Annotated in this window: 107 protein-coding genes, 1 tRNA gene, 3 pseudogenes and 1 riboswitch (1 of these 112 only partly in view); of the genes and pseudogenes, 58 read left to right on the top strand and 53 right to left on the bottom strand. The window is 63.2% G+C overall.

Annotated elements, in window-relative coordinates; genetic code table 11:
* Together BM190_RS12630 and BM190_RS12635 are read right to left on the bottom strand one after the other, a co-directional pair.
* Positions 1-314 (bottom strand): annotated as a pseudogene (locus tag BM190_RS12630) (transposase); the annotation flags it as partial.
* Positions 315-651: 337 nt separating this feature from the next.
* Positions 652-3,756, bottom strand: coding sequence for an efflux RND transporter permease subunit (locus BM190_RS12635; RefSeq protein ID WP_092255889.1), 3,105 nt, complete (start codon positions 3,754-3,756; stop codon positions 652-654).
* A 945-nt stretch (positions 3,757-4,701) separates the two neighbouring features.
* Here BM190_RS12635 and BM190_RS41110 point away from each other — a divergent pair.
* Positions 4,702-4,995, top strand: a pseudogene (locus tag BM190_RS41110) (hypothetical protein).
* Positions 4,996-5,475: 480 nt separating this feature from the next.
* Positions 5,476-6,051 carry a hypothetical protein gene (locus BM190_RS41885; protein ID WP_502686988.1) on the top strand — a complete coding sequence of 192 codons (576 nt, stop codon included), beginning with the start codon at positions 5,476-5,478 and terminating at the stop codon, positions 6,049-6,051.
* Between the two features lie 440 nt (positions 6,052-6,491).
* On the opposite strand, the gene BM190_RS41890 is transcribed toward BM190_RS41885, so the two are convergent.
* Complete coding sequence (locus BM190_RS41890) at positions 6,492-8,132, bottom strand: caspase family protein (protein ID WP_092254947.1); 1,641 nt, start codon at positions 8,130-8,132, stop codon at positions 6,492-6,494.
* Between the two features lie 2,245 nt (positions 8,133-10,377).
* Here BM190_RS41890 and BM190_RS12665 point away from each other — a divergent pair.
* Both BM190_RS12665 and BM190_RS12670 read left to right on the top strand, forming a co-directional pair.
* Positions 10,378-10,674 carry a hypothetical protein gene (locus BM190_RS12665; protein ID WP_092254950.1) on the top strand — a complete coding sequence of 99 codons (297 nt, stop codon included), beginning with the start codon at positions 10,378-10,380 and terminating at the stop codon, positions 10,672-10,674.
* Between the two features lie 12 nt (positions 10,675-10,686).
* Positions 10,687-11,544, top strand: coding sequence for a hypothetical protein (locus BM190_RS12670; RefSeq protein ID WP_092254953.1), 858 nt, complete (start codon positions 10,687-10,689; stop codon positions 11,542-11,544).
* A gap of 56 nt (positions 11,545-11,600) precedes the next feature.
* Here the strand turns inward: BM190_RS12670 and BM190_RS12675 are convergent.
* From BM190_RS12675 to BM190_RS12690, 3 genes and pseudogenes are all read right to left on the bottom strand, one after another.
* Positions 11,601-11,999 (bottom strand): annotated as a pseudogene (locus BM190_RS12675) (DUF2130 domain-containing protein); the annotation flags it as partial.
* Positions 12,000-12,985: 986 nt separating this feature from the next.
* A complete protein-coding gene (locus tag BM190_RS12685) occupies positions 12,986-15,244 on the bottom strand; it encodes a hypothetical protein (protein ID WP_092254959.1) in 2,259 nt (752 codons plus the stop codon).
* Between the two features lie 196 nt (positions 15,245-15,440).
* The gene (locus BM190_RS12690; RefSeq protein ID WP_092254961.1) at positions 15,441-17,405 is read right to left on the bottom strand and encodes an alpha amylase C-terminal domain-containing protein; all 1,965 of its coding nucleotides are present in this window, start codon (positions 17,403-17,405) and stop codon (positions 15,441-15,443) included.
* Between the two features lie 103 nt (positions 17,406-17,508).
* On the opposite strand from BM190_RS12690, the gene BM190_RS12695 reads away from it, so the two are divergent.
* The 8 genes from BM190_RS12695 (at position 17,509) to BM190_RS41750 (ending at position 25,493) form a co-directional block, all read left to right on the top strand.
* On the top strand, positions 17,509-18,561 hold the full coding sequence (locus BM190_RS12695) for a gluconate 2-dehydrogenase subunit 3 family protein (RefSeq protein ID WP_244550642.1): 1,053 nt from the start codon (positions 17,509-17,511) through the stop codon (positions 18,559-18,561).
* Between the two features lie 3 nt (positions 18,562-18,564).
* The gene (locus BM190_RS12700) at positions 18,565-20,376 is read left to right on the top strand and encodes a GMC oxidoreductase (protein ID WP_092254964.1); all 1,812 of its coding nucleotides are present in this window, start codon (positions 18,565-18,567) and stop codon (positions 20,374-20,376) included.
* Between the two features lie 7 nt (positions 20,377-20,383).
* Entirely contained in the window at positions 20,384-21,535 is a 1,152-nt protein-coding gene (locus tag BM190_RS12705) for a cupin domain-containing protein (protein WP_092254966.1), read from the top strand.
* A 19-nt stretch (positions 21,536-21,554) separates the two neighbouring features.
* Positions 21,555-22,871, top strand: a complete 1,317-nt coding sequence (locus BM190_RS12710) for a cupin domain-containing protein (protein ID WP_092254969.1) — start codon at positions 21,555-21,557, stop codon at positions 22,869-22,871.
* A 200-nt stretch (positions 22,872-23,071) separates the two neighbouring features.
* Complete coding sequence (locus tag BM190_RS12715) at positions 23,072-23,686, top strand: hypothetical protein (protein ID WP_092254972.1); 615 nt, start codon at positions 23,072-23,074, stop codon at positions 23,684-23,686.
* Between the two features lie 485 nt (positions 23,687-24,171).
* Positions 24,172-24,828, top strand: coding sequence for a DUF3320 domain-containing protein (locus BM190_RS12720; RefSeq protein ID WP_177237053.1), 657 nt, complete (start codon positions 24,172-24,174; stop codon positions 24,826-24,828).
* 103 nt (positions 24,829-24,931) lie between these two features.
* Entirely contained in the window at positions 24,932-25,252 is a 321-nt protein-coding gene (locus tag BM190_RS12725; RefSeq protein WP_092254978.1) for a multiubiquitin domain-containing protein, read from the top strand.
* Complete coding sequence (locus BM190_RS41750; protein ID WP_349516682.1) at positions 25,227-25,493, top strand: DUF6791 domain-containing protein; 267 nt, start codon at positions 25,227-25,229, stop codon at positions 25,491-25,493. Before BM190_RS12725 ends, BM190_RS41750 begins: the two co-directional genes overlap by 26 nt.
* Here the strand turns inward: BM190_RS41750 and BM190_RS41895 are convergent.
* Positions 25,414-26,181, bottom strand: a complete 768-nt coding sequence (locus BM190_RS41895; RefSeq protein WP_177237054.1) for a hypothetical protein — start codon at positions 26,179-26,181, stop codon at positions 25,414-25,416. The two genes, BM190_RS41750 and BM190_RS41895, sit on opposite strands and share 80 nt — an antisense overlap.
* A 128-nt stretch (positions 26,182-26,309) precedes the next feature.
* On the opposite strand from BM190_RS41895, the gene BM190_RS12735 reads away from it, so the two are divergent.
* Complete coding sequence (locus tag BM190_RS12735; RefSeq protein WP_092254981.1) at positions 26,310-27,371, top strand: DUF4238 domain-containing protein; 1,062 nt, start codon at positions 26,310-26,312, stop codon at positions 27,369-27,371.
* 727 nt (positions 27,372-28,098) lie between these two features.
* Here BM190_RS12735 and BM190_RS12740 read toward each other — a convergent pair.
* Both BM190_RS12740 and BM190_RS12745 read right to left on the bottom strand, forming a co-directional pair.
* Positions 28,099-28,175, bottom strand: a tRNA-His gene (locus BM190_RS12740).
* A 374-nt stretch (positions 28,176-28,549) separates the two neighbouring features.
* Entirely contained in the window at positions 28,550-28,984 is a 435-nt protein-coding gene (locus BM190_RS12745; protein ID WP_091958388.1) for a phasin, read from the bottom strand.
* A gap of 693 nt (positions 28,985-29,677) precedes the next feature.
* On the opposite strand from BM190_RS12745, the gene BM190_RS12750 reads away from it, so the two are divergent.
* Complete coding sequence (locus tag BM190_RS12750) at positions 29,678-33,139, top strand: PAS domain-containing sensor histidine kinase (RefSeq protein ID WP_092254984.1); 3,462 nt, start codon at positions 29,678-29,680, stop codon at positions 33,137-33,139.
* A gap of 59 nt (positions 33,140-33,198) precedes the next feature.
* On the opposite strand, the gene BM190_RS12755 is transcribed toward BM190_RS12750, so the two are convergent.
* From BM190_RS12755 to BM190_RS40370, 12 genes are all read right to left on the bottom strand, one after another.
* Entirely contained in the window at positions 33,199-35,172 is a 1,974-nt protein-coding gene (locus BM190_RS12755; RefSeq protein WP_092254987.1) for a methyl-accepting chemotaxis protein, read from the bottom strand.
* A gap of 217 nt (positions 35,173-35,389) precedes the next feature.
* Positions 35,390-36,562: a thiolase family protein gene (locus BM190_RS12760; RefSeq protein WP_092254990.1), complete on the bottom strand. Its 1,173-nt coding sequence runs from the start codon at positions 36,560-36,562 to the stop codon at positions 35,390-35,392.
* A 156-nt stretch (positions 36,563-36,718) separates the two neighbouring features.
* Positions 36,719-38,308 (bottom strand): phosphoglycerate dehydrogenase, encoded by a 1,590-nt coding sequence (gene serA / locus BM190_RS12765; protein ID WP_018318279.1) that lies wholly within the window; start codon positions 38,306-38,308, stop codon positions 36,719-36,721.
* Between the two features lie 169 nt (positions 38,309-38,477).
* Positions 38,478-39,650, bottom strand: a complete 1,173-nt coding sequence (locus BM190_RS12770) for a phosphoserine transaminase (protein ID WP_092255895.1) — start codon at positions 39,648-39,650, stop codon at positions 38,478-38,480.
* Between the two features lie 81 nt (positions 39,651-39,731).
* Positions 39,732-39,923, bottom strand: coding sequence for a hypothetical protein (locus tag BM190_RS12775; protein WP_240536301.1), 192 nt, complete (start codon positions 39,921-39,923; stop codon positions 39,732-39,734).
* A gap of 173 nt (positions 39,924-40,096) precedes the next feature.
* The gene (locus BM190_RS12780) at positions 40,097-40,561 is read right to left on the bottom strand and encodes a GNAT family N-acetyltransferase (RefSeq protein ID WP_092254992.1); all 465 of its coding nucleotides are present in this window, start codon (positions 40,559-40,561) and stop codon (positions 40,097-40,099) included.
* A 17-nt stretch (positions 40,562-40,578) separates the two neighbouring features.
* Positions 40,579-41,169: a glutathione S-transferase family protein gene (locus BM190_RS12785; protein ID WP_092254995.1), complete on the bottom strand. Its 591-nt coding sequence runs from the start codon at positions 41,167-41,169 to the stop codon at positions 40,579-40,581.
* Positions 41,170-41,244: 75 nt separating this feature from the next.
* The gene (locus BM190_RS12790; RefSeq protein ID WP_018318284.1) at positions 41,245-42,072 is read right to left on the bottom strand and encodes an outer membrane protein; all 828 of its coding nucleotides are present in this window, start codon (positions 42,070-42,072) and stop codon (positions 41,245-41,247) included.
* Between the two features lie 168 nt (positions 42,073-42,240).
* Positions 42,241-43,068, bottom strand: coding sequence for an outer membrane protein (locus BM190_RS12795; RefSeq protein ID WP_091958410.1), 828 nt, complete (start codon positions 43,066-43,068; stop codon positions 42,241-42,243).
* Between the two features lie 226 nt (positions 43,069-43,294).
* The gene (locus tag BM190_RS12800) at positions 43,295-44,542 is read right to left on the bottom strand and encodes an MFS transporter (RefSeq protein WP_177237055.1); all 1,248 of its coding nucleotides are present in this window, start codon (positions 44,540-44,542) and stop codon (positions 43,295-43,297) included.
* A gap of 288 nt (positions 44,543-44,830) precedes the next feature.
* Positions 44,831-46,174: a phosphoglucosamine mutase gene (glmM, locus tag BM190_RS12805; protein WP_028140521.1), complete on the bottom strand. Its 1,344-nt coding sequence runs from the start codon at positions 46,172-46,174 to the stop codon at positions 44,831-44,833.
* Positions 46,175-46,394: 220 nt separating this feature from the next.
* Positions 46,395-46,562, bottom strand: a complete 168-nt coding sequence (locus tag BM190_RS40370; RefSeq protein ID WP_162832259.1) for a hypothetical protein — start codon at positions 46,560-46,562, stop codon at positions 46,395-46,397.
* A 116-nt stretch (positions 46,563-46,678) separates the two neighbouring features.
* Here BM190_RS40370 and BM190_RS12815 point away from each other — a divergent pair, with 116 nt between their 5' ends.
* Positions 46,679-47,815 (top strand): alpha-hydroxy acid oxidase, encoded by a 1,137-nt coding sequence (locus BM190_RS12815; RefSeq protein ID WP_018318289.1) that lies wholly within the window; start codon positions 46,679-46,681, stop codon positions 47,813-47,815.
* 119 nt (positions 47,816-47,934) lie between these two features.
* Here the strand turns inward: BM190_RS12815 and BM190_RS12820 are convergent, their stop codons facing one another.
* From BM190_RS12820 to BM190_RS12850, 7 genes are all read right to left on the bottom strand, one after another.
* Positions 47,935-48,561 carry a hypothetical protein gene (locus BM190_RS12820; RefSeq protein WP_092254998.1) on the bottom strand — a complete coding sequence of 209 codons (627 nt, stop codon included), beginning with the start codon at positions 48,559-48,561 and terminating at the stop codon, positions 47,935-47,937.
* Between the two features lie 57 nt (positions 48,562-48,618).
* Positions 48,619-49,458, bottom strand: a complete 840-nt coding sequence (locus BM190_RS12825; RefSeq protein ID WP_092255001.1) for a shikimate dehydrogenase — start codon at positions 49,456-49,458, stop codon at positions 48,619-48,621.
* A 70-nt stretch (positions 49,459-49,528) separates the two neighbouring features.
* Complete coding sequence (locus tag BM190_RS12830) at positions 49,529-51,271, bottom strand: SulP family inorganic anion transporter (protein WP_092255004.1); 1,743 nt, start codon at positions 51,269-51,271, stop codon at positions 49,529-49,531.
* Between the two features lie 95 nt (positions 51,272-51,366).
* Positions 51,367-51,639, bottom strand: a complete 273-nt coding sequence (locus BM190_RS12835; RefSeq protein WP_026201995.1) for a helix-turn-helix domain-containing protein — start codon at positions 51,637-51,639, stop codon at positions 51,367-51,369.
* Between the two features lie 306 nt (positions 51,640-51,945).
* Positions 51,946-53,994, bottom strand: a complete 2,049-nt coding sequence (locus BM190_RS12840) for an elongation factor G (RefSeq protein ID WP_018318294.1) — start codon at positions 53,992-53,994, stop codon at positions 51,946-51,948.
* 209 nt (positions 53,995-54,203) lie between these two features.
* The gene (locus BM190_RS12845) at positions 54,204-54,683 is read right to left on the bottom strand and encodes a DUF992 domain-containing protein (RefSeq protein ID WP_018318295.1); all 480 of its coding nucleotides are present in this window, start codon (positions 54,681-54,683) and stop codon (positions 54,204-54,206) included.
* Positions 54,684-54,849: 166 nt separating this feature from the next.
* The gene (locus BM190_RS12850; protein ID WP_092255902.1) at positions 54,850-56,052 is read right to left on the bottom strand and encodes a pyridoxal phosphate-dependent aminotransferase; all 1,203 of its coding nucleotides are present in this window, start codon (positions 56,050-56,052) and stop codon (positions 54,850-54,852) included.
* A gap of 606 nt (positions 56,053-56,658) precedes the next feature.
* Here BM190_RS12850 and BM190_RS12860 point away from each other — a divergent pair.
* The 6 genes from BM190_RS12860 (at position 56,659) to BM190_RS12880 (ending at position 60,527) form a co-directional block, all read left to right on the top strand.
* Complete coding sequence (locus BM190_RS12860; RefSeq protein ID WP_018318298.1) at positions 56,659-57,309, top strand: glutathione S-transferase family protein; 651 nt, start codon at positions 56,659-56,661, stop codon at positions 57,307-57,309.
* A 156-nt stretch (positions 57,310-57,465) separates the two neighbouring features.
* The gene (locus BM190_RS40375) at positions 57,466-57,642 is read left to right on the top strand and encodes a hypothetical protein (RefSeq protein ID WP_018318299.1); all 177 of its coding nucleotides are present in this window, start codon (positions 57,466-57,468) and stop codon (positions 57,640-57,642) included.
* 72 nt (positions 57,643-57,714) lie between these two features.
* A complete protein-coding gene (locus BM190_RS12865) occupies positions 57,715-57,870 on the top strand; it encodes a hypothetical protein (protein WP_092255007.1) in 156 nt (51 codons plus the stop codon).
* 129 nt (positions 57,871-57,999) lie between these two features.
* Entirely contained in the window at positions 58,000-58,806 is an 807-nt protein-coding gene (locus tag BM190_RS12870) for a PAS-domain containing protein (RefSeq protein ID WP_092255011.1), read from the top strand.
* Between the two features lie 71 nt (positions 58,807-58,877).
* A complete protein-coding gene (locus BM190_RS12875) occupies positions 58,878-59,333 on the top strand; it encodes a GNAT family N-acetyltransferase (protein WP_092255014.1) in 456 nt (151 codons plus the stop codon).
* Positions 59,334-59,585: 252 nt separating this feature from the next.
* The gene (locus BM190_RS12880) at positions 59,586-60,527 is read left to right on the top strand and encodes an aldo/keto reductase (RefSeq protein WP_092255017.1); all 942 of its coding nucleotides are present in this window, start codon (positions 59,586-59,588) and stop codon (positions 60,525-60,527) included.
* Between the two features lie 74 nt (positions 60,528-60,601).
* On the opposite strand, the gene hmuQ is transcribed toward BM190_RS12880, so the two are convergent.
* The 3 genes from hmuQ to BM190_RS12895 all read right to left on the bottom strand — a co-directional run bounded on the left by hmuQ (position 60,602) and on the right by BM190_RS12895 (position 63,785).
* On the bottom strand, positions 60,602-60,925 hold the full coding sequence (hmuQ, locus tag BM190_RS12885; protein WP_018318304.1) for a heme-degrading protein HmuQ: 324 nt from the start codon (positions 60,923-60,925) through the stop codon (positions 60,602-60,604).
* 86 nt (positions 60,926-61,011) lie between these two features.
* Entirely contained in the window at positions 61,012-62,226 is a 1,215-nt protein-coding gene (locus tag BM190_RS12890; protein ID WP_092255019.1) for a DUF1501 domain-containing protein, read from the bottom strand.
* A gap of 2 nt (positions 62,227-62,228) precedes the next feature.
* Positions 62,229-63,785 (bottom strand): DUF1800 domain-containing protein, encoded by a 1,557-nt coding sequence (locus BM190_RS12895; RefSeq protein WP_092255022.1) that lies wholly within the window; start codon positions 63,783-63,785, stop codon positions 62,229-62,231.
* Positions 63,786-63,899: 114 nt separating this feature from the next.
* Between BM190_RS12895 and BM190_RS12900 the strand changes: the two genes are divergently transcribed.
* Positions 63,900-64,097 carry a cysteine-rich CWC family protein gene (locus tag BM190_RS12900; RefSeq protein ID WP_092255026.1) on the top strand — a complete coding sequence of 66 codons (198 nt, stop codon included), beginning with the start codon at positions 63,900-63,902 and terminating at the stop codon, positions 64,095-64,097.
* 92 nt (positions 64,098-64,189) lie between these two features.
* Here the strand turns inward: BM190_RS12900 and BM190_RS12905 are convergent, their stop codons facing one another.
* The 3 genes from BM190_RS12905 to BM190_RS12915 form a co-directional block, all read right to left on the bottom strand.
* A complete protein-coding gene (locus BM190_RS12905) occupies positions 64,190-64,888 on the bottom strand; it encodes a glutathione S-transferase family protein (RefSeq protein ID WP_177237056.1) in 699 nt (232 codons plus the stop codon).
* Between the two features lie 118 nt (positions 64,889-65,006).
* Positions 65,007-65,237: a hypothetical protein gene (locus tag BM190_RS12910; protein WP_092255032.1), complete on the bottom strand. Its 231-nt coding sequence runs from the start codon at positions 65,235-65,237 to the stop codon at positions 65,007-65,009.
* A complete protein-coding gene (locus BM190_RS12915; protein ID WP_092255035.1) occupies positions 65,234-66,013 on the bottom strand; it encodes a sulfite exporter TauE/SafE family protein in 780 nt (259 codons plus the stop codon). The genes BM190_RS12910 and BM190_RS12915 overlap by 4 nt, the downstream gene beginning before the upstream one ends.
* A 268-nt stretch (positions 66,014-66,281) precedes the next feature.
* On the opposite strand from BM190_RS12915, the gene BM190_RS12920 reads away from it, so the two are divergent.
* From BM190_RS12920 to uvrB, 4 genes are all read left to right on the top strand, one after another.
* Positions 66,282-67,199 (top strand): LysR substrate-binding domain-containing protein, encoded by a 918-nt coding sequence (locus BM190_RS12920; RefSeq protein WP_177237057.1) that lies wholly within the window; start codon positions 66,282-66,284, stop codon positions 67,197-67,199.
* A gap of 102 nt (positions 67,200-67,301) precedes the next feature.
* Positions 67,302-67,526 (top strand): hypothetical protein, encoded by a 225-nt coding sequence (locus BM190_RS12925; RefSeq protein ID WP_018318312.1) that lies wholly within the window; start codon positions 67,302-67,304, stop codon positions 67,524-67,526.
* Between the two features lie 57 nt (positions 67,527-67,583).
* Positions 67,584-67,805, top strand: coding sequence for a hypothetical protein (locus BM190_RS12930; RefSeq protein WP_018318313.1), 222 nt, complete (start codon positions 67,584-67,586; stop codon positions 67,803-67,805).
* A gap of 93 nt (positions 67,806-67,898) precedes the next feature.
* The gene (uvrB, locus tag BM190_RS12935; protein ID WP_092255043.1) at positions 67,899-70,874 is read left to right on the top strand and encodes an excinuclease ABC subunit UvrB; all 2,976 of its coding nucleotides are present in this window, start codon (positions 67,899-67,901) and stop codon (positions 70,872-70,874) included.
* A gap of 115 nt (positions 70,875-70,989) precedes the next feature.
* Here the strand turns inward: uvrB and BM190_RS12940 are convergent, their stop codons facing one another.
* Both BM190_RS12940 and BM190_RS12945 read right to left on the bottom strand, forming a co-directional pair.
* Positions 70,990-71,376: a hypothetical protein gene (locus tag BM190_RS12940; RefSeq protein ID WP_092255046.1), complete on the bottom strand. Its 387-nt coding sequence runs from the start codon at positions 71,374-71,376 to the stop codon at positions 70,990-70,992.
* Positions 71,377-71,647: 271 nt separating this feature from the next.
* Positions 71,648-71,881 (bottom strand): hypothetical protein, encoded by a 234-nt coding sequence (locus tag BM190_RS12945; RefSeq protein WP_092255049.1) that lies wholly within the window; start codon positions 71,879-71,881, stop codon positions 71,648-71,650.
* A gap of 299 nt (positions 71,882-72,180) precedes the next feature.
* On the opposite strand from BM190_RS12945, the gene BM190_RS12950 reads away from it, so the two are divergent.
* The 5 genes from BM190_RS12950 to BM190_RS40380 all read left to right on the top strand — a co-directional run bounded on the left by BM190_RS12950 (position 72,181) and on the right by BM190_RS40380 (position 75,735).
* A complete protein-coding gene (locus BM190_RS12950; protein ID WP_026202000.1) occupies positions 72,181-72,627 on the top strand; it encodes a nuclear transport factor 2 family protein in 447 nt (148 codons plus the stop codon).
* Positions 72,628-72,859: 232 nt separating this feature from the next.
* On the top strand, positions 72,860-73,300 hold the full coding sequence (locus BM190_RS12955; protein WP_092255055.1) for a nuclear transport factor 2 family protein: 441 nt from the start codon (positions 72,860-72,862) through the stop codon (positions 73,298-73,300).
* Positions 73,301-73,572: 272 nt separating this feature from the next.
* Positions 73,573-74,490, top strand: a complete 918-nt coding sequence (locus BM190_RS12960; RefSeq protein WP_092255057.1) for a hypothetical protein — start codon at positions 73,573-73,575, stop codon at positions 74,488-74,490.
* A 305-nt stretch (positions 74,491-74,795) separates the two neighbouring features.
* Positions 74,796-75,218, top strand: a complete 423-nt coding sequence (locus BM190_RS12965; RefSeq protein WP_092255060.1) for a hypothetical protein — start codon at positions 74,796-74,798, stop codon at positions 75,216-75,218.
* 379 nt (positions 75,219-75,597) lie between these two features.
* Positions 75,598-75,735, top strand: a complete 138-nt coding sequence (locus BM190_RS40380) for a hypothetical protein (RefSeq protein ID WP_177237058.1) — start codon at positions 75,598-75,600, stop codon at positions 75,733-75,735.
* A gap of 37 nt (positions 75,736-75,772) precedes the next feature.
* On the opposite strand, the gene BM190_RS40385 is transcribed toward BM190_RS40380, so the two are convergent.
* From BM190_RS40385 to BM190_RS12975, 3 genes are all read right to left on the bottom strand, one after another.
* On the bottom strand, positions 75,773-75,919 hold the full coding sequence (locus BM190_RS40385) for a hypothetical protein (protein WP_018318322.1): 147 nt from the start codon (positions 75,917-75,919) through the stop codon (positions 75,773-75,775).
* A 197-nt stretch (positions 75,920-76,116) separates the two neighbouring features.
* Entirely contained in the window at positions 76,117-76,596 is a 480-nt protein-coding gene (locus tag BM190_RS12970) for a MaoC family dehydratase (RefSeq protein ID WP_092255062.1), read from the bottom strand.
* Complete coding sequence (locus BM190_RS12975; protein WP_092255065.1) at positions 76,596-77,048, bottom strand: MaoC family dehydratase; 453 nt, start codon at positions 77,046-77,048, stop codon at positions 76,596-76,598. Before BM190_RS12975 ends, BM190_RS12970 begins: the two co-directional genes overlap by 1 nt.
* A 167-nt stretch (positions 77,049-77,215) precedes the next feature.
* Here BM190_RS12975 and BM190_RS12980 point away from each other — a divergent pair, with 167 nt between their 5' ends.
* A complete protein-coding gene (locus BM190_RS12980) occupies positions 77,216-77,512 on the top strand; it encodes a DUF4282 domain-containing protein (RefSeq protein ID WP_018318325.1) in 297 nt (98 codons plus the stop codon).
* 123 nt (positions 77,513-77,635) lie between these two features.
* On the opposite strand, the gene ychF is transcribed toward BM190_RS12980, so the two are convergent.
* From ychF to BM190_RS13000, 4 genes are all read right to left on the bottom strand, one after another.
* A complete protein-coding gene (gene ychF / locus BM190_RS12985; protein WP_018318326.1) occupies positions 77,636-78,733 on the bottom strand; it encodes a redox-regulated ATPase YchF in 1,098 nt (365 codons plus the stop codon).
* A gap of 5 nt (positions 78,734-78,738) precedes the next feature.
* On the bottom strand, positions 78,739-79,344 hold the full coding sequence (gene pth, locus BM190_RS12990; protein ID WP_092255068.1) for an aminoacyl-tRNA hydrolase: 606 nt from the start codon (positions 79,342-79,344) through the stop codon (positions 78,739-78,741).
* Between the two features lie 58 nt (positions 79,345-79,402).
* Positions 79,403-80,113, bottom strand: coding sequence for a 50S ribosomal protein L25/general stress protein Ctc (locus BM190_RS12995; RefSeq protein WP_018318328.1), 711 nt, complete (start codon positions 80,111-80,113; stop codon positions 79,403-79,405).
* Positions 80,114-80,421: 308 nt separating this feature from the next.
* A complete protein-coding gene (locus BM190_RS13000) occupies positions 80,422-80,673 on the bottom strand; it encodes an accessory factor UbiK family protein (RefSeq protein ID WP_011090176.1) in 252 nt (83 codons plus the stop codon).
* Between the two features lie 166 nt (positions 80,674-80,839).
* Here BM190_RS13000 and BM190_RS13005 point away from each other — a divergent pair, with 166 nt between their 5' ends.
* From BM190_RS13005 to BM190_RS13030, 6 genes are all read left to right on the top strand, one after another.
* Positions 80,840-81,577, top strand: coding sequence for a dienelactone hydrolase family protein (locus BM190_RS13005; RefSeq protein ID WP_092255905.1), 738 nt, complete (start codon positions 80,840-80,842; stop codon positions 81,575-81,577).
* 8 nt (positions 81,578-81,585) lie between these two features.
* Positions 81,586-82,431, top strand: coding sequence for a prolipoprotein diacylglyceryl transferase (lgt, locus tag BM190_RS13010; protein WP_092255070.1), 846 nt, complete (start codon positions 81,586-81,588; stop codon positions 82,429-82,431).
* A 20-nt stretch (positions 82,432-82,451) separates the two neighbouring features.
* Complete coding sequence (locus BM190_RS13015; protein ID WP_018318332.1) at positions 82,452-83,570, top strand: class I SAM-dependent methyltransferase; 1,119 nt, start codon at positions 82,452-82,454, stop codon at positions 83,568-83,570.
* Positions 83,567-84,334, top strand: coding sequence for a peptidoglycan editing factor PgeF (gene pgeF, locus BM190_RS13020; protein WP_092255073.1), 768 nt, complete (start codon positions 83,567-83,569; stop codon positions 84,332-84,334). Before BM190_RS13015 ends, pgeF begins: the two co-directional genes overlap by 4 nt.
* 113 nt (positions 84,335-84,447) lie before the next feature.
* On the top strand, positions 84,448-85,062 hold the full coding sequence (locus BM190_RS13025) for a hypothetical protein (RefSeq protein ID WP_092255076.1): 615 nt from the start codon (positions 84,448-84,450) through the stop codon (positions 85,060-85,062).
* Between the two features lie 192 nt (positions 85,063-85,254).
* Positions 85,255-86,208 (top strand): ribose-phosphate pyrophosphokinase, encoded by a 954-nt coding sequence (locus BM190_RS13030; RefSeq protein WP_026202002.1) that lies wholly within the window; start codon positions 85,255-85,257, stop codon positions 86,206-86,208.
* Between the two features lie 120 nt (positions 86,209-86,328).
* Here the strand turns inward: BM190_RS13030 and BM190_RS13035 are convergent, their stop codons facing one another.
* On the bottom strand, positions 86,329-86,889 hold the full coding sequence (locus tag BM190_RS13035) for a 6,7-dimethyl-8-ribityllumazine synthase (RefSeq protein ID WP_018318336.1): 561 nt from the start codon (positions 86,887-86,889) through the stop codon (positions 86,329-86,331).
* Positions 86,890-86,964: 75 nt separating this feature from the next.
* Positions 86,965-87,126: riboswitch (FMN riboswitch) on the bottom strand.
* Positions 87,127-87,560: 434 nt separating this feature from the next.
* Between BM190_RS13035 and BM190_RS13040 the strand changes: the two genes are divergently transcribed.
* Both BM190_RS13040 and proC read left to right on the top strand, forming a co-directional pair.
* A complete protein-coding gene (locus BM190_RS13040; protein ID WP_026202003.1) occupies positions 87,561-88,061 on the top strand; it encodes a type III secretion system chaperone family protein in 501 nt (166 codons plus the stop codon).
* Positions 88,062-88,272: 211 nt separating this feature from the next.
* A complete protein-coding gene (proC, locus tag BM190_RS13045; protein ID WP_244550643.1) occupies positions 88,273-89,100 on the top strand; it encodes a pyrroline-5-carboxylate reductase in 828 nt (275 codons plus the stop codon).
* 95 nt (positions 89,101-89,195) lie between these two features.
* On the opposite strand, the gene BM190_RS13050 is transcribed toward proC, so the two are convergent.
* The 5 genes from BM190_RS13050 to BM190_RS13070 form a co-directional block, all read right to left on the bottom strand.
* Positions 89,196-89,600 (bottom strand): thioesterase family protein, encoded by a 405-nt coding sequence (locus BM190_RS13050; protein WP_092255082.1) that lies wholly within the window; start codon positions 89,598-89,600, stop codon positions 89,196-89,198.
* A gap of 199 nt (positions 89,601-89,799) precedes the next feature.
* A complete protein-coding gene (locus BM190_RS13055) occupies positions 89,800-90,066 on the bottom strand; it encodes a tautomerase family protein (RefSeq protein WP_283806120.1) in 267 nt (88 codons plus the stop codon).
* Between the two features lie 55 nt (positions 90,067-90,121).
* Positions 90,122-91,642, bottom strand: coding sequence for a histidine--tRNA ligase (gene hisS, locus BM190_RS13060; protein ID WP_092255085.1), 1,521 nt, complete (start codon positions 91,640-91,642; stop codon positions 90,122-90,124).
* Positions 91,643-91,808: 166 nt separating this feature from the next.
* A complete protein-coding gene (locus tag BM190_RS13065; RefSeq protein WP_092255088.1) occupies positions 91,809-92,333 on the bottom strand; it encodes a YegJ family protein in 525 nt (174 codons plus the stop codon).
* 135 nt (positions 92,334-92,468) lie between these two features.
* Positions 92,469-93,551 carry a branched-chain amino acid aminotransferase gene (locus tag BM190_RS13070; RefSeq protein ID WP_092255091.1) on the bottom strand — a complete coding sequence of 361 codons (1,083 nt, stop codon included), beginning with the start codon at positions 93,549-93,551 and terminating at the stop codon, positions 92,469-92,471.
* A 336-nt stretch (positions 93,552-93,887) separates the two neighbouring features.
* On the opposite strand from BM190_RS13070, the gene BM190_RS13075 reads away from it, so the two are divergent.
* The 3 genes from BM190_RS13075 to BM190_RS13085 are packed head-to-tail and all read left to right on the top strand — an operon-like array spanning position 93,888 to position 96,565.
* The gene (locus tag BM190_RS13075; protein WP_028140157.1) at positions 93,888-94,430 is read left to right on the top strand and encodes a MarR family winged helix-turn-helix transcriptional regulator; all 543 of its coding nucleotides are present in this window, start codon (positions 93,888-93,890) and stop codon (positions 94,428-94,430) included.
* Positions 94,427-95,158: a response regulator gene (locus BM190_RS13080; protein ID WP_018318345.1), complete on the top strand. Its 732-nt coding sequence runs from the start codon at positions 94,427-94,429 to the stop codon at positions 95,156-95,158. Before BM190_RS13075 ends, BM190_RS13080 begins: the two co-directional genes overlap by 4 nt.
* Positions 95,159-95,176: 18 nt before the next feature.
* Positions 95,177-96,565, top strand: coding sequence for an ATP-binding protein (locus BM190_RS13085; RefSeq protein WP_018318346.1), 1,389 nt, complete (start codon positions 95,177-95,179; stop codon positions 96,563-96,565).
* Positions 96,566-96,576: 11 nt separating this feature from the next.
* Here BM190_RS13085 and BM190_RS13090 read toward each other — a convergent pair whose 3' ends face one another.
* Positions 96,577-97,107: a DUF3617 domain-containing protein gene (locus BM190_RS13090; RefSeq protein WP_092255097.1), complete on the bottom strand. Its 531-nt coding sequence runs from the start codon at positions 97,105-97,107 to the stop codon at positions 96,577-96,579.
* 45 nt (positions 97,108-97,152) lie between these two features.
* Positions 97,153-97,452: a hypothetical protein gene (locus BM190_RS13095; protein WP_038947472.1), complete on the bottom strand. Its 300-nt coding sequence runs from the start codon at positions 97,450-97,452 to the stop codon at positions 97,153-97,155.
* A gap of 184 nt (positions 97,453-97,636) precedes the next feature.
* Between BM190_RS13095 and BM190_RS13100 the strand changes: the two genes are divergently transcribed.
* From BM190_RS13100 to BM190_RS13115, 4 genes are all read left to right on the top strand, one after another.
* A complete protein-coding gene (locus tag BM190_RS13100) occupies positions 97,637-98,098 on the top strand; it encodes a hypothetical protein (RefSeq protein WP_092255100.1) in 462 nt (153 codons plus the stop codon).
* Between the two features lie 118 nt (positions 98,099-98,216).
* On the top strand, positions 98,217-98,909 hold the full coding sequence (locus tag BM190_RS13105) for a ribonuclease T2 family protein (RefSeq protein WP_092255103.1): 693 nt from the start codon (positions 98,217-98,219) through the stop codon (positions 98,907-98,909).
* A 177-nt stretch (positions 98,910-99,086) separates the two neighbouring features.
* Entirely contained in the window at positions 99,087-99,947 is an 861-nt protein-coding gene (locus tag BM190_RS13110; RefSeq protein ID WP_092255106.1) for a 23S rRNA (adenine(2030)-N(6))-methyltransferase RlmJ, read from the top strand.
* Positions 99,948-100,211: 264 nt separating this feature from the next.
* Positions 100,212-100,427 (top strand): cold-shock protein, encoded by a 216-nt coding sequence (locus tag BM190_RS13115; RefSeq protein WP_008544396.1) that lies wholly within the window; start codon positions 100,212-100,214, stop codon positions 100,425-100,427.
* Positions 100,428-100,538: 111 nt separating this feature from the next.
* On the opposite strand, the gene BM190_RS13120 is transcribed toward BM190_RS13115, so the two are convergent.
* Entirely contained in the window at positions 100,539-101,162 is a 624-nt protein-coding gene (locus BM190_RS13120) for an outer membrane protein (protein ID WP_020508683.1), read from the bottom strand.
* A gap of 250 nt (positions 101,163-101,412) precedes the next feature.
* Here BM190_RS13120 and uvrC point away from each other — a divergent pair, with 250 nt between their 5' ends.
* The 9 genes from uvrC (at position 101,413) to BM190_RS13165 (ending at position 110,186) form a co-directional block, all read left to right on the top strand.
* Positions 101,413-103,467, top strand: a complete 2,055-nt coding sequence (gene uvrC, locus BM190_RS13125; RefSeq protein WP_092255109.1) for an excinuclease ABC subunit UvrC — start codon at positions 101,413-101,415, stop codon at positions 103,465-103,467.
* 97 nt (positions 103,468-103,564) lie between these two features.
* Positions 103,565-104,182 carry a CDP-diacylglycerol--glycerol-3-phosphate 3-phosphatidyltransferase gene (gene pgsA / locus BM190_RS13130; RefSeq protein WP_018318354.1) on the top strand — a complete coding sequence of 206 codons (618 nt, stop codon included), beginning with the start codon at positions 103,565-103,567 and terminating at the stop codon, positions 104,180-104,182.
* Positions 104,179-104,430 carry a molybdopterin converting factor subunit 1 gene (gene moaD, locus BM190_RS13135; RefSeq protein ID WP_018318355.1) on the top strand — a complete coding sequence of 84 codons (252 nt, stop codon included), beginning with the start codon at positions 104,179-104,181 and terminating at the stop codon, positions 104,428-104,430. Before pgsA ends, moaD begins: the two co-directional genes overlap by 4 nt.
* A 3-nt stretch (positions 104,431-104,433) precedes the next feature.
* Entirely contained in the window at positions 104,434-104,916 is a 483-nt protein-coding gene (locus BM190_RS13140) for a molybdenum cofactor biosynthesis protein MoaE (RefSeq protein ID WP_092255112.1), read from the top strand.
* Positions 104,916-105,875 (top strand): 50S ribosomal protein L3 N(5)-glutamine methyltransferase, encoded by a 960-nt coding sequence (gene prmB, locus BM190_RS13145; RefSeq protein ID WP_018318357.1) that lies wholly within the window; start codon positions 104,916-104,918, stop codon positions 105,873-105,875. Before BM190_RS13140 ends, prmB begins: the two co-directional genes overlap by 1 nt.
* 92 nt (positions 105,876-105,967) lie before the next feature.
* Positions 105,968-106,555 carry a phage holin family protein gene (locus BM190_RS13150; protein ID WP_092255116.1) on the top strand — a complete coding sequence of 196 codons (588 nt, stop codon included), beginning with the start codon at positions 105,968-105,970 and terminating at the stop codon, positions 106,553-106,555.
* Positions 106,556-107,686 carry a YihY/virulence factor BrkB family protein gene (locus tag BM190_RS13155; protein ID WP_092255120.1) on the top strand — a complete coding sequence of 377 codons (1,131 nt, stop codon included), beginning with the start codon at positions 106,556-106,558 and terminating at the stop codon, positions 107,684-107,686.
* A gap of 148 nt (positions 107,687-107,834) precedes the next feature.
* Positions 107,835-109,316 (top strand): EAL domain-containing protein, encoded by a 1,482-nt coding sequence (locus tag BM190_RS13160; RefSeq protein WP_092255122.1) that lies wholly within the window; start codon positions 107,835-107,837, stop codon positions 109,314-109,316.
* Positions 109,317-109,331: 15 nt separating this feature from the next.
* Complete coding sequence (locus BM190_RS13165) at positions 109,332-110,186, top strand: TIGR01459 family HAD-type hydrolase (protein WP_028140142.1); 855 nt, start codon at positions 109,332-109,334, stop codon at positions 110,184-110,186.
* 212 nt (positions 110,187-110,398) lie between these two features.
* Here the strand turns inward: BM190_RS13165 and BM190_RS13170 are convergent, their stop codons facing one another.
* Complete coding sequence (locus BM190_RS13170; protein ID WP_008567674.1) at positions 110,399-110,794, bottom strand: response regulator; 396 nt, start codon at positions 110,792-110,794, stop codon at positions 110,399-110,401.
* A gap of 232 nt (positions 110,795-111,026) precedes the next feature.
* Between BM190_RS13170 and BM190_RS13175 the strand changes: the two genes are divergently transcribed.
* Both BM190_RS13175 and ileS read left to right on the top strand, forming a co-directional pair.
* Complete coding sequence (locus tag BM190_RS13175) at positions 111,027-111,998, top strand: bifunctional riboflavin kinase/FAD synthetase (protein WP_092255125.1); 972 nt, start codon at positions 111,027-111,029, stop codon at positions 111,996-111,998.
* Positions 111,999-112,200: 202 nt separating this feature from the next.
* A protein-coding gene (gene ileS, locus BM190_RS13180; RefSeq protein ID WP_092255128.1) for an isoleucine--tRNA ligase crosses the window boundary here: on the top strand, positions 112,201-112,791 show its 5' end (the start). It continues 2,418 nt past the right edge of the window; 591 of the gene's 3,009 nt are visible here — the first part of the coding sequence; it begins with the start codon at positions 112,201-112,203; the stop codon falls past the right edge of the window.

The following is a 112,791-nucleotide window of genomic DNA, read 5'->3' on the forward strand; positions in this document are numbered from 1 at the left end:
CATGACGGCCTGCAGATGCGCGACCGCAGCGCGCTTGGCGGCGGGCCCTACCATTTTTTTGAAAGAAGCTCGCGAAGAGCGGCCGCATCGAGCATCTGCTCCGCCAGAAGCTTCTTCAGCTTCGCATTCTCCTCTTCCAGGGCCCTCAGCCGCTTCGCCTCGGAAACGTCCATGCCGCCGAATTTGGCCTTCCAATTGTAGATCGTCGCTTCCGAGATCCCATGCTTGCGTGCCAGGTCAGCCGTCTTCGCCCCAGCATCATGCTCCTTCAATACTGCGATAATCCGCTCTTCCGTGAACCTTGCTCGCTTCATCTGTCCGTCCTTTTTGGGCCGGACTCTAACTCCTTCTGGAGGAAATACTCAGTGGCAGGTCAGATGCCGTTCAACGAGAAGCAAAGCGCTCCAATCGAGGATTGCACCTTCGAAAAGAAAGGTGATAGCCGCGAGCACCGCTATTAGCAACACACTGCGATGGGGTACGGCAAACAGTGGGTCCTGCCGCGGATCACCGGCGTGTTCTTAACCGAGCAACTGATGGTCGCCAAGCCCGGGATGACCACAGCGTGAAGATCTCAATGCGTAAGGGAGCCTGCAGTGGTCGCAGGCTGCTTCTCTCACTACACTAAGCTAACCTGGATTGGTTTTATAATCATTGCTTGGTCATCTGGGCATCAGCAGCGCCGGTGATGTCGAGCTCGGCAGCGATCTTCGCGCGGCCGGAGCTCGCATCGACACGATGATCGGACGCGATCGCGACATAGACCGCCGGCAGCACGAAGAGCGTGAATAGCGTGCCCACAGACATGCCCGCGACGAGCACGAGCCCGATCGAGAAGCGGCTCGCGGCGCCAGCTCCCGTTGCGGTCATCAAGGGTATGAATCCCGCTACCATCGCCGCAGTGGTCATCAAGATTGGACGCAGTCGGACGCGCGCCGCCATCTCTATGGCCGAACGACGGTCAAGTCTCTCCTTCAGCTGCAGCTCATTGGCGAACTCAACCATCAGGATGCCGTGCTTGGAAATCAACCCAACCAGGGTCAACAGTCCCACCTGAGTGTAGATGTTCATCGTCGCCCAGCCAAAGAATGTCGGGATCAACGCGCCGACGATTGCCATCGGCACGCTGATCAGGATGATGAAGGGATCCCGCAGACTTTCGAACTGTGCCGCAAGCACCAAAAATATAATTATTAGTGAGAATCCAAAGGTAACGGCCAGTTGGTTACCCTCGTGCACATATTGGCGGGCCTCGGCGAGGAAGTCGTGGCTGAACCCTGCGGGCAGTTTCTTCGCCTCCGCTTCCAGGAAGTCCACAGCCTGACCGATCGTGACGCCCGGCATCGGCACGGCCTGAAAGGTCGCGCAGTTGAGCTGGTTGTAGTGGGTCAACGCGTTCGGATCGGTCGCAGTCTCGATGGAGACTACGGTGGACAGCGGGAGCATCGAGCCCGCCGCAGTCTTCACATAATAGCTCCCGATTGCTTGCGGCGCCAGGCGTTCTTCGCGTGGCACCTGCGGGATCACCTGGTAGGAGCGGCCCTGCAAATTGAACCGGTTGACGTAGTTTCCGCCAAGTAAGGTGGCCAGCGCGTTTCCGATGGTCTGCATGGTGATGCCAAGCTCGTTGGCCTTGGATCGATCAACCTTGATTCGTACGACCGGCTGGTTGAACTCGAGGTCGGAGTCGCTCACCATGAACAGACCGCTTTTCCGCGCGGCTTCCTTCAGCTTCGACATCTGCTCGTAGACGGATTGGAAGCCAAGCGTCGAATTGATCACCATCTGCACTGGTAGGCCATCCGAACCGCCCGGAAGTGGCGGCAAGCTAAAGGCAAACGCGTTGACGCCTTCGATTTTGGACAGCTCGGCCTGGACAAGGGACTTTAGCACGATCGATGATCGCTTTCGCTCGTCCCATGCCTTGAGCAACATGCCGGCCATGCCGCTCTGCTGGCCGCTGACGCCATTGAGCACAAAGCTCAAGTCAGTCTCTGGAAATTTCTGGAGCGCGTGTTCGAGCTTGGTGCCGTAATAGTCGAGGTAGTCGATATTGGCGTATCTCGGCGCCTTGGTTAGAGCGAATACGATACCTTGATCCTCCTCGGGTGCGAGTTCCTTGGAAGTATTCATATAGAGGAAGCCGACGAGGCCCAGCATGGTCAGCGCAAACAGGCCGGTAATCGCACGATAGTCGAGCGAGCGGTCGAGCTTGCGACCGTACCATCGTGTCATGGTGCTGAACCCGCGGTTCATCAATCTTGCAAACCGCCCCCCCTCTGCGCGTCTCAGGAAGACCGAGCACATCATCGGCGACAGCGTCAAAGCGATCACGCCCGACACGATCACCGCTCCCGCTAGCGTAAACGCGAACTCGCGGAACAGCGCACCAGTGAGGCCGCCGAGAAACCCGATTGGGGCATATACCGCAGCCAAGGTAATCGTCATGGAAACAACAGGGCCGACGATCTCGTGCGCGCCCCTTGTAGCAGCCTGAAGAGGCGGCGCGCCTTCTTCTAAATGGCGGTGAATGTTCTCCACCACAACAATCGCGTCATCGACCACGAGACCGATTGCGAGAACCATCGCAAGGAAAGTCAGGAGATTGAATGAAAACCCCAGCGCCAGCATCATGCTGCAGACACCAACGAGCGAGAGCGGAATAGTGATCACAGGAATGATGACCGACCGCAGCGAGGCCAGGAATAGGAAGATTACCACCACTACGACCACGACGGCCTGGATAAGCGTCTTCTCCACTTCATCGATCGACGATTGAATGGATTTGGTGGAGTCGTAGGCCACTTTCATCTTCAGTGACGGCGGCAAGTTACGCTCCATTTCTGGAAACAGCGCCCGAACGCCTCGCGCTATGTTTAGCGGATTGCCTTGGGGGCTTGCCCGAACGCCGATAAAGACCGCGTGCTCGCCGTTCATTGCGACGCTGGTGTCTGTGGTCTGGGCCGCAAGCTCGACTATCGCAATGTCCTCCATGCGCACAAAGCCACCGTCATTGGATTTGACGATCATGCGCTTGAAGTCATCGACACTCCGCAGATCCGTGTTTGCCGTGACATCGGAGATGGTGAAATAGCCCTTGGTCTGGCCGGCGGCAGCCTGGAAGTTGTTAGCGGCGATTGCAGCCGAAACTTCAGCTGGCGACACGCCGTGCCCTGCCATTTTCGCGGTATCGAGCCATAGGCGCATCGCAAAACTCTGGCCGCCCAGGATGTCTGCCGCTGCGACGCCGTCGACGGTTGACATAACCGGTTGCACAACGCGCGAGAGGTAGTCGGAGATCGCGCTGGCCGCCAGTTCCTCGCTGGAGAAGGCGATATACATGACAGCGGTGGCTTGACCGGTCGACTTAGTGATGACCGGATCGTTTGATTCCTTCGGGATTAAGTATTTGACTGAGTTGACCCTGGAGAGCACCTCGGTGAGCGCTTCGTTGGGATCAAAATTGAGTTTGATGTAGACTTGGATCGTGGAGGTACCGAGAACCGATGAGGAACTAATGTAGTCGACGCCCTCGGCGGAAGCGACTGCCTGCTCCAGGGGAGTGGTGATGAACCCCTGGATCATGTCGGCGGAGGCCCCTGGATAGGAAGTCGTGATATTAACGACCGTATTAGATAGCTTGGGATATTGGCGGATCGGCAGTACGGTGGCCGCGCGAAACCCGATCAGTAAGATCAGGAAACTGACGACGATAGACAATACCGGACGTTTGATGAAAAGCTCGGTAAAGGCCATCTCGACTCGCATTTCAAAAGGGGGAATGCAAATTTGCCGCAAGTCTAAAGCGGCAATGATCGCCAATGCGGCGGCTGTGCTGGGGCCCCCCAGTATGAGGGACGTGCTATTGGCTAATCTGCCCTCTCACGTGCTCGCGAGGGACGCCCTATCCTTCGCTTCCATCTTCGTCGCTCTCGAGTGAATGTTATTCCGTTGCTCTGATGGCATCGCGATCTCGATGGTAGGCACCGTCCAGAAACCCCTGTCTTTTTGCGTGCAATCGGCCAACGTCTGACACCTGATCGGAACTCAACGACTTACGGCAAGGCATCAGTTCAGCTTGCACTGACCCGCAGACCGAATGATCCAGGTTCGACATCGAAAGTACAAACGATCTGACGGGTGCTCAACTCTACAAAGGTAAATGGGTGATATAGCCTGGGCTGCAAAGCACTATACCAACGTTTGTCGAAATTGGTCGCTGATCGCCGTTGCGCAACTCGTGATGTTGCAGGGGTTCTCGGTCCCACAATATTCCGTACGCACGCGTTATCGCTTAGTCGCCTCGGAGTTGGCCCTTTGGCTACCAGCTCGACGCCCCTTTTTCGAGCAGTGCCTTGAGCATTTCTTGCCGCTCAATATGCTGCGCCCGGTTTAGCCACGCATAGCGCTACCGAGTTGGCGACCTCAGTATTACGTTGTCGATCAGCCGCGTCGAACCGACGTGGGCTGCCGCACAAAGGCGTCGCTTGGCGCCGCAGTGGACTGTCGGCTGGTTTGAGCCGGTCACCGTCGACAAGTTCAAGATAAGCAGGCTGTCACTGCCTCTAAAGCCCCTTGGCGACGGCAATCATCTTTTTACGTTGCTCTCTCCCGGCGAAGTTCGTGGTGCGCTGCGGATAGTTGGGAACCCCAGCCGTATGCTAGCAGCCGGAACAAACGACCCGCCCCAGGATTCGTTGTATTCGGACTCATTTCAATGCTGATGAGCATGAGCGACGGCCGACAACACGGACTCTGCGGGCTGGGCAATCCAAATGCTCCAGGAACCGGGCGCCATCCGCGAGTGCGAGGAGCACGGTTGGATGCAGGACCGCGCCGATCCGCATGCACGAGAGAGCGCCTTCGATATCGCCCGTCGAGACCCGCCATCAGACGTATCCCCTCATACGGCGGAGGCCGCGGTTCGCACGTGCTGGACTCGATTGGTGACACACCTGCCCAGAATGCGCCCCTGACGAGGAGGACCGGCGCTAGGCACCCACGCCAACCCGTCTCCGACCCAGCGGCCTAGCCGATTGTCCACGCGCTTGCGGACTTGCTGGTTTCCCAAAGCCCATTATGACTTGCGGAAGAACCTGCGAGGCGTCCGAGGCAATCTCTTCCACGAAGACATTTGCCTGGTTAGCAGTTTCTTTAACCTAAACCGCCACAGGATCAGACCGCAGGTGGCAGCATGGATGCACTTAGCAGTTTGCATTTGCAGCGCATCTGGAACGCTTCCATTTTCCTGCAAGAACGCGAGTGCCAGTCGAAAATCATCGGCGACAGCAGCGAACGGCTTCCTCGACATGACTAGGGCCCAATGCCCTTTATTATTCTCTCCCCCTTTCGAAAGGAAGCTTTTGCGCTCGGAAGCTTTAGCTTGACTGGGCAATTGACTGAACGCTCCCGCATCGAAGCTTCAAGTTTGTCGCGTGTTCCGTTCTGCTCTAAGATTCAATCACGCGTGCCGCGATGTCGCTTCTGGACATCTTGCCAGGATCGTTCAAGGCGCGACCGACAGGCATCTGGATCGACGAGACGGTGGCGCGGATCAAAGAGACCGCCCAGCCCGAGCTTATCGAGTCCCTGTTTCGCAACCGCATCCCGAAGGATGCCAGGTTTCTGGTGCTGAGGCATCTCATCACCGTGGACGGCACCAAGCGGCCGGAAGGCCATTCCTGCCCCTGCCCTATGTGCAACGCCCACCGGTTTCTGACCGCTTCGCTGGTTTGGTTTCCCGGCTCGTCTGAGCGCAGTTGCGCCTTTCGGGTTACCAATCGCCTAACCTCTGGATGGCCTCGCTGTCCGGTCTCCTCGATGCGCTTACGTGCCATCTGCAACGCGTCCTTGGTCCGCCTGGAAGTCGCTTGTGCCTCCGCCTGGGCGACCACTGCCAGAACTCCAATGGTGAGATCATTGGGCTCCGGCATGTCGCAACAAACGAACTTCACACCGCTGTCTCTCAAGGCCAACGTGAATAATGCCGAGCGGGAGATCCTCCCAAAGCGGCGAAGCCTGCCAGACCATCATCAGCCGAGCCTTCCCTAGTAGAGGACCTATAGAGGGGGAGAGCTCGGTCGGCACACGACTTTCACCATCCCTACCCTTGAAGGCAGACCTTCATGCCCGCCACGACACGCCCTAGGGTAACCTTCGGGCGATGATGCCAACCCGGCCATCACCACCACTAGGTCTCCTGACGGAGCACCTTGGAGGGATGAGCAGGACGCCGCTACCTGCCCCGCCCCCCAAAGGAATGACCGTCAGGCTCTCCCCAATGCCGGCTGCTCGGAATGGCGGACGACCAAGAAGGTCATTATCCCCGTAACGCCTGCTCTTACGGCGACTTGCAGGGGCATTTCGAGGAGCGCCCTTAGCAAGGAGGGAGTACACGGGCTATCAACGGCCTTAGAGGCTTTCCCTTGGCTATCGTAAACGCACTCAATGCCCCACCTTAGTGCTCAAAGCGACCGGCCCGGCACCGGACGCTACGTTCTGCCGGCTCGGAGTTGGCACCGAACGAACGCCTCATTGGGTGGATCACTCGTGTGTCGCTTCGACCACCACCTTTTGCCATCCGGCGAGAGTCCGCCTCCGTTTTGGACAGCGCAGAGACAACCTAGCCGATCATGCATCCTGTCGCATCGAGAGTCCCCGCTAGGCTGTTGGGCTTGTTTCGTCGCTCGCGTTTGATCTTCGCGACTGACACTTGAAGACGGGGCGCTGGTCTCCCTTGGCTTTTGGGAGCGCTCTTTATTGTTCGTCGGGTCGCCGACCACAGCTGCTGGCTTATTCAGTTGCCACACTGGGTAGAGGTCGATCGTGGGCCTCTCAGTCGGATGGTCGGGATTAGAGTTCGACAATCTAATCACGTTCTTCCCGTCCAGCTTTACGGCAATCGTCTCGCGGAACTTCAGTGAGAAGCCGTTGCCTTCAATGTACTCGGCAAATTTGGAGTACCCGGCCGGCGATTGCTCCCAAGACGCCTTTGTAGGTGGGCCCCAAAGCCAGTACCCACTGGCCAAGCCGGTTGCCGAAACAGCCGTAATAATTAACATCCCTTGACGGCCTCTGCCTTTTTGCCAGCCTTGCTTGCTGGACCACACGCCAACGAACCTCGCATTCGCTCCAGATGACGCCGACCTATCGGCTGAGATGGTGAACTCCGGCATTTTCAATTGCTGCTTGGCCCCTATTGCTGCTACCCGCTGGCTGTCCTCAGGCGTGAATACACCGCTATCAGCCGCTATTGCGCTCGCGGTTGCTGCTTCCTTCGGGACGTTATTGTCAGCGTTGAGCGTAGACACGGTGGGCGCGGGAACAACGGACGACGCGGGAACGCTAGAAGCGGGAGCATTCGGAGGTCTTGCAGTTGGTCCTTTAAGGTAGATCTCCTCCTTTGACAGCGACCCATACACAAAGGGTTGCTGTTCGCGCTTTGTCGCCCTCATGACATCATCACGCACTCGACGAAATAGGAATGAGATCTCCAACCCGGGTGTCTCGATGTGTCGAAGGAGCGCGGCCGTGAATGGACTGTTTCTTCCATCGCCATCGCTGGCAGTGGTCCCGTCACGTGCCGCATATGCAATGAGGACGTTATCCGTTGGTTCCGTAGGAGCTAATCCACGGGCTACCGCGCGGGTAGCCAAGGAACGCTTCATTTTCACTTCAAAGGGATTGTTACGGCAGGCGTCCAGAATGACCAATCCTAGCTGTCGCGCCTTGCCAACTTGAAGATTGACCGACCTCAGACTGACTGCTTCGCTCTCAACATCTGTATCGCTCCTCAACTCGGCGTCCGTCGGAATCAGCCAGTTTTCTCCTCCGGCTTCCATTCCATGACCGGCATAGAAAACTACAGCCATCGTTGAGCCTTCTGCGGAACGGCCAAACTCGACTAGCGCCTTGCGCATATCGGCAGCGGTCCCATTGCTCAACTGAGTGACCTTAAAGTCTAGACGTTCCAATGCACGAGCCACGTCGGTCGCATCTCGTGTAGGGTTCGGGAGGGTAGGCACGCGTAGGTATGCACCATTACCAATGACAAGCGCGACTCGCTCGGCAGCAAGTGCCGGCGCCGCGGCCAGAAGTAAGACGAACATCATGAAAATGAAGCGCGGTCGCATCGTTTGCACCTCAGGTAATCGACTTCTGAAACGCTGCAGACTAAACGATGATTCGAAACGGCGCCACCAAAGGGGGAACCGGACGACCGGCCGTGCACCAGAAGACCTCCCGCGACGATCGCCGTAATGCTGGTGGCCAGGGGGTCTCCTTCAAGGCACGCGCCAATACGGCCAGGACAGTGATGGTGCGTTACGGGTGCACTGCTCGACTTGGCTCACGTAGGTGCGATCCGGCCCGCCTTCAGAGCCAAATCCTGTTGGATCAGCCCAAGTCCCTTGCGGGCCCGCCGCCTCGGCCGCCACTTCAACGATGACGACCTAGCCAGCCTACTGGGCCACCATCTGGAGCTTCATTGCGCTCCGCCTTTGGCTCGAACATCAGGTTCTCAAGCGGTTGGACATCGCGTCGGGCAGCCTCCAAGTTGCCATCCTTCTTGTGAGCACACCGGCCATATTCTTGGCGACGGTCCCTCGCATTCAGAAGACCCCCAAAGCGCGGCTGATTTTGGAGCGGGCCCGCTACGTCGTCGTCTTGGTCGCCGCGGCCTTGCTAGGGGCCTATCTTTACGCGAACCACAAAGGCGATTCGTATGAGAGCGCCGTGCGGGACGGGGCTGTGGTAGCTTGTTTGAAGCTGGCGGCCTGCAAAGCGGCAGCAACCGACTATGCCAACAATCGCTAGGAGTTAATTAATATCGGCTTTCGGGCACAGACTGGACCATGCCTGCTCACTGTGAGAGGTCCGCTCGTGACCCATTTGCGGACCTCGGCTGTGGCTAACCTGATGCCGCTCTAGGCAGCCGGAGAAACCGTGAGCAATGAGATCGGGCGGCAATTAGCGCCTGTCTACCGTTGACCGTTGGCCTTCTTCTCGAGTTCATCGATTCTGTCGAGTGCCTTGCTGAGGAGCTCACCTAACACCAGCAGTGTTGAGTAGAGCTGCTGCGACATACCGGGTGTCGCAGCATGTATCACTCGCTTTATTTCTTCTCGCATTGCCATGGCCGTTCTCGTTGTGCATTTCGTGATCGGAACAAAGATAGACGCGACTTCATCGGCTCTGTGCAAGTCGAAGTCACTTGCGGCGATCCTGCTCAATCCGGTTGGCAGTCGCGAGTTTTCTCGTGATGTACTGCTTTAGATCACCGACCTCTTTCTCGAGGGCCTCTCGCGGGATGTTTTGAGTCTTGGCCCCTTCAATGAGGCGGCCAACCAATTCGTCCACGCTTTGTGAAGCCCCCGGCGTACCATATTGCTCCGCAGGGTGAACGCCTGTTCTCGACCCAAAAATCAATGTACTCGCGTGTCGTCGTTGGCATGTCAAGTTTCTGCCAGTATCGGATTGAGCTCCGCGTGGAGAGTAACCAGTGGAGAGTAGTTATATGCAGAGCTGGGGGCAAGGCGGCGGGCGCATAGCGGTGCCAGGCTTAGCTATCGGACGTTCCAGTTGTGGGCCTGTATCTCCCTCGGCTTCACCGGCTATTCACCCGTACGAAATCCTTGATGTGCAGCATCTTTGGACCGCAATGACCGTCGGCATCGCAGCGACACTGCGAACGAATACCGCTAGATTGAGCCTCTCTTCCCCGCAGCAGCGCCGCCGCAGATTTATGACTTTCCGAAGGAAGAGTTCTCATCATGCTTCACTTGGCCTGGCGGCCATTTCGGAAACATTTCCTCGGTGATCATCTCGGCGGTCACTTCTTTAGCCTGAGCTCGTCAGGAGATTGACGTCCACGCTGCCAGCCAGCAGCTCATAAGCGTCTTGCCTTCCACGGGGAGACAACTTCACTTGAAACGGCTCAGAATGTCTTCGAGTGTCGACAAGATGGTTCAGAACCGCCGGATGAGCCCGATCGAGCGAGATCGATGGATGCCCCAAATGAAGGGCGAAATCTCCAGATTAGCATTGGCCGCAACTGTTGATGAAAGCTTGAGTTCCAGTAAGCTGATGGCTTGATGCACCAGACAAAACATGCCGGCTAAGGAGCGCGGCCGAAAAGCTCGTGCCGCTCACTAATTGAAATAGAACATCCTGCGTATGCTAAGCGGCTATACTGAACAGAACGGTTTCGTCAAAACCAGTGAGAGAGACTGTGGAGGGAAATCGCGCCCTCCCCCCCGTGTTGCCATAATGATACAACTTAAGATTTTGTCTCGACATTGACGCCACACGCTTGCGAAAGTCCCATTGTCCATGGCCTGATCGCATCCATTGCAAAGGAAAAATATTCAGGAGACGAACATGCCCCCGCATCCGCCGCCCTGTTTGCCCGACGAACGCCTCTGGGGAAGCCTCTGCTACCCCAAGATCGACGCCCTTCGCATTATGAAATCAGGCGACAATTTCGATTTCATACTCGGGGATGTGCCGGGCGAATTGCTTCCCGAACTCGCCAAGTCTGCAGGTGATCAAGGCCGTCTAATCGTCAAGAAGACCGATCCGGGGTTCGAAGTCACCATCAAGGCTTTGCCGCATGGGGAAGCGACTGAACTGCTGAAGCAGCTCCAACCCGACTCCGGCGTCAAGCTGCCGGAATAAGGGATCGAACAAATGTCCAGTCTCTCTTTGAGGGCGACCGCGATAGCGCTCGCCCTGGCGATCCCGCTTGCCGGCTGCGGCTTCACCCCGCCCAAGCTTACCGAGGGGTGGGAAGCCCAAGACATTGGCACCGATATGGTGTTCAATATCAAACGGAACATTTTCTGTGAGACGATCAGAGCAATACGCGAGGTCAACAAGATCCCGACCAGCTTTGGCCCGGCGATACCGGATGACTACGGCGTGCAGTTGCAAATGACGCTGACGATCGCGGAAAGCTCGGCGGTCACCCCCAACCTCACCTATAACCGCACGCTGACGGACGGAATGGAATCCGGTAATTCGATCGGGCGGAGCTGGGGTGTCGGTCTATCGGGCGAGTTGTCATCAACGGCGACGCGCACGGATACGACCTATTCCTATTGGGGCGTGTCCAAGATTGCCGGTCCTGGCAAGAACAAGAAGATGTGTGATGTCGAGGATTGGCCGATTAATCAAAATGTCAGCTCTCTCTTCGTAAGATCCGACCTGGGTATCGAGCGTTTTCTGCGCGATCACGTGATGGCGGCGGATCTACTCTTTTCGTCGAAGCCGACGGGCGATAAGAAACCGGAAAAGGTCGACGTCTATAGCTACGATCTGAAGTTCGCGGTTGTATCCAGCGGTGGTGTTAGCCCACAATTCAAGCTCATCCCGCTATCCGGCGGCGGAACGCCGATACTCAACGTGAACCGGACGCGTACGCACGAGCTCCTTCTGACCTTTGGCCCGACGGGGCCCAACGGTTTCACACCGTCGGACATCTCGTTCAGTCAGCACCTGACGAACCAGCTCAACTCTTCGCTCGGCCGTAGGCGGCTCGTGCCGTAGAGAGCGCGGAGCATCGTAAATCGGGGTACTAGACGTCCGCCTCGAGCAGGCCTTGCTCATTCGGCAGCCTCAGCAGGAGAGCTTTTAAGCTCCGCAAATTTCGCCACCATCGTCGGATCACCCCGGGTCAACTTCTTGATTGTCACATCCTGCGCTTTGTCATTTGCAAGGCGCAGATTGCAATCGGCCCCGATTAATGCGTCCTTGGTCTTCTGCAGGTGATCGATGGATTTGTCGATCTCGGCAATCGCCGTCTGGTAGTGCCTGGATGGCAGGTCATAGTTCTTCGAGAATGCGGCCTTGAAGGTTTCAAGCAGGTTCTCTAACTGGGTGATGTCGATATTCTGCGCTTTCACGAGCGCCAGCTCGGTCTTTTACTTAAGGGAATTGATGGCCGCATTCCGCAAGAGCGTAATGATCGGGAGGAAGAACTGCGGCCGGATAACATACATTTTCGCGCAACTAACAAATAGAACACATGTGAGTAACATTTGAATGACTGCATCGAAGCTAGTCTCGACACTCGGTCAGTTCGCAATTGGACTTCCGAACTGGCCGCGGACGGCATGCACACTGCGATTCGAAGAGCAGTTGACTAATCGGCTACGACCGCGTGGCGCGTTGGGCTCGACATCGCGCGAGAATCGGCTTGGCCGCGAAGGTGGCCCACGAAAGCATTGTTGCTCGTACGTCTCTTTGTTTATTGATTGAGCATCAAACGAATGAACTAATTAACGCGCTCGGCGTCTCGCATGTTCTCGAAGGCGACCTCTGAACTTTTGCAGCGTTCTCCGGCCTTTAAAGCAGGCGTGCTACAGCCAAATGCTCCGCAACCCGCGAACGGCAAGCGCCAGGATGGCCAATTCCAATCCGGCGATAAGCCAGGGCTCAATAAAGGGGAAGTAGCTTACCGTGTTCGTATGTGAATCCTCCGCCGAACGCAGTGGCCCTGTTGTACCAGAAGTGATCCAACCCCTTTATGGAGGCGTCGCCCTTCCGCGCTGTCCCATCAATGAATTTCAGAAAGAAGTGCACTTGCGCCGCAAGCGGAATCCCGAGCAGGGCGAGCGCCGTCGCAACCTGAGTCCGCCGTCCCGCTTGTGTTGCCGGGTCTATTCCAAATCCGCCGATCCTCGGTATCCGAAACGCTGGCCGCTCGTACCCATGGTGGCGCGCAAATGCGGCCGTTAGGGATAGAAGTAACAGCAATGGCGGACCCAGCAGCAGCATGCCGTAGATGGCCGCGGCATGCGTTATCCGACGGTCGCTGCCGATCTCGGTGGTGAAATCAACAATACTCGGAAGCTCGATCCGCCATTGCTGCGAATAGGACTAGAAGTTGATCGACAGATAGGCAACGCCGGCCCGAGTATGAGCCAAAGTTTTGCGAGTCCCTGATCAGTCATGCGCGTATTCCAGGATGTTGCTTCGAATGCTGCACTTACCGCCACAAGCCTGCCTTTTTGCCTGCGTCGCCTACCCCCCGGACAACCGTATCGACGGCCTTCTTTCCTTCTCGGACTGTATTGCCAACGGCTTTGGCACCTTCCGTGATCGCGTTGCGCGGCGCGTCCATCGCGGCGCGGGCGGGATCGTCCAGCACTTTGTTCACCTCCTTGTCGACACTTGCGAAGGTTTTCGTGACGGGGCTGTTTTCTCCAAAGATCTTGGCGCTGGCATTGGCGATTTCGCGAGTCAATGCGCGAGCTGCGTCATCGTGCGGAGAAAAGGCATTCAGGGCATCAGCAATTTTCTGCCCCGCCTTGACTGCTTCATTGTTATCACCGGGACCTTTTACTAGATCGTTCCACGCGTTTCGCAGGAACTTTACTACTTCATTGTTTGGTCCGATAGCGATATCGCCGAGCAAGACTTCGAGGTTTCCCTTCGCATTGCATCCTGTGTCTTCGTCCTGCACGGCCTCAGAAACCTTCCGCCATTCATCGAGGAGCGTTCGCGTTTCTTTCGCCACGTCTTCTTTTGCCGCTTTCACCGCGGCGCTTTCGCCCTGCGGTGCGGCGCGATCTACGCGCACTTTCGCGCCGGCGTGAAGTCGAGCATCCTCCATCTCGCCATCGACCTCGGTCAGATGGAATATCCCCCCGCCCCAGGCGGGCCGCACCCGCCATGGTCCCTTCTCCCCGTCGGGGTCGCGTGGCGCTATCTCCACAAATTGAGGGCGTGTGTCGACCAGTAGCGGAGGCGGAAGCGGCTCTCGTCCGAGCGGTATAGCCATCCTCGCGCCGATCTTCGGCACGGAGGTCCAGCCGAAGTCCGCTTTCAGTCTGCCGTCGCTCGTAACCTCGGCCGTGATCGTGCCGCATTCCGGGGTCGCTTCGACAATAACGAAACGGGCGTTCTGGCTATCGAGAGCGCGAACCTTCACGTTAATGATGACAGTGTTGTTGCTGCTGCCTTCGATCCCTATATCTGTTCCCGCTCCGCCACCAATAAGCGGATCGACGTGGACATGAACCGGAGCCGATGCCTTAAGCTGTCCAGACAACGCCAGCACCAACGCGTTCTTGCTCCAGCGCACATCTTGAACACTCATCTCAAGTGTCGCCTTCCCGCGAGGAGGCTTCGCAAGTTCGGCGTAAGCCCCTCCTTCACCTAGTATTTTGTCCCGCCATTTGATGTCGGCGAGGCGGCCAGCGGCCCCTATGACCTCAATGGTGATGGTGCGCTTCTCGCTCGGGAGAGAGCCAATCCGACGAGCCATGTCACTGAATGCCGCGCCGCTCAAGAACAGCTCCAAGTCCTTCGCAGGAGGCTGAGGGAGCATCGCCGAAACTTTGGCTTCCAACGCAGCAACGGCCGCCGACAGGGCGCCAGGGTCGGGCGCGGGCGGTGGATTGGTCTCGATCTGCCCCTTCTCTGTTCGCCGCGCGAGTATCCAAATTCCGGCGGGCGTCACCAAAGGGGGCCAGGCGCTGAATTTCTGCTCGATCGTACTCGGTGGGAGCGTCGTGCGATACGTCAGAGTCGCCCCGCTATCGTTCACCTTTTCAGTTTTAGTTTCGTCAATTCCAAGAGATAACGCGGTGTGATCTGTGAAAGGTATGCGGAATTCAAACAATGACGTATCGGCGAGCAGCCTCAGGGCATCCGCGCCCAATGATGCCCAGAATCGCTTCGCGGCAAAGGAAAAGAATCCGATTTCGGCGGACGGACGGATGCTGAGCGGCTCCAACCGCATGCGAAGGTACGCAGGATCGTCATCATCGCCTGGCTTGATTCCTACGGCAAGGACAAGTGCCTCGCCATCGAGACTCAGAGAAATCGCACCGTCTTTGGTTGCAGCGCGTAACGATAATCGCGCGCTCATTTGCCCTATTCCGGGAACAAGCTCCACCCGCTGCAGCGTAACCGATGACCCTGCGAGGGAACTTCCCTCCCTATTGTAAATGAGTTGACTTCCCTCAAGAAGCTTCAGCGAGTCGGAAATCACATGCGCGCTCAAAAAAGCAGCGGCATCGTGCGCGCGCGGAATCTCTCCCGCTTGAAGCGTAAGATCGGCGAGCGATAGCGCTGACCACCGCGAAGATAGCCTTTCCTTGAGCACGATTTCGCCCGGTGGCGTGAGCCATTTTTGCTTGAACTCCTGCCACGAAAACGCGGCCGCGGACTGGAAAGAAAGGAGGATCATCGAGGACCCGACCGTCGCCAGTCCTACCTTATGCAAAAATTTTCTCTTCATTGGCGTGATCCCAAGTTTTTGAAGGGCGACACGACGACAGGCGAGCGCCGTCCCTACCTCAATGAAGCTGGCTCAAGTAAAACGGACAAATGATCCTCACCGAAAGCTGTACTCTCTTCGCCATGTTACAACCAGCGCCATCGAATGAACTTTGCGACATGCCGCTACTAAAGCAATTGCGGTGCAAGCAATCAGGTCATCGCACCCCTGCGCCGCCATCTGGCGACATGTAGCTAAACACCGACACGCTATTCGCGGGCACGATTATATCTGCATGCGCGGGCAATCCGTGCATACCGCCCTGCCGTGCGACAAGGCTGCCACCATTACCCGCGGTAGCCGGATTGACCCAGTTGTCGTACACATCTGAGTTGAAGCACTCGATCCAACGGCCTGGCCGGGGAAAACCGAGCGCATATCCGTAGTGGGTGACCTCGCTTAGAGAGACGACGACGACGACGTCCCTGCCCGAGCCCTCGATCCAACGATGGAAAGCGAGGACGCGGGTGGGATCCCAAGAGTGGTAGACGTTAACTCGGCCGCGACGTAGCGCATCGAGATTGCGGCGAAGCGCGATCAGTTCGCGCATAAAGCGCAGGTAATCAGACATTGCCCGGTCGACGCTTAGCCCCTTCCACCAGATTAGGAGGTCGGTGCCGCCCGCTGAGTCATCCCAGTATTTGTCCTCCAGAAACTCCTGCCCCATGAAAAGCATAGGGACGCCCGGACCGGTGATCAGCAGCCCTGCGGCAACCCGAGCTCGGCTACGCGCATACCACGATCGCGGATTGCTAGGGTCGGCTGCGGCCGCAACGCGCGGTCTTTTGTCTGACTCCGCGTGCGAGGCGAGCAGAAGATCATGGTTCTCGAGCATGGCGACAGCCCGCCATGGATAGTCGAAGCCTGGAGCAGAACCCAGCACGGATGCGACTTCCGACCAAGAGAACGGCGCGTCCCGGCCTCCGGTAGCCTGAGCGAGCACACCCCGAACCGCATCGCGCATCCGGTCGTCCCAGACCAGATCGAAACCCCCTCCACCAGCGCTTGGCGGCTTGACCGCAAACCCTTTGCTCGCATTCCAGAATTCCGCGATCTGTACGGCGGAGGGTGCGGCAAACCGCAGCGTTTGCGTCAACGCCTGGCAGAAGTACCAGCCCCCGAACCTATCAATGACACTCACCTCGTCGTAGCGAAACCCATCCACATGGAATTCGTCGAGGAAGAACTTGGCATTGTCGATCAGGAACTGCCTGACCCCGGCGTTCCAATAGGCAAACACCAGTCCACCAGCCCAGCCTTGATCGGTAAAATAGAGACTGTCATTGTTGTTGCCGTAGGGCAGCCGGTCGATGAAAAACAGGCTCTCATCACCAAAGTCACCGCCAGCATGGTTGTAAACGACGTCGAAGAGCACGGCGATGCCGTAGACGTGGAGGATATCAACTACCGCGCGGAGCTGGTTGGCTACGCCTTGGAGGTTCTCTCGCTTGAGATGCGACTTGCCGCGCAGTGACAAAAGGCGATTGGCCGTCGCCCAGTAGCGATCCAGCTCGTTGTCGTCGATCCCGTAGGAGAACTCTGGCGAGAAATAGTCAACGCCGTTGTAGCCTTGGCTGAAGCGGGTCAAGAACTCCACGATGGGCAGTGGCTGCACGGCGGTGACGCCAAGCTCGACCAAGTATTCAACCCTGTCGAGCACATCGAGAAAACGGCCCCTTCGTCCGAGGCGCGCATCGTTGCCCTGGCCGTCAACCGCGTAGTAAGAGCCGATATGGAACTGGTAGATGATCAGATCTTCGAAGGCTGGCGGCTTGAATTCGGAATCGTGCCACGGATAGCTCTTCGGATCGCGAATTACACAATTCCATACGGTCCCTTCGAGCTCGCGGGCATACGGGTCACGCTTGAAGCCCGTGGAGCCTGGTCCGCTTACCCAATATTTGTAGTATTGGCCCTCGCGCGCGCCAGAGAAAAAACCCGTCCAATGACCGTTCGCACGTTTCACCAATAGCGAAGCTTCGGACTGTTGCCATTGGTTGAAATCTCCTAGCACATGGACTGCATTCGCCCTCGGTGCCCAAACACGGAAAACGCAGCCGCCACCGATCAGAGTAGAACCCATAGCGGTGTCCCGGGTGACATGGGTTTGGCTGGCAGGCATCTACGAATGTTCCTGCTGGGCTGTGCTCGGCAAGTTTCGCACAATTTTGCTACCTAGACGAGAGCGAAATGATGTGGAATTATCCTCACCAAAGTGAGGGTGCATGTTCGCAGCCGTGGTCCAGAAGGAGCCCGACTACGTCCTCAGCCACTGCGCTAAGTACTTAGCGCGTGACAATGCTGACGAGCGGCATAGCTTCTTTGGCTCGGATGCCGGCCAAGCGCGTGCCCGAATTAGCGAGCCATGGCGATTTCCAATTGTTGATGCCGACGACAGCGGCGCTACGGACGCCTCTGAGTGGAATCACGTTACCTTCATCTATCGCGCTCCTGATGATCGGCCGGATATATCTGTCCAATTGCTGACGCCGTGCCTGGGACTGCACGCGCCAGCCGCGCTGAATCCCGTCGATGACAGCCTGTACCTTGCGCTGACCTTGCGCATTCCCAAGGGACGGCGGCATCGTTATCGGTTCATCGTCAACGGTCATGCGCAACTTGATCCGATTAATCCCCAAACCATGACGACGCCTCAGTACGAGATTTGGTCGAGCTTCTGGACGTGGACATACAACGAGCCCATCAATCTTGAGCGTTGGGAAATGGCACTCGTCCGGCGCATGACGAATGCCTTGTTACCTTTCCAAGGTCGCGAAACTCGCAACCTTATCGAGCGAGGCCTGAATGACGGCAACGTAACGCACTTCTTCCGGATGGATATTCCGGCGGGTGTCGCGAACTATATCGACAACATCCTGGCACGCGAAGAGCGCCACCATCTGCATTCTTACCGGCTCTGCTTACCGATGATCGACCGGGTACTGCGCAAACGGCACCCAAGCGTCGAGCCCGTCAACGTCAGCGATCCTGACTATAAGGCCCTATTCGACGATATGAAAAATAGGTCGCCGAAGTTGATCGAGGACGGATGGGACCCCGCGACCTACGACAGCCCAGGCTATTTCCTTTATGTCCTCCGGCGGCACACTTGGACCGGTGCGTTCTCTCATCCGAAATACGGCGGCAACCCGGGCGGGCTTGGCTGGGCCTTTCTCGGCGAAACCTTCCGCACTACCGCTGATCCTACAAAGACCGCATTCGATTGGACGCGCGCCGTCGAGGCGCCGCTTGGAAAGAGCACCGAATATCGAGGTTAGGTGATGGGCACCCTGCGGGATCACTTCGACGTTGTTGTCATTGGCAGCGGCGCAGGCGGTGCACCTATCGCCTACGAGCTTGCCAGGGAGTCCAAATCGGTGCTGGTACTCGAAAAGGGCCCCCTCCTGCGCACTCAGGAGGAGCGAGGCGCTGGTAGGCTAAGCGACTTCAAGCGGGACGAGATGTTTAACGCCGGCCCTGAGCGGATCATCACCACCCCTGGGATGGTCAATACGGGCGCCAGTTTCTTCACCAGCCATGTCGAACCTGATCTCAACGATGAGCCGCACGTCTTCACAAATGTGGATAGGCCACAGGATGGCTCCAAGATCACCATTGAGGGCTATACGGCGCAGGTCGTGGGCGGCGGTACGCAGCTTTACGGCGCGGTCTCGTTACGCTTTGCGGAACGGGACTTCAAACTGAAGTCGGCCAATGAAGGACGCAAGCTCCAGGGCGACCCGAATAGAGATGCCCTCAAGCATGTCATAGACTGGCCTTTCGACTATGACGATCTTGAACCCTACTACGCCAAAGCCGAATATCTGATCGGTCTTAACGGGACAGTAGCAGGTCAAGCAAAGAGGTTTTCGAAGGATAGCTATCAGACGCCGCGGCCGCCCAACCCCATCAGCGAGTTTGCCCGAGTCGGCATGGGAAAGCTCGGTCTTCGAACCTATCGTACACCGCTGGCTGTGATAACAGAAGATCACGCGCCGAGTGACCGCAAAGCGGGCGATCCCAAGGTCGGATACGTAAACCGTTACGGTGATCCCCTCGGCTACAAATCCAACACTTGGGTGTCCCTGCTTCGTCCGACCATTCGCGAGGGGCACGATCTCGAGCTGCGGCCAAACTGCGTAGTCACCCACCTTGAGGCGAGCGGTCGCACCATCTCAAAGATTCATTATCGGGATGCGAGCGGCCGCCCCTGCATGGTTACCGGAAAGGTGGTCGTCGTAGCCTGCTCGGCAATCGAATCGGTCCGGCTGCTTATGCTCTCGGCGGAGGAGGATCGGTCATCGTTCGGATCACTAGTCCGCTATCAGGAAGATGGCAGCCTCCTCGGGCGGTTCTTCCTGACCCACGCATTCGGTGGCGCCGAGGTACAGATCAAGGGCCAGCGATTCGACAAATCGATTTCCCTCGACAGCGACTATGCTACCGACTCCTGCGCATCTCAGGATTTCCTCGATGCTCACGGACTGTGGGCTGGCGGAGCCATCTACAACAACACGTCCGATCAGTGCTTGCCCATTACAATGGCGCGAACCGAAGGCGATACCGACCTCGATTTCTTCTGGGGCGGCTTCATGAGTGCCCAGGACCACACTTCGGAGGCGGCGCTGCAATGGCTGAGCGCCGCATTCGGCGCCCGTCTCTCCGCAGCTTTTATGGCAAATCAGGTGCCTCGTTTCGAAAATCGAATTGAGTTGCACCCGGATGTTCGCGACAAATGGAATCGTAAGTGCGGACACATCATCAAGAATTTCCACCCACACGACGAACAGGTGATGAGTGCCTTCGCTGAAGTGTGTCGTCAGATCATGGCGGCCGGTGTTCCGGAATACACCGAGCTCGGATGGGGGTCGGTCTATGGCAACGCGGTGCGCATCGCGAACCACATCCTGGGCGGCGCTCGTTTCGCACAGACGCGTGAGCTAGGCGTTCTGAACACGAACTGCAGGATTTGGGATATCGACAATCTTTACGTAACGGACGGCGCGTTTATGCCGACCTCAGGAGGCGCGAATCCCACCTTGACGATACAGGCGAACGCATTCCGCGTCGCCGATCATCTGAAGCAGATCTGAGGTTCCGATGGACCCGAGATTCAATGACATCGCGGCAGATCCACGCAATTCGATCTTCCAGGTTATGTTCTTCCCGGATCGGGTTTATCATGCGCAATACCTCAACGCGACGCGTAGCAGCCGCTACCGCTATGTTGTGCAAGAGGTTCGAGGAAAGTCAGAGATTACCACTCTTAAAGGCTACGTGTTCATCGACGGGCTTCAAATCTGCAACTTCCTCCGTATCGAAGCGCGCGGTGGCCGATTGGCCGAAGTCGTCCGGGAGAGAGGCCGACTGATGGGACCGGACATCATCGCTAATGTCGGCCTCACGGCGGTTGGCGGCCCGCGAGTGGACGCCCAGGTGCGGATGCATTTTTGTCCCTGGATCCATGGCTACCAAGTCGAGTTATGGGAGACTTTGGATGCGCCATCGGGCAAGCATCACGATTATCAGGTAGTGGATATGATGGGCTATCGCGGCTCCATCACAAAGGTGCCTGAGTTCGCAGGCGCCCTCGCCGATCTTGGCGGCCTGAAGCGGATCGACCTCGCCTTTCGCGAAAATGACGTATCTTACCCGTTTCGTACTATTGTGGAGGACAAGGATGCGGCTTGGGACAATTACTACAAGCGCAATATCCAAGTACCCAATACAAATGAGCCGAGCAGCGATCACAACACGGTCGAACAGAACGGCTATGGCGTGGATTTCGAGCGTGGCTGGTTCATCAAGAAAGTCAGGGACATCCCACCGGTCCGTTATCGCAATGGCATGATGGAGCCGGGCAATCCGAACGCGCGGGATGACAACATCATCGAGATGCGATGGGTATTGCAGCAGGAATTTGGCGGCACGGTCGTTTTCTTCCATGAAGTTACAATCCCTCCGCACACGGTTGAAGGCACCCATCAGCACATCGGCAGTGAAGAACTCTACTACGTCTTCGAGGGCCGGGGCGTCGCGTATATGGGTGCTGAGGACGATCCCAAACTGGCCCGGGACGACACGATTCCGGTCGTAACCCGGCCGATCTACGGTCTCGATCCGAAGCCTTGTAAGAAGCTCGACGTGGCCCCGGGCAGCGTGATCTACACGAAGAGCGGCGGCATTCACGGGATCGAGAATCCGTTTGACGAGCCGCTACGGTTTGCCGCGTTTCTCTACCACAGCACTTGATACGGATCGGGAGCGGGCCATGTCGATCGTTGATGCGGAGATACCCAAAGTCAGGACGTTTTCGCCGGGCACACGACCGAACTACAACCAAAATAACCCAATCTGGAAATTGGTGAAGGTACTCGAAGCGACCCAGCTTCAGGCCGATCGCGAGCATTACCTGCCGGAAACTCTCCAGCATCTGTTCGGGCTCCAGGAGGTAACGCTCATTGGGCCGACGGGTGACGGATGGCAGAACCAGGACCCGCGGCTTCAGGACATCAAGGAGGATTTCCAGAAGCAAAATCTCTATGATTTCATCCTGAACGGGACTGAGATCACCCGAGGCTATGCGCGCGCCGGTGATTGGACCGGCAGCTTCCTGCGCATAGCTTATGTTCCTCGGCCCCCGCTCCTCGGTTCAGATGGGGTATTCCCGGGCGAGACCATTCGGCTTTATCTCAGGGTCGGCAAAGATGAGACCGGCAAAACCTACCTGACTGTTCCCTACAGTGCGGAATCGGCCCGTTACGAGATCGAGCTTTGGGCTTACCCGGGAAATGATCTGGCCGGCCAGCTTGGACCGCGCGGTAAGGATGCCATCGCACGTGGCGCATTGCTGGCACGACCTGATCTCGTCCATGGCCAGCTTAGCGACTTCGTCGGGCTTCCGTTCGACGATGCCCGGGCAGCGGCCCGGAATGCCGGACGAGGCATCAACCTGCTCGACCTAGCCCCCACTCACACCATGCATCCGGTGCGCCCGCTGCGGCTGGAACTTGCTTGGACGGATTCCACGGCAACGAGGTGGGACAATTCGGCGGGCAGCAACTACGTCTACGAATTTTCGATGTCGCTGCGCGGCTGGAGCAGCTATTTTGCCATCGGAGAGAGCCAAAATCCGCACGGAGGCATTGGTGGCCTCGAGTATCGCAACCTCTACTCGAACTATTTTGATCACGAGGCTCAACGACGTGGCGAACTCGGATCATCATGGACGCCCGAGCTCGGTCGGATCTTACGGGATTGGCAGTTCGATGCCGATCACAACCGACCGTCAGGAAAGAGACAAGAGGATTTTTTCGCCATCGACTATATGGACCTGCATATCCTGAGGCCCGCAGCGATAATTGGGATGCACCGCCATCGCGACAACCAGGAAGTGTTTCTGCTAATGGAAGGACGCGGGCTCATGGTGATGGGCGACTGGGAAAAAGTACCTTCCCGCGAGCGCGCGGTCGAACTACGGATCATGAAGCCGGGCGATCTCTCTTTGGTGAAGCCGGGGCAGTTTCACGCCCTTGTCAACCTGCTCGACGAGAACTTATTGCTGTTCATGTTTGGCGGCTACGATTGAGAGTTTTGAACGCAACATCCGCGTTTGGCCAGGCTCGGGAGTTGCACGTGTTTTCAATCCTTGCTTCGATCTAAATTGGATTGGAGCTCTGATGTTGCAATTGCAACGATGACGAAAACCGCCTGCGACCTGTTCAGGTTGAGCGCGCAAGGCAATCTGCAATATCTCACACTCTCGTTCTTTAATTTTTGTGAGGTCGTATGAGCAACCAGCAGATGAGCAAGGTTTGGACCGTCGTCGGTCTTTTTCTACTCTACTATGCGCTCAATACGTGGATTGTTACGCAGGGCGGACAGGAGATCTTCGGCGCAAAGCTGATCGTTTCGAACCGGGCTCCCGCCGCAATGTGGGGTATCCCCATCATCTGCATTGCGCTGTTTCTAAATTCAATTGTCGGAACTCATTATGCACGACGAACCGGCCCAAATTGGCACGAGCGGGTCCCCATAGTCGGATTCGATAATATTAGCAGCGGAACCCGCGAGGGTAGATTTTACCAAGGATCGATGCTGGCGCTCCTGTCACTGCTTCCCGCAGTTGCGCTACTTCACTTCTGGCGGCTGTTTCTCAGCGCAAACGTGGTGACAACTGAAAAGCCGCCACGGGAGGCTAGCAGCATTTGGGATTGGTCGGCTCTGACGACACTCAACGACCCCGCGCGCATCTGTACGGACTTGGTTCGTGAGGGCGGCATTCCGAGCTGCATGAAGAACGCCACGATACTTCCTGGTCTCGAACCAACATTTTTCGCCTTGCTTACTATTGCCGCGGCAATCGCTTTCATCAAACATTGGCGCGCTATTTTCCGCCGCTGATGTGATGAAGCCGGCTCGCTTTTTTGAGGATCTTCCCAGGAGGATGCGATGCGAAACTCGTTCGCCATTCTTGGCATTGCCGCCCTACTCGCGGCAGCGGCTGCCGCTGCCTACGAGTTCTCTTCACGAAAGTGCCGCCATGGACACACGAGCAGGCCGAAGTCAAAGCACTGACTTTTGCAAATGGCTTGCTCGATCAGGGGCGCTCTCCGGAAGCATGGCCCAATCGCGCGTTCGTTCCGGCTGCGATAATAAACTCGGTGACCGCTCAATTTGTAGGGACCGAATATCGCGTGACGACGGGAGAACGCGATCCGCAGGGACAGATAGATCGATCATTCCTTGTCAAGCTCGACACACTCGAACTAGCTGGTTCCGCGGGCATGCTTCGCTCGCGACTTGGGCTGACTCTCGAACGCGACAGAGATGTAGGCGGCGGGCCACCTAAGGAAGAACTCGCGCCTCAACCGGAAGAAATACCGTCCGTGGATGAGTCCGAAAAGCCGGCTCGCGTCGAAACCGCTGTCACGGAAGCGCAGTCCGAAGCAAACCAAACTGGAGTCTCGCCAGAACCGGCGAGCTACGACGGTCAGCCGATCGTACCAACGAAAATCTACGCGCGCCGACCGTTGAACGAGGAACGGGAAAAGGCCCCTGCGGCAACGTATGCCAAGGCAGACCCCGCCAGTGTGGCAACACCTGACCGGGACCGCTTCTACGAGGTCGGCTACCGTGGAACGCTGCGTAGGATGGTCGATCATGTCATCGAGATTGAGGGTCCCCTCTATTTCGACGTCCTCGTCGATCGAATTGCGCGCGCACACGGCTTCATGCGCTCAGGGGAGACGGTCCAAAAGATCATTGCCTCATCGCTGGGGCGCAATCGGTTTCCGACCACCAAAGACGGCGAACGGGAGATTGTCTGGCCGCAGGATGCCATGGCGGAAAGCGCTCCTTACAGGGGCGCGGGGGGACGCGACCACATCGACATCCCGCTTCCCGAGTTGGCAAGTCTCGCTGCCACGCTGCGCTCGGAGGAGGATGAGGACATCATCCGTGGAATGCAGGAGCACTTCGGCTTAGGGCGCCTGGCAGCTTCGACCCGCGAACGCTTCGAGGCAGCCGTCGCCACAGCTGGCTAATGTCACAGTTTATTTCTGCCTCGCCCGTCAACATGACGCAGCCATTCTGACGAAGTCGCGCCATGTGCAACCTTAAGCGGGCCTAACGATCTATCCATGGCGTATGCCTACCGCGGCGTGTAACTCTCGGTCAATTGGGCGTCTTCGTCCTCGATCCCATCTAGATCATCGGGAAGTTCGTCGCTGGAGAAAGCCGATCACAATTTACGTCAATGGCACGGCGTACGAAGTTCCAAAGGATCGCATTTCGTATGAGGAACTTATGGCACTGATCGGAGCCCCGGCCCTTCCCGACGACCAGCGCTACTCCGTTCAGTTCAGCAAGGGACAGTCCGGCAAGCCGACGGGCACTCTCATTGAGGGCGAGACGGTACAGGTGAAGAAGGGCATGGAATTCGATGTCACACCGGCTAATCGCTCGTAGCAACGACCTTCTCCGTCTGCGGAACGACGGTTTCAACATCGAAGTTCGCAATGGTTACCTGCTCATCAAGGACGTGCCCTACGTCGATGACGCTGGCATAGTGCACGAAGATGGCGTGCTGATCTCAGAACTTGAACTCGAAGTACGAGACGGCCAACAGGTCACGCGGCGCCCCAACGATCATGTAGCCCGCTGGGACCGGAAAGCATCCCTATCACGCGAATGGCCAAAAAATCCGTAGCTTCGAAAACGGTAGCGCGCCGCATGACCTCGGCAACGGCATCAAGGCGGATTTCACGTTTTCCGCTAAGGCAAGCTATCGCGACTACGAACACAAGATGCGGGCTTACCTCGGAGATTGTGGGTGAAGCGCAGAAGGTCAGACCGGGGGTAACGGCCCAGACATATCCGGTTTTTGCGACCGACGACAATGACGCGAGACGGCACGTCCCATCGAAGCCGTCTTCAGGCGGACCGAACGCAGCGGCGAAGCCCGGCGCGAGCTTGATAACACGCACGGCATCCAGCCAGAGACTCACGCCGCGAAAGCCTCCCGTGCACCACGTCACAATGACGCCAGCGACGCGGATGAGCGAGCCGCCACAGATGATGATGCCCTGCTTGAGGGAGTTACCTTTCGCATCTACGAGTTCTGGCTGCTTCTTGGGCGACCTGAAAAAGAAAGCGATTGCGCCTTCCTTCGTCTCCTTCCATGGAACATAGACTTTCTTCTTGCTAGCGAAATGCTGGTCAATGACTGCTTGAATTTCTCCCCTAAAGTGCTCTGTATAGTCATCATCGGCAGTCGCTTCGGTCTTGTATTTCCCATCTGCATAGTCACCCTCCGTGTCGGGCTCGGTCAGCTTCGGATGGCGCGCGGTCATGACTTGGGTGACGAATGGGACGTACTCAAATCTCTTATCGGCCATCGCTGTGGACCTCATTGGAGGCGGTTCACTTTGCATGATTCCCCAACACAGGCCTAATGCATGTTATTGCATTTCAATTGTAAGCATTCGAGCCCACCCGGCTTGTTGATCGTTGAGAGACCAGACGAGTGGCAGCGCACAAGAATCAGCATTACACGCCGAGATGCCTTCTAAAGCCCTTCACTCTCAACGGAGGCGGCAAGGCAATTAACCTGTATACACTTCGCAAGGATAAACTCGTTAGCGATGCGCCCGTCAAAAACCAGTGCTCGCGAAACTACTTCTATGGCGATGATTTGGTACTTGAAAACACGTTAGCTGAGATCGAGGGACCTTACAGCAAGATGCTGGGTCGAGTGATCGCACAGACCGAAACGCAAGAGGATATGAGCAACTTGCTTTTCTTCATGCATTTGCAGTTGCGCCGGACTGATATGGCGATACGACGGTTCTCGGCAATGCAGCAAGGTCTCTTCCGTGAGGTGTTTGGTGACGACGAACCGGAGAACTCACCAGAGAGCTTCAATATCCAGTCATCGTTGCAATCTTGCGTCGAACTGCACGAGACATTGACTGATTTGAAGCCACGGATTGTGGTGAACAGAACCGCGCTGCCTTTCGTCATATGTGATGATCCGGCCGTCCTCGCTAACAGATTCGCAAATCAGCGCCTTAAGCAACAGGACTACGGTCTCCACTCATCGGGACTGATGTTGACAATGCCCCTCACTAGGCATCTGGCCGTTCTTGCATATGACGGCAACGTGTACACAGCCCCCAATCTCGCTGACGGCCGCATAGTCCTCAAGAAAGATAGCGACGTTGAAGCGTTCAATGAGCTTCAGTTTCTGAAGGCATCCGCCAGTATTTTCTTTGATGATTGGGGGCACCGTGAGTATGTGCGAGAGCAATTCCAACGCTCGAAGGAGCGGCGCTTAGGCGACTTAGGACAGGAAGTCACATTCACTTGGGCCCGCCTTGAGGAGGAGCGAGAAGACGGAACACGCTTGTTCAAAGCGGTGCCTAAGGAAGAAGCGCAGGGAGAGCGCGTGCTAATCCATCAGTCGGTCAAGTATCCGATGCCTGCAAAGTGGATGTCGGAACTTACGTATCGAAATCCCCTCAAGACGTTCCACAACGGTACAGGCGCTGGACATGTGCGCCGCCAAGAATGGCTGAGCCGCGACTAAAGAAGGCGGAGGGTAGTCCGGCTGGCCAGCGAGGGACTACCGTCCTTTGGAGCGGAGAAACCGCAGAGCGTCCGTAGTCACGCGAAGCAGGTTATGTCCATCTACCACGACGGCACCCGTCCTGTCTCCGGCCATCGAAACGCCAGCCATCGCTCTGCCTGCGCGCGCGGGTGGGCGTTCGTACACTTCGGCTGCTTCGAGCCCTCTAGGGCTTGTAGTTTTGACGTGTTTGAATGCGTTGGCGGCCTCGCTCGCCACTCGGAAGTGTTCGCATTCTTCTCTGAATTGCTTTCGGAGCTTCGCCCGCATATCGCGATGCGCCTTGCCGTCCCATTGAGAGCGGTCTCCCGGATACGCCAAATAATCGACGGAGTGATCTATTGCCACGCAAGCTAGGAAACCCATCCTCACGCTGGACGGTCTTTGGCGAAAATCTTCCACAGTCGGCTCAACTATCTCGTTTAGATAGCGCTCAAGGTCTTCCACTACGTCCTCAGGGATTGATTCTAGTTTCGATGGGGCCTGCGCGCCGACTTCAAATAGGGCTCCGTGCGAGCTCACGCTCGGTCAGTCGAATACCGCAGCCTGACTAAGCGGTATCTGCACAATGCGCCAGGCATGTGAATTTCGGTCGCGCCCGAGCGAGCGGTAGCGCTCTCGTGGTAGCTATCTGGTAGCTACAACAGTTCCCCAATCGTCAACGATTTCCATAATCACTTGATTTTGCTGGTACAGTTGGGTGGGCTCGAACCACCGACCTCCTGTTCCACAGACAGGCGCTCTAACCAACTGAGCTACAACTGCATCCTGGCGAGCCGCCCTCGGGGCTACCTGAAAAGGCCGTCGACCTAGGGGGCTGGACGGGGCGGAAACTAGGTGCAACGGCCCGGTTTGGCAAGGCCGCAGAGCGACGAAAAACCGGCTGAAATCACGTTCGGTGCGAGGAAATCGGGCTTGATCACGGCCATCCAGGTGCTGCGCTGCCTCTGCCGCTTATGGCGGCACTCCCCGGGCGGAGACAACCCTCAACCCGTCGCCCGACGATGCTTCGTATCGCCCGGCGCCGGCCTCTCCCGCATCCGCCTTCGCCAAGGCTTCGGCGGACAAGAGCGGGAGAGGCGAAGAAAAAACCCGGGCCTTTCGGCCCGGGTTTCTCAAATTCAAACCAACCTGCCGGATCAGGCGGCGGGCTTGTAGAACTTCGAGGCGCTGGCCTTGATCGGCTCGGCGGTCTCGGCGGCGACGCGCTGGGTCAGCTCGACCAGCTCCTTGGCCTGAGACTGGAAGGTCTCGAGCTGGGTGCGGGTGTGGCCGGTCCACAGCTCCATCGCTTCGGCCGGCGACTTCAGGCCGAACAGCTGCTGGGCGAAGTCCAGCTGGGCGTTGCTGTTGGCCTTCATGAATTCCACCAGCTTGGCGGTGTATTCGCTCGCGCCCTTGCTGGCGGAGGTGAACACGGCCTCGACGGTGCCGTTGTGGGTTTCGGCGGCGTCCTTGAACTTGGCGTAGCTCTCACGGGCCTGCGACACGCCCTTTTCGGCGAACGCACGCATCTGCTCGGGCACCTCGAACGGAATGATCGAGGCAGAAAACGGATCAGTCGCACCTGTCATGGTTGTCCCTCACGATAATGAAAAATGGAGTGAGCCTTCTGGCGCGCCCGCCGGCCCCCGGTCTGGGCCGTCACACATTGAGCGGGTACGAAAGACTGGAAACGCGAAACAAACGAGATGGCTCGCCCAGCGCCCAAGATTATGGCTGCCTATCATGTCAACATTGTGCAGCGCAATGCGGAGGCAGGGTGCGCCGCGATAATTTAATCTAGGTTAGGGCGAGGTTCCGGGTTCGGGGAACCGGGGGTTGAGGTAAGGGGGTGGTGGCGTGAGTCTGCCCGCAGGCTCCGCTCTTTCCGTTCCCTCCCCCCTTGTGGGGGAGGGGCAGGGAGGGGGTGCCGCACGGGGATTCTTTCCGTCGCGCACCCTGCTCTCGGCACGTCACCCCAACTGACATCGCTTGCTGGGCTACCCCTCTCCCTAACCCTCCCCCACAAGGGGGGAGGGAATGCACCTTTCTCGACGTGCATACCGAGTCAGGTCACGCCGGCCGACGATCAGCTTCCCTTCGAATCCCTTGGATGAACCGGGCGGCGGCTTGCGGGTTCGGGCTGATTAAGGTTATCGCGGCTTAGGGCCGCCGCCGGGGACCGGGGCCGTGGACCTGCCCGCGGGCGCGGGCGATACTAACCCTTTCTTAAGGCTGTCATTCCCGGCAGCCGCCAGCTTCAAGCGCGAGACACAGCCGGTCGGATGACGAGTTCGGATTTCCAGTTGCGAGGTGTGGGCGATCCCCGGCTGGCCGTGCATGCGACCTCGCCGCTCGCGACCTGGCTGTGGTCCACCGACGGCGCGCGCGTGCTGTGGGCCAATCCGGTCGGCGCAAAGCTGTTCGGCGCGGCGAACGGCGCAGCGCTGGCGGAGCGGATTTTTGGCCCGGCGGACGGCCATCGCCGCCAGGTCGCCCGGCTCGCCCGGCAGCTGCCGGCGAACGGCACCGTGCGGCTCGAACGGCTGCGCGGCTTCGGCGCCCGGCTCGGCACGCTGATGACCTGCGCCTGCGCCCGGCTCGACTTTGCCGATGGCGGACACGCCGTGCTCGTCACCGCGATGGACCCGACCTTGCGCACCATGCCGCTGGTCGAGCGGCTGCATCGGCTGGTCGAGGGCGCGAAGATGCCGATGGCGGCGTTCGCGCCCGACGGCCTGTTCGTCGGCGCCAGCGAGGCCGCCCGCTCCCTGCTCGGCTTTCGCGATCTCGGCGAGGCCGGCCTCGAGCAAGCGCGCAGCGATGCGCTTCGCGCGGGCCGCGTCGAAACGCCGATCGGCATCGGCCAGATGGTGCTGCAACGGGTCGGCAGCGGCGCCGATGTCGGCCTGGTCGCGCTGATCGAGCCCGCCACGCAAGCAGCACCCGCAGCTTCCGTGCCCGCGAGCACGGCGGAAACCGCAAACGAAGCGCCGGTTGAACCTGCGCAGCAGGCCGCGGCCATGCCGTGCGAGCCGCCACCGTCGCAGGACGGATCGGCCGGGATCTCGTTGTTCGATGCGTTCGCCGAGCCGGTCGAGGCGTGCACAGCGACCGAGACAATGGCGCCTGAACCGCAGGACTCGACGGGGGTCGAGGACACGGCCGAACAGCCTGTTCGAGAACCAGCTCACGAAACCCCGGACCAGGGCGCCGACATCGCGCCAAAGACTCCGGTTGAAAACCCGCATCAAGCCATCGTGTCGCCGCAGGCTGTGCCGATCACTCCCGGCATGGTCGAGCCGCCGTCGGGCCAGCAATCGTCTGGCCGGGATTCGTCGGGCCAAGAGCCGCCCGCACCGCGTCAGCATCCGCTGCGCTTCCTCTGGCAGATGGATGCGGAGGGCCGCTTTGTGCTTCTCTCCGACGAATTCATCCGCCTGATCGGCGCGCGCACCGCCGCCGGCTTCGGCCGCCCTTGGCGCGAGATCGCCGCGGAATTCTCGCTTGATCCTGAGGGGCGCGTCGCGGAGGCGCTTGCGCGCCACGACACCTGGGCCGGGATCACCGTGAACTGGCCGGCTGACGGCGGCGAGCATCTGCCGGTCGAGCTCGCGGGCCTGCCGGTCTACGACCGCGAGCGCAACTTTGCCGGCTTCAAGGGCTTTGGCGTCTGCCGCGATCTCGACGGCCTCAATCGTCTCGCAGCGCTGAGGCGCTTCGAGACGGTGACCGAACCGCCGGCGCAGCACGGCCCGTCTGCCGAACTGGTCGCGCCGGAGCCCGAGGCCGAGCCGGTCGCGGAGGCGCCGCCTCCGCCGATCGAGCCGCCCGCAGCCGAGCCCGAGCCAGCATCCGAACCTGAACTGCCCGAACCCACCAGCGACGCGAATTCACACCCAACCGATCCGGAAACGTCAGTGGAAACGCCAGTCGAAACCCCTCCGAATGTCGTGCCGTTCCGCCCGCACGGCGATGTCAGATCACCCAGTGATCAGAGATCGCCGACGCTGACGCCGGTCGAGAATAGCGCGTTCAACGAGCTCGCCCGGCAATTGTCCGAACGGCTCGAACGCGAGCGCGAGACGATCGCGGCAGAAGCTTCCGAGCCCGTGGCGGAGACCCTCACCGAGCCGTCGGCGCCGGAGCCCTCATCGCCGCAAGCTGCGGCCGAATGGCTGAGCGAGCCCGCGCCGCCGCCACGCGGCGCCAGCGCGCGCGACCGCACCCTGCTCGACCTGTTGCCGACCGGCATCCTGATCTACCGGCTCGACCGCCTGCTCTACGCCAACCCCGCCTTCCTCGCGCGCATGGGCTATGACGGCATCAACGCGCTGGAGAGTGCCGGCGGGCTCGATGCGCTCTATGTCGAGCCCGGCGTGTCCTCGGCCAGCAGCACCTCGCAAGCCGGCACGCCTGTCACGATCAGCGCGACGCTCGCGAACGGTGAAGCGCCGCTTGCGACCACCGAGGCTCATCTGCACACGATCGACTGGGACGGCGAGAGCGCGCATGCGTTGATCTGCGCGCTGCCGCCGGCGCCCAGCGTCGCGGCTTCGATCGCCGAGACCGTCGTCGTGGAGCCCATCGTCGCCGAATCCTTCCCCTACGCGCCCGAGCTCGAATCCGCGGCCGGCGATGCCGATGCGGAGGATCTCGCCGCGATCCTCGACACCACCGCCGAGGGCATCGTCATGTTCGATGCCGAAGGCAACATCCACGCCTGCAACCGCAGCGCCGAGGCGCTGTTCGGCTATGACGGCACCGACCTGCTCGAGCAGAATCTGGCGACGCTGTTCGCGCCGGAGAGCCGGCAGATCGTCGCCGACTATCTCGAAAGCCTCAAGAGCCAGGACATTTCGAGCCTGCTGGACCACGGCCGCGAGGTGCTCGGACGCGAGAAGAAGGGCGGCGTCATTCCGCTCGCGATGATCATGGGCCGCACGCGGCCGGACGGCCCGAACTTCTTCGCCGTGTTCCGCGATCTCTCGCAGAGCAAGAGGGGCGAGAGCGAGCTGACGCAGGCCCGCCACCTCGTCCACAGCGCGGCCAACGCCAAGGCCGACATGCTGGCGCGGATCAGCCACGAGATCCGCACGCCGCTCAACGCCATCATCGGCTTTGCCGAGGTGATGATCTCCGAACGCTTCGGCACGCTCGGCAACGAGCGTTACGGCGAATACATGAAGGATATCCGCGCCTCCGGCGAGCGCGTCATCGCGATCATCGACGATCTGCTGGAGCTGTCGCGGATCGAAACCGGCAAGCTCGATCTCAACTTCGCCAACCTCAGCCTCAACGACCTCGTCGAAGCCTGCGTGACGGTGATGCAGCCGCAGGCCAATCGCGAGCGCATCATCATCCGCACCTCGCTCGCGCATGCGCTGCCGCAGGTCACGGCTGACGCGCGCGCGATGCGGCAGATCACCATGAACCTGATCTCGAACTCGATCAGGCTCGCCAGCGCCGGCGGCCAGGTCATCGTCTCGACCGCGCTGTCCGACCGCGGCGAGATTTGCCTGCGCATCCGCGACACCGGCCATGGCCTCTCCGAGCGCGAAGTCGCCGCCGCGATGGAGCCGTTCCGCACCCCGCCGCCCGGGGACGCCGCGGACAATTCGGCGCTGAGCCTGTCGCTGACCAAGGCCCTGGTCGAAGCCAATCGCGCCCGCTTCAACATCAAGAGCGCGGGGAATTCCGGCACGCTGATCGAAGTGGTGTTCGCACCGGTGGTGGCGGGGGCTTAGCAGTCACGACCACAAGCTCGTCATGCCCGGGCTTGTCCGGGGCTGACGACACGGAGGCATCACGCCGCGCGCACGGTGTCCAAGAACCTGCTGACTTCGATCTTCAGCCGGCTGCTGTCGTTCGACAGCGACTGCGCCGCGGACAGCACCTGCGCGGAGGCAGATCCCGTCTCGGTCGCGCCCTGCCTGACGCTGCTGATGTTGGCGCTCACCTGCGTGGTGCCGGCGGCCGCATTCTGGACGTTGCGCGAGATCTCGCCGGTCGCGGCGCCCTGCTCTTCCACGGCCGCGGCGATGGTGGACGATATCTCGGACAGCCGCTCGATGGTGCCGCCGATGGTCTTGATGGCGCCGACCGAATCCTCGGTCGCAACCTGGATGCTGGAAATCTGCTGACCGATATCGCCGGTGGCCTTCGCGGTCTGCTCGGCCAGCGCCTTCACCTCCGAAGCCACCACTGCAAAGCCGCGCCCGGCTTCGCCGGCACGCGCGGCCTCGATGGTGGCATTCAGCGCCAGCAAATTGGTCTGGCCCGCGATGGCGCTGATGAGCTCGACCACGTCTCCGATGCGCGCGGCCGCCTTCGACAATTCGCTGACGCGGTCGTTGGTCTGCCCGGCCTGGCTGACGGCTTCGCCGGCCATGCGTGCGGAGGCCTGCACCTGGCGGCTGATCTCGTGGACGGAGGCGGTCAGCTCCTCCGCTGCGGAGGCCACCGACTGCACGTTGGTCGCGGCCTCTTCGGAGGCCGCCTCGACCAGCGTGGCAAGCTCGGTCGAGCGGCTGGCGGTGGTGGTCAGCGAGGTCGCCGACGCCTCGAGCTCGTTGGCGGCAGACGACACGGTCTCGACGATCTCGCCGATCGCGCCTTCGAAATCGTCGGCCATCCTGATCATGTCGGCGCGACGGCGCTCGGCGGCGAGCTTGTCCTGCCTGATCTTCTCTTCCGCCTCTTCCTGCGCCTTGCGCTCGGCATTGACCTTGAACGTCTCGACGGCCTGCGCGATCTCGCCGATCTCGTCGGGACGGCCGAGCCCGGGGAGCACGATGGCGAAATTTCCGTTGGCGAGCTCGATCATCGCCGCGCGCATGGCCGACAGCGGCTTGGAAACCGAGCGGCCGATGAAGATGCCGAGGCCGAGCACGCCGGATGCGATCAGCGCGATCGCGACCGCGATCCAGAACTGGATGTTGGCACGTTCGGCCTCGTTCAGCCGGTCGGCCTCGACACGGATCTGGTCGACCGACTTCGAGACCTGCTCGATGACGGGCTCGACCGCGGAGAACGCTTCGGACATCGCCTTCAGCTCGGCCGCGAGCTTCAACGCGGTCTCCATCCACGCGGAGAAGTCGCGCTGGTAATCGGCGAGCTTTTGGCGAAGCTCGGCCTTCGAATTGTCGGGAATGGTTGCGGCGTTCAGGTTGGCGGAGAATTCAGCCGCACGCTTCTTGATGTCATCGCCATATCGCGCGTCGCGACGGAGCATGAAGTCCTTCTCATGCCGGCGCATCATCAGCATGATCACCTTGAGAGAGGAGTCCTGAAGCTGGTCGACCTGGCTCTCGATACCGTGGACCGACGCGCGCAGGCGCCCCTCCAGGCCGGATTTCTCGTCGAGGCCGAGCCGCTGCCGCTCCTCGACCACCGCGGTAAAGCGCGCTTGGTAGGTCTTCAGCGATGCATTCATCGCGTCGATCTTTTGCGCCAGCTCGGGCTTGCCGACGACAGAGATCCTGCCGCGAAGCGTCTCGATGTCGAGCGCCGCCTGCCGGCTGATCTCGACCTGGCGCTCGGCTCTGGCCGGATCGCTGCGTAGAAGGAAATCCTTTTCGGCCCGGCGCGCCTCGAGCAGTTCGACCGCGATCCTGTTGTTGAGCTCGAAGACGGTGCGCGCCTCCTCGGCGGCGTTGCGATAGACCGCCATCGCGCGCTCACCATAGAGGTGAATGCCGCCGATCAGGACGACACCAGCGACGCCGATGACGCCGATTGCAGTGATCTTGTGGGTGAGCCGCAGGGAGAATAATCGCATCTTTGATTTCAAAATTGGTTGTGGCTGATGCGATTAATGAAGCCTCAATGCGCGGAAACTTCCGTTAATTTGCGGACACGTATGACTACGTACTTATGCACGATACACGTCACAGGATAGGTCTCGATGGCGTTTATGCACGGTGAAGTGCACAAAAAAACACGGCGCTCGTACGCGCCGTGCTTCCTTCCCTTCAAGCCGTTGGTTGCGGATCGGCTCAGCTGTAGATCTCGAACAGGCCGGCGCCGCCCTGGCCGCCGCCGATGCACATCGTCACCACACCCCACTTCGCCTTGCGGCGCGCGCCTTCCTGCAGCAGGTGGCCGGTGAGACGGGCGCCGGTCATGCCGAAGGGATGGCCGATCGCGATCGAGCCGCCGTTGACGTTGTACTTGGCGGGATCGATGCCGAGCTGGTCGCGGCAGTACAGGCACTGGCTGGCGAAGGCTTCGTTGAGCTCCCAGAGATCGATGTCGTCGACCTTGAGGCCGGTGCGCTTGAGCAGCTTCGGAATTGCGAACACCGGGCCGATGCCCATTTCGTCGGGCTCGCAGCCCGCGGTCGCCCAGGCGACGAAGCGGCCGAGCGGCTTGAGGCCGCGCTTCTCGGCGTCCTTGGCTTCCATCAGCACCACGGCGGCGGCGCCGTCCGAGAGCTGGCTGGCATTGCCGGCAGTGACGAACTTGCCGGGGCCCTTCACCGGCTCGAGCTTGGCGAGACCTTCCATCGTGGTCTCGGGCCGGTTGCACTCGTCGCGATCGACGACGTAGTCGACGATGGTCTCGGCCTTGGTGGCCTTGTCGACGACCTTCATCTTGGTCTTCATCGGGACGATCTCGTCCTTGTACTTGCCCGCCTGCTGCGACGCCGCCATGCGGCGCTGCGATTCCAGCGAGAACTCGTCCTGATATTCGCGGCTGAGCTTGTAGCGCTCGGCGACGATGTCGGCGGTGTCGATCATCGCCATGAAGATGTCGGGCGCGACCTTGAGCAATTCAGGATCGATCGATTCCTTCGGCGTGCCGCCGCCCGGCATCGAGATGCTCTCGACCCCGCCGGCGACGATGCAGTCGGCGCCGTCCGAGCGGATCGAGTTGGCGGCCATCGCGATGGTCTGCAGTCCCGAGGAGCAGAACCGGTTCACCGAGACGCCGGCGGTGGTCTTCGGCAGGCCGGCCAGCAGCGCGGCCTGGCGGCCGATGTTGGGCGCGCCATGGGCGCAATTGCCGAGATAGCAGTCCTCGACATAGTCCTTGTCGACGCCGGCGCGCTTCACCGCGTGCTGGATGGCGTGCGCCGCGAGCGACATCGGCGGCGTGATGTTGAACCCGCCGCGGCCGGATTTTGCGAGGCCCGTGCGCGCATAGGAAACGATGACGGCTTCACGCATGTGTTTCTCCCTTGTCGAGCGATTTTGAACGGAGCGCTCTTTGAACGAGTTGTCCTGGCGCCATTGGTACACAAAGTTTGAAGGCTGCGGAAAATAAAAACGCCGCCTCCCGTGACGGAGGCGGCGTTGTTCCGCGGGTCGGAATATGTCAGCGTCTCAGAACGTCAGCGCCTTGACCTGCTTGACCTGCGGCAGGGCCTGCACCTTGGCGAGCACGTCCGCCGGGACCGCGCCATCGACCTCGACCAGCGCGATAGCGTCGCCGCCCTGCTCGACGCGGCCGAGATGGAAGGTCGCGATGTTGATCTTGGCGTCGCCCAGCAGGCCAGCGAAGCTGCCGATGAAGCCCGGCTTGTCCTCGTTGGTGACATAGATCATCGACTTGCCGAACTCGGCGTCGACGCGGATGCCCTTGATGTCGACCAGGCGCGGCTTGCCGTCGTGATAGACGGTGCCGGAGACCGAGCGCTCCTGGCGTTCGGTCGCGACCGTCACGGTGATCAGGCTCTCATAGTCGCTCTGGGCGGCGCGCACGATCTCGTCCACCACCATGCCGCGCTCCTTGGCGACGACGGGGGCGGACACCACGTTGACCTCGCCCAGCATCGGCCGCAGCAGGCCCGACAGCACGGCGGAGGTGATCGCCTTGATCTTCATCTCGGCGACGTGGCCCTCATAGGTGATCTCGACCTTGAGGATGCCGGTCTCGGTGAGCTGGCCGGCGAACGAGCCGAGCTTCTCGGCGAGCGAGATGAACGGCTTCAGCTTCGGCGCTTCTTCCGCCGTGATCGAGGGGAAGTTGACCGCGTTCGAGATCGCGCCGGTGAGCAGGTAATCCGACATCTGCTCGGCGACCTGCAGCGCGACATTCTCCTGCGCTTCGGTGGTGGAGGCGCCGAGATGCGGCGTGCAGATCACGTTGGGATGGCCGAACAGCACGTTGGCGTTCGCGGGCTCCTCGACGAAAACGTCGAACGCGGCGCCGGCGATGTGCTTGGAATTGAGTGCATCGACCACCGCCTGCTCGTCGACGAGACCGCCGCGCGCGCAGTTGATCAGGCGCACGCCCTTCTTCATCTTGGCGATTGCGGCAGCGTCGATGATGTTCTTCGTCTTCTCGGTCAGCGGCGTGTGCAGCGTGATGAAATCGGCGCGCTTGAGCAGGTCGTCGAGCTCGACCTTCTCGACGCCGATGTCCTTGGCGCGCTCCGGCGACAGGAACGGATCGAACGCGATCACCTTCATGCGCAGGCCGAGCGCGCGGTCGGCGACGATCGAGCCGATGTTGCCGCAGCCGACGACGCCCAGCACCTTGCCGGTGATCTCGACGCCCATGAAGCGGTTCTTCTCCCACTTGCCGGCCTGGGTCGAGGCGTCGGCCTGCGGGATTTCGCGCGCGAGCGCCAGCATCAGGGTGACGGCATGCTCGGCGGTCGTGATCGAATTGCCGAACGGCGTGTTCATCACGATGATGCCCTTGGCCGTGGCGGCGGGGATCTCCACATTGTCGACGCCGATGCCGGCGCGGCCGATCACCTTGAGGTTGGTCGCCTTGTCGAGGATCTTTGCGGTCGCCTTCGTCGCGGAGCGGATCGCAAGGCCGTCGTAATTGCCGATGATCTCGGCCAGCTTGTCCTTGTCCTTGCCGAGATTGGGCTGGAAGTCGACCTCGACGCCGCGATCTTTGAAGATCTGCACGGCAGCGGGCGAGAGCGCGTCGGAAATGAGAACTTTGGGTTTGGTCATGGGATGTGTCCTTCACACCCTCCCCTGGAGGGGGGAGGGTCGGCGCGAAGCGCCGGGGTGGGGTGAAGCTGCGAATTCGAAATTCGCCAGTGCGCCGTGTGGAGAGATCACCCCACCCCGCCGCACCTGACGGTACGTCGACCCTCCCCCTCCAGGGGAGGGTCAGAACTCAGGCCGCCTTGGCGAGCGTGGCCTTGGTCTCGGCAAAAGCCCAGTCGATCCACTGCGTCAGCAGCTCGACGTCCTTGGCCTCGACGGTGGCGCCGCACCAGATGCGCAGGCCAGCCGGCGCATCGCGATAATACGCGAAGTCGTAGCCGGCGCCTTCCTTCTCCACCAGCGCCACCAGCTTCTTGGAGAACTCGGCTTGCGCGTCCTCGGACAGCGAGGTGATGGCGGGATCGGTGAACTTCAGGCACACCGAAGTGTTGGAGCGGATCGCGGCGTCCTTGGCGAGGAAGTCGATCCACGGCGTCTTCGCCTTCCAGTCGGCGAGCACCTTGGTGTTGGCGTCGGCACGCGCGATCAGCGCCTTGAGGCCGCCGATCGACTTGGCCCAGTTCAGCGCATCGAGATAATCCTCGACGCAAAGCATCGACGGCGTGTTGATGGTCTCGCCGACGAAGATGCCTTCGTTGATCTTGCCGCCCTTGGTCATGCGGAAGATCTTCGGCAGCGGCCAGGCCGGCTTGTAGGTTTCCAGCCGTTCCACCGCACGGGGCGACAGGATCAGCATGCCGTGCGCGGCCTCGCCGCCGAGCGCCTTCTGCCAGGAGAAGGTGACGACATCGAGCTTGGCCCAGTCCAGCGGCTGCGCAAACGCGGCCGAGGTGGCGTCGCAGATGGTCAGGCCTTCGCGGGTCGCGCTGATCCAGTTGGCATCAGGCACGCGCACACCTGACGTGGTGCCGTTCCAGGTGAAGACAACGTCGCTCTTGGGATCGACCTTGGAGAGGTCGGGGATCTCACCATAGGCTGCGTTGAGCTTGGTGACGTCCTTGAGCTTCAATTCCTTGACGATATCGCTGACCCAACCTTCGCCGAAGGATTCCCAGGCGAGCGTGGTGACGGGCCGCGCACCGAGCAGCGACCAGAGCGCCATCTCGACTGCGCCGGTATCGGAGGCGGGCACGATGCCGATGCGATAGTCGGCGGGCACTTCGAGCACTTCGCGCGTCAGATCGATCGCGAGCTTGAGCTTGGTCTTGCCGACCTTCGCGCGATGCGACCGGCCGAGTGCTGCGTCCTTGAGATTTTGGGCGTTCCAGCCGGGGCGCTTGGCGCAGGGGCCGGAGGAGAAATGCGGCACGTTCGGCCGCGAAGCGGGCTTCGCTACAGTCATCATATCTACCCTTCCAGATAGTCAGCCTCCCGTTGGGGGGAGGTGTCCCGCCGCGGCTGATACGGGAAACAGGAAGAGTCGTCAAGGAAGTTCCGGCGTCTCACGGCGGCGTGATGGTGCTTCCGGTGCGATATCAGGGGATTCAACGACCGCGAGCGCATTCAGCAAGTCCGTGGCCTCGCTGATCAATTGCGCGGCTCTGCGGCGGCTGCCGACTTTCAAAATGCACTTGTCATTGGCCTGCACGACGTAATCGTTGCCGACCTTGATCATTGAATAGCTTGTCATCGAAATCCCCGAACCGACAGAGCCCGGTGTCTGAAGCTGCCGTAGCACCGTTCGTTCCCGGATCAACGTGAACGACGGCTGGGTAGTTTATCAGCTGTTAATATGAACAAACGCGCGATCCGAATTCGCTGATCGCGCAAGGCTCGCGAAGAGCTGCCTCAAAAGCGGACAGTCATACCGACGTGACTCGCTGCGAACCCGAGCCGCTTGTAGAAACGCTGCGCATCGACGCGGCTCGCATGCGTCAGCAACTCGACCAGACCGCAGCCGCGCGCTTTCGCTTCCGCGATCGCCCATTGCACCAGCCGCTCGCCGATGCCGCGGCTGCGACAATCCGAAGCAACGCGAACGTCTTCCAGCAGGCCGCGCACGCCGCCTTGCGAGCTGATGCCCGGCAGGATCGCGAGTTGCAGGCAGCCGACCACCCTGCCCTCGCTCTCGGCAACCACGAGCGTGAGGTTCGGATCGCGCTCGACCCGCGCGAAGGCATCGTAATAGGCGGCAGGCAACGGATCCTCGACGCGCTCGCGCGCGCGGCCGAGATGATCGTCGGCGAGCATCGCCACGATCGCAGGAACGTCGTCGCGGCGCGCGCGGCGAATGGAGACGGATTCGGCGTTCATGTCAGACAACTCCAACCTCAGCGCGCCGGCGGGAGGCCGAGAAACGCTTCGACCTCGCCGATCCAGCGGCGGAGGGCGGCATAGCGGCCGAGATCGAAGCCGCCTTCATGCGCCACGCGGGTATAGGCGAGCAGCGAGACGTCGGCGAGCGAAACCTCTTCACCGGCGAAGAAGCGGCCGGCCGAAAGATGCTGCTCCATGCGGTCGAGCGCCGCATAGCCGCGCTTGACCTTTTCGGGGTCGAGCGCGGATGCATCCTTGCCGAGATAAACGAGGAGGAAGCGGCACACCGCGATATAGGGCTCGTGGCTGTACTGTTCCCAGAACAGCCATTCGTCCATCTTGGCCGCAATGAAGGCGTCGCGCGGAACGAGCGCGCTGTCGCGGGCGAGATAGCGGATGATGGCATTGGACTGCGCCAGCGTGCGGCCGTCGTCGAATGCGACGGTGGGCACCTGGCCGGCGCCGTTCATCTCAAGGAATTGCGGCGTGCGCGTCTCGCCCTTGCGCGTATCGATCTCGATCCACTGGTAGGGCAATGCAAGCTTGTCGCAGACCCACTTCACCTTCAGGCAATTGCCGGAATTGCTGTCGCCGTAGATCTTCATCGCTGCCGCCCCGCTTTGGAGCGACAGAGCATCAGGACGCAAGCGAGCTGTCAACCGCGGCGCAGCGCGGTCCCGTCAGAACTTGTAGCCGAGACCGGCGCGGACGGTGTTGATGCTGGTGTCGACCTGGGAAGTGAAGCGAATATATTCGTACTCCGCGCGCATGAACAAGCCGCCGACCAGATTGACGTCGACGCCGAGACCGGCGGTGTAGCCGTAGATCAGGTGATTGTGCTGGGCATCGGTCGAGGTCAACGGCGCCAGCGGCGTGTAGACCCCGAGCTGGGTCGCGCTCACGCGGTCCTGCACGCTGACGGTGCGAACGATGTCGGCATTACCGAGCGCGAGCCCCGCAAACATGTAGGGCAGGAAGCATCCCCATGCGTAGGCGGCGCGACCGCGGAACGTCCCGATGTCGCTGATGCTGATCGAAGAGGTCGACGTCGCCGTGACATCATGGAAATTGCCGTCGGACAGTGCAGTGGGGCTGACGCGCCGTTCGCTGGCCGACGACGATCCTCCGAACCTGCCGTGCAGCCAGCTCACTTCGAGACCGAGGACGACGTCGTCCCATTGCGCATTGTATCCGACGAAGGCGCCGTAACCGGTGGTGCGCTGCGAGGCCTTGCCCAGTCCGAGATTCCACTGAGACACGCCCATCGAGCTCTCGATCAACGTATCCGCCAACAGGGCAGCCATCATGTTGCTGGTCGAGCCGTTGAAGTTCTCGTCGGACGAACCATAACCGGCCTGGGCTCCGATATAGGAGCCTTGCCAGTTGACGCTGGACCGGGTGAGACCGTCCGTGAAGCTGCCGCGCAGGATGGGAAGATCGGGCATATCGGCCGCATGCGCGGCAGACACCGTCCCCAACATCGCCGCCGCCAACAAAAGGCCACGCATCGCAACGCTCCATCGAACTCGAACTGTCATCGTGATCATGGCTCGTTAACCTTAACCAATGGTTGCGCCCGCCGCCTTCATCGCTACTCGCCATGAAAAATACGCAAAGCAAAACGGCGCGGGATGAATCCCGCGCCGTTAAGAAGTCCTAACCGATCGAAGTATCGATCAGCCCTTGGTGACGAGCGGCGGCGCGTAGACCGGCGGGCTGCTGAGATCCCAGCGCACGCCGAGCTTGATGTCGTGCGAGGTGAGCTCCTTGACCTTGATCGAGGTCGGGCCGGAGGCGCTGTTGTCGAACAAGCGGTAATTGCCGGGCGCGGCGTCGCCGAGGTTCATGTAGCTGTAGGCCAGTTCGACGGTGAATCCGGGATTGACCTTGTAGGCGAGACCGGCGTGAGCGGCCCAGGCGAGGTTCCACTTTCCGTTATCGGCGAAGTAGGCAACGCTGTTGTTGAGCAGCGGGTTGTAGGACACGCCGTCGTCGCGGAAGCCGCTGATCTTGTTGTAGGAGCCGCCGACACCGGCGCCGATGAACGGGGTGATGCACCACCAGGTGCCGAGGTCGACATAGGCGTTGGCCATCACGACCCACTCGGACTTGCTGCCGCTGTAGTTGTTGACGCCGACGAAGCCGGGTCCAACGACGTTGTCGCTGCCGTGCAGATTGGATTTGCCACGATACTGGCCGATCACGTCGGCGCGGAACCAGTTGTTGAAGCGATAGCCGACGCCGAGATCGAACAGCCCCGCCGAGTCGAAGCCGAGCCCCTCCGTCGTCTTGGAATAGCCGGCCGGCAGGGCGCTATCGATGCGCTTGGCGCTCTGGTTGGTCATGCCGATGTCGCCGCGCAGATACCAGCCGCCGAAGTCCGCGGGCGGAGCCGGCGGCGCGTACATGGGAGGGGGCGCCGCGATCGGCATATCGGCAGCGAACGCCATCGACGAGATCAGGGTTGCCGCACCCGCGGCAAGGAGAGACTTAACGCTACGCATTGGCTTCGTCCTTTTGGCCGGTGAGGCAAATACGCAGGCCTCACGTTCTGGAAACTCACGGAGCGGACGATGCCAGCAAATGTTTAAGCGCCACTTAACCCTAATTTTTAAGGTTGATTTTTCCTGACTGCTCGCGCGCACGGATGAGAAGCGTTGCAAAATTGCAGCGCCTGGCGCCGCAATTGCTAACGATGTGTAAAGCCGCAGTGCAGCGGGAGAGAATCCGTTAACGCGCGTGCCGCGGCAGCTTGGGCAGGAACACCGCAAGCAGGCCGATCGCCGGCAGGTAGGCGCAGACCTGGTAGACGAACTCGATCGAGGTGTGGTCGGCGAGCTTGCCGAGCACGGCGGCGCCCAGGCCCCCGATGCCGAACGCAACGCCGAAGAACACGCCGGAGATCATGCCGAATCTGTGCGGCACCAGCTCCTGCGCGAACACGATGATCGACGACGTCGTCGAGGAGATGATCAGACCGATGATGACTGACAGCACCGCGCTGCCGACGAGCCCGGCATAGGGCAGCGCCAGCGTGAACGGCAGCGCGCCCAGGATCGAGATCCAGATCACGATCTTGCGGCCGAAGCGATCGCCCAAGGGACCGCCCAGAAACGCGCCGACCGCGTTAGCCGCGAGGAAGATGAAGAGATAGATCTGCGCTGCCTGCGTCGACACGCCGAACCGATCGATCAGGTAGAAGATGTAATAGCTCGACAGGCTCGAGACGTAGAGCTGTTTCGAGAACAGCAGCGCGACCAGCACGAGCAGCGCGACGGCGACGCGGCGCGAGCTCGGTGCGTCGGGATGGGCCTGAACCGCCGCTGTCTTCTTCGCCTTGATCTGCGGCGCGTACCAGCGGCCGATGCGCCAGAGGATGAGGATCGCGAGGAAGGCGATTGAGGAGAACCAGGCGATGCTGCCCTGCCCGAACGGCACCACGATCGACGCCGCCAGCACCGGCCCCATCGAGGTGCCGAAACTGCCGCCGAGTTGGAACACCGATTGCGCGAAACCGTAGCGGCCGCCGGAGGCGAGCCGCGCAATGCGCGCGGATTCGGGGTGAAACACCGCCGAGCCGAGACCGACCAGCGCGGCGGCGACGAGGATGACGAGATATTGGTGCGCGGCGCTGAGCAGCAGGAGGCCGAAGAAGGTCGAGGCCATGCCGACCGCCAGCGAATAAGGCTGCGCCTTTTTGTCGGTGTAATGTCCGACCACCGGCTGCAGCAGCGAGGCCGTAAACTGGAAGGCCAGCGTGATCATGCCGATCTGCGCGAAGTCGAGCGCGTAGGTGTCCTTCAGGATCGGATACACCGAGGCGATCAGCGACTGCATGGTGTCGTTGAGGAAGTGCGAGAAGCTGATGCCGGCGAGCACGACATAGGCCGGCCCGGCCGCTTTGGCGGCGGGTGCCACGTCAGCGACGACGACGGGCTCGGTCAGCGTTTCCTCTGAGACGACAACAGGCTTGTTCAATGCAGCATCCCGGCGCGGCAGATTGCCGCGACCTCGTAGGTACGATGCAACGCGCGATGGAACCACCGCCAATCGCAAATGGCTGGAATGCGCGCGCTCTGCCGCGAGCAGCGCGACCTGCATGGTTCAAGAGGCCCGCTTTCACGGGCTCCTCACCATGAAGGTCTGGATCTCGCCATGAAAAGGGTGGGCGAAGGCGCCCTTGCGCCGTGCCCACGATCCTTCGATACGGCCACAGAAGCGTGGGCACGCTTCGCTTTGCCACCCTACGGCAGGGTGCTTGGGACCTCAGGCCGCCGCCTGGCCGAGCGCGAAGACGATGGTGTCGACGACGTCCTCGACCAGGATGCGGTCTTCGCCCTCGCCCATGACGCGGATCACCGGCTCGGTGCCGGAGGAGCGGATCAGGAGACGGCCGTGGCCGTTGAGCCGTTTCTCGCCGTCGGAGATCGCAGACTTGACGTCGGAATCATCGAGCGGCTTGCCGCCCTTGTGGCGGACATTCTTGAGGATCTGCGGCAGCGGATCAAAGCGGTGGCAGACTTCCGACACGGGACGGCGCAGCTTCTGCACCACCGCGAGCACCTGCAGCGCAGCGACAAAACCGTCGCCGGTGGTGGCATAGTCGGACAGGATGATGTGGCCGGACTGCTCGCCGCCAAGATTGTAGCCGCCGTTCAGCATCTGCTCGAGCACGTAGCGGTCGCCGACCGGCGTGCGGACCAGATCGAGCCCCTGCCCTTTCAGGAAACGCTCGAGGCCGAGATTGGACATCACGGTGGCGACGATGCCGGGCCGCGACAGGCGGCCGTCTTCCTTCCAGCTCTGCGCGATCACCGCCAGGAGCTGGTCGCCGTCGACGACATGACCGCGCTCGTCGACCAGGATAACGCGATCGGCGTCGCCGTCGAGCGCGATGCCGATGTCGGCGCGCATCTCGCGCACCTTCCGCGACAGTGCTTCCGGCGAGGTCGAGCCGCAATCCTTGTTGATGTTGAAGCCGTCGGGCTCGACGCCGATCGGCACAACGTCGGCGCCCAACTCCCACAGCGCTTCCGGCACCACCTTGTAGGCGGCGCCGTTGGCGCAATCGATCACGACGCGCAGGCCGTCGAGCGAGAGGTCGCGCGGCAGCGTGCGCTTGGCGAATTCGATGTAGCGGTCATGCACGCCGTCGATGCGGCGGGCGCGGCCGAGGCTCGCGCTCTGTGCCAGCCGCTTGTCGATGGGCTCGTCGAGCAGCTGCTCGATCTGCCGCTCGACGTCGTCGGACAGCTTGAAGCCCTGCGGGCCGAACAGCTTGATGCCGTTGTCCTCGAACAGATTGTGCGAGGCCGAGATCATGACGCCGAGATCGGCGCGCATCGACTTGGTCAGCATCGCAACCGCCGGCGTCGGCATCGGGCCGACCAGCAGCACGTCCATGCCGACCGAGGTGAAGCCGGCGACCATCGCGTATTCGATCATGTAGCCGGACAGGCGGGTGTCCTTGCCGATCACGACCCGGTGGCGGTGATCACCGCGCTGAAACGCAAGGCCTGCGGCTTGGCCGACCTTGAGCGCGAGCTCCGGCGTGATCAGTCCGTTAGCGCGGCCCCGAATCCCGTCCGTCCCGAAATATTTGCGACTCATATCGTCCCCCGAGCAACAACCAGGGGATCCCCTCTACAACCACGGGCTGCCCGAACGGGACCCGCATCCCTGATTTGCTAAACGTCTTATAATGCCTATGGGGCTAACTTGGCTTCAAAAAATATGATGAATCATTACGGAACCGGGGCGCCGCCGCTCCGACAACGTCTTGTTAACATTATATTTCCTACCCATGGCGCCGGTCGGGGTGGAACCCGATTTAATCGCTGCGCTTGACGTGGCCATCGCCGCGGCTCGGCGCCGGCTGGGTGACGTTGACGGGATCGGAGCCCGGAAAGGTCTCTTCCAGACCCTCTTCCAGGGCTTCCTCGAGATCACGCTTCTCCTTGATCTCTTCCGGCGAAGGTCCAGCGTGCGGCTTCGTCATGGCGCCCTCCTGCAAAACGGTCTGCAAACGGATTTGGCTGTGCATCCAACCATGCTAGATGACCCCGAAATCTTCCGATGCAAGACTCTTGGTAGAAGACGGGCCGGGGAACGATCATGAAACATATCACCTGTATCGACGATCTTCGCACGCTGCATAAGCGCCGCGTGCCGAAGGCGTTCTTCGACTATTGCGATCGCGGCTCCTATGCCGAGGAGACGCTGCGCGCCAACCGCGAGGATATGCAGGCGATCAAGTTTCGCCAGCGCATCCTGGTCGACGTCTCCAAGCGCGACACCTCGACCACGATCCTCGGCGAGCCCTCGACCATGCCGCTGATACTCGCGCCCGTCGGCCTGCTCGGCATGCAGCATGGCGACGGCGAAATTTATGCCTGCCGCGCCGCGCAGGCCGCCGGTATCCCGTTCACGCAATCGACCATGTCGATCTGCTCGATCGAGGACATCGCCGCCAATGTCGAGAAGCCGTTCTGGTTCCAGCTCTACGTCATGAAGGACCGCGGCTTCATCAAGGAATTGATCCAGCGCGCGATCGCGGCCAAGTGCAGCGCGCTGGTGCTCACCGTGGACCTCCAGGTGATCGGCCAGCGCCACGCCGACATCAAGAACGGCATGACGGTGCCCCCCGAATGGTCGCTGTCGAAGCTGCTGGATTTCGCCAGCAAGCCCGGCTGGGTCTCCGGCGTGCTGCAGGGCAAGCGCCGCACCTTCGGCAACATCGCCGGCCACGTAAAGAACACCGAGGATCTCAATCGCCTCGCCGAATGGACGGCCTCGCAGTTCGACACCTCGCTGAACTGGAAGGACGTCGAGTGGGTCCGCAGCATCTGGCCGGGCAAGCTCGTCATCAAGGGCATCCTCGACGTCGAGGACGCCGAGGAAGCCGCCAAGACCGGCGCGCAGGCGCTCGTCGTCTCCAACCATGGCGGCCGGCAGCTCGACGGTGCGCCGTCCTCGATCGAGGTGCTGCCCGAGATCGCCGATGCGGTCGGTGACAGGATGGAGATCATGTTCGACGGCGGCATCCGCTCCGGCCAGGACGTGATGCGCGCGCTCGCGCTCGGCGCAAAGTCCTGCATGCTCGGCCGCGCCTATGCCTACGGCCTGGGTGCCGGCGGCCAGGCCGGCGTCGCCAAGGCGATCGACATCATCCAGAAGGAGCTGCTCACCACCATGGGCCTGTGCGGCGTCAACCGGATCGACGAGATCGACGATCATGTCATCGCGATGTGACGGCAGCGGCGGTGCCGTAGGGTGGGCAAAGCGTAAGCGTGCCCACCAATGTGCGCAACGTGAGGAAGACGTGGGCACGGCGCTGACGCGCCTTTGCCCACCTTACGTTTGTTTTCTCATCACATCGGCGGCGTCAGGCCGTCGCGGCCGACGCTGACGCGGTTGGTCTCGAACGAGCCGTCGGGCAATTGCTTCATGAAGGCGATGACCTTTGCTCCGGGCTTCAACTCGGATTTGTCGCTCGGCACGAAGGTCACCACCGGCGTGTTGTCGGCGACGAACACCTTCTTCTCGCCGTCCTTGTACTTGACCAGCAGCGTATGGCCGTCATTGCCGACCACGCTCTCCGACACCGTGGCGTTGGTCATGCTCGAATTCGGCTTGAGGTCATAGGGCCGCGAGCCCTCGCCGGTGCCGCGCATGCTCTCCGGAAACACGTGGACCTCGACCGCGTTCTGGCCGCCGTCCGGTCCGGGCACCGTGGTGGCGCCGACGAAGGAGCCGACCTTGATGTCGGCGAGTGAAATTTTGGTAATCCCCGAGACGTTCACGTCGGGAGCGATGCGTAGCTTGACGTCCTCACCGCTGCGCGACTTGACCTGCATCGTGTCACCATTGACGCTTTCGATCGTGCCGCGCACGCGCGTCGGCACCGGTGCCCTCTGCGCGTAGGCATAGAGGGTGGAAGCGGCCACCATCGCGACGGCGATCAGCGGACGTGTGAAAGTTGCACGTTGAACAGACATGACGGTCTCCGATTGTCCCCCAGGAATGGAGAACTCCGGACGACGCGTGCTATTCTCTCAAGTCTTTGTGAGATCGGCCTCGACCAGCGCCCGCAGCTCGGCCGTGACCTCCGGCCGCCGGCCGAACCACAGCTCGAAACCGCGCACCGCCTGGTGCAGCAGCATGCCGAGCCCGTCTGCCGTCTTCAGGCCACGCGCCGTTGCGGCGGCGAGCAGCGGCGTCACCAGCGGGACATAGACGAGGTCGGCGACCACCGCCGCCTGCGGCAGGCGCGCGACATCAACATCGAGTGAGGGCTGGCCGTGCATGCCGAGCGAGGTCGTGTTCACGAGAAGTTTTGCGCGCGGCAGCACGTCGTCGATCCCGTCCCACGTCACGGGACGCACGTTCGGCCCGAACTGTCTTGCCAGCGTCTCGGCCCGCGCGATGGTGCGATTGGCAAGATGGATGTGCTTGATCCCGCGCTCGAGCAGGCCGAACACGACCGCCCGCGAGGAGCCGCCGGCGCCGAGCACCAGCGCCTCCTCGGAGGCATCCCAACCGGGCGCGCTGGCGTCGAGATTGCCGATGAAACCTTCGACGTCGGTGTTGGTCGAGCGCAGCTCGCCGTCGGCAAACCACAGCGTGTTCGCCGCGCCGACGGCCTTGGCGCGCGCATCGGGCGCCGACAGCGCCAGCACCTCTTCCTTGTGCGGGATGGTGACGTTGGCGCCGACGAAGCCGCGCAGCGACAGCCGCAGCACGAAATCCCTGAGATCCTCGGGCGGAACCGCTTCGATGACATAGCCGCCGGCAATGCCGAGCGTGCGCAGCCAGTAATGATGGATCAGCGGCGAGCGCGAATGCGCGGCCGGCCATCCGATCAGACAGGCTGCAGGAGCTTTGGGCGCGGTCATCTTTCCCTCGGGTCGTTTCCGAGGCGATCCATTTCGCGTCCCGTGGGGCCTGTCAAGCGTGCGGACGTCGCTAGTCCGCCGCAGCCTCGTCGGCCGCCCGGCCCTTGATGTCGGCGATCGCGCGGTCGAGGCTCTGGCGATAGCGCGCCCGCGGCGGCGTCACGCCATGGGTGAGCAGCGCGCGGCGGACAGCGGGCGAAGCCCCCGTGATGAACAGGCGGATGCCCTGGCGGTGCGCCTTGGCGGCGACGCGGCCCAGCACGTTGGCCGCCGTCGAATCCAGGAACGGCACCGCGGCGAAATCGACCACGAAGGCCTTGCGCCTGTCGGCGACCTCGTCGAGCACGCCTCCGATGGCGGAGGCCGCGCCGAAGAAGAACGCGCCGGTGATGCGATAGACCAGCACGTCGCGATCGACCGCAAGCGCAGGATCGTAGCGAACGCGATCGCCATTGCCGTCGTCGGGACGATCGCCGGCGACCAGCGGCGAGCGTTCCTCGATCCCCGTCATCTCCGCCATGCGATGGATGAACAGCACGGCGCCGAGCGCAAAGCCGACCAGGATGCCTTCGGTGAGATCGCGGAAGATCGTCAGCAGGAAGGTCGCGAGCAGCACGACGGCGTCGCCCCATGACGAACGCAGGAGCGTGGCGAATTCGTGCTTCTCCGCCATGGTCCAGGCCACCACGACCAGCACCGAGGCGAGCGCCGCCAGCGGAATGTAGCTTGCGAGCGGCGCCGCGATCAGCATGAACAGCAGCAGAAACACGGAATGCAGCATTCCGGCCAGCGGCCCGCGCGCACCGGCGCGAATGTTAGTCGCGGTCCGCGCGATCAGGCCGGTGACGCAGATGCCGCCGAACAGCGCCGAGCCGATATTGGCGGCGCCTTGCGCCACCAGCTCGCAATTGGAGCGGTGACGGCGCCCGGTCATGCCGTCGGCCACCACCGCCGACAGCAGCGATTCGATGGCGGCCAGCAGCGCGAACGCGATCGCATCCGGCAGCACGGCGCTCGCCTTCGCGACCGAGAACGCCGGCAGCGCCGGTGACGGCAATTCGCGCGGAATGCCGCCGAAGCGCGACCCGATGGTTTCCACCGGCAGCGACAGCACGGCACACGCAACGGCCGCGATCACGACCGCGATCAGGATGCCGGGCCAGGACGGCCGCCAGATCCGCAAGGCCGCGATGATGGCGATGCTGACGATCGCGACCGCGACGGCGGATGGATTGATGGTGTTGAGACCGCCGGCGAGCGCGACCAGCTTTGGAACGAACTCGCTGGGCTCCTTGCCCGCAAGCGTGATCCCGCCGAGATCGCGGAGCTGGCTGGCGAAGATGATCACGGCGATGCCGGCGGTGAATCCGACCGTGACCGGATAGGGAATGAACTTGATGTAGGTGCCGACCCGGAGCAGGCCCGCAGCGATCAGGAACACGCCCGCCATCAGGGTGGCGAGGATGACGCCGTCAACGCCGTGACGCTCCGCGGTCGCTGCAACCAGGACGATGAAGGCGCCGGCGGGTCCGCCGATCTGGAACCGGCTGCCGCCGAGCAGCGAGGCGATGAAGCCGCCGACGACAGCGGTGTAGAGACCGCGGTCCGGCGTCACGCCCGAGGCGATCGCGATCGCCATCGACAGCGGCAGCGCCACGATCGCAACCGTCAGGCCCGCGAAGACATCGGCGCGGAAGTCCGCGACGCCGTAGCCTTCACGCCAGACGGTGACGAGCTTTGGCAGATACAGTTCGGCAAAAGTCGGCTGACGCAGCTGGTGCAGCCGGCTTGCGTGATCGCTTGTGATGCTCATGCTCCGCTGCCCCACAATGCTCCACCGCATCGTGCGGCCGCGATCCGGACGCGACGGTGCGTTGGTTCAGTCTGCTCCGGGCAAGACCCGCAAGATCAAGCCCCCACCCGGCGCGGCGGCCCGGGCTCCTTCAGGCGGACGCCACGCCCGCCGCTGTCGCTGCGGACCTGCTCGCCGATCAGCTCGACGCCGGCCCGGTCGAACGCCTCGACCACCTTGATCAGGGTCTCGACCACGCCACGCACATTACCGGTGCTGGCCTCCATCCGCTGGATGGTCGGCAGCGAAACGCCGGCGAGCTCGGCCAGGGTTTTCTGGTCAATGCCGAGCAGCGCGCGGGCTGCCCGCATCTGGAACGACGTGATCACCTTGGCCTCACTTACCAGCACTTATAAATGATATCTGAGACGTGTACAATGATGTAAAATACATCATATCGGGCTGAAGGCAAGAGGTTGCCCTTGCCCAGCTACGCCGCCGTAATTGCGAGGACCCTTGCGACGAAGCAATCCAGAATCCTGCCGCGGCACGACTCTCTGGATTGCTTCGCTTTTGCGGTTGGGGCGCGATCACTTGAAACGCCGCACGCGTAGAGACGGCCCCTCACCCACCCTCTCCCCGCGAAGAGCGGGGAGAGGGTGCGAGAGCGTGCGCCTCTGACTAAGCCAGCTTGATCACGCCGCGTGTTGATGCGCGGCGATGATCTGGTCGGCGGCACGGCCGGTGACTTCGGCCATGTGGTCGAACGTGCGGGTGAAGCTGCCGGCGCCGGCGGTGGCGGAGCGCAGCTCCACGATCAGTTCGCCGATCTCGGCTTCCGGCATCATGGCACGGACGCTGTCCCAGCCGCTCCAACCGTCACGCGTGTCGAAGCCGAGGATCTGGCCGCGCCGCGCCGACAGGATCGCGTTGATCTTGGCGGTGGCGTCGGTCGGACAGACGATCTCGACCACGTGGATCGGCTCCAGCAGCACCGACTGACAATGCGGCAGGCCCTCGTTGAGTCCGATCCGCGCCGCCGTGCGGAAGGCGAGATCTGAAGAGTCGACGCTGTGATAGGAGCCGTCGGTCAGCGTCACCTGCACATCGGTGACGGGGAAACCGAGCGGACCGCGCGTCAATCCGTCGACGACGCCTTCTTCCACCGCGCCGATGTAGTTGCGCGGAACCGCGCCCCCAACAACCTTCTCGGCGAACTTGAAGCCCTCGCCGCGCGGCAAAGGCCTGATGTCGAGCACGACGTCGCCGAACTGGCCGTGGCCGCCGGACTGCTTCTTGTGGCGACCGCGCTGGACGATCGGCTTGCGGATGGTCTCCTGATAACCGATGGCGGGTGGATGCGAGGTGATCTTGACGCCGAAGCGGTCGCGCAGCCGCTCGCTGGCAACGCGCAAGTGCATCTCGCCCTGTCCCCACAGCACGGTGTCGTGGGTCTGGGCGTTCATCACAATGACGAGCGAGGGATCCTCCTCGTGCAGCCGCGTCAGCGCCTGGCCGAGCTTGACGTCGTCCTTGCGGTCGGTGGCCGCAACCGAGATCGCGAGCACCGGCGGCGTCGGCTCCGAGACCGCGAGCGCCGCTGGCGGGGTCTTGCCGCTCGAGACCGTGTCGCCGGTCTTGATCGGATCAACCTTGGCGAGCGCCACCGTGTCGCCGGCTTCGGCCGCGGCACGCTTGGTGTCGTAGGCGCCGTTGACGGCGAGGATGCCGGAGATGCGGCCCGCGCCTCCGGAAGCGGATTGCAGCGTGGCGCCGTCGTCGAGATGGCCGGCGAGCAGCCGCGTCAATGACAGTTTGCCGCCATGCTGCGAATGCAGTGTCTTGAACACGAAGCCGAGCGCGTCCCTGGTCTCGGGCACACCGAGACGTTTTGCGGTCTCCGCAATGCCCGGTGCCTCGTGACGCAGCGCCTTCATCAAACGCAGCACGCCGTTCTCGCGCGCGGCAGCGCCCAGCAGCACCGGGCAGATCAGTCCCTCGCGCAATTCGCGGGCGAGATCGTCGAACACGGCATCGCGCGGCGGCTGGATGTCCTCGAGCAGTTGCTCCATCAGCGCATCGTCGTGATCGGCGAGCTTCTCCAGCATCGAGAAGCGGGCTTCCTTCTCGCGGTCGAGATTGCCGCCTTCTAGCGCGACCACCTCGGAGGCCTTGTGCTCGCGATAGATGAAGGCGCGTTCCAGCGCGAGATCGACGAAGCCCTCGATCAGCTCGTCCTTCCAGATCGGGATCTGGCGCAGCACCAGCGGCACGCGGGAGGCGGGCTGCAGCATTGCGAGCGACTCGCGGATGCGCTGGCTCGCGCGGTCGATCTTGTTGAGGAACAGGAAACGCGGGATCTTCAGCTCCTCCAGCTCGCGCAGGATGATCTGAAGCTGCGGCAGCTTCTTCTCGTCGGCCTCGCAGACCACGATCGCGGCATCGACCGCAGGCAGCGCGGCGCGCATGTCGTGGGCAAACTCGACGGAACCGGGACAATCCAGGAAGGTGTAGCTGTCGCCCATGAAACTCGTGGTGGCGGCAGTGAGCCCGACGGTCATCTTGTGATGACGGGCCTCGGGCGCAGCGTCGCCGACGGAAGTTCCGGCGTCGACACTGCCGGCACGCGGGATTGCGCCCGTTCGCGCCAGTATTGCTTCGAGAAGTGTGGTTTTACCGCTTTGGAAAGGGCCCACCAGCGCGATGCACCGTGGACCTCGGGGACTTCTGACGTCTTGTCCCATTCGCCGCCTCCTTGGTGTGGAGCTCGGCCCATGATTGGGTCGGCAACCGCAGATGCTCTGCCCGTCCCCGAGATTTGGCAAGCATCAAACGTCGCTGCGGTGCGTCGTCGGCTGGATTAGGTCTTAACGCGGCGAGTACGGCTGTCGGCCGCGTGTTCCACCTCTCCCCGGCGAGGAGAGATGAAAGCAGCAAACACCGTCGTCGGGCGTCAACGGCCCGGACGAAGTTCCAGGCTCTCGAGGCCGGCGGCAATGTTGAGGCCGACCTGTCCCTGCACGCTGAGCGGTTGGAGCGCGATCGAATTGTTGGAGCCGCCGACCAGCACGTTACCGCCCAAGCCGACACCGACCGAGGCGCTGCCCTGCGCGCCGGCATAATTGCCCGAGAGGTCGCCGGGGCCGAGCCGGTCGACGGGCGCGAACACGCCCCACGCCAAAGCCGTCTCCTGGGTGATGCCGATGTCGAGACCGACTTTGCGGATGGTCGCGACGTAACGATCGTCGGGCAGACCGTCGGCGCGCAGCACGCAGCCGAGATGGGTCACCGATCCCACGATGAAGCCGACGCTGGCGCCGCCGCGGCATTCGAGCACGCCCACCCGCGCCATCCGCTGCTGTGCACTGCCGCCCACGCTAGAGGCAACGAGGCTGGCGGCGGCGAGCCCGGCGAAGATGAACGAACGGCGCATAAAAATATCTCCGGCGATGAAGGGATGCGAGCAGAGAGCGCCCCACTCGCTTTGCGCGTCTATGCCACAACAGGCGTGGCCGGGCCAGATCGTGCAGAGGGATTGGCGTGCAAACAACAAAAAGGCCCGCCGAGGCGGGCCTTTCCGATCGTTCATCGCGACGCGATCAGCGCAAATTACCGCAGAAGCGCTGGATGCGCTTGCAGGCGTCTTCGAGATCCGAGGTCTTGGTCGCGTAGGAGATGCGGAAGGCCGGGCCAAGGCCGAAGGCCGAACCCTGCACCACCGCGACGCCTTCGGTCTCAAGGAGCTCGGTGACGAAGGTCTCGTCATTGTCGATCACCTTGCCGGACGGCGCGGTCTTGCCGATCGTGCCGGCGCAGGACGGATAGACGTAGAAGGCGCCTTCGGGACGCGGGCATTCGATGCCCTTGGCCTGGTTGAGCATGGAGACGACGAGGTCGCGCCGCTCCTTGAACACCTTGTTGTTGGCGGGGATGAAGTCCTGCGGACCGTTCAGAGCTTCCACCGCGGCCCATTGCGCAATCGAGGACGGGTTCGAGGTCGACTGCGACTGGATCGTCGACATCGCCTTGATCAGCTGCGCGGGGCCACCGGCATAGCCGATGCGCCAGCCGGTCATGCAATAGGCCTTCGACACGCCGTTCACGGTGAGCGTGCGATCGTAAAGTTTCGGCTCGACCTGCGCGACCGTGGTGAACTGGAAGTCGTCATAGACGAGATGCTCGTACATATCGTCGGTCATCACCCACACATGGGGATGCTTCACCAGCACGTCCGTGAGGGCCTTCAGTTCCGAACGCGTGTAGGCGGCTCCCGTCGGGTTCGACGGCGAGCACAGGATCACCCATTTGGTCTTCGGCGTGATCGCGCGCTCGAGCGCCTCGGCCTGGAGCTTGAAGCCGGTCGCGGCGGTGCAGACCACCGGCACCGGCTCGCCGCCGGCGAGCGCCACCATCTCGGGGTAGCTGACCCAGTACGGCGCGGGAATGATCACCTCGTCGCCCGGATTGATGGTCGCCATCAGCGCGTTGTACAGCACCTGCTTGCCGCCGGTGCCGACGATGATCTGGTTCGGCTTGTAGGCAACGCCGTTCTCGCGCTGAAACTTGGCGATGATGGCTTCCTTCAGCTCGGGAATGCCGTCGACCGCGGTGTACTTGGTCTTGCCGGCCTCGATGGCGCGGATCGCAGCCAGCTTGATGTTGGCGGGCGTGTCGAAGTCGGGCTCGCCGGCACCGAGACCGATGACGTTGCGGCCCGCCGCTTTCAGCGCGCGTGCTTTATCCGTGACCGCGATGGTCGCGGACGGCTTCACACGGTCGAGCGCAGCGGCAAGGAAGGACATCGTCATCTCCTGACAAGCGTCGAAAAGCCCTAGGCCTCACGACTCTGATTGTGGGAATGAGATACCCTAAAACGTGTGCCGCTGCGCCGCAAGAAACTTCGGCCCGATCTCGGAAAAACTTACGGATTTGGAGCGGTTCAAGCCGCGATTTCCAGCAATTTTCCGCAACTTTACCGCGCGAATCGCTCATATCCCGGAAGGCTTGTCCTCGGAGCAATTTTGCGTGTTGCGTGCTGAAGCGCCGTCATGGCCGGGCATAGCCGTCCGAACGACGGCGTCGCTTCTGCTCGCCTGTTTCCCGGCCATCCACGCCTCGCCCCGGCACGAAGAACGTCGATGCCCGGCGCACTGGATTGATGACGGCGCTCTCCCCCAATCGCTCGCCCTGCGCACAATCGCGCGAGCCAAGCGCGCGCATGCTGACGCAAGCGTGATCTGATTTGCATCGTCGCGCGGAAATGATCTTCCGCAGCGCTGCAGTGCGGTAGGGATTTCGAGTTTTTCTATTGGCCGGCCCTTGCGGCGGATTCGCATCGGCATCATTGTTTAGCCGCCTCGCGTGGCGACGAGCGCAGTGCCTCCCCGTCTTCCGGAATCATTCTCAGAATGTACAAGCTCTATTCGATGCAACGCTCGGGCAACAGCTACAAGGTCCGCCTTGCGCTGGCGCTGCTCAACGTGCCCTACGAAGCGATCGAGGTGGACATTCTGCGCGGCGAGAGCCGCACGCCGGACTTTCTGACCAAGAACCCGTCGGGACAGGTGCCGCTGCTCGAGGTCGGCGACGACCGCTTTCTCGCCGAGTCCAACGCCATCCTCTGGTACGTCGCCGTCGGCACCCCGCTCGCGCCCGAGAACCGCATCGACCGCGCCGAGGCGCTGCAATGGATGTTCTTCGAGCAGCACGCGCTGGAGCCGAACATCGGCGCCGCCTATTTCTGGCTGTCGCTGGTCAAGGGCGGGCGCGACCTCCAGACCCATTCGCTGGAGGACTGGATGGAGCGCGGCTATGGCGCGCTCCAGGTGATGGAGAACCACCTCAAGACCAACGCCTATTTCGCCGCGCGCCAGCTCACGGTCGCCGACATCGCGTTGTACGGCTACACCCACCTCGCCGACCGCTGCGACTTCGACCTCCAGGCCTTCCCGGCGATCCGCGACTGGCTGAAGCGGGTGGAAGCTGCGCCGGGCTTCGTGTCGATGGACTGGCGGCCGGCCGACGTCGACGACCCCGCCAGCATTGCAGCCGGTGCCTGAGCGCGCCCCTGCCCTCCGGCGAATAGCGGGTACAAAGGTGACGTTCGCCGCAATCCCGCCATTTTCCGCGCGATAGCCGCCGCAATATTGCCGGTTGAAACTGGGAAATTGTGGAAAGTCGCGGGTGATTCGCTCGCGCGTTGAAGGATTTAGACCATGATACGGGCGTCCGGCACGGCAGGCTTTCAGGGCCATCCCGCTACCGTAGCGTCTTCCCGGCTGACCAACGCGGTCGCGGCCTCGCTCGCCGTCGCCGCGCTATCGCTGTGCCTGATCGTCACCCTGACGGTGCTGTCGACCAAGGCGACCATGGCGATGGGCCTGCCGGTCTGATTCCCGTTTCATCCTGGTCCAGCCTTCAAGGCGCCGTGTGCCTCGCGCCTTCAGGCATCGCGCGGGACGTCGATGAAATCACCTGTGGTAGTCGTTGCAATCACACTGACTGCGGCCATTTTGGTCGCGGCGTCGCTGTTGATTGTCGTCACGCGCAAGGGCCCGGGGATTTCGACGCTGAATGCGCCGGCGCTGCAACAGCCCCTCAAGCACGCCCACTTGGTCTAAAATCATCCGAAAACCTGAAGCTTGCACGCAAGCGGACCTTAAACACACCGCAGGAAAACGTATCGCGGTGGCGCAACGATCAGCCAGTGTTGCGACGTTACCTCGGTTCGGGAGGAGCGAGACGGGTCCATGCGGTTCGGATGGCGTGCGATCTCCGGTCCGGCGCTGACGGCAGCAGCCCTGCTGCTGACGATGCACTTCGATCGCTTCATCCCCTCGCCCGCGCCGCTGCTCGTGGGCATCGTGGCGCTCGCCGGCGCATTGTCGGGTCTCGCCTCCGCCATCGCCAGCGCGGCCGTCGCGGTGATCGGTGCGACGCTGCTCCTCCTCGGCCGCCACGGCGTTTCCGGCGCCACCAGTGCCGATCTGATCCCGCTCGGCCTCATGGCGATCACGGCTGCCGCCACCGCCGGCATCACCGGCCTGATGCGCGAGCGGCTGCTCGGTACGGTCGCGGCCGAACGGCAGAGCCACGCCACGGCCGCGCGGCTGTCGGCCGCGCTCGATCAGGTCGATATCGGCATCGTGCTGCTCGATGCCGAGACGCGGGCCGAATTCATCAACCGCGCCTTCCGCGACTATTTTGCGGTGCCGGACGAGATCGCCGACGGCAAGCCGCCCTTCATCGCGCTGATGTATCACAGCCGCGACACCGGCGCGTTCGAGCTGCCCGAAGACGAGCTCGGCACCTTCATCGCCCAGCGCATGGAGATGGTGCGGATCGGCGATGCCACGCCGATCAACATCGCCTTGCGCAACGGCGAGGTGCTGCGCTTCGTCTGCAACGCCCTGCCCGATGGCGGACGTATGCTGAGCTACACGCCGGTGACCGATCTCGTGCGCCACACCGATGCGCCCTCGCGCGCCGACTACTACCGCTCGCTGCGCGATCCCACGGGCCGCAGGCTGATCCGGCATCTGCGCGCCGCGGAGTGATGCGACTGGCGATTGATCGGCACGCCCGTCATCACGTATGAAGGACGTCCCATCGATCGCAGGAAATCCACATGTCGCTCACCATTCGCGCCGTCACCAGGCAGGACTACGATCAATGGCTGCCGCTGTGGGACGGCTATAACGCCTTCTACGGCCGCTCTGGCCCGACCGCGCTGGCGGGCGAGATCACTGCGATGACGTGGCAGCGTTTCTTCGATGCCTATGAGCCGGTGCATGGATTGGTCGCCGAGAGCGACGGCAGGCTGCTCGGCATGACGAACTACCTGTTTCATCGCAGCACCACCGCGATCGAGCCGTCCTGCTATCTGCAGGACCTGTTCACGCTGGAAGCCGCGCGCGGCAAGGGCGTCGCCTCGGCGCTGATCCACGGCGTGTATGAGCGGGCGAAATTGGCGGGATCGCCGCGCGTCTATTGGCAGACGCACGAGACCAATCTCACGGCACAGCGCTTGTATGACAAGGTCGCGGAGCGTTCCGGTTTCATCGTCTATCGCAAGCTGTTCTGATCCCCATCCGCACCCTGTGGATAACTCCCGCTGTCACCCCCGCGTAACATAGCGGGACTACGCTGTGCCTGCGTCTGATCTGGCCCCCCGTCACCGATCAAGCGCCCCAAGCGGTCACCGTCAGTCGCCGCGTCTGACAGGGGCCGCATTTTTTTGTCCGCCTTGTCAGCATGGCAGCAGCGCGGCGCGCGCCTTGCTGCTGCGGCGCACGATGGTCACAATGCGTGGCTGCTCTCTCTGACAGGATCTCCCATGGAAATTCGCAATCTCGGCGCCTCCGGCCTTCGCGTGTCCGCGGTCGGGCTCGGCTGCAACAATTTCGGCCAGCGCACGGATCTGGAGACCTCGCGCAAGGTGATCCATCGCGCGCTCGATCTCGGCATCACGCTGTTCGACACCGCCGACATCTATTCGAACATGGGCGGCTCGGAGACCGTGCTCGGTGCTGTGCTGGGCGACCGCCGCAAGGACATCGTGCTGGCGACGAAATATTCCAAGCCGATGGCGGAGGACGGAACCAAGCAGGGCGCCTCGCGCCGCTACATCATGGAGGCGGTAGAGGCGAGCCTGAAGCGGCTGAAGACCGATTACATCGATCTCTACCAGCAGCACGACTATGACCCGCTGACGCCGATCGAGGAGAGCCTGCGCGCGCTCGACGATCTCGTCCGCCAGGGCAAGGTCCGCTACATCGGCAATTCCAACTTTCCGGCCTGGCGCGTCGCCGAAGCCGAGTACGTCGCGCGCGCGATGAATGTCAGCCGCTTCGTGTCGTGCCAGGACGAATATTCGCTCGTCGTGCGCGACATCGAAAAGGACCTGCTGCCGGCAGCAACGGAATACAAGCTCGGCCTGTTGCCGTTTTTCCCGCTCGCAAGCGGCCTCCTGACCGGCAAATACCGGAAGGGCGAGGCCGCGCCCGATGATACCCGCTTCGGCAAGGTGGAGCGGCTGCGCGACCGCTACGTCACGCCGCGCAACGAGGATATCGTCGAGAAGCTCCAGGCCTTCGCCAAGGCCCGCGGCCACAGCATGCTCGAGCTCGCCTTCTCCTGGCTCGCCGCCCGCCCGCAAGTATCAAGCGTGATTGCCGGCGCCACCCGCGTCGAGCAGATCGAGCAGAACGTCAAGGCGATCGCCTGGCAGCTCAGCGCGGAGGAGATGGCGGAGATCGACAGGATCACGCTGGGCTAGAGCATGATCCGGAAAAGTGTGCAGCGGTTTTCCGGAAAGATCATGCTCAGACAAACAAAGGCCGGCGCGGCGCGCTACTTCGCGCCGCGTCCCACGGTCTGCATCACCTCGAAGCCCTCGAACTGGGGATGGCCGAGATAGAGCGGCTTGTTGTCGCCTGCCTTGTGGTGCGCAGCGCGAAACGCTTCGGACTTGGTCCAGGCCTCGAACGCGGCATGGTTCGCCCACACGGTGTGCGAGGCATAGAGCGTGTGGTCCTCGAGCTCGGGTCCGCGCAGCAGATGGAATTCGACGAAGCCCGGCACCTTGTCCAGATGCGTATCGCGGCCGAGCCAGACCTGCTCGAAAGCGGCCTCGGAGCCCTTGGCGACACGGAAGCGGTTCATGGCGATGTACATGGGGATGGTTCTCCTGATGCTGCACCATTATCTCGTCATTCCGGGATGCGCCGCAAGGCGCAGGCCCGGAATGACGGCGCGTGGGGTTAGGCGACCAATCCCTTCATCGGCCGTACTCCCGCACTATCCGGGAACACCGTCTCGGCCAGCACGCGATCGGATAGACCGAACTGGCCCTGCAGCACGCCCTTGATCACGGAGCGCAGATCGGTGGTCGGCTTGAGATCGCGAGCTTCATACAAGTTCGCGAGCTTGAGGCCCGGCCATTCGGAGATCACGCGTCCGCCTTTCACGGCGCCGCCGGCGAGCAGCGCGATCGTGCCGGTGCCGTGATCGGTGCCATCGGTGCCATTGATGCGCGCGGTGCGGCCGAACTCCGTGGCGACGACGACGACGGTGTCGCGCCAGCGCTCCCCCAAACCGCTTTGGAATTCGGCGAGCGCGCCATCGAGCCCGCCGAGCAGGAAGGCGAGACGCCCCACGGGGCCGCCTTCATTGGCATGGGTGTCCCAGCCATCGAAGGCGAGCGCGGCGATGCGCGGGCCATCGTCCGCCGCCATCAGCTTGGCCGCGCCGCGCGCGACCTGGCGCATCTGCGCCACCGCATTGCCGGGTTTCGGTTTCATGTCGTCTCCGCTCGCGGCCTTGTCGAGCTGAAGGCCTTGCGACAAGGCCATCGCCAGCGCGGGATCGCGATGACGGTAGAGATCGACGAGGCGCATCGCGGTGTCGTCATCCGCCTGCGGCAGCGCCACCGGGGCCCAGCCGACGGTCGGCGCGTTGCCGCGCAGCACCAACGGCGTGGTGGGCCCGACCGCAAGAGCGCTCGATACGCGCTCGCCGCGCGGCAGCGCTTCCAGCGCGCGGTTGAGCCAGCCGGACTGCACGCGGCCGGGACCGGCATAGCCGCTTTCGAGCACGTCCTGGCCGTCGAAATGCGAGCGGTCGCGATAAGGCGTCGCCACGGCATGGATCACCGCGGCATGCTGGTCGCGATACATGCGCGCAAATTCCGGCATCGCCGGATGCAGCGCGAAGAAGGAATCCAGCATGATCGCGGGATGCGCGCCGTCAGAAGTGAGCGCGATCGAGCCGTGCAGGCCGGCATAATCGGGGTCGCCGATCGGCGCGACGGTCGCAAGACCGTCGAGCGCGCCGCGCAGGATCACCACGATCAGCCGGGGATCGTGCCCATCGGCCGCGCGCGCGAATTTCGGCAAATAAGCCCAGGCCGCGAACGAGGCGCCGCCGAGCAGGAGACTGCGGCGCGAGGTGAGGAGCCGGTTCTCGGTGCAGTCCATCGTCACCTCCTCTGCATTTCCGGCGACATCAAGAGCAGCGCCAGCGCCTGCTGGCGCGACTCCGCGCGCTCGATGGTCCGGCGCGTCTCGATGGAGGCCGCATCCGCCGCTGCGAATTCCAGCAGATCCAGCGGATCGATGTTGGGCCCGAGCCGTGCGCCCATCTGCGCGGCGATATCGAGCCTGAGCTTCATGCCCTCAGGCGCGGCCCATGCGGCGCTGGTATCGGGGAAACCATTGGGGCCGGCCGGCGACCACAGCGGCTGTCCCAGCAGGTTGAGATTGTTCAGATAGGCGCCTGGATCCTCCGGCACGCGCGCGAGCAGCCGGCCGCTCGCGACCAGGAAATCATAGGGCGAGCGCAACTTGGTCAGCGGCGCCTTCCACGCCTCGTCGGAATCAACCAGCGCCGTGGCAAGCGCCTTGAGGTCGCCGTCGGTCTTGACGAAGATTTCGCGCAACCGCGCCACCAATCCCGGCGGCGGATCGTCGGCGACGAAATGGCGGACGAACTTGGTGGCGATGAAATTCGCGGTCGACGGATGGCTCGCGATGTCAGCGAGCGCGGCTTCGCCTTGCGCAAGGCCCGTCGCCTCGTAGCTCTTGCCGAGCAACATCTGCGCGCCGGGCTGGTGCGCATTGGTGTTGAACACGAAGGAGCCGGGTGTGCCGAGCTGCCCCTGCCTTCCGGCAAAGGTCCAGCCGGTGATGATCCGCGCGAGCGAGGTGACGTCCTCCTGCGTGTAGCCGCCACCGACGCCGAGCGTGTGCAGCTCCATGATCTCGCGCGCGAGATTTTCGTTCAGGCCGCGCTTGCGGTTCTGGCCTGCGCGCGAATCCGGGCCGAGCGATTGCTGGTTGTCGAGGAAGAACAGCATCGCCGGATGCTGCTCGACCGCTTTCAGCATGTCGGCGAAGCGCCCGAGCACATGCGGCCTGATCGCCTCGCGCTCGAACGCGCCGGCCCAGATCCGCGCCAGCTCACCCTTGGTCGCGGAAATGCAGAAATGGTTGGACCAGAACGCGACGAGACGCTCGGTGAAGCCGCAGGTGGCCAGCGTCGCGCGCTGCAGGCGCGCCAGCGCTTCGCTGCGGAAGGTCTTCTGGATGACGTTGAGCGGCTGCGGGGCCGGCTTGGCCGCCGGCGGTGCAGCCGCATTGGGCTGCATCGCGTCCGGCTTTGCCGCATTGTCCGCCGGCTTGGCTTCCGTCATCTGGCCGGCGACTTCCGTTGCTGCCGCATTCAGCGAGAGATTGCGGCGGAGCCCGGGCTTCGGTTCACTCGGCGCAGGCGGCTGCGTCTCGGCGGGCGCGGCGGCCTTCGCCGCTTCGCGCGCCTGCCTGACCTGATCCTGATAGGCGAAGACGGCCTGCCCGAGTTGCTGGGTCGATTGCAGACCGGGCGCCTCCAGCAACACCCCACTCGCACGGACCAGCTCTGCCTTCACGAAACCGCGAGGATCGGAGGCTGCGTTGATGAGATCGCCCGAGGCGCCGCCGCGGGCGCCGAAGCCAAAACGGTTGAGCGCGACGAGCGCGGCTTGCGAATCGCGGGCCATCGATTTGTCCTTCGCGTGTCGGGAGCCGCTTTCGGAGTCCGCGCGCGACGCCTAATATACCGCAGCGACCGATGAACCCGACATGAAAATCACGGCGAAGCTTCGACGTAAATCATGACAAATCCGAAAGAATCCGCATCACCGGAACCGCGCCGCCTCGCCTGCGCGCGCTGCGGTACTGAGTTCGGCTGCGACCTCTCGGGCACCTGCTGGTGCGCGGAGGAAACCGCGAAGCTGCCGATGCCGGTCGAGGGCGAAGACTGCCTGTGCCGGGAGTGCTTGCGCAAGGCGGCGGAGGCGGCAGTATCGTAGGGTGGGCAAAGCGCAGCGTGCCCACCATTTTCATTTGCCTGGGCACGGCGCTATGCGCCTTTGCCTGCCCTACAAGATCCGCCCGGCGAAACTTACACCTCATGCCCCGGCGATTTCCGCGCCATGCCGTCGAATGCATCGAGCAGCTTTTCGCGCCAAGCATATACCGGATCGTCCGTCTCGAGCAGCTTGAACGGGCTCACCACGCGCGCCCACTGGAAGCCGCCGAACACCACGTAGTCGGCGTAGTTCGGCGCGGCGCCGCCGATGAAGGGCTGCTTCTTCAACGTCTGGCGCATCACCTCGAGCGACTTGCGGAAGGCGACCACGCCGGTGTCGCGACTTGCCATGACCGCTTCCAGGCTCTTGCCGCCGAAGCGCGCCTCGCGCGACTTGCGGAAATAGGCGGCATCGATCTCGGCGAGATTTTTCGGGATGTCGGCAACGATCAGCGGAAAGATGCCGCCGACCACGGCGATGTCGCCGAAGGCGTTGATCATGCGCGCCATGGCGCAGCCGCCCTCGCCGCCGAACAGCGACGGACGGTCCGGGAAATTGTCCTCGAGATAGGTCGCGATCGTCCAGGAGTCGACGACCGGTCTGTCATCGTGCAGCAGCACCGGAACCTTCTCCGACCCGTGCGGCGAAAGCGCGCCCTTCTCGGTGAAGCGCCAGGGCAGCGATTCCGCCGCGAGGCCCTTGTGCGCCAGCGCCATCCGCGTGCGCCAGCAATACGGGCTGAAGGGACGCGAGGCGTCGGTGCCGACGAGTTCGTAGAGTTTGAGTGACAAAGGCGCCTCCACTGGCTCCGTCATTGCGAGGAGCCCTTTGCGACGAAGCAATCCAGCCTGCCGCGCGGCGACATTCTGGATTGCTTCGCTGACGCTCGCAATGACGATGTGGCGAGAGTTAGCGCCCGTTGTTTCGCAGCAATTTCTCGCCGCCCTCGGTGACCGCGATCACCAGCCCGAGACCGGGCAGCGTCTCGCGCGCGACGTAGCCGCGCTCAGTGGCATCTTCCCAGATGGTGAGGCGCGGGCACGAGGTCTTCCAGGTCGCGATCACTTCGGCATAGGCGCGCGGCTCGCGCGCGACCCATTCGACGAAGTCCAGCACCAGGGGATCGGCAGTCTCGTTCATTGCAAACCTCCCTTGTCGAAGGCGGCCAGCACTGGCGTGCGAACCATGAGCCAGCCGCCATAGGCGATGTAGTAGCAGGCAATCGTGGTGATCAGCTTGTTCGACCAGGCCAAGAATTGCTGGTCGGTCATGGCTTCGAGGATGCGCCGCGCCAGCGTGGTGCCGAGCATCGAGGCAAGGATGGCGACGCCGGCGAGCACGGGATCGAGGCTCGCCGCCTGGTCGATGATGCCGCCGAAATAGATCAGCTTGGTGAAATGGCTGACGAGCTGGCACATCGCCTTGGTCGCGACCTTCTCGCGCCGGCCGAAATCGCCGCCGAGGAAGAAGGTGTCGAGCAGTGGCCCCGACACGCCGGTCATCAGCATCAAGCCCATGCAGATCGTGCCATAAACGGTGCCCTGCCAGAGGCGGTCCGGATCCGGCTTGATGTTGGCGGGCAACAGCCGTGCCATGAACGGTGTAACGCCGAGCAGCAGCAGCGCCATCGGCTTATCAGGCACGTAGCGGGTGAGCGACCAGGCCGCCAGCGCGACAGCAGCGCCGACCATATAGTTCGCGACCGGCCGCCAGCGGATATGCGCGCGCCACAGAAATGCGCGCCAGCCGTTCGAGGCCATCTGCGTGATCGCATGCAGCACCATCGCGGTCGGCAGCGGCATCAGCGCCAGCAGCACGCCGATCAGGATCAGCCCGCCCGCCATGCCGAACAGCCCCGACAGGAACGCGGTGGCGACCATCAGCAATCCGAGGGCAGCGATCATGATGGGCGTCACGTGGGGAATCTCCGGTGGTGGCTCATCGTAAGGGACGCAGACTGCTTCACTCCCTCGCCCCGTTCTTACGGGGAGAGGGTGGGGTGAGGGGCCGCTTCCGCAATCACGGTGGTAGATGGACTCGCGGAGACTCCCCCTCACCCGCCGCGCTTTGCGCGTCGGCCTCTCCCCGCGCGCGGGGAGAGGCGAGGAGAACGTGCCTCGCTTGCTCCTTCCGCGCAAACTGAGTTATCTTGGCCTGGCATCAGCTTTCCTGAGGGTTGGGCCTTTGCGGCGTCTGCTGTTTCTCAACGGCATCAAGGCATTCGAGGCGGCGGCGCGGACCGGCAGCTTTGCTGCGGCCGGGCTCGAGCTGAGCGTGTCGGCGGCCGCCGTCAGCCGCATGGTGCATCTCCTGGAAGAGCGGCTCGGCGTCGCGCTGTTCGAGCGCAAGGCCAATCGCCTGGTGCTGACGCAGCCCGGCCGCGCCTATCAAGGCGGCCTGACGCCGATCTTCGATGCGCTGGCTAGCCTCACCGCGCAGGTGACGGCGCCGGCAAGCGTCCGCGTGCTCACGATCGGCGTCGGCCACACCTTTGCGATGCGCTGGCTGATCCCGCGCCTGTCGGAGTTTCGCAGCGAAGAGCCCGACATCGAGGTGCGCTTTACCACCGGCGGCGCGTCGGTCCCGTTCGGCGAGGATTGGAGCTGCGGCATCAAGCTCGGCACCGGCGACTGGCCTGGCCTGGTCGCCGAGCCCCTGTTCGCCGGCGATCTCACGCCCGTCTGCGTGCCCCGTCTTGCGAGCGGCCTGAAGCGGCCGGCCGACCTGAAGGGACCGAGCCTGATCCGCGTCGAACATTCGCCGGAGGACTGGCCGATCTGGCTGAAAGCCGCGAACCTCACCCGCATCAATCCGCGCGGGCCGGAGTTCCAATTTTACGGCCAGGCACTGCAGGCCGCCGCCGACGGGCTCGGCATCGCCATGGGTATCCGCCCCTATATCGACGACGACCTTGCCGCCGGCCGGCTGGTCGCCCCGTTCGACCTCTCGGTGCCCAAGGGCATGCGCTGGTACCTGCTCTATCGCAGCTTTCAAACCGAGCATCGCGACTTTGCCGCGTTCCGCCGCTGGATCATGCGCGCGGCCTCGGAACCCGCCGCCCGCCCCGTCAAGCGGACGGGCCGTGTCGCCGCGCGGAACTGACGCCGGAGGCAAAAAAGCCTGCCGCTTGTGAACGACTTCACATTCCGGAATCCGCAAACGTGGTCCCCTGACCCTCCGAAAAGAAACGTGGGACCGACAAGAATGACGACCCTTTACGACGGCTTTGACATTGAATCCTTCGAGGCTGGCAAAGGCCTCTGGCACGCCCGCATCCGCCGCGCCGATCTCAGCCCCGTCGCCATCGACGGCGTGCTGTTTCCGGCGATGGAAGTCGGCTTCGCCTGGCCCGATCAGAACGCCGCGATCGCCGACGCCAAGCACCACATCGACCGCTTCCGCCGCCGGGCCGACAGCGACGACGAATAAGCGATCCGGACGGCAAGCGAACCAGGGGCAGCGCAGCGTCAAAGGGGGAACCGGGTCATGTCAGTCATCGAAATCGAAGACACGCCGCGGCCGAGAATCTACGCCCGCAATGTGCTGTCCAACTGCCCGGAATGCCACGGCGATCTTTCGGTGCTCCGCGTGATCGGCGGCCGCGCGGGGTGCGAGTACTGGACCATGCGCTGCACCGATTGCGGCGGCATCCATCTCGACGTTCTCAAGCCATATCAGGCGGGTGACGACGACGGGCCGGCGGCGTGAGGCCGACCCCTGCTGCCAACCTGCTGTCAGCAGGCTGCATGAGGACGGTCATTCGCCCTTTATCGGGAGGCGGACTCATCCCATATTCGCCTCATGGCGAAGAAACCTGCATCCTCCGAAAAATCCGGCAAATCCCCCAAGACCAAGGCTCCGAACTCGAAGGCACATCGGCCTGATGTGCAGCCGATCGGGCCGGCGCTGGCCGAGCTGCTCAATCCCGCGATCAATCGTGGCGATGCCGGCCTTGGCTCGGGCACCGGGCTGCAGCCGCCGCCGGACAATTCGCGCGACCGCCGCTCCGGCGGCGAGGCTGCGGCGCATCGCGCGCGGGCCTCGACGCCGAAGGAGTTTCCGCAGGACAGTGCGCGGCCGATGCCGCTGCGGCCCAACCCGCAGCCGGCGGGCGCCCGGCAATCCAGCGAAATTGGCGGACTGGAAGAAGCGCCGCAGGCCAATTACGGAACCGCGGCCACGATCCCGACGCTCGATCCGGAACTGGCGCGGCAGCTCGGCCTGCCCACCGAGGAGGACGATGCCGAGGCGCTGGCGCGTCCGCCGCGCAGCAAGATGGAGGCGCTCGGCGTCAAGGCGACCGCGGATGCGCTGGAGGCGCTGATCCGCGAGGGCCGGCCGGAGTTCCGCAAGAACGACGGCTCAACCAAGGTGTGGACGCCGCACCGGCCGCCGCGGCCGGAAAAGTCCGAAGGCGGCGTGCGCTTCGAGATCAAATCGGAATACCAGCCCAAGGGCGACCAGCCGACCGCGATCGCCGAGCTGGTCGAAGGCGTCCAGCGCAACGACCGCACTCAAGTGCTGCTTGGCGTCACCGGCTCGGGCAAGACCTACACGATGGCGCAGGTGATCGAGAAGACGCAGCGCCCCGCGCTGATCCTGGCGCCGAACAAGACGCTCGCCGCCCAGCTCTATGGCGAGTTCAAGAACTTCTTCCCCGACAACGCCGTCGAGTATTTCGTCTCGTATTACGACTACTACCAGCCGGAAGCCTACGTCCCGCGTACCGACACCTATATCGAGAAGGACTCCTCGATCAACGAGCAGATCGACCGCATGCGCCACTCGGCGACGCGCGCGCTGCTCGAGCGGGACGACGTCATCATCGTCGCCTCGGTGTCGTGCATTTACGGTATCGGCTCGGTCGAGACCTACACCGCGATGACCTTCGCACTGAAGAAGGGCGAGCGCATCGACCAGCGCCAGCTCATCGCCGACCTCGTCGCGCTCCAGTACAAGCGCACCCAGGCCGATTTCACCCGCGGCACGTTTCGCGTGCGCGGCGACGTCATCGACATTTTCCCGGCGCACTATGAGGACCGCGCCTGGCGCGTGAATTTGTTCGGCGACACCATCGAGAACATCGAGGAGTTCGATCCGCTCACCGGCCACAAGCAGGACGAGCTCGAATTCATCAAGATGTACGCCAACTCGCACTATGTGACGCCGCGCCCGACGCTGGTGCAGGCGATCAAGTCGATCAAATCGGAGTTGAAGCAACGGCTCGACCAGTTGCACGACCAGGGGCGCCTGCTGGAAGCGCAGCGGCTGGAGCAGCGCACCACCTTCGACCTCGAGATGATGGAGGCGACGGGCAGCTGCGCCGGCATCGAGAACTACTCGCGCTATCTCACGGGACGCCGCCCCGGCGAGCCGCCGCCGACGCTGTTCGAATACGTGCCCGACAACGCGCTGATCTTCGCCGACGAGAGCCACGTCACCATCCCGCAAATCGGCGCCATGTTCCGCGGCGACTTCCGCCGCAAGGCGACGCTGGCCGAATACGGCTTCCGCCTGCCCTCCTGCATGGACAACCGACCCTTGCGCTTCGAGGAATGGGACATGATGCGGCCGCAGACGGTTGCGGTGTCGGCGACGCCGAGCGGCTGGGAGCTGAACGAGAGCGGCGGCGTGTTCGTCGAGCAGGTCATTCGTCCCACTGGCCTGATCGATCCTCCCGTCGATATTCGCCCCGCCCGCACCCAGGTCGACGATCTCGTCGGCGAGGTCCGCGCCACCGCGCAGGCCGGCTACCGCTCGTTGATCACGGTGCTGACCAAACGCATGGCCGAGGATCTCACCGAATATCTGCACGAGCAGGGCATTCGCGTCCGCTATATGCATTCGGATATCGACACCATCGAGCGCATCGAGATCATCCGCGATCTGCGCCTCGGTGCCTTCGACGCGCTGGTCGGCATCAACCTCTTGCGCGAAGGCCTCGACATTCCCGAATGCGCGCTGGTCGCGATCCTCGATGCCGACAAGGAAGGCTTTTTGCGCAGCGAGACCTCGCTGATCCAGACCATCGGCCGCGCTGCGCGCAACGTCGACGGCAAGGTGATCCTCTACGCCGACCAGATGACGGGATCGATGGAGCGCGCCATCGCCGAGACCAACCGCCGCCGCGAAAAGCAGGTCGAGTACAACACCGCCAACGGCATCACGCCGGAGAGCGTGAAGAAGCAGATCGGCGACATCCTCAACTCCGTCTACGAGCGCGACCACGTACTGATCGAGGTCGGCGGCCACGACATGACTGACGACGTCATCTCGATCGGCCACAACTTCGAAGCCGTGCTCGGCGATCTGGAAACGCGGATGCGCGAGGCCGCAGCCGATCTAAACTTCGAGGAAGCCGCGCGCCTGCGCGACGAAGTCAAGCGCCTGCGCGCCACCGAGCTCGCCGTGGTCGACGATCCCACCGCCAAGCAGCGCACCGTGCAGGGCAAGGCGGGCGCCTATGCCGGCAGCAAGAAGTACGGCGACGCCGCCAACCTGCCTGTCAGCGCCATGAAGAAGAAGACCGTTGGGTCCGCGCTGAAAGCCAGCGGCGGCGGTAGCGGCTCGAAGGTCCACAAGCCGCATCTCGACGAGATGCACGGCCCGGAATCGCTGCCCTACCGCGAAAACCAGACCCTGCCGTCAAAGCCGTTCGGAAGTACGAGCCGGATCATCCAGCCGACGGATTCAAGGCAATCCGGTCCGGAGTTCGGGCCGGCACCGAAGTCGACGGGGGGACAGCCGGGAAGACGGGGTGGGTGGAAGAAGAGGTAGGGACGCTCTCACTTCTCATTGCGGTTCGTGGTTATGGATTCTCAAATGCGCAATTGCGCATCATAGCTCGCCGCTCTGCGGCGCCCGGAATGACGCCGGAGAGATTTCTCCGCCCTCACCCCACACTCGCCGTCACCACCGCCATCACCGACAGCAGCAGCACGATCGTCACCAATTGCAGCGAGGCGACGGGCTGGGTGCGCCAGGCCGTGATCTTGTCGGACAGCGACAGATGGGCCTCGAAGAACTTTGGCTCGTAGACGGTCTTGAACATGTGCGGGAAGCTCGGGCCGAGGGTCACGGCGAGCATGGCGTGGGCGAGCGAAGCGATGGCGACGAAGATCGCGACGCCGGGGTCGCCGACGAGGTCGTGGTTGCCAACGAGCTTGAGCAGGAAGGCGGCGGCGGCGAAGGTCGGAAAGCTCTGCAGGACCGTGGTCAGCGCGAGGCCTTCGAGCGCGTTGTGCAGGCGGGACTTTCTGACGGTGGCGATGGCAGCCATGGCACGTCTCCCTGATGACTTGGGATGACGTTAGGCGCATCGGCAGCGGGGTGATGTGAGATGGATCACGCGTTGCTTCGCCTCTCCCCGCTTGCGGGGAGAGGCCGGAATCCAAGCTCAGCTTGGATTCCGGGTGAGGGGGAGTCTCCGCGAACTCGCTCTTAGCGTCCCCGGAGAGACTCCCCTCACCCCAACACTCTCCCCGCAAGCGGGGCGAGGGGGCGGACCGCCGACGCGGCAGCGGGTTTCCCTTTGCCGAACCGTCGGACGGTTAAAGCTTCCCCTGCCCGTTCACCTGGCCCTGCTGCTGCCGCTGCTTCTCCTGTTCCTTGGCGTGGTGCCTGCCGTAGAGGCAGCCGGCGGCGGCACCCAGGACCCCGTGATGACCGGCATAGTGGCCGGCAACGCCGCCGACGACGGCGCCCTTGATGCAACCCTTGGCGTGGGCGGTGGAGGTCGCGCCAAGCATGAGCAGTGCGGCGGTGACGGCGAGGAGCGATTTCATGATTGATGCTCCGAATGCGTATGTCGGCGCTCCAACGGGCACGGGCGCGCGGCGGTTCCATACGGCTGCGCCGTGATGACGCTTGCGCATTGTGCCATGCACGTTGCGCGTCATGCAGCTCGATGCCGCGCGAACTCGCGCAGCCTCGCCGCAATTCAACTCGCATTGCACGCCATGAACCTGGCATTGCGCTCGAGCGTCATATCGTCTGCAACATCCCTGTGATTTTGCGGATTGCCGGTGCAGGAGACCGCGCGTTAGCGTTGCAGGGCGCCACACGGCCAATGAGGACGGGCGGAATGACTGTCGAGAAGCTCAATCGCCAGCGCGTGCTGCATCTGCTCGACGCCTTCGCGCGCGGCGACATCGAGGCCGCGCTGGCGTGCTGCACCGATGACGTCGACTTCCTCACCCATGCGCCGATCGACGTGCTGCCGCACATGGTGCCGCGCCACGGCAAGGCCGAGCTGCGCGAGCTGTGGCAGACGGTCTGGTCGCGCTATTCGGAGATCCGCTACAAGGCACCGCACATCCTGGCCGAGGGCGAGGCGGTCGCGACCTACATGCAGGCCTATTTCAGGAAGCGCAGCAACGACCGCATCGTGCAGTTCGACATGGCCGTGTTCTACACCTTCCGCGGCGGGCTGGTGGCCGAGATCCGCGAGATCATCGATTCCTACGATCTGGTGCAGCAGGTGCTGGAGCGCGAGATCGGGCCGCTGATCACGGGTGCACGGGTGGACTGAGCCTGCTCCCTCCCCTGGAACCCGTGCGCAAGCCGCCAGGACCCGGAAGATTACGGGGTTTTATTGCAGATCTCACATATCGCCATCAATTGTGCATTGCGAAAACGTGAATTGCGTTTTGGCCGAAATCGGGTATTTTATTCGTATACAAATGAGTTGAGCCCCACCGCCTGACTGCGCTGGGGTCGTTTTCCGTTTTTCTTTCGCAAAGCCAGCTTCAGGACTGCCCAAAATGACAGAGCACTGCCTCTGGCGTTTCTCGCGCGCGTTGCACCGCGCCATCAACGACCGGCATTTCGAGGACATCGAGGCCCTGATCGACGAGGAGGTCGAATGGGCGCTCTACGGCCCGATCGACATGTTTCCGTTCCTCGGCGCGCGCCAGGGCAAGGACGCCGTGCTCGACGTCATCCGCCAGCTCGCCGACAATTTCCAGGTCCGCCGCTTCGACCGCGAGAGCATCATGCTGGGCGTCGATTCCGCCGCCTCGATGATGCGCTATTCGCTGACGGCACTGGATTCCAACAAGCCGATCAGCTTGCGGGTCGCGCAGTTTGCCCAGTTCAGGGCGGGCAAGCTCACCAGCATGCGGGTCCTGATCGACACCTTCGACCTGGTCGAGCAGGCACTCGGCCGCGCCATTCATCTGCCGAAGATGACCAGCGTCGGCTGAGGGGGACGCCAACGGGCCCCGCTGTTCGGGACCGATGACAATGCCTGACGCGACGTCCTGGCCGCCAGCCCCGCCGGATGCCGTCGCATCGAGAGCTCGTCGTCGGGCGCGCGCCTTTCGCGCGGCCCGTTGGTTCGCGTCCCCCACGCGAGTTGCCACAATTTCGCAACGATAAATCCGCATTGATGCAAGCAGACCGAATGGCGCATGGTCATCACCAAGGACCGCCTTATATTGGCGGACAACATGCGCTGGGGTTTGCGGGCAGGACGATGGAATTCTCGACAGGTTTCGGCTGGACCAGGCTGCCGGTGCTGGCGGCCGCGTTCATCTTGGGCTCAGTGCTGACGGTTTCGGCGCAGATCATTCCGCCCTTCTCCCCACCCGCGGCCGCGCCAGACGAGGCCGAGACCGAGACGGCAGAGACCCCCGACGTCAACGACCCCGACGTGCTCAAAGGCATCGACGTCGACAAGCTCGACTGGAGCCAGCTCGCGGTCGATGCCGGCACTGGCATTGACCCCATCGCCGCCAAGAAGCGCGCCAAGGCCGCCGCAAAGGACGGCCTGGACTGGTCGTCGAATGCCAATGCGAACGGCTCCTCGGCGGTGACGGTGAAGCAATCCGTGTTCTCGTTCTGGGATACCCGGATCGGCGCCGACATGACGGTGACCAGCGAGCCGCGGACGATGTCCGAGCTGCTGGCGCAAAAGGCCACCAATGGCGGCAACCTGCCGCAATCCTCCGGCAGCGCCTGGGCGACGGCAACCGCGCCCGGCGCTGGAGTGATCTGGGACAAGACCGCGGTGGAAGCCCGCGTCGATCCCGGCTCGGAACAGAGCAAGCTCGGGGCCTCGCTGACCAAATCGGTGCCGCTGTCCAGCGATACCTCGCTGACGCTGCAGAACGGCTACAGCGTCAACCAGCAGGGCACGAGTGCGGTCCCCGGCATCGGCGGCCACATCACTCGCAATTACGAGACCGACCAGTCGGCCAAGGTCACCCTCACCGACACCGGCACCAGCATCACCGCCGGCCAGTCGCTGTCGACCACCGACGACAAATGGCTGCGCAAGGTCGGCGCCGAGCAGAAACTGTTCGACAATGTCACCGTCTCCGGCTCGGTCGGCGAGACCTCGCAGGGCGCGATCAACAAGAGCCTGACGGCGGGTTTCAAGAAGAGCTGGTAGGCCGAGCCTCCACTCTTTCTCCTCATCCTGAGGGCGCTCCGAAGGAGCGCGTCTCGAAGGATCGAGGCCCTGCATGGTTCAAGACGCGCTTCGCGCTCCTCACCAGGAGGAGCTGGAACGGTGGCCGCCGCAGCGACGTTCACACTCTCCTAACCATACGCCACGGCAAAACCCCCGAATGGTCCGCCCTTGCCGCATCTCGGCCCATTTGCGGCCCAATTCCGGCGCCCTGATGCGGGCTGCCTCACAGACGTCGTCGTGCGGGGGACACTCGCGCTGCGCTCAACGCGAACAGGGGAATAACGATGAACGCCATGCGTCCGGAAAAGACCGAAGCCGCCGAGACCGAGACGGTCGACACCAACCTCGCTGCAGTCACGGAAGTCGAAGCCGGCATCCGCGACTTCGTCCGCAACGACATTGCCTATCTGCGCCGTCCGGCGGCGGCGACCACCGACGCGCCCCCGCTCGATCCGAGCGCGGACGCCACCGTCACCAACGTCAACTCGCTGATCCAGCGCGTCGCCGGCACCTCGCTCGCCGAGATCGAGAATCTGATCTCGGAGCTCGAGAGCCTGCGTGACCTGCTGCATGCCGAGGGCCAGCGCGTCCAGCGCGAGATCTCCGGCTACGCCCAGCTCAGCCAGGCCGCGATGAAGTCGACCCGGATGATCGCCGACAACGTCGCGCAGTGGAAGCGCGCCGCCGACGGCCTGCGCAACAGCTAAGCACTGACATCACGCATCACCGGCTGCCGCGTTCCGCAAGGAGCGCGGCAGTTTTGATTCGGGATGTCGCCCCGGCGTAGCGGGTCCGGACGCTATCTCGTCAAAACAGGTGTCATCACCCGCGAAAGCGGGTGATCCAGTATTCCAGAGACGCCAGTGATTGAACCGAGACGCCGCGGTGTACTGGATGCCCGGATCAAGCCCGGTCAAGCCGGGGCATGACGGCGGTGGGTGTGGCTGCGAAAAAGGCCGCGTAAGACGGTGGACGCACGTTCACACCGTCACCGTAGCTATGCGGTGCGCTATTGAACCCGCCGCGCCTTCCCGACGACCAATGCCAAGCGCCCGCTTCTCTTGCGGCCGGGCCGGGGGACATCTCATGGAAAGCATTCGGCCCGACAACACGGACCCGATATCGCTGCGGCCCGCGCCCAGTCAGCTCGGCACGATCATGCTGCGGTTCGTCGGATTGCTGGTGGCTGCGATCGCGGTGCTGGCGTTCGTCTATAGCCGCTGAGGGGGCCGCTTTCCGGCCCCGAGAGCTTAACAGATTCTTACCGGCTCGCGTCGACGGCCGAGGCTTCCAGGGTGTAGGCGCCATCGGCATAGCCCTTCACCACCATGCCGGCGACCAGCATCACGGCCAGCGTCGCGGTAGCGAAGATAAATCCAACAAACTTGAGTGCGCCGCGATCAGCCATGGTCCTCGTCCCCTGTCTCTGCCCAATTCGTTTCAATTAGACAGCGACAGGTTCATAATTAGTTAGCAACTCACTGGTTCCACCAAACTGCTTCGCGGTAACCATGTTGCGCAGGCTTATGGCAGCCGCCCGGAATCGCGTCCATAGCGCGCGGGCAACACTTGCGCACTCATTTGCCCGTTCATCTTGGAACAGATCTAACCGCTCTTCCGCATCGGCACGAAGGCGCTGGCGGTGATGGAATAGACGTCCTCGCCGCGCTGGTTAGTGCCGGTGGTGCGGGCGGTCAGGATGCCCCAGCCGGGGCGCGAGGCCGAGGTGCGCTTGTCGGTGACCACGTTGACGTAAGCGACGGTATCGCCGGCAAGCACCGGCCTGATCCAGCGCAGGTCGCGAAAGCCCGGCGAAGGCCCCCACACCGCGACCTCCTCGCCGCGCGCTACGGCCTCGCGCGCCAGACGCTGGCCGTCAGCGACAAGCAAGCTCATGCAGGCCGAGCCGACATGCCAGCCCGAGGCGGCAAGCCCGCCGAACAGCGAGTTCTTGCCCTCCTCCTCGTCGAGATGAAAACGCTGCGGATCGAACTTCGCGGCGAAATTCTTGATGGCCTCGGCCGTGAACGTATAGGTGCCGATCTCGCGGCGCTGGCCGATCTCGATGTCGTCGAAGAACCGCATCAGACCGCCCCCTCGCGCCGCTTGATCAGGATCGGCGAGGTCATCTCGCCCAGCGGCTCACCCTTAGCGTTGCGCACGGTGCATTTGAATTTGACGATGCCGAGTTCGGGCCGGCTCTTGGAGGGGCGCGCCTCCAACACGTCGACGTCGAGCATGAGATCGTCGCCGGGCCGGAGCGGCGAGAGCCAGCGCACCTCGTCGACGCCGGGAGACCCCAGCGACGCGGCGCGGGTAATGAAGCCGTCGGCCATCATCCGCATCATCAGCGAGCAGAGATGCCAGCCCGAGCCGGACAGGCCACGCAGCATGCTCTTGTTGGCGGCCTCCTCGTCCAGATGCATCGGCTGCGGATCAAACTCGGCCGCGAAGGCCAGAATCTCGTCGCGGGTGACGTGGCGCGGGCCGAATGTTCCGAACCGGCCGGGCGGGAAATCTTCGAAGGTCAGGGTCATCTTGGGATTGGCTAGCGGAAATGACAGATTGTGGCCGCACTTTGCGGCAATCTCAACCCGCCGGCCCGCATGGCTCGTGCTACATACGGGGTGGTGGCGTTGGTCTTGAGTCGGATCAACCGAGGGCCAAGATCCATTTACCAAGGCCCGATGCCCTGGGGAGAGCAATGTTTTCATTCAGCGATCTGTTTCAGTGGGACCGCTTCATCACGCCGACGATCATCAAGACCTTCTACTGGCTGGTGATCGCGCTGATCTGCCTGTTCGGCCTCTCCGGCATCTTCTCCGGCCTGGCTGCGATGGCGATCAGTCCGTTCGGCGGCTTCCTGGTGCTGCTGTCGTCGATCGCGAGCGTCGTCGTCGGAATCGTGTTCTCGCGCATCGCCGCGGAGCTGATCCTGATCGTCTTCCGCATCAACGAGCATCTCGGCGCCATCCGCGACCAGGGCAGCGGGATGCGGTGAGCGTCACGCACAGGTGCCGTAGGGTGGGCAAAGGCGCAAAGCGCCGTGCCCACGATCATTCCGCGATATGAGAGATGGTGGGCACGCTTCGCTTTGCCCACCCTACGGCATCGATGTTGGTACTTAAGTATTGAACCTGAAATGCATCACGTCGCCGTCGGCGACGACGTATTCCTTGCCTTCGAGGCGGAGCTTGCCGGCATCGCGGGCGCCGGCTTCGCCGCCGAGCCCGACGTAGTCCTCATACGCAATCGTCTCGGCGCGGATGAAACCCTTCTCGAAATCGGTATGGATCACGCCCGCCGCGCCCGGCGCCTTGGTGCCGCGATAGATGGTCCAGGCGCGCGCTTCCTTCGGACCCACCGTGAAATAGGTGATGAGGTCGAGCAGCGTGTAGCCGGCGCGGATCAGGCGATCGAGGCCGGCCTCTTCGAGACCCAGCGTCTCCAGGAAGTCGGCGCGTTCCTCACGCGAAATGGTCGCGATCTCGGATTCGATCTTGGCGGAGATGACGACGGCAACCGCGCCTTCCTTGGCGGCCTGCTCCTGCACCGCCTGGGAGAACGAATTGCCCGTTGCGGCCGAGCCTTCCTCGACGTTGCAGACATAGAGCACGGGCTTGGACGACAGCAGGCCGAGCATGCCGAAGGCGCGTTCCTCCTCCGCCTTGCGCTCGACGAGGCGCGCGGGCTTGCCTTCACGCAGCAGCACCAGGGTGCGGTTGACGAGGTCGAGCTGCTCCTTGGCGTCCTTGTCGTTGCCCTTGGCCTTCTTGGTGAGGTTGTCGACGCGCTTCTCGAGGCTGTCGAGATCGGCGAGCATCAGCTCGGTCTCGATGGTCTCGATGTCGGCGAGCGGGGCGATCTTGCCCTCGACATGGGTGATGTCGGAATCTTCAAAGCAGCGCACGACATGCGCGATCGCATCGACCTCGCGGATGTTGGCGAGGAACTGGTTGCCGAGGCCTTCACCCTTGGAGGCGCCGCGGACGAGGCCGGCGATGTCGACGAAGGTCAGCCGGGTCGGGATGATCTGGCCGGACTTGGCGATCGCCGCGAGCTTGTCGAGCCTGGGATCGGGCACGGCGACCTCGCCGACATTCGGCTCGATGGTGCAGAACGGATAGTTCGCGGCCTGCGCCGCGGCCGTCTCGGTCAGCGCGTTGAACAAGGTCGACTTGCCGACATTGGGCAATCCGACGATTCCGCATTTAAATCCCACGAGCGTTATTCCTTGCCGTTCTCGTCCTTGGTCAAAAATCCCTTCGCCTGCATGGCGAGATGCACCCTGTTGGCGAAGGTCGCATCCGTGCCCTTGGCGACCAGGCCTGCGTGCTCGGCCACCGCCTCGCACAGCGTCGTCACCCAGTCGTTGTCGGCCTTGGCGAAGTCCGACAGCACGTGGCCGTGCACCAGTTCCTTGACGCCGGGATGACCGATGCCGAGCCGCACCCGGCGATAGTCGTTGCCGATATGCGCCGAGATCGAGCGCAGGCCGTTGTGGCCGGCGATGCCGCCGCCGATCTTCACCCGCACCTTGCCCGGCGGCAGCTCGAGCTCATCGTGGAACGCGGTGACGTCGCCGGGAGCGATCTTGAAGAAGCTTGCGGCTTCCTGCACGGCGCGGCCGGAATCGTTCATGTAAGTCGTCGGCTTGAGCAGGATCACGCGCTCGGTACCGAGCGTGCCTTCCGAGGTCTCGCCCTGAAAACGACGGCGCCATGGTGCGAAACCATGACGCCGCGCGATCTCGTCGACGGCCATGAAGCCGATATTGTGCCGGTTACGTGCGTATTTTGCGCCGGGATTGCCGAGCCCAACAAAGAGTCGCATGACGCGGCGCGCCCCTCGCTCGGCGCGCGATCAGAGACCGCGCGCCAGCTTTGAGAGATTACTTCTTCTTGTCGCCGCCGGCGGGAGCCTTGGCAGCCGCGGCAGGAGCAGCAGCGGCCGGAGCCGCAGCGCCAGCCGCCGGAGCAGCCGCAGCAGCGCCAGGAGCTGCAGCCGCAGCGGCGGCCTTCTGCTCTTCGGCGTAGCCGGACGGCGGCACGATGGTGACGAGGGTCGCGTCCTCGCGGGTCAGCGCCTTCACGCCGTTCGGCAGCTTGACGTCCGACAGATGCAAGGAGTGACCGATTTCGAGCGAGCCGACATCGGCCTCGATGTACTGCGGAATGCTCTCGACGCCGCATTCGAGCTCGATCGCGTGGGCGACGATGTTGACGGTGCCGCCGCGCTTCACGCCCGGGGACGTTTCCGCCTTCACGACATGCAGCGGCACGCTGATGCGGATGGTGGCGCCTTCGCCGAGCCGCATGAAGTCGACATGGATCGGGAAGTCCTTGACCGGATCGAGATGGTAGTCGCGCGGAATCACGCGGTGCTTCTTGCCCTCAAGATCGATGTCGACCAGCGTGGTCAGGAACCGGCCGGCGAGGATGCGCTGGCGCAGTTCGCGATCTTCGATCGAGATCGTGACGGGGGGCTGGTTGTTGCCATAGATCACTCCGGGCACGCGCCCGGCGCGACGCTCAGCCCGGGCGGCCCCCTTGCCGCTCTTCGGACGTGCGGTCGCCTTCAATTCCTTGACGGTCGTCGCCATGTCGTTAAGTCCTTGTTTTTGCAAAAGTTAATGGGCCGCAGCGCGGCCCATGGCATCGTTCGCAGCAAGCCTCCAGGGGTGCGGGGGCCACGAACTGGCGGGCTTTTACCCGGAAGATGCGGAAATGACAAGGAGAATGGGCGGCACCCTCACCTGGAGGGGGAGGGTCGGCTCACATTGAGCGCAGCGAAATGTGAGACGGGGTGGGGTGATCTCTCCCCACGGGCACTTTCGACGCGGAGAGACCGTCACCCCGCCCCGCTCGCGCTACGCGAGATCCACCCTCCAGGGGAGGGTAAGAAGGGCGCCTACCCGCCGAGCTTGGCCTCCAGCGCCGTGATGCGCGCCTTCAGCGCCTCGTTCTCCTCGCGGGCGAGGCGGGCCATGTCCTTGACCGCCTCGAACTCCTCGCGCTTGACCAGATCCATGTCGCGCAGGAATTTTTCGGCCTGGGTGCGCATCACGGTGTCGAACTCGCGCTTGACGCCCTGGGCGGCACCGGCGGCATCGTTCATCAGGCGGCCGATCTCGTCGAAAAACCGGTTGTTGGTCTGGGTCATTTCGGCCTCCTGGCAGCTCCGATAAACTTTGCGCGAACGCTCCAAAACACAATGGCAATCCGATTGGGCCGGTTCAAGGCCCGATCGGAGGTATCCTTGTCATGCCCCGGTTTCCTTGCAATCGTATTCAACGTCCCTGCATAAGAAGAATCACAAGGCGCATGAGATGATCGACCAGCAGATCGCGATCCCCACCAGGGACGGCCACACCGCAACCTTCATCAGCCATCCCGAGCGCGGCGGGCCGTTTCCGGTCATCCTGTTCTACATGGATGCGCCCGCGATCCGCGAAGAGCTGCGCGACATGGCGCGCCGGCTCGCGACCTCAGGCTATTACGTGATGCTGCCGAACCTCTATTACCGCTCCGGCGTGATGGAGCTCGGCGCGCTGCCGGCCGACCCGAACGCGCCGGAGCGCAAGCGCATGTTCCAGCTGATGGGCTCGCTCACCATCCCCATGATCATGGACGACACCAGAGCGCTGCTCGCCTATGCCGAGGGCCAGGCGGCCGCGAACACCAAGCTGGTCGGCACCGTCGGCTATTGCATGAGCGGCCGCTACGCCATCAACGCCGCCACGCATTTCCCCGACAGCGTCAAGGCGGCCGCCTCGATCTATGGCGTGCAGCTGGCAACGGATCAGGACGACAGCCCGCATCTGGCCGCGGCTAAGACCAAGGCCGAGCTCTACTTCGCCTGCGCCGAGACCGACGTCTACGCGCCGCCGGAGATTATCGAGAAGGTCAAAGAAGGCATGAAAGCTGCGAAAGCCGAGGTCGAGATCTATCCCGGCACGCATCACGGCTTCGCCTTCCCCAAGCGCCCGGTCTATGACCGCGACGCCGCCGAGCGGCATTGGGAGCGCCTCTTGGCGCTCTATCGCCGCAATCTCGTCCAGAAATAGAAGGCGAGATGCAGCTTCTTCTCATCGACTTCCCCGCCTTCAAGCCGATCGCGCTGGAGATCGGGCCGTTCGCGATCCGCTGGTATGCGCTGGCCTATATCTGCGGCATCGTGTTCGGCTGGCTCTATGCGCGCTCGCTGCTGAAGAAGGAGCGCCTGTGGGGCGGCCCCGCGCCGATGTCGCTGCTGCAGATCGACGACTTCATCCTGTGGGTCACGCTCGGCATCATTCTCGGTGGCCGCACCGGCTACGTGCTGTTCTACAATCTGCCTTTCTTCATCGATCATCCCGCCGCGATCTTCCGGTTATGGGAGGGCGGCATGTCCTTCCATGGCGGCTTCCTCGGCTGCGTCGTCGCGGTGATGTTGTTCGCCTTTCGCAACGGCATCTCGATCCTGTCGCTCGGCGACATCACCACCGCGGTCGCGCCGGTCGGACTGCTGCTCGGGCGCATCGCCAACTTCATCAACGGCGAATTGTGGGGCCGCGCCACCGATCCGAGCCTGCCCTGGGCGATGATATTCCCCAACGATCCGACGCAACTGCCGCGTCATCCGAGCCAGCTCTACGAGGCCGGCATGGAAGGCATCCTGCTGTTCACGGTGCTCGCGGTGATGATCCGGCTCGGCGCGCTGAAACGGCCGGGCATGATCCTCGGCGCCTTCATCCTAATCTACGGTCTGACCCGGATTGCCGGCGAGCACTTCCGCGAACCGGACGCGCAGCTCGGTTTCCTCTGGGGCGGATTAACCATGGGCATGCTGCTGTCGATCCCGATGCTTATCGTCGGCGGCATACTTATTGTATTGGCAGTCAGGCGCGGTGCGCCGAAGCCCGCAGGGGCCGTTCGTTAATTCATTTCGAGAAGATAGCCGTGACCGAACAGCCGCTACTCAACGAGATCAAGGCGCTGATCAAATCCTCAGGTCCCATGCCGGTCTGGCGGTACATGGAACTGTGCCTGATGCATCCGCGCCATGGCTATTACGTCTCGCGCGATCCGCTCGGGCGTGAAGGCGACTTCACAACCTCACCCGAAGTCAGCCAGATGTTCGGCGAGCTCTTGGGACTATGGACCGCCTCGGTGTGGAAGCAAATGGGCTCGCCGCAATTCCTGCGGTTGATTGAGCTCGGCCCCGGCCGCGGCACCATGATGGCGGACGCGCTACGCGCCCTTCGCGTGCTGCCGCCGCTCTACCAGGCGCTTCATGTCCACATGGTCGAGGTCAATCCCGTCTTGCGCGAGCGGCAGAATGCGACGCTGTCAGGCGTGCGCAACATTGCCTGGCACGACAGCATCGACGACGTGCCTGAGGGACCGAGCATCATCCTCGCCAACGAATATTTCGACGTGCTGCCGGTCCACCAGATGGTCCGCCACGAGAACGGCTGGCACGAGCGCGTGATCGAGATCGATCCCAACGGCAAGCTTCAATTCGGCGCGGCGTCCGAGCCGACGCCGCGCTTCGACGTGCTCCTGCCGCCGCTCGTGCGCGCCGCACCCGTCGGCGCCGTGTTCGAATGGCGCCCCGACGGCGAGATCATGAAGCTCGCCACGCGCGTGCGCGACCAGGACGGCGCAGCGCTGATCATCGATTATGGCCATTTGCGCAGCGACGCCGGCGACACCTTCCAGGCGATTGCGCGCCACACCTTCGCCGATCCCTTGAAGGCGCCGGGCCAGGCCGACGTCACCGCTCATGTCGACTTCCAGGCGCTGGCGCGCGCGGCCGAGGACGTCGGCGCGCGCGTGCACGGGCCGGTGACGCAAGGGGACTTCCTCAAGCGGATCGGCATCGACACAAGGGCCGCCGCCTTGATGCAGAAGGCAACGCCGGAGGTCGCCACCGACATTTCGATCGCCCTCAAGCGGCTGACGGACACCGGGCGCAGCGGCATGGGCTCGATGTTCAAGGTGCTCGGCATCTCCGAGCCGCGGCTGACAGGCATTGCCGGCCTCAGCGATCTCGAACAGGCCGGAGAAGCCTCATGACGCTCGCTTCGTCGCTGCTGTCAGCCGTGCCCGGCCTGCGCCACTCGTTCTTCACCCGCGAAGGCGGCGTCTCCAGTGGCATCTACTCGGCGCTGAACGGCGGCCTCGGCTCCAACGACGATCAGGCCCTTGTCGCGGAAAACCGCCGCCGCATGGCCGAGCATGTCGGCGTCGCGCCGGCACGCTTCCTCAGCCTGCACCAGATCCATTCACCCGACGTGCTCGTCGCAGAAGCACCGTGGCCGAACGGGCCGCGGCCGAAGGGCGATGCGCTGGTGACGAACACGCCCGGCATCGCGCTCGGCGTCTCCACTGCCGATTGCGGGCCGGTGCTGTTCGTAGATCCCAACGCGCGCGTGATCGGCGGCGCGCATGCGGGGTGGAAGGGCGCGCTGACGGGCGTGCTGGAAGCGACGATTCTAGCGATGGAGAAACTCGGCGCGACGCGCAGTGGCATCATCGCCGCGATCGGCCCCTTGATCCGCCAGGACAGCTACGAGGTCGGCAACGAGTTCGTCGCGCGCTTCATCGAGGCCGATGCGGACAACGCGATCTTCTTCATACCCTCGGTGCGCGAGGGACACGCGATGTTCGATCTCGCCGGTTTCATTCGCAAGCGACTGGACGCCGCCGGCATCCTGATGATCGACGATCTCGGCGTCGACACCTACGCCGACGAGCGCTTCTTCAGCTATCGCCGCTCGGTGCATCGCAAGGAGCCGGATTACGGCCGCCACGTTCACGCAATCGCGCTCGAAGCGTGAACACAGCGGCAACGCCGTGTCATTCCGGGGCGCTGCCCTGATGCGATGACAGTGGTCTATGTCGCCTCCGCCCTAGACCTTAATCGATTTTAACGATATCGCTGCCCTCCATAATGAGGGACGCGTCATTCATCTTGGGCCGTGCGGGTGCGCGCGTGCTGGCGGTCATGCTGCTCGCGGCAGCGACTGCGCTTGGCGGCTGCGCCGGCGGCGGTGGGGCCGCCAACTCCTATGCAATGGCGCCGACCGCCGGCTCCGGGGCAACGGTCGCCTTCGAATCGATCGACGGGCCGCCGCCGCAGGTGTTCGACCGCATGGTCGGCGTGCTCGACAGCGAATCCAAGCTGCGCAGCCTGTCCGTCATCTCCCGCGAGGGGACCGCCGCCTACCGCGTGCGCAGCTATCTCTCCGCCCAGGTGGTGCGCGGCAAGACGGTGATCGCCTGGGTCTGGGACGTCTACGACGCCAACCAGCAGCGGGCGCTGCGCCTCTCCGGCGAGGAACCGACCTCGGCCAAAGGCGGCCGCGATCCGTGGGCAGCAGCCGACGACCTCGTGCTGCGGAAGATCGCCCAGGCCGGATTCAGCGGACTTTCCAACATGATCAACGGAACGCCGGATACCCCGGGCACGGCTCCTGGCCTGCGGGGCCCGGCGGTGGCGAGCGTGATCCCGCAGGCCCCGGTGGCAGAGATGCCGGCCACGGCACTCGGCTATGCCGAACGATAACCCCCGCTAAACCACGGCCTCGAGTTGCGGCCAAGCCGTTGGCCTGACTCAGGATTTTCGAAGGGAAAACGTAGCATCCCGGGTTGCCATTGCAGCCCCCGGCCTGATATTTCCTCGCCCGTTGTAACCGTGCTTCCAGTGGGATCTGAGATGTTGAACGTCGTATCCAGCAAAGCGCGGGAGGAAGCGTCTATGTCGGCCAAAAACGGCTCCATCAAGCTTGTCGCCGGCAACTCCAATCCGGCCCTCGCGCAGGCGATTGCGCAGGGCCTGGACCTGCCGCTGACCAAGGCGGTGGTGCGGCGCTTCGCCGACATGGAGATCTTCGTCGAGATCCAGGAGAACGTCCGCGGCTCGGATGCCTTCATCATCCAGTCGACCTCGTTCCCGGCGAACGACCATCTGATGGAGTTGCTGATCATCACCGACGCGCTGCGCCGCTCCTCGGCGCGCCGCATCACGGCGGTGCTGCCCTATTTCGGTTACGCCCGGCAGGACCGCAAGTCCGGCTCGCGCACGCCGATCTCGGCCAAGCTGGTCGCCAATTTGATCACGCAAGCCGGCGTCGACCGCGTCATGACGCTCGATCTGCACGCCGGCCAGATCCAGGGCTTCTTCGACATCCCGACCGACAATCTCTATGCCGCGCCACTGATGGTGCGCGACATCAAGGAGAGGTTCGACCTCTCCAAGACGATGGTGATCTCGCCCGACGTCGGCGGCGTGGCCCGCGCGCGCGGCCTTGCCAAGCGCATCAATACCCCGCTCGCGATCGTCGACAAGCGCCGCGAGAGGGCGGGCGAATCCGAGGTCATGAACGTGATCGGCGACGTCGCCGGCTACACCTGCATCCTGATCGACGACATCGTGGACTCCGGCGGCACGCTGGTGAACGCGGCCGACGCGCTGATCGCCAAGGGCGCCAAGGACGTCTACGCCTACATCACCCACGGCGTGCTCTCCGGCGGCGCGGCCGCCCGCATCGCGGGCTCGAGGCTGAAGGAGCTCGTGATCACCGACTCGATCCTGCCGACCGACGCGGTGACCAAGGCGCCGAACATCCGTACGCTGCCGATCGCCAGCCTGATCTCCGACGCGATCGCACGCACCGCCGCGGAAGAATCCGTGTCGAGCCTGTTCGACTAGTTTTTCCGATCCGAAAGTCTCGCGCAGGGTGGGCAAAGGCGCAAAGCGCCGTGCCCACCTTTTCTTTTGTGATGAAGGTGGTGGGCACGCTTTCGCTTTGCCCACCCTACGGCAGTCTGCCTACCCCACGATCCCCGCCGCGACCTGGCCGCGCAGGCGCTCCAGGCCGAGCAACGTCTCCGCACAGGCGGCCGCGACCTCGACGCCCTTGATCGCAAAATGCTTGCGGAAGAAGTCGTAGTGCACCTCGGTCTCGTGGAATTGCTGCGGCGTCAGCACCGCCGAGAACACGGGCACTTCGGTACGCAGCTGCACGTCCATCAAGGCCTTGATCACGGTATCGGCGACGAACTCGTGGCGATAGATGCCGCCATCGACGACGAGGCCGGCCGCGACGATGGCGGTGTAGCGCCGCGTCTTGGCGAGGACCTGCGCGTGCAGCGGGATCTCGAACGAGCCCGGCACCTCGAACACGTCGACATGGGTGAGATGGCGCGCCTCGGCCTCCTTGATGAAGGCGATGCGGGCCTCCTCGACCACGTCGCGGTGCCAGCAGGCCTGCACGAAGGCCACCCGCTGCGGCTTGGCAAAGCGCGGGTGGTCGGGCGCCGGGTCTTGTGGAACCGGCGGTTGGGTGGCTTCGGAAGTTTCGGTTTTGGGGTCTTGCAGCATCTGATTCATGGCTTTCCTTCTTAAGGACCAGAATCAGGGCACACGGAACGACAAACAGCCGCATCTTGCGATGCGTCTGCCTCCGACCGTTCTCTTTCATCCGGACTTTAACCGTCGGCTTCGGAGTTGCACCGAATCTGCTGACCCTTCCCCTCGGCAAGAAAGACCTAAGGGAAGGCGCTCGCGGGCTTAGGCCTTTCGGCCCTTACCGCCGGTGGGGACTTTCACCCCGCCCTGAGAACATCGGCCGTCCGGGATGAACGGCCTGGCTGGAAATATGCCGCCAGCCGGCGGCCGCAGCAAGCGTGTTCCGTATGGGCGGATCGCATGGTCCCATGTCATTCCCGCGGGAGCGGCCCTCGCGGGACGGAATTAACGAATGGCGCCCTCCCCCCGCGAATCCGATTCCGGTTTGTTCTCATCCATCCGGATCGAGGACTTCCCTCCGTTAAGAATTGTGGCGGAGATGAGCTGTGGACGAACGAGTCCTGGCTTGTGGACGGACTCGGGACCCCGTTGCGCAGATTCCGCAAATCACATCACTTGATCCGCGACAGGCCCGCGCTGATCCGAGGGATCGCAAGACTCCGAGGGGACGCCGTAGCGACGTTTAGGGAGCGCGCGCCGGGCCCAACCGCGTGCGTATCAAAGACAACAAGAAGGCAAGAGGTCGAGACGGCATGTCCCTGCTCGAAGGCACTATCGATTCCAAAAGCCATCCGCTCGCGGTGGTCGAGGATATCGCTGCCAGCAACAACTGGCCGTTCGAACGCTCCGGCGAGGACGAACTCACGATTGTCTCCAAGGGACAATGGACCGATTACCAGCTCTCCTTTACCTGGATGGGCGAGATCGAAGCGCTGCATCTGGCCTGTGCGTTCGACATGAAGATTCCGGTTGCGCGCCGCAGCGAGGTGCAGCGGCTCGTCGCCGCGGTCAACGAGCAGCTGTGGGTCGGTCATTTCGATTTGTGGACCAACACCGGCATGGTCATGCACCGCCAGGCCCTGGTGCTGCCCGGCGGCCTGACCGCATCGACCGCGCAATGCGAGGCCATGCTCGCCGGCGCCATCCATGCCTGCGAGCGCTATTTCCCGGCGTTCCAGTTCGTGGTGTGGGCTGGCAAGACCACGACCGAAGCGATGGACGCGGCGATGTTCGATACGGTGGGAGAGGCGTAGGACCTTAAGGAAGCCAACACTCCCTCCTCCTGTCGTCCCGGACAAGCGAAGCGCCGCTCCGGGAGCCATACCGCGTGATGCCTCTTGTGGCACGCGGCTTGTTGCCAACACCTTCATCCACTAGAACCGCCTGAGGTGGCGCGACGAGCGCAAGCGCTCGCGCGGGGGTCCCCGCGTTCGCAGGGACGACACCTTTCCTTGGGTGATCACAGTGGCTAACAACAGCACTCTTCAAAACATCACCGGCACCATCCTCCTCGCCGGCGCCGGCAAGATGGGCGGCACGATGCTGACCGGATGGCTGGCGGGCGGACTCGATCCGCGCCGCGTCGCGGTGATCGATCCGCATATCTCGCCGGAGATCACGGCACTTGCCGCCAGGGGCGTCGCGCTCAATCCCGACGTGAAGGCCGCGGGCACAGTCGAGACGCTGGTCGTCGCGGTGAAGCCGCAGATGTTCCGCGAGGCCGGCGCGAAGCTAAAAGCGTTCGTCTCGGACAAGACGTCGGTGGTCTCGATCATGGCGGGAACCACGATCACATCGCTCCAGGAGGTCTGCGGCGGCGCCGTGGTGCGCGCGATGCCGAACACGCCGGCCGCGATCGGCCGCGGCATCACGGTTGCGGTCGCCGCGAACAACGTCAGCGCCGCGCAGCGCGCGGTGGCCGATGCGCTGCTGCGTGCCACCGGCTCGGTCGAATGGGTCGATGACGAGAGCCTGATGGACGCGGTCACGGCCGTCTCCGGCTCCGGCCCGGCCTATGTGTTTCTGCTCGCTGAAGAGCTGGCCCGCGCCGGCGTCGAAGCCGGACTGCCTGAGGCGCTGGCAATTAGGCTCGCACGCGAGACCGTCGCCGGCTCCGGCGAATTGCTGCACCAGTCGGAGCTGCCGTCGAGCACGCTGCGCCAGAACGTCACCTCGCCCGGCGGCACCACGGCCGCCGCGCTCGGCGTGCTGACGGGCGAGCCGGGTCTGCGCGACCTGATGATCCGCGCGATCGCGGCGGCGACGAAGCGGTCGAAGGAATTGGCGAAGTAAGCAGGTGCCGTAGGGTGGGCAAAGGCGCAGGGCGCCGTGCCCACGATCTTTCAATTGTCTCTCCGGAAGCCGTGGGCACGCTTCGCTTTACCACCCTACGGCGTCGTGGCCGCGGCGAGCCGCCTGTTGAACATCTCGACATTGACGAGCCCGCGCGCGTGGCGGCCTTCGCCGAGCTTGCGCGTGCCCTCGAAGGCCTCGACCTCGAAGCGGATGACTCGGCGTTCGACGGCGACGACCTTCGCGGTGGTCCGCACCGTCGCGCCGACGAGGGCGGCTGCGAGATGGCGGATGTCGACCTCGGTGCCGACAGTGACCCAGCCGGGCTGAAGCGCAGCGCGGATCGCATCGCCCGCCGTCATCTCCATTTCCAGGATCATCATCGGCGTCGCGTAGACAAACGGCATGCCCGGCACGAAGTGCCCGACCGTGCGCTCGGCCGGGACCACCAGCGTGCGCTCGGCGCTCATGCCGACCTTGATGAAATCGCGTGCGTCCATGGGGGCCTCACACACGGTGTCGTCCTGGACAAGCGCGCCTTAAGCGCGCGCCGATCCCGGACCCATAACCACAGGACGTCGTGGTTTCGGGGACTCGGAGTTACCGCTTCACCGCATAACCACTCCCTGTGGTTATGGCTCCCGGATCTGCGCTGACGTTTGTCCGGGACGACAGCGGTGATTGACGCTACAGCGCTGGCTACTTCTTCGCCGCCGCCGCGCGCTCCACGAACGTCTTGCCGCCCTTCATCTTGTGGCGGAGCGGGGCTTCGTTGATCTGGATGACGACGGCATCGGCATCGACGCCGAGATTCTTCACCAACGCCTGGGTGATGTCGCGCATCATGCCGGCCTTTTGCTCGTCGGTGCGGCCTTCGGCCATGCTGACAGTGATCTCAGGCATCGTCTTCTCCCTGTTGCTGTCGTCATGGCCGGGCTTGTCCAGGCCATCCACGTGCTCATCCATCAAACAAGACGTGGATGCCCGGGACAAGCCCGGGCATGACGGCTTGGCGGAATGGCTATCCCCACTTTACGTCATGGCGGGCCAGGACCTCGCGCACCTTGGCGACGAGATCGGCTTCGCTGCACGAGAACTGCGCCGGCCGGCTCTCGCGCCATTCCTGGTTGGAGGCGATCGCAGCCGCCGCCTTGGCGCCTTCGATCAGATCCTTGATCTGCAGCTCGCCGCGCGCCTTTTCATCCGAGCCCTGGATGATCACGCACGGTGAATTGCGGCGGTCGGCATATTTGAGCTGATTGCCCATGTTCTTGGGATTGCCGAGATAGAGCTCGGCGCGGATGCCGGCGGTGCGCAAGCTTGCCACCATCTTCTGATAGTCGGCGACGCGGTCGCGGTCGAACACGGTGACGACGACGGGCCCGAATTCAGGCCGCGTGTCGAGCTTGCCGAGCAGCGTCAGCGCGGCCTGGAGCCGCGACACGCCGATCGAGAAGCCGGTGGCCGGCACCGGCTCGCCGCGGAAACGTGAGACGAGGCCATCGTAACGCCCGCCCCCGCCGACCGAGCCGAAGCGCACCGGGCGGCCCTTCTCGTCCTTGGTCTCGAGCAGCAGTTCGACCTCGTAGACGGGGCCGGTGTAATATTCGAGGCCGCGCACCACGGAGGGATCGATCTTGATGCGGTCGGCACCGTAGCCCGACGCAATCACCAGCTTGGCAATCTCCTCCAGCTCGCTCACGCCGGCCTGACCGACTGCGCTCTTGGCGAGGTAGGTCTCCGCCGCGGCAATGGCGTCTTTCCAATCGTCGCGCGGTTTGGTGATGGCGAGAACGACGTCAGCTTCGGCGTCGCTCAGATTGGCGCCCTTGGTGAAGTCGCCCTTGCCTTCTTCGCCGCCGTCCCATCGTCCGGGACCGAGCAGCTTGCGCACTTCGTCGGCGGAAAACTTGTCGAGCTTGTCGATGGCGCGCAGCACGGTCAGCCTACGGCCTGCGTTCTCGTCGCCACCGAGCCCGATGGCTTCCAGCACGCCATCGAGCACTTTGCGGTTGTTGACCTTCACGACATAGGAGCCGCGCGCGATGCCGAGCGCCTCCATCGTGTCCGCAGCCATCATGCAGATCTCGGCATCCGCCGCCGGCGTCGCCGAGCCGACCGTGTCGGCGTCGAACTGCATGAACTGCCGAAAGCGGCCCGGGCCGGGCTTTTCGTTGCGGAAGACATAGCCGACCCGGTAGCTGCGGTAGGGCAAAACCAGAGCGTCGCTGCCGTAGCGCTCGCCGACATAGCGGGCGAGCGGCGCCGTCAAATCGTAGCGCAGGCTGATCCACTGCTCGTCGTCGTCCTGGAACGAGAACACGCCCTCGTTCGGACGATCCTGGTCGGGCAGGAACTTGCCGAGCGCGTCGGTGTATTCCATCGCCGGCGTCTCCACGGGCTCGAACCCGTAGAGCTCGTAGACGGCGCGGATCTTCTCGACCATCTCGCGCGTCGCCCGGATCGCTGACGGATCGCGATCCTCGAGCCCGCGCGGCAGGCGCGCCTTCAGTTTCTGGGGTTTTTTGGGTTTCTCGGCCATGCGCGGCGTTTACCAGCCGGGGCGCGAGGCGGCAACCGGTGCTTAGGGAACGCCGTCATTCCGGGGCGATGCGCAAGCATCGAACCCGGAATCTCGAGATTCCCCGGTGCGCAATTGCGCACCTGAGGTCTGGTCGTTCGGACCGTTCCGGAATGACGGCCAACCTTTACGGCTGCTCCATCCGTGCCCTCAGAGCATCCGCGTCCGCCTTCGGCAGCGACTTCAGCGTCGGCTTGATGGTTTCGCCGCCGACGATCTTGCCGTTGCGCATGAACATCCAGTCCGAAATGTCGGCCTCGGTGAACTTGACCTCGTCGCCGGCCCGCTTGCCGGGCAGGTCACGCGGTTCGTTGGCGAACAGACCGGAATAGGTCCCGTCTGGCCGCTTCTTCACCTCGCCGATCCAGATGTGCTCACCGCCCTTGCGGGTCGAGAAGCGCACCTTCAGGGCGTGCCCGGCCTCCGACGGCTTTGGCGATTGATAGGAGGCCCAGAAAGTCGGCAGCGTGCCGCGGGCGCGCGCGATCGCGGCATTCATCTCGGGATCGCTGGTTCGCACATCGACGATCGGCGAGCGGTCTTGCGCGACCACCTCATGCATCGGGCCGATGGTCAGGATGCCGAAAACGGAGACGCCGGTGATTGCGGCGAGAACGACCCATTTCATGGGTTGGGAGAGTTTCGTTGCCATGGTCGCGATGTCCTGATGTCCAGATGTGTCCAGACTTTGTCGCATGTCGGCAACGGCACGTTCAGTGCACGAAAAACCACAAACGATGCGCGTTTCCCCTCTCCTCACGAAAGGAGAAACGCGCATCGCCGCATCTCAAAACACCTTGCGGATCCAGTTGTGCGGATCGTTGGTGCGGCCGTACTGGATGTCGACGAGCTGCTTGCGCAGGCCCATGGCGACGGGGCCGGCGGCGCCGCCCGAGATCTCGAAATCGCCGCTCACCGAGCGCACCTTGCCGATCGGCGAGATCACGGCCGCGGTACCGCAGGCAAACGCTTCCTTCAGCTTGCCGCTGACCGCATCCTTGCGCCACTGGTCGAGCGAATACGGCTCCTCGCGCACGGTTTTGCCGGCATCCTTGGCCAGCGCGATGATGGAATCGCGGGTGATGCCGGGCAGGATGGTGCCGAGCGGCGGCGTCGAGAGCGAGCCGTCGTCGAACACGAAGAACACGTTCATGCCGCCGAGCTCCTCGATATAGCGGCGCTCGATCGCGTCGAGGAAGACGACCTGATCGCAGCCATGCTGGATCGCTTCGGCCTGGGCGCGCAGGCTCGCGGCATAATTGCCGCCGCATTTGACCGCCCCGGTGCCGCCGACGGCAGCGCGCGTGTAATTCTCCGAGACCCAGATCGACACCGGCGCGGGACCGCCCTTGAAATAGGAGCCGACCGGCGAAGCGATGACGGCGAAGATATATTCGGACGACGGCTTGACGCCGAGGAAGGTCTCGCTCGCGATCATGAAGGGCCGCAGGTAAAGGCTGCCCTCGCCGCCCGGCATCCAGGCGCGGTCGATGCGCACGACCTGCTCGACCGCCTCGATGAAGACGTCCTCGGGCAGCTGCGCCATCGCCATGCGGTCGGCCGAGTCCTTGAAGCGCCGCGCATTGGCGTCGGGACGGAACAGGTTCACGCCGCCGTCGTCACGCTTGTAGGCCTTCAGACCCTCGAAAATTTCCTGGGCGTAGTGCAGCACCGCGCCGGCCGGATCGAGCTGGAAGTTGGCGCGTGCCTCGATCTTCGCCTCGTACCAGCCGCCCTTGGCCTGATTGTAGCGCACGATCGCCATGTGATCGGTGAAGACCCGTCCGAAGCCGGGATCCACCAGCTTGGCCACGCGGTCCTTCTCGGACGTCGGATTGGATGCGGGCTGGATGTCGAATTTCATGCTCATGTCCTTGCCTCCCGCTGCCGGTGGCGACGCCGTTCTGGCGCCGGCCTGCCCCTTTCGGGTCCGGCTGGCTTGATTGGTTTTAGGCCGGACCACCGCCAGCCTTGTTACGGCCGGTTTCCGTGGCCAGCATATCGCCGAGGACATGCTTTTGCGGAAGGCGGAAGTCCAGTATGTTTTGCCGAAACGCCGCTCGACAATCGCACGGTAGATCTGATCCGGCCGTCGTCGCCTGTCCGGCTCTCTCCAGCCGCCCTGCTTCGATGCCACCCGCGCGAAACGATCTAAAATTTCGTGCTGGTCGATCGTTTTGTAACATTGAACCCAAGATACGTCAATATGCCTGACATAAATTTCGCGACTTCCTCTCACGACGCCGCCGAGCCCAAGCCGGCCGCAGACGACGGAGGCAATTTGCGCTGGGATATCATCGAGCTACTGTTCTTCGCCTATCGCGACTTCGTCGGCGACCCCGACCAGGAGCTGGAGGCTTTTGGCTTCGGCCGGGCCCATCACCGGGTCATGCACTTCGTCTACCGCTATCCCGGTCTCAAGGTCGCCGATCTGCTCGACGTCCTGCGCATCACCAAGCAGTCGCTCGGCCGCGTGCTCAAGCAGCTGCTGGACGAGGGCTACATCGTGCAGAAGACCGGCGACAATGACCGCCGCCAGCGCCTGCTCTACGCGACGCCGAAGGGCGAGGCGCTGGTGCAGAAGCTCGCCGGTCTGCAGACCACGCGGATCACCAAGGCGCTCGCCGAAATGGGTCCGCAGGATGCCGAGACGGTCAAGCGCTTCCTGCGCGCGATGATCGATCGCGACGATCCGGACAAGGTGCTCGAGACGATCTTCGCTTCCGTCAACCACGACGCCAAGGAGTGACCGTGACGCTCGCTGCCACTCTCGCCCGCCCGCCGGCACGCCCGGCCGATGACGCGCCGCATCTGCTGCTCGTCGACGACGACCGCCGCATCCGCGATCTGCTCTCGCGCTTCCTCGCCGCCGAGGGCTACCGCGTCACCACCGCCGCGAGTGCCGGCGATGCACGCTCGAAACTGCAGGGCCTGCATTTCGACCTCTTGATCCTCGACGTCATGATGCCCGGCGAGACCGGCTTCGATCTGGCCCGCTTCATCCGGACATCCTCCTCGGTGCCGATCGTGATGCTGACGGCACGACACGAGGCGGAAGCGCGCATCGAGGGCCTGCAGATCGGCGCCGACGATTACGTGGCGAAACCGTTCGAGCCGCGCGAGCTGGCGCTGCGCATCAACAACATCCTCAAGCGCGCCGCTCCGCCGCCGCAAGCCACGGCGGTGGAGAAGATCGCGTTCGGTCCCTACGTCTATCATCTCGATCGCGGCGAGCTGCGCCAGGGCGAGGAGGTCATCCACCTCACCGACCGCGAGCGCGAGATGCTGCGCATTCTCTCGGAGACGCCGGGCGAGACCGTGCCGCGCAGCGCGCTGACCGGCAACGGCAGCGTCAACGAGCGCGCCGTCGACGTGCAGATCAACCGCCTCAGGCGCAAGATCGAGACCGACCCCGCCAATCCGCTGTTCCTCCAGGCGGTGCGCGGCATCGGCTACCGGCTGGTAGCCTCGCCATAAATCAGTGAAGCGCGAGCGATGAGCACGATCGATACCGGCCTGACGCTGCTCCGAAGCGCCGCCGGCCGCGTTTCCGCCGCCAATGGCTGGATGGGCAACGCGTTCAAGGGCTGGATGCCGACCGGCCTCTACGCCCGCGCGCTCCTCATCATGATCGTGCCGATGGTGGTGCTGCAATCGGTCGTCGCCTTCGTGTTCATGGAGCGGCACTGGAACACGGTGACGCGCCGACTGTCGGCCGCCGTGGTGCAGGACATCGCCGCGCTGATCGACGTCTACAAGGGTTATCCGCAAGATAAGGATCGCGACCAGATCCGCCGCATCGCGCAGCAGCGCCTCGGCCTCGTGGTCGACTTCCTGCCCGCCGGCGACATGCCGCCGCCGGGACCAAAGCCGTTCTTCTCGCTGCTCGACCAGACGCTGTCCGTGCAGCTCGGCCGCCAGATCGGGCGCTCGTTCTGGATCGACACGGTCGGCCGCTCCAATCTCGTCGAGATCCGCATCCAGCTCGACGACGCCGTGATGCGCGTGTTCGCGCAGCGCAGCGCCGCCTATGCCTCCAACTCGGAGATCTTCCTGTTCTGGATGGTCGGCACGTCGTCGATCCTGCTGATCGTCGCCGTGCTGTTCCTGCGCAACCAGATCAAGCCGATCCTGCGCCTCGCTGACGCTGCCGAAAGCTTCGGCAAGGGCCGCGAGGCGCCGAACTTCCGCCCAAGGGGCGCGCGCGAGGTGCGGCGCGCAGCGGTCGCCTTCCTCGAGATGAAATCGCGCATCGAGCGCACCATGGAGCAGCGCACCGCGATGCTCGCCGGCGTCAGTCACGATCTGCGCACCATCCTGACCCGCTTCAAGCTGGAGCTGGCGCTGATCGGCGACAGCCCCGAGCTCGAGGGCATGCGCAAGGACGTCGACGAAATGTCGATGATGCTGGAAGATTACCTCGCCTTCGCCCGCGGCGATTCCGGTGAGCAGTCGCAGCCGACCGACATGGCGCAGGCGCTCGAGGAGCTGCGCAGCGATGCCGAGCGCCACGGCCATACCGCGACCGTCGCCTTCCATGGCCTGCCCGTGGTGACGGTGAAGCCGGCCTCGTTCAAGCGCTGCCTCGCCAATCTCGTCACCAACGCGGCGCGCTACGGCAAGGCCATCGCCATCACCGGCCAGCGCGATCACCGTTATTTGACCGTGACGATCGACGACGACGGACCTGGCATACCCGCGCATTTGCGCGAAGAGGTGTTCAAGCCGTTCCTGCGGCTGGACAACGCCCGCAACCAGGATGAAGGCGGCACCGGCCTCGGCCTTGCCATCGCCCGCGACATCGCCCGCTCGCATGGCGGCGACATTACGCTTGGCGACAGCCCGATGGGGGGACTAAGGGCGAGCGTCAGGATACCGGTGTAGCCGCCGTAGCCCTACTTCGGCAGCAGCGCCTTCAGCTTGTCCATGTCGCGCACGTTCATCTTGAAGCCGCCGGGCATCACGATGTCGCCGGGCTTCTGGTCCGGCTTGCAGGACCCGAGCCATTTGGCTTGCAGCGTCATGGTGGTATCGCGCCCCGCAGCGCCGGCGACACCGCCTTGTGCGTGCGAGGAGGTCTTCACCGTATAGGCCGAGTTGAAATCGCCGGTGATCTCGGCATGCGAGGTCGTGCTGACGCCGGCGACGCTGCATTCGGAATCGCTGACATAGCCGGTCGCGGTCTTCTTGATCTCCTGCTTGGCGCAGATCTGCTTGGCCATCGGGGAGACGTTGTTGCTCATCTCCTTGTCGACGGTCTCGTCGGTGCAGTGCTGCATGGTCATCTCGGGCACGGGCGAGCCTGATGTGACCAGCTTCATCTCCCAAAGACCGGCCTTGCGCACCGGCAGGTCGTCGGCAAAGGCACCGCCTGCCGAAACCACGAGGCAAAGGGCCGAGCCGAGCAAAGCGAGTTTGCGCGTCATGTGAAAAGGCTCCCGGCTGAGAGAGTGCGGCGTTACGACAACGCCTCAATAGAGCGTGCGGATCGGCTGGTCGGCGGCGCCATAAGGCACCCAGCGGCAGGAGAACGAGATGTAACCGCCCTCATAGGCCTGCACCGCCAGGAATTTCACGACCTTGCCGTAGCGCGCGCAGTGATCTACCGCCGCCTGGCGCGCATCGACCTGGGTGGCCATTGAATAGGCGATGATGCCGCCGGTGTCATTGCCCTTGAACGGCGGCACATAGTCAGCGCGCGCCGACTGGCTCGCCATCATACCCGAGACAACCAGGCTGGCGAGAAGACCCGCGGCCGCAATGATTCGCATTCCCGTCACTCCAATTGGCTGGCGGGCAGTTTACGGTGCCGGGAGGGAAGTGGAAAGAACCCAAGCCTGCCAACCACGAAGTTGTGGTCAACTCCTGGCGAAGTGTTGCCGCGCTGCACTTGACCTCCCCCGGCCTTCGCGGCACCGTCCAACCTTCGCAAGACCTTAGCTGTCCGGATTGACCATGCGCGTTTCCTTCCTGAAATTGCTCCGCTATGCCGCCGTGCTCGGCCTCATGTTCGGAGCGATGTCGCTCGGTGAGGCCAGGGCCGCCAATCCGCTGGAGCTGAACTTCTGGCTGAGCGGCCCGCGCTATGACGGCGCCGTCGCCGATTGCGACCGGGCGCTGCCGACCATCGCCACCCAGTTCTGGGAAAAGGAAAGCACGTTCTGGAATTCCTCGTTGAGGATCACCAGCTTCGCCGCCGTTCGCGAGACCGCATTCCGGCCCTGGCAGTCCGACAATATTCCCCGCCGCTATTGCACCGGCGAGGCCATGCTCAATGACGGCAAGGTGCGCAAGGTGCACTTCTCGATCATCGAGGATGGCGGCTTCGCAGGCTATGGCAACGGCGTCGAGTGGTGCGTGGTCGGGCTCGACCGCAACTGGGCCTACAATCCGGCCTGCCGCGCCGCCAAGCCCTGATTGGGAAGCCCTGATTGGTCGCTCGAGGCGCCGAACGGCGGCCGCCCCGAATTTTGTTCTTGAAATGTTCCTATCGCCTGCTAGGCTTCCTTGCACAGTCTAGTTGAGGGGCGTCGCCATGTTTCATTCCAGATTGCATCCGTTCTCCCGTCTCGTGATCTCCCTGACCCTTGCCGCCGGACTGGCCTTGTTGGCCGGTGGCGCGAACGCCCAGGACAAGCGGCAGAACGCGCCCGGCGAATTCGACTTCTATGTGCTGTCGCTGTCGTGGTCGCCCTCGTTCTGCGAGGAGGCCGCCGAGCGTGGCGGCCGCTCGCAGATCCAGTGCAGCGGTCGGCCCTACGCTTTCGTGGTGCATGGGCTGTGGCCACAATATGAGAACGGCTTCCCGGAATATTGCCAGCGGCCCGCACCGCGGCTGAACCGCAGCATCGTCTCCTCGATGCTTGATCTGATGCCGGCGCCGGGCCTGATCTTCAACGAATGGGACAAGCACGGCACCTGCTCGGGCCTCGAGGGCCGCAGCTATTTCGAGACGATCCGCAAGGCGCGCGCTGCGATCAAGATCCCGGCCGAATATCTCGATTTGTCGCAGGCCAAGACCGTGGCACCGGCGGAAGTCGAGGAAGCCTTCATCAAGGCCAATCCGGGGCTGAGCAATGCCGCCGTCTCGGTCACCTGCAACCGGACGCGGCTGTCCGAGGTCCGTATCTGCCTCAGCAAGGACCTGCAATTCCGCGCTTGCGACGAGATCGAACGCCGCACCTGCCGCCGCGATCAGGTGACGATGCCGCCGATCAGGGGCGGATAGGATTTGTTCGCCGTCATTCCGGGGGCGCGCGCGGAGCGCGAACGATGATGCGCATTTGCGCATCTGAGAATCCATCCAGCAGCATGCGCCGTGGCGAAATGGATTCCGCGCTCGGTGCCATGCACCGCCCGAAATGACAGCAGTTACTTTCGGCGCGTGATGTCGTAACTCTTCGCCATGAATTACCGCCACGCCTTCCACGCCGGCAACTTCGCCGATGTCATCAAGCACATCGTGCTGGCGCGCATCATCACCTATCTGCAGGACAAGCCGGGGGCGTTCCGCGTCATCGACACCCATGCCGGCGCCGGCCTCTACGATCTCGACAGCGACGAGGCGCGCCGGGGCGGCGAATGGCTGACCGGCATCGCGCGGCTGATGCAGGCGCGCCTCTCGAACGAGACCCTCGCGCTGGTACAACCCTATCTCGATATCGTCCGCGCCTTCAATCCCAAGGGTGAGCTCAAGGCCTATCCAGGCTCGCCCTTGATTGCGCGCGGCCTGCTCCGGCCGCAAGATCGGCTCATCGCATGCGAGCTCGAGCCGAAGGCGCGAAAAGCGCTGATCGACGTGCTGCGCCGCGACGAACAGGCCCGCGTGGTCGACCTCGACGGCTGGATGGCGCTGCCGGCTTTCGTGCCGCCGAAGGAGCGGCGCGGCCTCGTGCTGATCGATCCGCCCTTCGAGGCCAAGGACGAGTTCGAGCGGCTGGGCGAAGCCTTCTCCACCGCCTTCGCGAAATGGCCAACCGGCATCTATGTCATTTGGTATCCGGCCAAGATTCGGCGCGCCACCGACACACTGGTTCAAACGGTGGCGCGGCTCGCATCTGCAGCAAAACCGCCGGGAAATTGTCTGCGCCTCGAATTCAGCGTCGCGCCTCAGCTCGATGGCGGAGCTCTCGCCTCCACCGGGCTCCTGATCGTCAATCCGCCCTACACGCTGCAGGGCGAGCTCAAGACGATCCTGCCCGAGCTGGAAATGCCGCTCGGCCAAGGTGGTGCTGCCAGATTCCGATTGGAGGTGCCCAAGCCTTAAAGCCAGCCCGTAACACTCCGGCATTCTTGGGAAAAATATGCAGGAGCGGTAGTCAATCTGCAGAGAACCGTATTATGCTGTTTCCGTGACTGGCTTTACGTTCCGCTTCCGCGAATGGTTGCGGCGGAGTGAAGGCCTAAGAAAGATCCGGCCGGACCGTTGAAGTCCGCCCAAGGATGGCCAGCTCCCGGGCTCCGTAGTGCCCCGTCATGTCGTGACGTGAGTCTGCGTCGCGGCGGAGGAGCAATGAGGGGGAGTTTCCCGATGGCCATGACGGGAACGGTCAAGTTTTTCAACGGCGAACGCGGCTACGGTTTCATCAAGCCTGACGACGGCGGCCGCGACGTCTTCGTACATATTACTGCTGTGGAGCGGGCCGGACTGAAGGACCTTGCGGAAGGACAGCGTATTACTTTCGAAGTCGAACCCGACAAGAAGGGGAAGGGACCGAAGGCGGTCAATCTGGTCATCCTCTCCTAGCGGGCCTGACGCACAACATTCGGCGCAATACTTGGCGCAAAAATACTTGGCAAAAAAATCCCGGCCGCGAGCGGCCGGGAGGTTGTGGTCCGGTATTTTTTTCTTCAGCTATCAGAAGCGATAGTTCACGCCTGCGCGCACAACGCTGGCGCTATAGCCGTTTGACACCCCTGTAATTGCGAACTGTGTCGTTGACAGATCGATGTAGAGATATTCCAGCTTGGCGCTCCAGTTCGGGGCCAGACCGACTTCCGCACCGGCGCCGATGGTCCAGCCGGCGGTGGTGTGCGATTCCGTCCAGCCGAAGGTCTGCGCACGCAGCTCGCCGAAGGCGAGGCCGGCGGTGCCATAGAACAGCACGTTGCTGAAGGCATAGCCGGCGCGGCCGCGCAGGGTGCCGAACCACGGATTGGAGAATTTCCACGGCGCGAAGGTGTCGTCGGCACCCGCGGCCTGGATGTCGCCCTCGACGCCGAACACAAAGGGGCCATTCTGGAAGTTGTAGCCGGCCTGCACGCCGCCGACGAAGCCCGACGGCTTCGAGGGGTTGTTGTCCACCGAGCCCCATTCATAGCCGATGTTGCCGCCGAGATACGGGCCTGCCCAGCTATATGCGTTGAGCGGCTGGTTGACGGTATAGGGTGCGCGCTGACCGTAAGTCATGTCGGCGGCCTCCGCCGAAGCTGTCCAGCCGGCGGCAACCAACGCGGCTGCGCCCACAACGAGCCTCTTCATCACTTAACTCCAACGCAACTGCCGTCACCGGTGCGGCCCCCGCGCCGCCGCGCGAGGCAAAACGCATGGTTACGGAACCACCACTTTTTCGCGTAAGATTTATCGAGAGTTTTAAGTTAAAGGGCTGTTAAGCTGGGTTACCGCGCTGTTAACAGGCTTAAGCAAGCGTTACCGGGAACTGCGCCGCCATCCTGTGCGTGCCGCACGGCCGGAACTTCAAATCGGCACCCCCAGCGCCTAAATTCGCTCCATGGTTCACGATTCCACCGACAATCCGGAAGACCGCGCGCGCAAACCCGTGCGTGGCGCCGTGCCGGACGTCCCAGCCGAAACGCCTCCGGACCTCGATCCCGCCACCAGCGGCGGCGATGACGAGGACGATGCGCGGCTGCCCGATATCCTGGAAGAGAGCGGCGCCGTCGGCGAAGGACCGCTGGCGACTGGCCATGAGGCGATCGAACGCGCGGTCCGGCTCGCCCCGACCTCGCCCGGCGTCTATCGCATGCTCAATGCGAATGCCGACGTGCTCTATGTCGGCAAGGCCAAGAACGTCAAAAAGCGCCTTTCCAACTATGCGCGCCAGAATGCACCGCAGCCGGCCCGCATCCTGCGCATGATCGCGGCCACGGTGACCGTGGAGATCGTCTCGACCAACACCGAGACCGAGGCGCTGCTGCTGGAAGCCAACCTCATCAAGCAGCTGCGGCCGCGCTTCAACGTGCAGCTGCGCGACGACAAATCGTTTCCCTACATCCTGATCACCGGCGACCATTGGGCGCCGCAGATCCTGAAACATCGCGGCGCGCAGAGCCGGCCGGGGCGCTATTTCGGGCCCTTCGCCTCCGCCGGCGCAGTCAACCGCACCATCACGGCGCTGCAGCGCGCCTTCCTGATCCGCTCCTGCACCGATTCCTTCTTCGAGAGCCGCAGCCGGCCCTGCCTGCTCTACCAGATCCGCCGCTGCGCCGGCCCCTGCACCCGAGAGATCGACTTCGGCGGCTATACCACCCTGGTGCGCGAGGCGAGTGACTTCCTGTCCGGCAAGAGCCATGCGGTGAAGCAGGAGCTTGCAGGCGAGATGGAGAAGGCGTCCGGTGAGCTCGAGTTCGAGCGCGCCGCGCTCTACCGCGACCGCCTCGCCGCGCTGTCGGCGATCCAGTCGCAGCAGGGCATCAATCCGCGCACGGTGGAGGAGGCCGACGTGTTCGCCATCCATCAGGAGGGCGGCTTCTCCTGCGTCGAGGTGTTCTTCTTCCGCACCGGCCAGAACTGGGGCAACCGGGCCTATTTTCCGCGCGCGGAGAAGACGTACACCCCGGAAGAGGTGCTCGGCTCCTTCCTCGCCCAGTTCTACGACGACAAGCCGCCGCCGAGGAACATCCTGCTCTCGCACGAGATCGAGGAAAGCGAGCTGCTCGCCAATGCGCTGTCGATCAAGGCCGGCCACAAGGTCGAGGTCACCGCGCCCAAGCGCGGCGAGAAAAAGGAACTCGTCGCCCACGCGTTGACCAATGCGCGCGAAGCCCTCGGCCGCAAGCTCGCGGACACCGCCACGCAAAGCCGCCTGCTCGATGCCATCGCCACGACGCTGAGCCTGCCCCATTCGCCCAAGCGCATCGAGGTCTACGACAACAGCCACATCCAGGGCACCAATGCGGTCGGCGCCATGATCGTCGCCGGCCCCGACGGTTTCGTGAAGAACCAGTACCGCAAGTTCAACATCAAGTCGGAAGGGATCACGCCGGGCGACGACTTCGCCATGATGCGCGAGGTGCTGGAGCGGCGCTTCAAGCGCCTGATCAACCCGCCCGAGGAGGGTGCGACCAAAGCCAAGGACGACGACTTCCCGCAATGGCCTGATCTCGTCATCATCGACGGCGGCCGCGGCCAGCTCAACGCCGTTCGCGAGATCTTCGCCAATCTCGGCCTGACCCAGGTGTCGCTGATGTCGGTCGCCAAGGGGCCGGACCGGGATGCCGGACGCGAGACCCTGTTCATGCCCGAGCGCGAGGCGATCAAGCTGGAGCCGCGCGATCCCGTGCTCTATTTCATCCAGCGGCTGCGCGACGAGGCCCACCGCTTCGTCATCGGCTCCCACCGCAAGCTGCGCAAGAAGGACATCCGCGAGGCCGGTTTGCAGGAGATTCCGGGCATCGGCCCGTCACGCAAACGTGCCTTGCTGCATCATTTCGGAACCCTGAAGGAGATCGAACGGGCCTCGATCGCCGATCTCGGCAAGGTTCCGGGGGTCAGTGCCGAGAGTGCGCGCAGGATTTTCGAGTATTTCCATCCCCAGCCGGGATGAATTAAAGGGGGACCGCAGTCATATGATCGTCGTGTCCGCACCTCATTTGGGGTGCGGGACGGTTGACGTTCAGGCAGCAGCGGTATTGGTAGGACGGATGAACATCGCCACCACACGAGGGACGACCAGCCGCGCGATGTCCCTCCCCAACATCCTGACCTATGGCCGGATCGCCGCGATCCCGGTCGTCGTCGGATGCATCTATGCGCAGTCGATTCTGGATCAGCCGCTCTGGCTGCGCTGGGTGGCGGTCGCCCTCTTCATCGCGGCCGCGGTCACCGATTACCTCGACGGCTATTACGCGCGGATCTGGAATCAGCAATCGGCGTTCGGCCGGATGCTCGACCCGATCGCCGACAAGCTATTGGTCGCCTCGTGCCTGCTGATGCTGGCCGCCGACGGCATCATCCATGGCTGGTCGCTGTGGGCCGCCATCGTGATCCTGTGCCGCGAGATCCTGGTCTCGGGCCTGCGCGAATACCTCGCCGCGCTCCGGGTCAGCGTGCCCGTGACCAAGCTTGCGAAGTGGAAGACCACGGTCCAGCTCGTCGCGATCGGCTTCCTGCTCGCAGGACCGGCCGGCGACGAGGTGGTGCCCGTCGTCTCGATGATTGGCCTCGCGCTGCTGTGGGCCTCGGCGATCGTGACCATCTATACCGGCTACGATTATTTCCGCGCCGGCATCCATCACCTCATCAAGGAGGACGAGGGATGAAGGTGAAGTATTTCGCCTGGGTGCGCGAGCGCGTCGGCAAGGCGGAGGAGACCATCGAGCCGCCGGCGACCGTGCGCACCGTCGAGGAGTTGATCGCCTGGCTGTCCGGCCAGAGCGAGGCCTATGCCTACGCGTTCGAGAAGCCGAAGGTGATCCGCACCGCGATCGACCACGCTCATGTCAAATCGGATGCCGCGATCGCGGGCGCCCGCGAGATCGCGTTTTTCCCGCCGATGACCGGCGGTTAGGCCATGTCTTCCCCAGCCGCCAGCTGCCCTGTCACCATCCGTATTCAGGAAGACGATTTCGACATCGCGCGCGAGATCGCGGTCCTGACCAAGAGCCGGACCGACATCGGCGCGGTCGTGAGCTTCTCCGGCATCTGCCGCGCGGACGATGACAGCGCCAAGGTCGCCGCGCTCACGCTCGAGCACTATCCTGGCATGGCCGAGGAAGAGATCATGCGCCATGCCGACGAGGCGACCTCGCGCTGGCCGCTGAACGGCGTCACCGTGATCCATCGCGTCGGCCGCTTCATGCCGGGCCAGAACATCGTGCTGGTGCTGACCGCCTCGCAGCACCGCCAGGCCGCATTCCATGCCGCCGAGTTCCTGATGGACTACCTCAAGACCAGCGCCCCGTTCTGGAAGAAGGAAGAGAGCGCCACCGGCACCGGCTGGGTCGAGGCCCACGCCCGTGACGACGAGGCCGCCGCACGCTGGACCAAATCCTGATGGCAAGAGCATCCAAAAAGACCGCGCGCAGCCGCGCCGCGCCGAAGCTCGCGACAGTCGGACGCGGCGAGCTTCTCACGCTGCTCGACTATGTCCGCTACGCGGTGAGCCGCTTCGTTGAAGCAAAACTCGCCTTTGCTCATGGCACGACCGATCCGGTCGCCGAAGCCGCCTTCCTGGTCTGCGAGGCGCTGCATCTGCATCCCGAACAGCTCGAAAGCTTTGCCAACGCGCGCGTCACGGCCGCCGAGGGCAAGACCGTGCTCGATCTGATCCACCAGCGCGTGACCACGCGCAAACCGGCCGCCTATCTCGTCAACAAGATCTACATGCGTGGCCTGCCCTTCTATGTCGACGAGCGCGTCATCGTTCCGCGCTCCTTCATCGGCGAACTGCTGGATTCGCATTTTGGCGGCGACGGCGAGGCCGGATCGCTGATCGACGACCCTACGGGCGTAGAGCGCGTGCTCGATCTCTGCACGGGATCGGGATGCCTCGCCATCCTCGCCGCGCAGCATTTCCCGAACGCCGCCGTCGATGCCGTCGATATCTCGAAGGGAGCGTTCGAGGTCGCCACGCGAAATGTCGGCGAATACGGGCTCGAGGACCGGATCAGCCTGTATCGCGGCGATCTGTTCGCTCCGCTCGGCGATGCGCGTTACGACCTGATCATCACCAACCCGCCCTATGTCGACGCAGAAGGCATGGCCGCACTGCCGCCTGAGTGCCGGGCCGAACCCAAGCTCGCCTTCGACGGTGGCGCCGACGGCCTCGACGTGGTCCGCCGCATCCTGGCTGAGGCGCCCGATCATCTCACCCCGGACGGCGGACTGATCTGCGAGATCGGCCGCGGCCGCGAATTGGTCGACGAGGCCTTTCCGGAACTGCCGCTGCTCTGGCTCGACACCGAAGACTCCGAGGGCGAGGTGTTCTGGATCGCGGCCGCCGATCTCGCCTGATTCACCACGACGGACGGAGCTCCGTCGGAACAAGTCAAATTCCGCCACGTTCATCCCCCGAACGAATTTTCTCGCTCTCGGAGGATGTCCGTATGCTCGCGCCATCGGGCGAATTGCTGCGCGCCGGCATGGCGCTGAAGCTCAACCACGTCAAACGCGCCGCTCAATCCTATCTGCGTGACCAGACCAGCCAGGCGACCGGCAAGGTGACGTCTTACGCCGTGGCCGGCGGGCTGTTTGCGGTCGCGGGCCTGTTCGTGATCGCGGCATTCTTCGTCGGGCTGATCGCCCTGTACCGCTGGGTCGCCATCAACTACGGGCAGTTCTGGGGTTTCGGTGCCGTCGGCGGCGTGCTGCTGGTGCTGGCGGCGGTCTGCGCGGGCGTGGCAATGGCGCAGATGAAGCGCAAAGCCAAGCCGATCGTGCCGCTGGCCAGCCGGTTGCGCGTTGCGATCGCGACCCCGCGGATCCCGCGCGGAACGGTCAAGGAGGCCGTGAAGGAGGTTGCGACCACGATTCCCCTTGCGCCGCTCGCACCAGGCGAGCGCCGCCATGGCGCAAGAGCCCGGCCCGTTCGCACCAACCGACCCGTGCAGCTTGGCTTGATGCTCGCCGCGATTGGGTTGGCAGGGTTCACGGCAGCGCGCCGCCGGCGTCACGGCCGGAGATTGGACGCTTAAATGCTGGTGCGGCGCTCCGAACAGATCGACTCCTGGCTGCTGGTGGCGGCGACGGCCGTCTTCGTGCTGACGGCGGAGCGCTACTTTCAGGACAGGGACCTGGTCCCATCGGGGCCACCGCAAGACCATCGCAAAGGCGAGGCGAATTCACCGGAAACGCATCCCGCGCGCGCGGCCGTGCAGCCCGGCCATGGCCGCCGCGCCAAGAGCCCGTTTGAGATCCCCTGGAAGGGCTGGAAGGATATCTTCTGGCGGACCTATCAGCGCATCGATGAGGATCGCCTGCTGGCGACCGCGGGCGGCGTCGTGTTCTTCGGGCTGCTCGCGGTCTTCCCGGCGGTCACGGCGGTGGTCTCGTCTTACGGCCTGTTCGCCGATCCCGCGACAATCAGCGCCAATCTGCAGACGCTTGCAACGATGCTGCCCGAGGGCTCGTTTCAGATCGTCGAGGACCAGGTGGCGCGCGTGGTCTCGCATGGCAATACCACGCTCGGTGCCACGTTCCTGCTCGGCCTTCTGCTGGCAATCTGGAGCGCCAATGCGGGGGTCAAGGCGATCTTCGATGCCCTCAATGTGGCCTATGAGGAACGCGAGAAGCGCAGCTTTATCCGGCTCAACATGGTCTCGCTGGCCTTCACGGTCGGCGGCATCGTGGCACTGCTGGTGATGGTGGGGGTTGTCGTTGCCTTTCCGCTGGCGCTCAATCATCTCGGCATGGCGCCCGAAAGCAAGCTGATCGTGGCGCTGGCACGATGGCCGCTCATGTTCCTCATCCTGCTGGTAGCGCTTGCGATCCTCTACCGCTTCGCGCCCAGCCGCGATGCGCCGCGCTGGCAATGGCTGAGCCTCGGCGCGGTGATCGCCGCCATCCTCTGGATCGCCGGCTCGGCGCTGCTGTCCTGGTATCTCTCGGAATTCGCCAATTACAATGCGACCTACGGCTCGCTCGGCGCGGCAATCGGCCTGATGACCTGGATGTGGATGTCGGCGATCGTCATCATGTTCGGCGCCGAGCTGAATTCGGAGCTCGAACGGCAGACGCTGAAGGACACGACCGCGGGGCCACCCAAGCCGCTCGGCACCCGCGACGCCGTCTCGGCCGACACGGTGGGAGCCGCCGCGCCAGCCTGACCGCGCCCGGGAACGAGCCGCTATCCCCTCGAATCAACAATGATGATAAGCTCATGCAGCTTGGGGGAGCATGAGGCGTGACGGGTTCGCACAGTGACCCGTGTTTTCCCGGGTGAGGCAGTCAGCTCTTTGAGGCGTAACGCGCGGCATGATTCGCATTTCGACGATCTTCATCGCCATCTGCATGGTACTGGTCGCGGCCTCGCTCGGGCTTGTGCTCTACGCCGTCGCCGGCATCAGCGGAACCGAATCCGCGATCGTGGCGCTGACCGCGCTGACCTTCCTGATCCTCTACAACGCGGTGTCGATGCGGCTGCGCGACCGCAGCGACGTCGGCGGCCAGATCGCCGATTTGTCGCGCGGCACCGCCGACCTCGCCCGCCAGGTGGCGGAGTTCGGTCGCCGCCTGGCCGCGATCGAGGGCCGTATCGCCTCGTCCAATTCGACCAACTCCGACCGCATCCAGTCGGTGGTCGGCGAGATCAACGAGCTCGGCGGATTGGTCAGGCAGCTCGCCACCACCGTATCGACCCATGAGGATCTGTTGGCTGGCAATGCGCCAGCGCCGGCTCCCGCTCCGATCGCCAGGCTGGAGCCGGAGGCGCCAATCGACCTGATTGCGCCGTTCGAGGAGCGGCCTGCCCCGCCTCCGCTGCCCGCACCACCGTCACGACCGGCACCGGCGATCCAGACCCAGGCCGCCAATCCGGTTCCGGCCGTCAACGGGCGCAACCAGACCCAGTTGCTGGCGGCGCTGCGCAACGCGATCGACGAAAACCGCATCGACATCTTCCTGCAGCCGATGGTGACGCTGCCGCAACGCAAGGTGCGGTTCTATGAAGCCGTGACGCGACTTCGTGACGAGCGCGACCAGCTGATCGCCGCCGAGGAGTTCATCAGCATCGCGGAGGCGTCCGGCCTGATCGGGCGCATCGACAACATGGTGATGCTGCGCTGTGTGCAGGTGCTGCGGCGCCTGATGGTGCGCAACAAGGACGTCGGCGTGTTCTGCAACGTCGCGGCCTCAACGCTCGGCAATTCCACCACCTTCGCGCAATGCCTCGACTTCCTCGAAGCCAACCGGGCGCTGGCGCCCTCGCTGGTGCTGGAGTTCAAGCAATCGACCTTCCGCAATCTCGGCCCGGCCGAGACCGAGAATCTCGCGGCGCTCGCTCAGCGCGGCTTCCGTTTCTCGATCGACCATGTCACCGATTTGCGCATCGAGCCGCGCGAGCTGGCCGACCGCGGCGTCCGCTTCATCAAGGTGCCGGCCACCCTGCTGCTCGACCCCCGGCAGGCCTCGGCCTCGGACATCCATCCCTCCGACCTCTCCGACCTGCTCGGCCGCTTCGGCATCGACCTGATCGCCGAAAGGATCGAAGGCGAGCGCGCGGTCGTGGACCTGCTCGACTATGACGTGCGGTTCGGCCAGGGCTTCCTGTTCGCGCCGCCCCGGCCATTGCGGCCTGAGGGGGCATCTGCTACCGGCGGGGCCTCGCCGAACCAGGCGCAGGACATTCAGGGATCCAATGGCTCCGCTCCCCCCAGCCAAGGCGCGACATCTGGCGCGACGTCAGCCGCTCCGGCACAACGCATCACCGGCAACGCGGCGCTCGCGCGCCGCATCTGATCGACGCTGCGCATCATGACCACACTGCATTTCGCCGAAAGCCTGCGCGAGCTCGTGGGCGGTGTCGATGTCGTGCTCAGCGACATCTGGGGCGTGGTCCATAACGGCCTCGAATCCTTCCCGGAAGCCTGCGAGGCGTTGCACACTTATCGCAGCCGCGGCGGTACGGTGATCCTGATCACCAACGCACCGCGCCCGGCCGATAGCGTGCAGCGGCAGTTGCGCAAGCTCGGCGTCGCCGACGAGACCTATGACGCCATCGTTTCGTCCGGCGACCTGACCCGGCTCTATGTCGCCGAGCATCCCGGCCGCAAGATGTTCTGGCTCGGTCCCGAGCGCGACAACTCGATCTATCGCGGGCTCGACGCGAAAACCGCGCCGCTGGAGGAAGCCGACTACATCGTCTGCACCGGCCTCTATGACGACGAGACCGAAACGGCGGAAGACTATCGCGGCATGATGCTGAAGGCGCGCGAGCGCAAGCTGACGCTGGTCTGCGCCAATCCCGACATCGTGGTCGAGCGCGGCGACCGGCTGATCTATTGCGCCGGCGCCATCGCGGAGCTCTATCGCGAGCTCGGCGGCGAGGTGATCTTCTACGGCAAGCCGCACCGGCCGATCTATGAGCGCGCAATGGCACTCGCCGGTGAACGCCAGGGCCATCCGATCGACCGGAAGAAAGTGCTGGCGATCGGCGATTCCGTCCGCACCGACTTAACCGGCGCGCGCGAATTCGGCATCGACTGCCTGTTCGTCACCCGCGGCATCCATGCCGAGGAGTTCGAGGGCCTCGACCAGCTCGACCCGGCATCGGTGATGGAATTGTTCGGCCACCCGCCGAAGGCGCTGATGCGCGAATTGAAGTGGTGACGGCTGGGCGTGAACTGACGCCGGCTTAGACCAATTGCTTAGCTCTCAACACCGTCATGGCCGGGCACAGCCGTCCGAAGGACGGCGTCGCTTCCGCTCGCCTATGACCCGGCCATCCACGACTTGCTTCCAACGCCCAAGAACGTAGATGCCCGGGACAAGCCCGGGCATGACGATCTCTATAGAAGGCTGTGTTTGGATCAGGCGGCGCTTTACGCGCTCGCCATGTCCGGGAAGACCGCCTCGATCTTGGTCTTCAGCGTCGCCGCGTTGAACGGCTTGACGATGTAGTTGTTCACACCGGCCTTCTTGGCCGCGATCACGTTCTCGGTCTTGGATTCCGCGGTGATCATGATGAAGGGCGTGGTGGCGAGGTTCGGATCCGCGCGCACTTCGCGCAGCAGGTCGTAACCCGTCATCGGCTCCATGTTCCAGTCGGAGATCACGAGCCCGTACTTCTTGCCGCGCATCTTGTTCAGTGCTGCCGAACCGTCGCTGGCATCATCGATGTTCTCGAAGCCAAGCTGCTTCAGCAGATTCCTGATGATACGGATCATGGTGCTGTAGTCGTCCACCACCAGAACCGGCATCGACAAATCAACCGCCATCTCGACTCCCCCAACGCAAACCCAGGAATATTACGATCGGAACTGCCCCAAGCTGGAGCCCCGGCAGTTCCACGCTCAAGGACTAGCACCAAGGCGTTAAACAGCGCGTTAATTGGGGACGCCCGCCAAGAACTGAAATCGCGTTCGATCCGGCCGCCTCCCTCCCGCTTGACTTCATCCAGCCGGTCGCGCCACGGTCCCGCCCGGTCCTGCCGGTTTGAGAATTCCCCTGATGGCTCCGCATTTTACCATTATCCGCGACACCACGCCGGTCTCCGCGATTCCAAGGGGTGCCGTGGTCGCCATGGGCAATTTCGACGGGGTTCATCTCGGCCACCGCGCCGTGATCGCCGCAGCCCTGGAAATGGGCCGGGCGCAGGGCCGCCCCGCGCTGGCATTGACCTTCGAGCCGCATCCGCGGCGGTTTTTCAGCCCCAACACCCCCCAATTCCGCCTGACGGACGAGCGGGCCAAGCTGCGGCTTCTGGCCGGCACCGGGCTTGCCGGCGCCGTGGTCATGACCTTCGACAAGGCCCGTGCCGGAACTAGCGCGCAAGACTTCATTCACCATGACCTGATCGGGCGGCTCGGCGTCAGCGGGATCGCGGTCGGCTATGACTTCCATTTCGGCAAGGGACGGGTCGGCTCGCCGAGCCTTCTGGTCAACGAAGCGCCCCGCCTCGGCATCGAGGTCGATGTGCAGCCCCATGTCGATATCGACGAGCGGCCGGTGTCCTCCAGCGCCATCCGGATCGCACTCGCCGAAGGCCTCCTCGGCGAAGCCACCACCATGCTCGGCGCGCCCTGGTTCGTCACCGGCGAGGTCATCCACGGCGAAAAGCGCGGCCGCGATCTCGGCTATCCCACCGCCAACATCCGCCTGGACGCCAATTGCGGACTGAAGCACGGCATCTATGCGGTGCGCGTCGGCCGCGGGCCTGAGCGGCTGGACGGGGTGGCAAGCTTCGGCCGCCGCCCGACCTTTGATAACGGTGCCCCGCTGCTCGAGATCTTCCTGTTCGACTTCAAGGGCGACCTCTACGGGCAGGCTCTGGACTGCGCCTTCGTCGGCTTCATCCGCGAGGAGCTGAAATTCGACAATCTGCAGGCCCTGATCCGCCAGATGGACGACGATTCCGCCCGTGCCCGCGCCATCCTGGCCGCCGCCCCGGACGCATTTCCGCGGCTCGGCACCATCGATTGAGCCCGAACCCGGCTTCCCCGAACCTTTGCGCTTCCCTTGGCCCCCTGCTATGGAGGGCCCATGTTTGCGCGGCGCATCATAGGGATTAGCGGCCCGGCTTCCGCCTGAGCCTTCGGCTCGGCGCAAGACCGGGATTTTGTCGTTTCACCCCGCGATTCCGCATCGCCATCCGTTCCCGCGCCCTTCCGAGCCAGTCAGCCTCATGTCCGAAAAGCCGCAAAAGTCCCCCAAGTCTGAAGCCAAAGACTATTCGAAGACCCTGTTCCTGCCGCAGACCGAATTCCCGATGCGCGCCGGCCTGCCGCAGCGCGAGCCGGAGATCCTCAAGCGCTGGTACGAGATCGGTCTCTACGAGAAGCTGCGCGAGGCTGCCCAAGGCCGCGCCAAGTTCGTGCTGCATGACGGCCCGCCCTATGCCAACGGCAACATCCATATCGGCACCGCGCTGAACAAGATCCTCAAGGATCTCGTCACCAAGAGCCAGCAGATGCTCGGCTTCGATTCCAACTACGTGCCCGGCTGGGACTGCCACGGCCTGCCGATCGAATGGAAGGTCGAGGAAGAGCACTATCGCAAGAAGGGCAAGCAGAAGCCCGACTTCCGCGACTCCACCGCGATGATCGACTTCCGCCGGGAGTGCCGTGCCTACGCCACGCATTGGCTCGGCGTGCAACGCGAGGAGTTCAAGCGCCTCGGCGTCATCGGCGACTGGGACCATCCCTACGCCACCATGAGCTTCCCGGCCGAAGCCCAGATCGCGCGCGAGCTGATGAAGTTCGCGGCCAACGGCACG

This window comes from Bradyrhizobium sp. Rc3b (assembly GCF_900114915.1).
In the GTDB taxonomy this organism is placed as follows: Bacteria; Pseudomonadota; Alphaproteobacteria; order Rhizobiales; family Xanthobacteraceae; genus Bradyrhizobium.

Excerpts from the sequence above, each read along its gene's own strand:
- BM190_RS12635 (WP_092255889.1), bottom strand. The coding sequence starts at position 3,756 with ATGGCCTTTACCGAGCTTTTCATCAAACGTCCGGTATTGTCTATCGTC.
- BM190_RS41885 (WP_502686988.1), top strand. The coding sequence starts at position 5,476 with ATGTCGCTTCTGGACATCTTGCCAGGATCGTTCAAGGCGCGACCGACA.
- BM190_RS41890 (WP_092254947.1), bottom strand. The coding sequence starts at position 8,132 with ATGCGACCGCGCTTCATTTTCATGATGTTCGTCTTACTTCTGGCCGCG.
- BM190_RS12665 (WP_092254950.1), top strand. The coding sequence starts at position 10,378 with ATGCCCCCGCATCCGCCGCCCTGTTTGCCCGACGAACGCCTCTGGGGA.
- BM190_RS12670 (WP_092254953.1), top strand. The coding sequence starts at position 10,687 with ATGTCCAGTCTCTCTTTGAGGGCGACCGCGATAGCGCTCGCCCTGGCG.
- BM190_RS12685 (WP_092254959.1), bottom strand. The coding sequence starts at position 15,244 with ATGAAGAGAAAATTTTTGCATAAGGTAGGACTGGCGACGGTCGGGTCC.
- BM190_RS12690 (WP_092254961.1), bottom strand. The coding sequence starts at position 17,405 with ATGCCTGCCAGCCAAACCCATGTCACCCGGGACACCGCTATGGGTTCT.
- BM190_RS12695 (WP_244550642.1), top strand. The coding sequence starts at position 17,509 with ATGTTCGCAGCCGTGGTCCAGAAGGAGCCCGACTACGTCCTCAGCCAC.
- BM190_RS12700 (WP_092254964.1), top strand. The coding sequence starts at position 18,565 with ATGGGCACCCTGCGGGATCACTTCGACGTTGTTGTCATTGGCAGCGGC.
- BM190_RS12705 (WP_092254966.1), top strand. The coding sequence starts at position 20,384 with ATGGACCCGAGATTCAATGACATCGCGGCAGATCCACGCAATTCGATC.
- BM190_RS12710 (WP_092254969.1), top strand. The coding sequence starts at position 21,555 with ATGTCGATCGTTGATGCGGAGATACCCAAAGTCAGGACGTTTTCGCCG.
- BM190_RS12715 (WP_092254972.1), top strand. The coding sequence starts at position 23,072 with ATGAGCAACCAGCAGATGAGCAAGGTTTGGACCGTCGTCGGTCTTTTT.
- BM190_RS12725 (WP_092254978.1), top strand. The coding sequence starts at position 24,932 with ATGCCTACCGCGGCGTGTAACTCTCGGTCAATTGGGCGTCTTCGTCCT.
- BM190_RS41750 (WP_349516682.1), top strand. The coding sequence starts at position 25,227 with ATGTCACACCGGCTAATCGCTCGTAGCAACGACCTTCTCCGTCTGCGG.
- BM190_RS41895 (WP_177237054.1), bottom strand. The coding sequence starts at position 26,181 with ATGGCCGATAAGAGATTTGAGTACGTCCCATTCGTCACCCAAGTCATG.
- BM190_RS12745 (WP_091958388.1), bottom strand. The coding sequence starts at position 28,984 with ATGACAGGTGCGACTGATCCGTTTTCTGCCTCGATCATTCCGTTCGAG.
- BM190_RS12750 (WP_092254984.1), top strand. The coding sequence starts at position 29,678 with ATGACGAGTTCGGATTTCCAGTTGCGAGGTGTGGGCGATCCCCGGCTG.
- BM190_RS12755 (WP_092254987.1), bottom strand. The coding sequence starts at position 35,172 with ATGCGATTATTCTCCCTGCGGCTCACCCACAAGATCACTGCAATCGGC.
- BM190_RS12760 (WP_092254990.1), bottom strand. The coding sequence starts at position 36,562 with ATGCGTGAAGCCGTCATCGTTTCCTATGCGCGCACGGGCCTCGCAAAA.
- serA (WP_018318279.1), bottom strand. The coding sequence starts at position 38,308 with ATGACCAAACCCAAAGTTCTCATTTCCGACGCGCTCTCGCCCGCTGCC.
- BM190_RS12770 (WP_092255895.1), bottom strand. The coding sequence starts at position 39,650 with ATGACTGTAGCGAAGCCCGCTTCGCGGCCGAACGTGCCGCATTTCTCC.
- BM190_RS12775 (WP_240536301.1), bottom strand. The coding sequence starts at position 39,923 with ATGATCAAGGTCGGCAACGATTACGTCGTGCAGGCCAATGACAAGTGC.
- BM190_RS12780 (WP_092254992.1), bottom strand. The coding sequence starts at position 40,561 with ATGAACGCCGAATCCGTCTCCATTCGCCGCGCGCGCCGCGACGACGTT.
- BM190_RS12785 (WP_092254995.1), bottom strand. The coding sequence starts at position 41,169 with ATGAAGATCTACGGCGACAGCAATTCCGGCAATTGCCTGAAGGTGAAG.
- BM190_RS12790 (WP_018318284.1), bottom strand. The coding sequence starts at position 42,072 with ATGCGTGGCCTTTTGTTGGCGGCGGCGATGTTGGGGACGGTGTCTGCC.
- BM190_RS12795 (WP_091958410.1), bottom strand. The coding sequence starts at position 43,068 with ATGCGTAGCGTTAAGTCTCTCCTTGCCGCGGGTGCGGCAACCCTGATC.
- glmM (WP_028140521.1), bottom strand. The coding sequence starts at position 46,174 with ATGAGTCGCAAATATTTCGGGACGGACGGGATTCGGGGCCGCGCTAAC.
- BM190_RS40370 (WP_162832259.1), bottom strand. The coding sequence starts at position 46,562 with ATGACGAAGCCGCACGCTGGACCTTCGCCGGAAGAGATCAAGGAGAAG.
- BM190_RS12815 (WP_018318289.1), top strand. The coding sequence starts at position 46,679 with ATGAAACATATCACCTGTATCGACGATCTTCGCACGCTGCATAAGCGC.
- BM190_RS12820 (WP_092254998.1), bottom strand. The coding sequence starts at position 48,561 with ATGTCTGTTCAACGTGCAACTTTCACACGTCCGCTGATCGCCGTCGCG.
- BM190_RS12825 (WP_092255001.1), bottom strand. The coding sequence starts at position 49,458 with ATGACCGCGCCCAAAGCTCCTGCAGCCTGTCTGATCGGATGGCCGGCC.
- BM190_RS12830 (WP_092255004.1), bottom strand. The coding sequence starts at position 51,271 with ATGAGCATCACAAGCGATCACGCAAGCCGGCTGCACCAGCTGCGTCAG.
- BM190_RS12840 (WP_018318294.1), bottom strand. The coding sequence starts at position 53,994 with ATGGGACAAGACGTCAGAAGTCCCCGAGGTCCACGGTGCATCGCGCTG.
- BM190_RS12845 (WP_018318295.1), bottom strand. The coding sequence starts at position 54,683 with ATGCGCCGTTCGTTCATCTTCGCCGGGCTCGCCGCCGCCAGCCTCGTT.
- BM190_RS12850 (WP_092255902.1), bottom strand. The coding sequence starts at position 56,052 with ATGTCCTTCCTTGCCGCTGCGCTCGACCGTGTGAAGCCGTCCGCGACC.
- BM190_RS12860 (WP_018318298.1), top strand. The coding sequence starts at position 56,659 with ATGTACAAGCTCTATTCGATGCAACGCTCGGGCAACAGCTACAAGGTC.
- BM190_RS40375 (WP_018318299.1), top strand. The coding sequence starts at position 57,466 with ATGATACGGGCGTCCGGCACGGCAGGCTTTCAGGGCCATCCCGCTACC.
- BM190_RS12865 (WP_092255007.1), top strand. The coding sequence starts at position 57,715 with ATGAAATCACCTGTGGTAGTCGTTGCAATCACACTGACTGCGGCCATT.
- BM190_RS12870 (WP_092255011.1), top strand. The coding sequence starts at position 58,000 with ATGCGGTTCGGATGGCGTGCGATCTCCGGTCCGGCGCTGACGGCAGCA.
- BM190_RS12875 (WP_092255014.1), top strand. The coding sequence starts at position 58,878 with ATGTCGCTCACCATTCGCGCCGTCACCAGGCAGGACTACGATCAATGG.
- BM190_RS12880 (WP_092255017.1), top strand. The coding sequence starts at position 59,586 with ATGGAAATTCGCAATCTCGGCGCCTCCGGCCTTCGCGTGTCCGCGGTC.
- hmuQ (WP_018318304.1), bottom strand. The coding sequence starts at position 60,925 with ATGTACATCGCCATGAACCGCTTCCGTGTCGCCAAGGGCTCCGAGGCC.
- BM190_RS12890 (WP_092255019.1), bottom strand. The coding sequence starts at position 62,226 with ATGGACTGCACCGAGAACCGGCTCCTCACCTCGCGCCGCAGTCTCCTG.
- BM190_RS12895 (WP_092255022.1), bottom strand. The coding sequence starts at position 63,785 with ATGGCCCGCGATTCGCAAGCCGCGCTCGTCGCGCTCAACCGTTTTGGC.
- BM190_RS12900 (WP_092255026.1), top strand. The coding sequence starts at position 63,900 with ATGACAAATCCGAAAGAATCCGCATCACCGGAACCGCGCCGCCTCGCC.
- BM190_RS12910 (WP_092255032.1), bottom strand. The coding sequence starts at position 65,237 with ATGAACGAGACTGCCGATCCCCTGGTGCTGGACTTCGTCGAATGGGTC.
- BM190_RS12925 (WP_018318312.1), top strand. The coding sequence starts at position 67,302 with ATGACGACCCTTTACGACGGCTTTGACATTGAATCCTTCGAGGCTGGC.
- BM190_RS12930 (WP_018318313.1), top strand. The coding sequence starts at position 67,584 with ATGTCAGTCATCGAAATCGAAGACACGCCGCGGCCGAGAATCTACGCC.
- uvrB (WP_092255043.1), top strand. The coding sequence starts at position 67,899 with ATGGCGAAGAAACCTGCATCCTCCGAAAAATCCGGCAAATCCCCCAAG.
- BM190_RS12940 (WP_092255046.1), bottom strand. The coding sequence starts at position 71,376 with ATGGCTGCCATCGCCACCGTCAGAAAGTCCCGCCTGCACAACGCGCTC.
- BM190_RS12945 (WP_092255049.1), bottom strand. The coding sequence starts at position 71,881 with ATGAAATCGCTCCTCGCCGTCACCGCCGCACTGCTCATGCTTGGCGCG.
- BM190_RS12950 (WP_026202000.1), top strand. The coding sequence starts at position 72,181 with ATGACTGTCGAGAAGCTCAATCGCCAGCGCGTGCTGCATCTGCTCGAC.
- BM190_RS12955 (WP_092255055.1), top strand. The coding sequence starts at position 72,860 with ATGACAGAGCACTGCCTCTGGCGTTTCTCGCGCGCGTTGCACCGCGCC.
- BM190_RS12960 (WP_092255057.1), top strand. The coding sequence starts at position 73,573 with ATGGAATTCTCGACAGGTTTCGGCTGGACCAGGCTGCCGGTGCTGGCG.
- BM190_RS12965 (WP_092255060.1), top strand. The coding sequence starts at position 74,796 with ATGAACGCCATGCGTCCGGAAAAGACCGAAGCCGCCGAGACCGAGACG.
- BM190_RS40380 (WP_177237058.1), top strand. The coding sequence starts at position 75,598 with ATGGAAAGCATTCGGCCCGACAACACGGACCCGATATCGCTGCGGCCC.
- BM190_RS40385 (WP_018318322.1), bottom strand. The coding sequence starts at position 75,919 with ATGGCTGATCGCGGCGCACTCAAGTTTGTTGGATTTATCTTCGCTACC.
- BM190_RS12970 (WP_092255062.1), bottom strand. The coding sequence starts at position 76,596 with ATGCGGTTCTTCGACGACATCGAGATCGGCCAGCGCCGCGAGATCGGC.
- BM190_RS12975 (WP_092255065.1), bottom strand. The coding sequence starts at position 77,048 with ATGACCCTGACCTTCGAAGATTTCCCGCCCGGCCGGTTCGGAACATTC.
- BM190_RS12980 (WP_018318325.1), top strand. The coding sequence starts at position 77,216 with ATGTTTTCATTCAGCGATCTGTTTCAGTGGGACCGCTTCATCACGCCG.
- pth (WP_092255068.1), bottom strand. The coding sequence starts at position 79,344 with ATGCGACTCTTTGTTGGGCTCGGCAATCCCGGCGCAAAATACGCACGT.
- BM190_RS12995 (WP_018318328.1), bottom strand. The coding sequence starts at position 80,113 with ATGGCGACGACCGTCAAGGAATTGAAGGCGACCGCACGTCCGAAGAGC.
- BM190_RS13000 (WP_011090176.1), bottom strand. The coding sequence starts at position 80,673 with ATGACCCAGACCAACAACCGGTTTTTCGACGAGATCGGCCGCCTGATG.
- BM190_RS13005 (WP_092255905.1), top strand. The coding sequence starts at position 80,840 with ATGATCGACCAGCAGATCGCGATCCCCACCAGGGACGGCCACACCGCA.
- lgt (WP_092255070.1), top strand. The coding sequence starts at position 81,586 with ATGCAGCTTCTTCTCATCGACTTCCCCGCCTTCAAGCCGATCGCGCTG.
- pgeF (WP_092255073.1), top strand. The coding sequence starts at position 83,567 with ATGACGCTCGCTTCGTCGCTGCTGTCAGCCGTGCCCGGCCTGCGCCAC.
- BM190_RS13025 (WP_092255076.1), top strand. The coding sequence starts at position 84,448 with ATGAGGGACGCGTCATTCATCTTGGGCCGTGCGGGTGCGCGCGTGCTG.
- BM190_RS13030 (WP_026202002.1), top strand. The coding sequence starts at position 85,255 with ATGTCGGCCAAAAACGGCTCCATCAAGCTTGTCGCCGGCAACTCCAAT.
- BM190_RS13035 (WP_018318336.1), bottom strand. The coding sequence starts at position 86,889 with ATGAATCAGATGCTGCAAGACCCCAAAACCGAAACTTCCGAAGCCACC.
- BM190_RS13040 (WP_026202003.1), top strand. The coding sequence starts at position 87,561 with ATGTCCCTGCTCGAAGGCACTATCGATTCCAAAAGCCATCCGCTCGCG.
- BM190_RS13050 (WP_092255082.1), bottom strand. The coding sequence starts at position 89,600 with ATGGACGCACGCGATTTCATCAAGGTCGGCATGAGCGCCGAGCGCACG.
- BM190_RS13055 (WP_283806120.1), bottom strand. The coding sequence starts at position 90,066 with ATGGATGAGCACGTGGATGGCCTGGACAAGCCCGGCCATGACGACAGC.
- hisS (WP_092255085.1), bottom strand. The coding sequence starts at position 91,642 with ATGGCCGAGAAACCCAAAAAACCCCAGAAACTGAAGGCGCGCCTGCCG.
- BM190_RS13065 (WP_092255088.1), bottom strand. The coding sequence starts at position 92,333 with ATGGCAACGAAACTCTCCCAACCCATGAAATGGGTCGTTCTCGCCGCA.
- BM190_RS13070 (WP_092255091.1), bottom strand. The coding sequence starts at position 93,551 with ATGAGCATGAAATTCGACATCCAGCCCGCATCCAATCCGACGTCCGAG.
- BM190_RS13075 (WP_028140157.1), top strand. The coding sequence starts at position 93,888 with ATGCCTGACATAAATTTCGCGACTTCCTCTCACGACGCCGCCGAGCCC.
- BM190_RS13085 (WP_018318346.1), top strand. The coding sequence starts at position 95,177 with ATGAGCACGATCGATACCGGCCTGACGCTGCTCCGAAGCGCCGCCGGC.
- BM190_RS13090 (WP_092255097.1), bottom strand. The coding sequence starts at position 97,107 with ATGACGCGCAAACTCGCTTTGCTCGGCTCGGCCCTTTGCCTCGTGGTT.
- BM190_RS13095 (WP_038947472.1), bottom strand. The coding sequence starts at position 97,452 with ATGCGAATCATTGCGGCCGCGGGTCTTCTCGCCAGCCTGGTTGTCTCG.
- BM190_RS13100 (WP_092255100.1), top strand. The coding sequence starts at position 97,637 with ATGCGCGTTTCCTTCCTGAAATTGCTCCGCTATGCCGCCGTGCTCGGC.
- BM190_RS13105 (WP_092255103.1), top strand. The coding sequence starts at position 98,217 with ATGTTTCATTCCAGATTGCATCCGTTCTCCCGTCTCGTGATCTCCCTG.
- BM190_RS13110 (WP_092255106.1), top strand. The coding sequence starts at position 99,087 with ATGAATTACCGCCACGCCTTCCACGCCGGCAACTTCGCCGATGTCATC.
- BM190_RS13115 (WP_008544396.1), top strand. The coding sequence starts at position 100,212 with ATGGCCATGACGGGAACGGTCAAGTTTTTCAACGGCGAACGCGGCTAC.
- BM190_RS13120 (WP_020508683.1), bottom strand. The coding sequence starts at position 101,162 with ATGAAGAGGCTCGTTGTGGGCGCAGCCGCGTTGGTTGCCGCCGGCTGG.
- uvrC (WP_092255109.1), top strand. The coding sequence starts at position 101,413 with ATGGTTCACGATTCCACCGACAATCCGGAAGACCGCGCGCGCAAACCC.
- pgsA (WP_018318354.1), top strand. The coding sequence starts at position 103,565 with ATGAACATCGCCACCACACGAGGGACGACCAGCCGCGCGATGTCCCTC.
- moaD (WP_018318355.1), top strand. The coding sequence starts at position 104,179 with ATGAAGGTGAAGTATTTCGCCTGGGTGCGCGAGCGCGTCGGCAAGGCG.
- BM190_RS13140 (WP_092255112.1), top strand. The coding sequence starts at position 104,434 with ATGTCTTCCCCAGCCGCCAGCTGCCCTGTCACCATCCGTATTCAGGAA.
- prmB (WP_018318357.1), top strand. The coding sequence starts at position 104,916 with ATGGCAAGAGCATCCAAAAAGACCGCGCGCAGCCGCGCCGCGCCGAAG.
- BM190_RS13150 (WP_092255116.1), top strand. The coding sequence starts at position 105,968 with ATGCTCGCGCCATCGGGCGAATTGCTGCGCGCCGGCATGGCGCTGAAG.
- BM190_RS13155 (WP_092255120.1), top strand. The coding sequence starts at position 106,556 with ATGCTGGTGCGGCGCTCCGAACAGATCGACTCCTGGCTGCTGGTGGCG.
- BM190_RS13160 (WP_092255122.1), top strand. The coding sequence starts at position 107,835 with ATGATTCGCATTTCGACGATCTTCATCGCCATCTGCATGGTACTGGTC.
- BM190_RS13165 (WP_028140142.1), top strand. The coding sequence starts at position 109,332 with ATGACCACACTGCATTTCGCCGAAAGCCTGCGCGAGCTCGTGGGCGGT.
- BM190_RS13170 (WP_008567674.1), bottom strand. The coding sequence starts at position 110,794 with ATGGCGGTTGATTTGTCGATGCCGGTTCTGGTGGTGGACGACTACAGC.
- BM190_RS13175 (WP_092255125.1), top strand. The coding sequence starts at position 111,027 with ATGGCTCCGCATTTTACCATTATCCGCGACACCACGCCGGTCTCCGCG.